This is a genomic window from Legionella sp. D16C41, from assembly GCF_048541585.1.
Classification (GTDB): domain Bacteria; phylum Pseudomonadota; class Gammaproteobacteria; order Legionellales; family Legionellaceae; genus Legionella_C.
Genome location: NZ_CP183303.1, coordinates 1,824,112 through 1,939,454, shown reverse-complemented (window position 1 = coordinate 1,939,454; position 115,343 = coordinate 1,824,112). Strand labels below are relative to the sequence as shown.

The window sequence follows — 115,343 nt, the reverse complement described above, 5'->3', positions numbered from 1 at the left end:
TTCATACCAGAACTCAGGGTTATACACGTGGTCATACTGGTGAAATTGTACTTCTACGCCCGGAATGGGTTATTCCGGAAGATGAGGCTTGGGGTCGTTATGAGGGGCGTCGTGAGCGATTTTATGTTGTTCGGTTTAAGTTAACTGAATTATGGGATGACTATGGCGGCAGCCCGATTGATACACTCGAGACTGAATTCTCAGAGCATTGGCTTGCACCTGCAGATGGACAACAAAATGAGGAGACGAAGTAATGGCACATGATCACCTTCATACACCTATAGAAGAGCATGATGAAGCAATAGAGTTTACAATCCTTGAAACGGCTATTCGTGAACTAGCAATCGAAAAAGGATTATTTTCTCGTGAAGACCATCGTCGTTTTACTGAATGGTATGACAAACTCGGTTATTCAGCTGGCTCTCGTGTGGTTGCGCGCGCTTGGGTAGATCCTGAGTTTAAGCAACGATTACTTACTGATGGAGTTGCTGCTTGTAAAGAGATGGGAATTGATTGGTTAAAGCCCACAGGGGAAGGTACGCCAAGTGATTATACACATTTAATCGTATGTGAAAATACGCCTAAATTACATAATACTATGGTATGTACTTTGTGCTCTTGCTATCCACGTCCATTATTAGGTATAGCGCCTGCTTGGTATGAAAGACCTAATTATAGACGTCGTATGGTGCGTTGGCCAAGGCAAGTACTTGCTGAATTTGGCACGATTATTCCACCAGATGTTGAAGTGCGTGTTCATGACTCTAATCAACGTACACGATTTATGATTCTACCTTTACGACCTGAAGGAACAGAGGACTGGAGTGAAGATAAGCTAGCATCTATTGTAACACGTGATACGATGATTGGTGTTTCTATTCCACGTATTGACTGGACAGTTGATTCAACGCCAGGGGCGTAAAGTTTAGCATATATCTGGAGGGAGAATATTATGCACAAAATTACTTCTGCTTCTTTACCTAAATTCGCTGTGGCATTGTTGGCTATTTTGCTGCCATCTTTGGTATTTGCCCATCATGCCGAGTTTATGCGAGGCCATCCGCTTTGGCAAGGTTTAAGTATGCCAATTCACGGTGTTGATCATATTTTGTTTACAATTGCTGTGGGGATGATTGCTGCTCAAATTGGGGGCCGTGCGTTATGGGGCATACCATTACTTTATACAGTAGCTTTAGTATGTGGCGGAATTTTAAATATCATGGGCATAGGGGTACCATTACTTGATTATGTTATTTTGGCATCACTGGTAGTTTGTGCAGCATTGCTTTCATGGCCTTTAAGTGCTTCTTTGTTATTAACTGTAGGTCTTGTCAGTCTCTTTACTATTTTCCAAGGTAATGACATGATTACTCCAGATAATATAGTGTCTAATATGCCACTCTTTATTGCTGGATGTTTAGTTTCTTCCTTAGTATTGTTAAGTATTGGCATTGGATTAGGCTTACTTATTTTACGCTTTAACACAGCCTTATTCCGCTATGCCAGTGTTTTTATGCTCGCTGCTGCTGTATTAATTGGCACTTTCCCGGCCTTAAATAATGTAGTTATCTCCTTATTAGAGGCTTAAGCTGTTATAAAACTACAAAACCAATTGCAATGAAAAGACTAAGTTTGTTGCAATTGGTTTATATTAGATTTGTATAATATTTAAAGGCTATCAAATATCGTATTCGGTTTATGAAGAGTGAACGCTTCCAATTTAATGATTATTTAATTAAAGGTTATACCAGCCATTGCAACCAAGTTATAATTAATTTTACTTTGATTTCCGTTTAATGTTTGCAAGCAAGGTAGGGCCACTCCTAATTGAAAAATTAATTTTTTAGTGGAAAACTATAAAGAAGGAATGATATAAATAAGATTGCCGCCTGAATCTGGATCAAATTCGCCAAAAATTTTATTCTTTCTGGCATAGATACCATTTAATTCAATCAAACTTGAAAAAATATATTTTCCTGGCTCACTTTTAATATTATGACCTAAACCTAATTGATATAAATATTGATTGCCTAATTTAATATCATCATGATTGGTAATCATCACCACCCCTGTTGAAGCAAAAGCTAGCCATTCCACTGACATACGATTATAGGTGGTACCTAGAAAAAAACTTGTTGTACCCAAGCCTGTGGGAGGGCTTTTATAGAAAGATCCCGTTGGCGCTGTTAATCCACCTACAATTGTCATTCCTTCGGTGTATTTTGAATTTGAGAAATCATAAATCCCATATTCTCCTTGCAAATAAATATCACCTAAGCCATGTGAATGAGCTTTAGAAACTTCATAATCTAAGGCAACCGGCACGGATAATAGTAAGGCTGCTTTATCAGATAAACCATAAACAGCCGAGGGAGTTAGGGTTAAAAAGTTATCTGATTGCACCTTTAGATAGCCTGCTCCAAGATACAGTTGTACTTGATTTTTCTCAATTAAAGTTTGCCCAAAGGATAAGAAAGGCCCTGGTTGTTGTGACGTAGAAAGCGAAAAATTCCCCACCTCAGGTGGCTCATTTTTGCTATCATTAGCGTTAGAATCAGTCCCGCCCCAGGTAACTATAGGCATGGAAATAATAATCAATGCTAGGTGTTTTTTTATTTTTGGTAAGAAACGTTTCACAATATCCTTTTATGAAGTTTTGAAATAAATGAAAATTTTAAGACGGGATTATTTTATCACTAGTTTTGCTTAAAAAAAGTAAAATAAATAAAAATTTAACTTGGGTGCGTATTAGAAGGGAAGCAGTAATAGCCTTTTGGAGTCATGTACTTTGCATCTATTAAATCCAATCTTTCCTTAATCAGCGATGAATTTAAATTTAATACTATATTGACTAAATTTTTAGTTGAGCTTTTTGCTAGACAATCTTTGTATTTAGGATGGCTGTCAATCACATTTTTAAGATCATCTAGCTCCATTCTTCTCGCTTTGTTAGTTATTCTGTCGGTTACTTTATGAGAATCTAAATAATTTAAGCATGCCTCTAATACTGCCACTTTTTGATGTTTAGCTTCAGTACGATACCATTCATAGGAAGATTCTATTGCCTGTATATGTAATACAATTTCTTGTCGTAACTCACATATATCTTCCTGATTTGTAATTTTAGTTAAACCCATAATTTTCTCTATCAATTATATTTTCAATAAATACAGCTAACTATAAAATAATAATAGATTATAAAAATAACTTTTTGTAATTTTTTAATTTTATTTGAATAACTATTTATCATAATTTTTCTCGTATAACCTTAAGTTCATAACCTGCTATCGGATGTTAATTTATTTTTTTAGCAGGCGTACTCTGTTGATTAGCATTATTTTTTAAGTGATGGTAAGCTTCCACTATTTCAGAAGGCGCATTATTAGCTAGCCTACCATCTTTTTTTAACCACTTTAATTTTACGCAGACAAGCCTAGTTCGATTATTTTTTTTAGTTGCATGATTTAATATTTCAGCTAACGTCTCATTACCTTTAATGGCTGTAGGCCGCCTAAAGAGCTTTAATTTTCCTTCTTTAGCAAATAATTTTTTATGAGCTGAATGAAATTGTTGAGCGTATATTTCTTTTAAACTAGTTTTAGTTAAATTATCACTGGGAATAATAAACAAATAATCATTATTGGTAATTTGAACTTCTTCTTTACTCTGGTTATCTTTTGTAGGAATTAATTGCTCTTCAATTAGTTTAAAATCGCTAATTGCTTTATTAATGTCTACACGCCTAGCAGCCACTAGTTGTACCATTGCTTCTAAAGCATCATAAATAGTGTTTTTATCGTTATTATTTAATCCTTCAATATTATTAAATAAATCTTTTAAAATCTCGCTTTCACCTTCATAGAAGTAAGTAAAATTATTATTAGCATTATAAGTTTCATTAGTACCTCCCCAAAGCCTTACTAATACTCTTCCTAGAGAATAAACATCACTTTTGGGGCTAATTTTGCCAAAATTGGTTGTTATCACTTCTGGGGCTGAGTATGCGGGTGTTCCTGCGCTACCATTATTTGACTGATTAGTATTAATACTAAGGCCATAATCAATAATATTAACTTTTATAGGGGGACCTAAATCCACAACAATATTTGCGGGTTTTATATCACAGTGTATGATGTCTTTATCGGTAACCTGTTCTTTTAGAGCTTTTAACAGGGCAATACTTAATTTAATCCGCTCATTAAGTGTGAGAGGACGAATACCTTTACTGTCTTCATTTAAAATAACTTGTAGTTCTTTTCCTTTTAAATACTTCATCCTAGTAAAACTATAATTTTTATCTTTTATTAACGTTGGTTTTTTAATTGCAAGATGAGCTGCTTTTTTTGTAAGTAAATATTCTTTTTCTACCCTGTAAATTTCATTCTTGTCATTATGAACCTGAAATTTAACAACTCTTCTACTACCATCTTTGTTGCTAGTTTTTTTAAAAACCACATTGTTTTGACTAAACTTTACAGTATTTTTAATTAACCTAACTGTACCAAAGGTGCCTTTGCCGACAGGAGCTTTATTGCTAATAACTTCATAGCTTAAAGCACCATTTTTTCCTTCGCGCTGAAAAATGTCATTTTTAAAACGATAAGTCATTCCATTAACAGTATAATCTGTATCTTTTGGCCAATATTTAATACCCAACTCAGTTTGTTCTTCAAAAAATTTATAAAGATCTTGAGTTTTCTCTGGAGTAAGTTGGCCATTTTTTAAATTGATGACTTTTGACATTTATTTAAACAAATAATGTATAAACTTATTACTAATTGTAAATTAAATACCTTAAGGTGATATTAACTTTTTAAATAAATTGTACTAAATTTGATCGATAAAAAGCGTAACTAATCTAAAAAATGGGGTAATAACGTTTAAAATTTTTATAATTACTAATTATTCTTTTAATGTAATTAAATTTATTATAGATTGAGCTGTTTTAAGCAAGTAAAGACTAATTATTTAAAATGCAGAATGAAAAAATAAGTAAGAAATGTAACTTAGTGTTTGATTTTGATGGTACTTTAGCTGATAGTTTTTCTTTAGCCTCGGAAAAGTGGTCTGCTTTAGCTGATAAATATAAATTTAGAAAATTAAATCCGCATGAAGTTGAGATTTTAAAGGATTTAAGTTCAAGAGAACTTATTCAATATTTAAAAATTCCATTTTATAAATTGCCTTTTATAGTACGGCATGCGCGCGAAATCATGCACAGTGAAATGAGTTTTTTACCAGCTTTTCCTCATTTAATTAACGTCTTAGAAGAATTAAATAATCAAAATTGCGTTATGGGTATTTTAACTTCAAACTCATTGGCGAATGTCAATGTATGGCTTAAGCAGCATAAGCTAAATCATTTGTTTAACTTTATTCATACTGATGCTAGTTTTTTTGGTAAAACAAGGTTATTAAAGAAGATTATAAAAGCTAATAATATGCAGACAGAGCAAACATTTTATATTGGAGATGAAACACGCGATATTGAAACAGCAAAACGGTGTAAAATCCATGCTATAGCAGTTTCGTGGGGATTTAATTCAGAAAAAATACTGCTTAACTATAAGCCAGATTATCTAGCTAGAAAACCGCAAGATTTATTAGACATAATAAAGGAAAATTACTTACTTAAGTATTAAAGTAATATTTTCACTGATTTACCCAAGTCACTAGTTTAAATTTATTAAATAATTAAACTATACAGACAAAAATATTTACCTTTATAATAAAGTGCGGTAGCCAATAAGACCTGCACAAAATAAAGGGGCTGCCTGATAATCGGAATAACCATCGGGTATTGGGAAACAAAAATGATGATTAGCACTACAGTACTCAGCAAATCCTCCATCTATTTGGTAGCCGGTAAAACGAGCGTGGTCACATAGATTTTCTCTTTCAGCTAAACAAAATTGGCAAAAACCACAGCTACTTCCTAACCAAGGAACACCAACTCGTTGTCCTAGTTTAAATGAAGTGACTGCTGCTCCTAATTGTTCAATTGTACCTACAATTTGATGGCCTGGTATAAGAGGAAGCTTAGGATACTTTAACTCACCATCAACTACATGCAAATCTGTCCTACATATACCGCAGGCGCTTACCTTAATGAGTATTTCATGAGGCTTAAGAATAGGTTGCTCAATTTCAGCATAAACTAATTTTTGGCCTACTCTTTTCAGTAACATAGCATGCATTTTGGCTCTCAAATCTTTCTCAATCTATTAAAGATAAATTAAGTACTTATTTTATTATAGATTCTGTTGTACTTGAGGTACTTAAGTGCTGATATTGGTAATAAATACAACATTTAATTAAATACTTGTTTTTTAAAGAGGAAACTTAAAGTTCTTATTACAAACTGTGCTCTATAATTTTTGATGATTTGGACAACTAGGTGTTTTTAAACACGCTAAAATGCAATAGATACTAAGTAATTGAAAAATTAAGTATTAATTCATATTAAATTATATCTTTTATTTAAACTACATAAAATAACTAATTAATTTATAAAATCTAAGGTTTTTTTATTAAAAAATAACTCAATTAATGGTATAATTGTTCATATTGATTCATTAGTGAGCAAAAAAAGTATGAGGCAAAATTTAAAAGAGGAAATGGAAGCAGATTTCCTAAATTTTTTAAAAGAAATATTAACTAATAAAGAGAAACTTGACATAGCTGTTCGTGACAGGAAATCTGTCGTTTTATTACATGATAAAGACAAAGTTGGCCTTGGAGCACGAAAAGATCCTCAATTTCCTACTAAATTGGAGCGGGAAATTGGGCTTTTGGCTTTAGATAGTGCAGGTATTTTTAATGATAAAGGTGAAATAAATTCTTCTCGTCTTAAAGAAGCAGGTATTGTTATAAATCAATCTCAAAATATAGAAACTTATAAAAAGAACATGTCTTTACGAGAAAGTCTAATTTTAGATGCAGCGATTTCTAGTGCTCATGAAAAATTAGTTAAAAAGTATAAACCTTATGTAGAGAATTTAAAGGATTTACAAGATGACAATCCACAAGATAATTGTGCCATATTAGTTGATTTTGACAATATTATTCAGAGCATTACTAAAGAAGTTACAAGAGAGTTACTAGCTAGTTCCCTTAAGGAAAATAAAAATCATATAATGACTAGCAAAACTGGTTATACTGTAAATCCCTATATACTTCAACGCTTAAATCGAGGTTTCTATAATTTTAAAAATACTAATATTATAATTTCTCCTGGCCCTGTAGTGACTACGGAGGAAGGAGAAGGTAATAGAAAGTTAAGTTTTTTTTACAATAATCTTACTAAAAATAAAGTAAAACATGTCTTTTCAATTGGTAGAGTATTTCCCTATTATCCTCGTGCTGGAGATAAGACAAGGGAGATTATAAGTGAAGTAGTAATGCCAGAAGATTTTAGTAATTATTTTATTCCAGATGTTAACGGTATAGTTAGGTTACCGTCACCAGCTTATGATGATTTTAAAGTTAACTCTAAAGTTATTGAAAAAGTGGGTCGGATCACGACTTATGAAATTTCTATTAATGGTGGTGCACCTATTCAAATTCATAATTTACCTTTACATGACAAACAACCTCTTGAGTTAACTGTTTCTGAGCTAGCATATGTGCGTCAAATTCAAAAAATTACACCTTCTGATCAAAAGATCTTAACTCATTGCCGTGGTGGCAAAGGTCGTAGTGCTCAAGTAGCTTATATCCTTAATAGTAACCCTGCCCAACCTGTAAGCGAAGAAGACAATAATCCTAAATTAAAGGCTATGCGTTTAGAGAAATGCGGTGATCAGGATTCACGTCATTTCGTTGAAACTCGTGTACAAGAAGAATATTTAGAAAATCTAGATGAAAAAACGTATGACTTAGAATTATTAAAAGCAACTCGCTTGTCATCTAACCCACGTGTTTTTGATATATACTTAACCCTCGATTTATTATTTCGAGAGGAAATAAAACGGGTAGAAGAACAAATAAATACATTACCTTATTTTAAAGGACTCGTTACAGTTGATAAGTTATCACCTTATCAGAAGGAATATATAAAGTTATTAGAGTTATATCATAAACTACAAGAAACGAGTGATTTAAAGGAGATGTTAAAACTCTTTAAGCGCGCTCAAAATTTATCTTATATTAGCTCAAAGTTTAAGAATATATTTTTAGATGGCTTAAGTTCAGATAGCTCAAGGCCTTTACTTAAACGGCAAGTAGTCGAGCTTCTACAAGAGAGTTTAAATTTAAATATTGCTCCAGTTAATAAGCGTACACTTTATGATATAGTGGCTAGAAATTTTGCCTATGAAGAGGTTAAGCATTTCTTTTCTCATACATATCAACATAATCCAGTTAAAAATCTTCAAAAAAATATAGATTTAAAAATTGCTACAGTACACTTGGCTCAAGGATATTTACGTCAATATAAGCAATATCAAACCAAGATGGCAATGGATCCTTTATTTATAGCTATTGATTTGCAAGCTGGTGTAGCAAGAGCTTATATTGAATTAGCAAAGATTAAAGCAGAATTTGATAATGTACCCAGTGGCTCAACATTAGTGAGTTGGAAGCGTTATCAAGATTATGTTAAAGCTTTAAAGGAGGCTGTGATACTTCATAATAATAATATTGGTGAGCTTTTAGCTAAAGATAACGAACCTTTGTTAAAAAAAATTAACCAACTGGAGCATATATTTGAAGTTGGTATTGATAAAGCTGTGATTAAAGATAAAAAAATTAGCCTAGCACTTGAGGACAGTTGGGCTTGGGCTAACGAACAAGTGTCTTCTAAATTTAATCATAAACAATTTTTTCAATACAGAAGCCAGGTACAGAAATGGAGGCAAGCGGTTAAAAGTAACAGTACCAATCTGATTGTAAGTGAATTTCGAAAAAAGATTATAGAAGATATAAAAAGAGCTAGCTCTGAAATTTCAAATCCAGCTGAATTAATTAAGGTGGCTCAGGAGGCCCTTTTAAATTCATTAGAATTGATTAAAGATCCGCATCCTGCTATCCAACCTTATATCAAGAAATTAAGAGAAGTAGCAAAGGAATTAGATAACGTTGAGGCTGATAATGTAAAAATTGCGCTCTCTCGTGTAGTGACTTTAGTTTCAAAGCCATTTTGGAATATTCAAACTCAAAATGAATTAAATTTAATTGAGGAGCAAAAAATTGAATTAAATGAGCTATTAAGGGAAATTATCACAGAAATAGATAAAGCTATTTCTAATAAGAAAGATTCAGCCACTTTAGCTCAAATTGCAAGAAATACTTTACTAAGAGAAATTAACGAAGTATATAACAATAATCCACTTATTCTAGCTAATGTTGATAATTTAGAGGCATTATCAGAAACATTAAAGAGCTTTAATGAAGATGATGATAAACAAACAGCCCGCTACCAAATATTAACTTTGATTTCAAGTACTTTTAATCCATTTATAACAAATATAACTAGCTATATCCAGATGCAAGACCAGCAAGAGGTTTTTGCAAAAGAAGCTTTAGAAGTTGCTAATAAGTCAGCATTAAAAAAAGACGAGCTTGCTGAGAAAACAGCTAAAGAGCAAGAGAACTTAGAAGATATTTCCACAGAAATGAAATATGTAAAAGCCAAAGTAGCCTCAGCTAAGCATAGCCGAATCGATCTTATTAATAACAGGTTATCATTAGTAGATAAAAAAGATGCCAAAGCTAATCTAAATAAAACACCAACTATACCTAAAATGGTAATTTTTGATGTTGATGATACTTTAGTTGACCTAGATAAAGGGAGTATCAAAAATAAAGAATTATTATTTAACTTATTACGTAAAATAAAACAATCAATGCCTAACACAATAGTTGCACTATGTACTAATAGAACTCTAACTATAGATGGGGACCCACTCTCAAACGGCGGTTACCCACTTAACCGACTAGTTGCCGAAATTCAAACTGAGACGGGGGTTGTTATAGAGCCAGAATTTCAGCACCTTTATACAACAGATTTACAAACATCAATACAAGATATCTATCAGGAAATTCAAGTGACTGATGAGAGTAAGAAAGAGCCAATTTATCGATTAATTCAAGGTAAGAATTTTCAGCTTGATGAACTTCGAGCACGTTATGCTGAAAGATCTCCTACTAAAAAGCTACCTTTAGAATCTGAATGTGTTTTTGTAGACGATAGTGAAGATATCCATAAAAATACAATAAAATCAACGAACTATTTAGCCGTAAAAGCTACCGATAATAAAGATAAAAGTGTTAAATATTTAGTTGAATTAGGTTATAGAATGGGTGTTTACTCTCCTTTAATTCACTTTTTACAAGATAAAACAAATTTTTTAAGGATAGATGCTATTCCCAACTTTGAAGAGTTAGGATTTAAACATAGCTTTATTGTAAAACATATTACCCTTAAGGATTTTTATAAAGCTGTTGAGAAGTTACCAGGCAATAAGGATGAAACTCTTAAAGAGAAACGAGAAAGACTAGAGGAATATAAATATGATTATACTATGGCCGCTTTTGAACACTTTGAAATTTTAGGAAAGGAATTGCAAGATAAAGTAGTTAAAGATGCATGGCACTATATTTTCAATGAAACAGAAAAAATTCAAACTACCCTCAGTCAAATGGTTAAAGAAAATGTAACAGATAAACAACAATGGGAAAAATTAACTAAACAAGTAAATGGATTAATTACACTGGAACAACAGTATGCTAAAAAGATTGGGTCTAGCTGTTTAGATATCGATTTATATTATTTGCAAGCTCTAATACGTACTGATATCCAATCGCTTGTCGTAATTGATAAAGACGGAGTCAACACCGTAACTTTAAAAGATTCCAAAACTAATGAGCAGCTTTTACAATCCTTAGTCTTAAATCGAGTTGAAAATAAAATTACGCATGCTCTACTAACAGACGATGAAAATTACCTTAATCAATATACGAAATATTTAGGTCAGTTAAATGAGTTACTTGGAAATAGGATGGTTCAAATAGCAAAAGAATATTCTACCATTGGACTTGTTTCAGATTGGTCAGAAATTAATAATAAAACGTATATTCAGTATAATGACTATTCTAAATTATTGAATGAAATTAAAGCTGATATTGATAATATAGATCCATGGCAATGGCAAACTAAAGTTTTAAATATTCGAGATCGAGTCAATGATCTAGTACGGCTTAAGCAAATATTGGTTGATTTAAAATCGCTATCCCAAACAGCCAAGTTATTAGATAGAGAAAATAAGGTAGAAGAACAGTCGTACGACGAGATATTAAATTTGTTAATAGAAAAGGTTGATCAGCATCAAGCAGAATTAAAAGAAAATAAACAATATAAGGCTATGATTTTTCTTGAGAATGCAGAAAAATATATTTATTCATCAGATAGAAATTGGAAAGTTGGTCGTCAATGGACAAAATATACACTAAAAGATACTGATATAGCGATTCCTAAGCATGTTGCAATGCAACTTGCTGAAATAGAGGCGGCTAAATTAGATGGTGATTATGTAAAACACATGCAAAAATTTGTAGAAATAGGGCAAAAGCAAGCAAAATCCTGTTTCTCTTTCTTATCATCAAATTCTTCTCTTAAGTATTCCAGTATCTTTTCAAAGAACACAAATAATCAAGCAGAAGTGATAGAAAATTTACAAGCACATTTTTCACCGCCGAATAAGGCTTAGTGAGCTCGCCTATATATACTCTTTATTTGAAATGCCCCTTTTTCATAGCTTAATTATTAAACAATTTAGTAGCAAGTTTTGATAAGGGGCTATCTTTATTGTCTTGATAAATCCTAAGTGATTAGCTAATAGAAATATATTGTGATTATTAGCTAAAATATTACTACTCATTATTTTAGATATATTAGTTCCACTTTAATCTGACAGATGATTTAAAAGAGAGAGTTTCAAGTTTTATAGAAGTGTGACCTTAAATCGAAATAAATGGAAAACTTTGTAATGATTGCTGATGCATACAATCATTACAAATCATAAGTCAAATGAAAACCTTGCATTATAAAAACATACACTCACATTGATTAAATAAAAATCAATATGTTTACTTAAAAATTATTAAGCGTATAATATGTACTTATAGGGTGTCATTTTTAATATGAGATGCTTATGCCAAAAGTTATTTTGCATGTAAAAAATCATCCACCAGATTTTGATTATGAAAATGCTAGCTACCAGCATGAAAATCAAGCATTCGGTTATTTTGAAACTCTAAATCAATGGCACCGTGATGCACAAGAAGACTCCCTGGCTTGGGAAACCTTAGAAGAAAATAGTTTAGATTCATTAAGTCCAGAAGAGATTGGTCGACGTCTATGGACAACTTATCGTGAATTAGATAAACAATGGCAGGACGAACACAATCGTAAAGGCACTATTTGTAATGCGGGTACTACAGCATCAACAACTATTTACGATGGAAAAGGTAATTTGATTACAGCAACTTTAGCAGATGCAGCCTCTTTTGCAGCAGTCTATAGTAGTGATAATCAACTTTTAGGTGTAGTTAGATTAAATTCAGTAACTCATAAGCCAACAGATAAGACTGAGGAATTACGCATTAATAGGGCAGGAGGCTATGTTTCCTTCGTTAATGGAGTGGGTAGAGTATGTAAACAACTTGCTGTTTCAAGGGCCATTGGTGATAACAATCTAAAAAATGTTGGTGTTTGCTCTGAGTCAACGATTGATATTACAGATATTAATGGACTTGCTCAAACAAAGTAAAACGTGAGGACATAGCAAAAGTACAAATTATTACTACTTGCGATGGTTTTACCGATGCTGCAGCTAATCAAACGAAGGTAGAACATGAAAAATTTCTTCATGATTCTTTAACAGAAATTTTTGTAACAAATAATAAACCAACTGAAAAAGAAATAGCTGAAGCTTTAGTTAAAAAAGCAAAATCAAACTCTTCTGATAATATCACTGTCGCTATACAAACTATCAACTGTGAAGCTAATACAAAGGATAAAACTCCGCCTTTTAAAATTGGTGTGTATGATGGTCATGGTGGCTCTAGCGCAGCGATTTATGTTGCAAATAATATAGGCACTGAATTCAAAAAACAATGCACCCTTAAGCAGGAAGAGTACGATAAGCAGCCACTTAGTGTATATAATAATCGCGCTAGTTATAATCGTGATAACTGGGTAGTAGACCGCAAAAAAGATTATGCGGTCCTACAAAATACTGCTACTAATGAACAGCAAATTACCAACATATATGCGGCTAATTTGAATATGATTTTAAATATGATTGAAAGTCATAATTATGATTTAGGTAGAGGCATTAGTGGTAAAGAAGGTTATTCGCATAGTGCTTTTAAAATAAAGAATATTATTGATAAAGCTCTAGATGACGTGAGTAAAGGAAAGCAAATTTCACATAATCAATATTCTCGAATAGTATTTGATATAGAAATGGAATTAAGTGGAAAATTAAAAGAAACCAAAGGAGTTACACTTTTTGGTTGGGGTAAGCGAACTGCTACAACAGTTGCCTTATATGAAAGCATACTAACTTCTGTTTATCCTATTATCAAGCAGCCTGTAAAAAATAAACCGCCTATGGAGAAAAGCTACAAAGATATAGAATACTATATTGGAAAAAGGAAATTTAATTAGGTCTTAATTTTATTTATATCTACAATCTATATAGCGAGGAGCTTATAGGGGATTATCATTAGCATCTCTAAAATTGCGCGTGACATTACAGAACTAATACATAATATGTATTAGTTCCGATGTAATCTGACACCTGACTTGAAAAAGAGAGAATTTCCAGTTTTGATAGAAGTGCGAACTTTAAATCAAAACAAAAGGAAATCTCTCATGATAAATAGTAACGTTAAAATCATAAAACATAAAGTTGGGCTGCTTGATTTGACTAAAGAATTAGGAAATGTATCTAAAGCATGTAAAGTAATGGGCTTATCCCGGGATACATTAATTATGCTCTTAATTCTTGCAGTGTAGCTTTAGTATTAATCGTAACAATTGACTTATGTTTTCGCTTAGCGTGCCATAGAGCCCAGTCTCGCTGTAAATTAAGCCAAAACTCAGGCTCTATACTTAGAGCATCAGCCAAATCCAGAGCAGTTTCTGGTGTAATCCCTCGCTTACCATGGATAATTTCATTGAGCTTAGCATAAGTCCATCCTAAATGAGCAGCAAACGCCTTTTGAGTTATATTCATTGGAATAAGAAATTCTTCTAAAAGAATTTCACCTGGTAGAGTAGGTGGTCTATGCGTCGGTAACATGGTTTTCTCCTCTAATCTAATGATAATCAGTAATACATACATCATAAGCATTGCCATTCTCCCAGCGGAAAATAACAGCCCATTGTTTATCAATCTTTATTCGCCAATATTCAGATAAATTTCCTGTTAACTTAGCTAACTTATTACTTGGTGGAACTTTTAACGTGTCAATAATGGTAGCAGCATGAATCATATCCAGCTTGCGCTGCGCTTTTTTATGCAGCTCAAGCGACAACTTACGAGAGAAGCGGCTGCTTACACCATTAAAAACATCTTCTGTTAATTTATCCTGAAAATTGATTATCATAATTTATTATATATCATATATCGATACATGATATATAATTTATATTAAAAATGCAAACGTTTTGAAAAAAGTCATTTGAAGAGTCGATTTATACTAATTCATTAAGTGGATTAATATTCATGTATTGTATGTGAGGTAATTCACAAATCATACGTAGGAATTTTAAAAGAGTTTTAATTAATACGCCTTGATTAGCTGCCATTTGTTACGGAAAGAAGCAAGCAACTTCCATAAATTTGCAAACATTATCCGTATGTATATGTAATACAGGCTCCAGAGTAACTCCTAAATAGTTGCGTGATTTTTGATAATATTTTACGGTAGCTACTAAAAATTATTTTATTGATTAAGGTTTAAATATTTCATCTATTCTATTTTTATTTTCTATTAAAGCTTTATTTAAACTAACAGTGGTATTCGGTGGAGGTTTAAAAAAATATAATATTTTCTTTCTAATAGAATTTAGCTTTAAATCTTCACAAAGAGTTTTTTTGTTTTTTTCACTCACTTGCAGAGATTTAGCGTATAATCGCAGTCCATTTTTTAAATTACTTTCTAATTTAGTACGAAACGTTAAGTAATCGCTTTCATACTCGCTTACTTTAAAAAGGTCTTTTATTTCTTTTTTAGCAGTTTGAATATTAACTATTAAATTAAGGATAACTCTTCTTTTTGCGCCGCATTCATTATATTTTTTTAATTCGTCAGCCAACTGTGTAAGCTCTCTTTGCAAGGTGCTAATAGCTTTAAGCATTAATTGAGCTTTAGTTTTAAAAAAATTGGTTATCTTTTGAACATGCTCATTTGACTGTGCAGTTCTAATGTAATGCGCATTGAAATATTTATAAGGTACTAGGGTATGAGTATGTGGATCAAAATCTTCAAGGAAATTTCTAAAAGTAACCGGATTTTTTCCTATTTCTATTAAAGAAAAAAAGCCTTTCAGTTTTGTTAAGTATTGCGATGCAGGGTAGACTTGATTTAACAAAGGATCGCAAATATATGCTTGCTCTCCCCAGGTTTGGGGTAGGTTTGGAGCACTGCCTTCTTGTCTGCCGATAACAAGAAAGGCATGATCGCCACCCTCTAATTTAAAGATCTCAGCACTTATATGGGCTGGTGTATACTTAATAACATAATCAAGCGCCATAAATGATAATTCGGTACAATTACCAAGTGAAAATTTTTTGCATACCTTAATCACATTATAAAATTTAGCGATTACATAATTTACTTCAATCGAGTATTTGGAATTTTCATTGAATAAGGCTCTAATTGCCCCTATGCCTTTCCCTATATGGTTTCTTCGTAAAGCATCATAGGTATTGTTAATGAGATGGGTATTACCTTTAATGATATATGTTCGAGCATAGTTACAAGCGTTTTTAGCGATGGCTTCATTCAGTGGTGAATTTATATCAGTCATGAAAAACTAGTGCACGCGTGATTGGTGCAATAATGATACCAATTTTAATTCAAAAAATTACTAAAATAATTAAAAAAAAATTGCATAATTTTAGAACAAGTTATTGGATTTATTTTATTAAAATCACTTAATATTTTTTTAATAATACTCAGTTATAATTTTAAGATACACGATAATAATGAGAGAAAATTATGCCTACTAAGGTAGTGGTTTATACTGATTTTGATGGCACTATTACCCGCCGACAAGGGTCTAAAACTGTTTTTAGCCCATTTTATCAATCTTTACTTAAATCTCCTACAAAGCAATATCACCTTCCAGGACTACTAAAAAGTACATCCGAAGTGCAAGAATTATTTATGCAAAAATTTGGTCCTGTAGAACAAGTTGACTTTAGCAAAAATACTAATGATGAAGATATATTAATGGACCCTGAGGCCGTCAACTTTTTGCATGAAATACTTAAAGAAAGTGATGTTGTCGTTAATATTATTACTAGAAACCGAGCTGATTACATTCAGGAACTATTAAAATATCAAGGTTTTAGCGCAGATGAAATTAGCAGAATAAACATTAAAGACTCAGGTCGGAAATATGATGAAGTTTATAACAATTTAAATAAATTAGATATGAGAGCAGAACAAATTTATATAATGGATGACGATGAGAAAGATTATACTAATATGCTTAATGCTACTAAAGATTTAGAGTATGAGGAGCAAGAAATTTTCGCTTATAAAGAGCCTGTTGGCCAATTTACATGGGCAAATTATCTTAAAGCTATTAAATCTTATCTTAATAGTACTAAATCTGTTGTTACCCGTGATTCTTTCTTTAATCCATCTCAAAAGGAAGATGTGACTAATGAACATAGTAAAGAAAATCCTTTAGGTCTAGGACGCTCTAATTAATTAATGATGGCCTATACCAAATATGTACTAGATTTATTGCTAAACCATTAGTAATGAAACACAGTCAAATGAAAAGGCGCTGAAAAAGCACCATGTGCATAAAGTACATGAGCATTTTGAAGTGCTTTTTTTATTTGAGCTTGGCCGGCAATCGCACTTTCGAAAGAAGTATACTATAAATTTTGTTATGAGCTTTTAGGAATATATTACTAGAAAATAATGTAGTTAGTTAAGAAATACCTAAAAATAAGAAAGTTTTAAAAAATTACAGCTGATTTATGCTTAAATCTTGAGTATGGTACTCGTCAAAAGCAATGTTTCGTAATTCTTTCTCCCATTTTGACGGCTTATCTTGAGGATAAATAGAAAAATCAAGTATTTCTCTAATAGTTTGTGTATAATCATCTTGATCAAAGAGATCAAAGATTTGTTCAATAAGTTTATTTTCTTTATTGTCCTCTTTTACTTTATCAAAAACATGTTGCTGCAAGGATTCAAGCAGTTTATCGTGACGGCCGCTCGAGGCCTTTAAGCTAAAAAATCCTAGTTCTTTATCATTTTTAAATAAGTTTAATTTCTTAGCTAAATTGTAGATATTAATTAAGTCATCAATCGTATTTGTGGGCTCTTGAAGTTTCAACAAAAGTTGTTTTGATAGTTTTTTTAATAATGTTTTACGATTAGCTGCAAATCGTGGTTCATTGATTAATTCACTAGCTTTTTCTCTTAACTCATGGTGAAGACAAAAATCGTTTTTAGTTAAGTCGTAATAGGAATCATCTCTTTTTAGTAAGAAATCAAGCAAATTTGCACCACATAGATTTATACATTCTGAGCATGATTTAGGGTTTAGCAGACTATAAAACAAAGCATTCATTAATCCCTGCAGCTTATAATATTTATTGCTCTCGGCTAATGTTTCATGCTCATTTAACCTACTTAAAAGGGTTATTATTTCTTTACCTTGGTTGGCTTTAGCAAACGATTTAATTTGCGTAGTTAAAGCTTCAGCTTTTACCTTCTCTAAATAATTTATTAAATAAGATTTTAAATAAACTTTAATATCTCGATCTTGCTCACTTTTGATGTCTAATTGATACTGTTTAGCTAATGCTAAAAGCTCTTTTGAGGTTAGATTGATAAAGACTTTGTCTTTATGAATAAATATCATTAATTTTTCAATGATATCTATAGTAAGATTGCCTCTAGCTGGTTTATCTAATATATGTTTGGGGCCTGCAGCGAGTAATAGATAATGTAGTGTAAATCTTGAATCAGCATAGGCTGCTAAATAATTACTATCGTCTGGCTCTAAGAAAGATAAATTAAATAAAGATTGCTCAACTAAATTACTTTTTTCAGCTACAAAGGGATTAACACCGCATAACACTAATGATTGCGCTACAGTTGGAACTTTTAAAGTAATAGCAGCATTTAAAACAGTTTGAGCATCACTCGCGGAGTAAGATGCTGTAGTTTCTGCTAGAGTCGAAATAAAAAATGTTTTAATTTTGTTTATTTCTGCAGCGATATCTACATCATATTGATTGCTATATTTTTCAATAACTTTTTTATTTTCATTTAACCATTTTTGAATGGCATACAGTTGACCAGTTATTTCCAGTTTAAACTGCCAAACAAGATTGGGGTAATTATCTAAGAATTCATATAAAGTAGTAACTTGTGAAAATAGTTGCTCAATTTCATTTTCTGATAAAAAAGTATAGTGTTCTCTAAGAGGATAATTATCTTTATCTAAGGTTATAAAATTTTGGCTAAATAATTCATCTATCGATTTTCCGTATAAATGTGTAATATGTGCATCATCTAATTCTTTCTCAATCAACTTCCCTTCGCCAGATGAATTTCTTACAAAGATATAATACTTTATTTGCTCATCTTCAACTTTTCTTATAGTAAATGGAACACCATCATTGTCTTTAAATAATTTATTTAATTCAGCAATATCTAAGGGATCTTTCAATGCTTTTGCAGAAATAAATCCAACTGTATAATTTGGTGAGCCTTTTTGAATTAAATTAAGTGGTGAAGCAATGATATTTAAGCATCTTTTACTAATGTAGGTGCTAGAAATTACGTCACCTTTAATAGGATTTACACTGAGTTTATTTTCTTTTTCCCGCGTTTCTACTACTTGCTCTATTTGGTGGGTTAGAATTTTTATACCTAAATGAGGCAGCATTCTTAGATAACGAATAGAAATCATTTGTTTACGCGCTTCTTTTGCATTTTTTATCAATAACTTTTCACATTTGAGCATATGCTCTTCTACATTATCAGAATCTTTAGGTAATTGTGCTAGTTCCTTTGCAGATTCTATCCCATCATTAAGTCCATGAGCAACATGATAGTTAGGTGTAAAATAAGCATCGCCTAATAAACAAAAATAATGCCCCATATGGCTTTCAAAAGCTCTTGTTGCTTGTAAGCTATCAATTTTAAAAAACAACATTTTGACTTTTTCTTTAGCTCCTTGTGTCTTTTCACTTTGAACAAGGTCTACTACAAAATCATCTTCAGAAATTTTCAAATATCGCGTCAGCGCGCGCTTTACATAAGCAAGCGCAGCTTCTTTGCGTGCTACTTCATCGGATATTTTATAAATAGATTTGGGAATTTCACCTACAAAACCTAGTTTGGCAGATTTTTTATCGCTTTTAGAATATGATTTATGCTCAAAGCGCGCAAAAAATAATTTGTCATTTAAATTTGAGGCGCCAAATTCGTTAGAAGGAGGCTCAAAAGGAACTTTGCTTTTTATAGAGACATAAGCACCGAAATGATAATCAGAAGCTAGATAACCCATATCTTTTGGCGTTTCCCGTTCTATTTTTACCTCAGAATTTTCGCGTAATAAACCTAGTGTAGGAGCTAAAGCACCATCAGCTTCTATAAGATGTTGAAAGTGTATGGTTTGAGTTGTTTGGTTAAGTGTTGGAGTTAAAGTACCACCTTTGCCTGCATCAGGTTGCTCATCTATAAGTTCGGATTGCTGCTTAGGTGCTTCAAAACTTGCTTCACCTACTTTTAATTTTACCTGGGTGAGGTTCGTATAAAAATTTAAAATAATAGCCGGAGGCTTTCCTTGCTTCTTCTGATGCTTATTAAGTGCTTCAATTCGACGTAAAATAAATTTTTGTATGCTAGAGACTTTAACCTCAGGAGAGACTAATAGATTATCAATAAATTTAAAGTCTTTTTCACTTAATTGGTCAAACTCAGTAATCATATCTAATAATTGTTTCTTTCTCATGGGTTCGAGAACCAGTGGCTGCGGTCGTAATGCAATCTCTGCTTCTTTACGTTTATCAATTATTCTGACTGTATGACCATTTCTTGCAGCTTCATAAGCTGCTGTTAAGCCAACTGGGCCCATGCCCACTATAAGTAGATCACAACTATCTTGGTTACTTTCAGGCATAAATTTAGGAATTATTAATACTTGGTTAACCTAATTATAGAAGATTAAACAAATTAATTAAAAAATATAAAAATTGTAAAAAATTTATTCTTTTTTATGGTGTGATTATTTATAACCTCTCCGTAAGCTAAAGCGTTGATTTAATTAAACTTAAAAAAAGTCCTATATCTTTGCTTTATCCCAGCTTAAAAAGGCTATCTCGCTGTAATACAGAAATTAATTAAGGCCAAAAATAAATAGGTACTAAACTCTAGGATATTTAAACCTTAAAAAAACAAATTCATATCCAATTATGGACGTGTCATGCTAGATATATGATGTAAAGAGTGAATATTTTCAGCCATTAAAAATGGCTCAGGAAGTAACTTACATTCTTCATATTTTTTAATAATTTTTCCTAATTCTCCCTTTCTTAATGTAATTAATATGTCATCTGTAAACGCATCAATATTATTTTTACCTTTTAAAGCGTCTAGTAATACTTCTACTGCTTGAATTTCAAGGCTTGTATCTACAACCCACAATCGTCCATAGTGACGCAAATTAGTTTCGGAGTTTCTACATTTGGCTAAGTATTGCACTAACTCGTCTATAAAATCAGCTTCTGTTAAGGCGCTTTCTTTAGGTTTTAATGTCTCTGCTTGCATCTTTAGTGACGTATTATCAACCTTAGAAGATAATTGCTCTTTATATTTATCAAAATTCAAATCAGCTTTTGGTGCTATAGTGGCTATCTTTAGAAGAGCTAACTTAAGAACTAGCGTTTCTTTTTGAGTGTTATCGCCGCTTGAAAATAAGTTAATTAATTCCTCTGGTGGTTTTAGCAAATCATCATTATTAAGCCACACTCTAAGTGTTTGCCTTATTAATTCTAAAGCGGTATTGAATTTTTCATGGTCTTCAATTGAATCAACATTTAAAAGCGAAAATAGCTGTGTAGCAGCTATCTTTATTATATGTTCTTCAAGGAATTTCTGATCAATAGTAGACGTTTCTAAATTGTTAATGATGTTAAGACAAAGCCCAGCGAAGGGGCTTTTATCCTGAGATGATGGCTGTAGTAAAACTATTTTATTAATTGTTTGGTAATATTTGCTTTTTAACTCAGAATAACTCATAAATCACAACATATTTTGTACAAATATCTCAAATTATAGACCTTAATTGATAAAATGATGGCAAAAAAGTTGGATAAATGTCCTTTTTTGGGAAAATTGCAAAAGATAATCTTAAATAAGCTGTTTAGGAAGAAGTTATTTTACAATGCTTTAGCTGGATTTATCACAATTTTTCTGGATGAATTTAAATTTGGGCTTTTTATAGTTTAAATAACTCTAAGTAGGGTAAAAAGAATTTCAAAATCACCATGATGGTCAGCTAAAATATTTCTACTGAGGAGAAATTAGTTATTTTTGCCGCATAAGTTTAATGAAACTAGCTTCAGTTATTATTATATCTCTCAATTGGTAGTAGATTTGCGATAATAAAACTATAAAAAATAGATTGGTCCGTTTGTTGTAATTGTGTTTCTAGGTGCCTATTGCGTTGCAGATATGGCGTTTCCATAATAGGTCTTTTCACTAAAAACTGCCGCTCACAAACGATAGCATTTGGCTTAGCAACCCGGGTAATAGCTTGCCAAGTTTGGTAATAATCAACCTCAGAAGTATAAGAACCAAAATCCGATAAACTAAATTTATCGATAGAATGTGGGGATAAATTATTAAGGGCTGCTAATAAATCAGTTGTAGTGTATTCAATAGCATCTATTTTACTTTTTAATCCTTCATAGTATTGTGGCTGTAAATGTAGAGGTAAATACTTATTATCCCAGGCACCATTAAATAAAAGTTGTGTAAAATGACTTTGATTAAACAAAAAAGCTGTACTTGCTTTATCTAAGCAGCTTTTAATATAGCGATAAATATTAAATTTAGCAGGAACAAACGCATAAAAGCCAGGATCGCGTAAGACAAAGCGCCAGATTAAACGATTAGCTGATAATTTAAGTAAACTACGCCAAAATAAAGAATCCCATTTTTGTTGCCAAAATTGCGCCTGTGCGCTTATTTCTTTAAAATTTAATAGCTTATGGTGTTTCCTATGTCTAATTAGCCAGCTAAGTTTGGCATTCCTTCTAAAGTATCGTTCCCAATTGCCTTGATAAAGAATACCTTTTTTAATTTTCTGCTTATTTTTATCCCAGAATAGTTGAGCATCTTGAGTTAGCCAAGGCCTTAATTGCTGATAGGTTTTTAATCGCTTTTGGCAAGGAAGTAATCCTAAAAAGTGAGCAAATTCAGAATAAGTAAGTAACTTAATCGCGGCTACTTTTAATTTTAACAAATATTGCTGAGCCTTGTTGTTATCAACAGCAATAATTTTATTAGGTGATTGCGTTAACAAGTCAAGGACTCGCGCTCCACTACCGGTAATGCAGAGAAGGGTATCTGTTGGCTGAATATTAAGAGCCACCACTTCAGAATTTGCATCTTCATTACAAGAAGAATAGCCTAATTTATTCATAGATTAATTGTCACTTTCTAATGCCCATATTTTTTCAATAATATTTACCAGCTGCTCAATATCTTTTTTAGTATGGATGGCTGAAAAACTGATGCGTACACATTCTTGTCCTTCTTCTACGGCGGGATACTTAATAGTATTCACAAATATATTATTGACATGAAAATCCAGCGCAACTTTCTCGATATTCATGGAGTGTTTTAAAGGTAAAACTAAAATAGCCGACTCAGTATAGACATCAATCCCTAACTGCTGAATCAATTCAGTTGCATATCGACTATTGGCTAATAATGTTTGTTGATAATGTGGCTCTTGTTCTAAAAGATCTAAACCTGCCAGAACAGCTGCACATTGCATTGGACTTAAGCTGCCAGAAAACATATAAGAGCGAGCAAAATAACGTAAATATTCTATAATCTCATGGTTGCCACATACAAAGCCACCTGTAACGGCAAAGGTTTTACTAAATGTTCCCATAGACAAGCAATGGTCATACGAAGTTTGAAAATAATTCATAGTACCTTTTCCTTTATCACCAAGTACCCCTGTCCCATGAGCATCATCGAGAATTAGAATGGCTTTGTGTTGTTGTGCTTTTATAACTAATTCAGGTAATTTTGCTAAATCACCTTGCATGGAATAAACGCCTTCTATAGCAATAAAGCAATCGCCAGCAAAATCAGCTTTGGCTAGTTTTATTTTATTATCTAAATCGGCTAGATTGTTATGGGCAAAAATAGTGAAAGGAATTTTTTTAAGTTTTAAGCCGTCAAAGCAAGAGGCGTGATGCTTTTCATCTACTATTACGATATCTTTTTTAAGCGGCAAGCTAGAAAATAGGCCTAAGTTGGTTGCATAACCACTAGGAAAAACTAAAGCATCTTCATAACCCTTAAAGTGTGCTAACCGGCGCTCCAATTCTGTTAATAGATAGTGATTGCCATTGAGTAAAGGCGGGCCACCTATACCGACTCCAAACTTATCAATAGCGTCGCTAACCTTACTCTTTATATAATTATGATTAGCAAATCCTAGATAGTTATTAGAGCCAAACATTAACATATCACGAACTTGTGATTCAAAATTGCAAGCGACTTTAACTATTCTATCAGCAGGAGAAAGGATTTTACGATGAAAGAGTGAGAGACCTGTTTGCTTAAGATTGTCACTATATACAGCAAAGTTTTTAACTCTTTGTTGATAGGTTTGTTTTTGTTGCTGGCGAAATAATTGTTTTAAGCTAATTCTTTCATCATTGATAATACTAGACATCCCATAACCTCATTTAAGAGCAACAACGTATCGCATTAGCTTTTATTGAAATTGTTACTGATTGGATTTTGATTAACTCACTATCTAATTCAATCAGAAAAGGCTCTATTCCATTAAGCTTTACTGCGCCATTTGTAAAATAGATACTCCGATGATGTTTATTTTTCTAAAATTCCCCTCCTATTAAATAAAGTAATGAGGCAATAAGTGGTAGTTTGTAAGTAGATGGTTGCTGAAACGCTGACATTTTAATGCCGCACAAAGCCCAGCTGCATTTTTATTCAAAAAAATAGTAATCATATTTGCGCTTTACAAGGCCTATATCGTAGAGAAAATATAAAAAATCCATAATAGATGAGCATAAAAAGTAACCAGTCTGGTCTTAATTGTAAAATCAGAGAAGATATTAACAGTAAGTAGGCGTGTACAGAAAATAGAATGGGTTTATAAGCTGTTTCGTCTGTTTTGTTCTGATAAAGCAAAATTTGTCCTATGCCATAAGTACTAAGAGATATAAGAAAGATTAATAATGATATGTAATTAATTGATTGTTCTAAATGAAGTAATAACCAAGAACAACTTAACGCTGCTGTTGTTAATAACGTACTAATATGACACGATACTTTTCGACCGTACACTACAGGTAAAGTGTAATAAGCAGTTTTTCTATCAGCTTCAATGTCTTTGAAGTAACCTACCAGTACAAAGTGAGCATAAGCAAATAATACTGTAAATAATGTAAGAATAACTTGTGTATCTTGCCAGTTTAGAGGTTTAAAAGATTGAAATGCGAGTACATAAAGCGCAGCTACTATCCAACCATTATAAAGTGGTCCGCCCCAAAAGCGACGTTTAAAAAAAGTATAAGTCATTAAGCCAACGGTTGCTAAGCTTGCTACAAATATATTGTAATAATTTTCAACTGCTAAAATAGCGCTAGCTAATGTTAAAAAGCTTAAGCTAATAAGGAATACTGATTCCTTATTTAATTGACCCGTCACTAAAGGTCGATAAGGTGAGGAGAGGCTATCGGTATCTATTTGATAGCAATCGGTAAGCGCTTGACCTACACCATAACTAAAAAAGAAAATAACAAATAAAACAATAAAGGTAGGAGAGAAAGGTGCTTGGGCTTGGGCCATCCCTAATAAGCCTGTAATACCTGATATAAACAATAGATAAGGACGCATTAAAATAAAATAGTTTTGCCAAAATGAAAAAGTTAAAACTGATATTATTTCTCGTCTAACTATCAATGCTAACCTCCTTTGTTATTTCTTACTTAGTACAGATTAAAAAACTGTTTTAAAGTTCTCGCTTCAACTTTAAGCTTACTTAGTAAGCAGATAAAATGCTGGTAATGAGAGCGCTCTGTCCTTTAAAAGATTCTATTGTTAAAACGTTGGAACTATAACAACTTAAAAATAGAAAGTCATCCTGTTAATTCATTTAAAGTTGATTAATAAGAGGCAGAGTTAACTTGAAAGTATCTGTGCTTTGTTGATAGCAATAGTATGTTCTGAAAAGCAAATTATTAAGATCATTACAATTGTAATGATCTTAATAATGAAAAAATAAATTATTGCCAGCTTTGCGCAAAGATTTCATAATCATAGCTGTCTGTGTATAGACAGGTTAATTTACCGCTTTCCATGGTCTCATTTGGCGTTTGAAGGGTATGACGTACAGAGAGGTAATTAACAATTCCTTGCTTTAAAGCATCGTTTTCATTATCAAAGTAGGCGGTAAATTTAAATTTTGTTTTCCATGCTCTATTTTGATAGTTATAAGTGTCTGAAGTTAAAACCCACCAATCATTAGTAAGACTGGCTGCCTTTATGAAGTTAGCATCTTTAATAAGATTTATAGGAGGGCAGTTGTTTGCTAAAACTGTATTACTCCATGCTAAGATTCCTACAATGCATACTATATTTCTTATTATTTTCATTTAATACTCCAATCAGCAAAAGTTATTATTAAGCAGTTTCGCATTGACTTAAATCTTTGTGAGTGATGTAACGATTAGGTAGAACATCATCTTGAATAGTGATGATGGCACGATCACAAAAATTATCTGAAATAAGTGTATAGGGACGTCTGTTACCATTTGCTGTTAGAATTTCAATATATAATACTTTATATTCATTTCTTTCTGTTTTAATTCTAAAATTAGAATGTTCGCCAATATCTTTAAATTCACCTTTTTTGCCCCAGTAAATAGTAAACTTACCATTACTTTCATTGTTAATTTGCAGATCAGTATCTAGAGCAAAACAAGGTATTGAATTTGCACTTGAAACTAGTGCTAGCAATAAACCGTAGGTTAATTTTTTCATATAGTATTTCCTTAATTTGTTAAAAAAATTTTACTGCTCAATCGTTATAGTGTAGGAATTAAAAGTAACTCGATAGCTAGGTTCGTAATTGCTTACGGCAAGTACCCCTTTTTTCATACTAATTTCTGCATTAGCTACCAATGTCCCTTGACATTTATTAGATAAATAGAAATCAGCACTACAGCCTAAGTTTTTACAAGCAGAACTTAAAAGTAAGTCGGGAATATTAAATTGACTGTAAGGTTTTATAATCCCATTTTTGCCATCTTGTGCTGAGCATATACTGTTTAGCATGATAGTCCATGTTTTTGCCGTATTATTAACAATAAAAAATGAGGATGCATTTACATAAGTAGTTAAAAAAAGACAGCTTAGCAGAGGTAAAATTTTTTTACACATTCTATACTTCTCCTTATTTTAAGATTACGTGTTAAACAAAAGAAAGTTAAAGCTAACATTTAAATAATGGAGCGTATCAAGCCGCCATCAATTCTAACTGCTGAACCATTGATAGCCGCTGCTAGTGGGCTACAAAGGTAAGTTACCAAAGAGCTAACTTCTTCAGGTTTAATAAAACGCTTAATAAGAGAAGTAGGGCGAACATCGGTAAAAAAATTTTTTTCAAGTTCCTCTAATGTTTGGTTATTTTGCTTGGCGGTTTGTTCTAGAAAATTTTCTACGCCTTCTGTTCGTGTAGGCCCAGGTAAAACGGAGTTAACGGTAATATCTGTGGCTGTAGTTAGTTCTGCAAGACCGCGTGCAAGAGAAACTTGCGCTGTTTTACTGACCCCATAATGAATCATATCGGTTGGGATTTGCAAAGCAGATTCGCTTGAAATAAAAATAATTCTGCCCCAATTTTGTTTTAACATACTTGGCAAGTAGTGTCTGCTTAAACGTACGCCGCTCATGACATTATGATTAAACGATTTTAACCAGTCTTCTTCAGAGAGTTCATAAAAAGATTGCACTTCATAAATGCCATAATTATTAATAAGGATATCGATGGCTGGGAGATTCTGTATTACTTTGGTGATTCCTTCGTTAGTACTTAAGTCGGCTACAATAGGTATTAATTCTGCTTGTTTATAGTTACAAGAAATTTTTTCTATAGCTTGTGTAACTCGCTCTTCAGACCTGCCATTAATGGCGACAGTGACCTCTTCCTTAGCTAAACTTTCTGCTATAGAAAAACCAATGCCTGTAGTAGAGCCCGTCACTAGCGCAATTTTTCCTTTTAAATGAAGATCCATGATAAATTTTATTCCTTCAAAATTTAATATACTTCCTGTCAAACCGCATTTTTTTGTAGGCCGTTTGAAAAAGTCTAATATTGTGGAAAAAGTATTATGTTAAATTTTTATTAATGAATAAATAGATTAAATTGAATAACACTTATGATGAGTAGGCATAAATGAAAAGGCAAGCTTATGATGTTTTGGGGTATATGGAGATTTTTGTAAAAGTAGCTGAAAGTAATAATTTCTCTCATGCTGCAGCACACTTAGGGATGTCACCTTCCTCAATAAGCAAAATGATAGCAAAAATGGAGGCTAGGTTAGGTGTACGTCTGATTAATAGAACTACACGTACGGTATCATTAACTGAAGATGGTGAAATTTATTATAATCGTGTGCTTCGTATTCTTTCTGATATTGAAGAAACAGAAAGATTAATTACTTTTAATCAAAATAAGCCTCATGGTAAAGTGCGCATAACTTGTTCTGCGCCTTTTGCAAACCATCAGTTAATTCCTTTAATGCCGGAATTAAACCAGATCAACCCCCATATTGAAATTATCCTTTTTAGTGACGATCGTATTGTTGATATTTTAGAAGAACGATTTGATATAGCAATTCGTATTGGCCATTTAAAAAATTCTTCTTTAAAAGTACGCAAACTAGCGGAGACAAAACGATTGCTGGTTGCTTCTCCTGCTTATTTAAAAAATTATGATATTCCAACACACCCTAACAAGCTATGTGAGCATATTTGTCTTAATTTTTATGCGCATTCTATATTAAATAATTGGTGCTTTAAAAAAGCAGATGAGCAAATCGATATTGAAGCTAAGGGATTTTTTAATACTAATAATGGTGAAAGCCTTCGCAGTATGGTTTTAGCTGGTGGCGGAATAGCACGCCTTTCAGCTTTTATGGTAAGCAAAGATATTAAAGAAGGGCGCTTAATATGCTTATTGCCTGATTGGCATCCGGGTGAGCTTCACCCCATTTATTTGCTACATTCAGGTAATATTTCAAGGCGAGTTAAGTTTGTGATTGACTATATTTTCAAAAAAATAGGTGATAAGCGGTTTGAATAATTTAACTTTATAAATTTAATTATTTAATACAATGTAGATTTGAATTTTGTCAGTATAGATAAACTAACTAGCATATTAGTTAAATTTATAAAATTAACTGTGAATATTACAAATTATTTCAATATAAATTATTTTTAATTATTTCCAATTTGGAAAGAATTTATTTTCGGATTAATATATTGTTAATTGAATTTATCCTGTTATATTAAATTGAAAATTTTTCTTCCTTAGAAATAAATAGATTATTTGAAATTAATATTAAATAAAATATGCCTATTAAAATCTAAAAAATTATCAAATTAATCTGAAATAAAAAATTTTTAAAGTAGAAAAAATATAGGCGTTAACCAATTTTTTATAGTTCATTTTGAATTTATTAATTGTCTTCATTCTGTTTTAAGCTCTTTTAAGGAGCAATGGCTTATCAGCGATTTTTTCACAATTTTGAAAAAATTAATAATAAAAATTCATTAAATGATGAAGAATTAAAAGAATTATTTGCACAATTTAAAAATAATAACCATCAAGATTTATTAAGTAAAGTAGAGGAATTTAAGAAAGAGGCTAATTTAAATCATAAACCTATAGGTTTTTTAGTCCTAAACAACTAGTGGTTTAAAGAGTTGAAGATAATGCTAAATTATCAGAAAATTCTATAGCTATGTGATCAATAAAATCGGCTGTTAATAATTAAATACCTTATTTACAGCTAATTATTTTCAGCCAAATTTCTTGCTTTCTTTAGACTAATAAAAAAAAGACTATTATTTCGGATTGTTTTCTGGTACCAATGTCCTTTCGTCATTTGATTTTTGTTATGGTACTAGGATGTAATTTTTTACTAAAAAATAAGTTTATAAGTTCTATGTCAAAGTTAACTCACAGTGATTTAATAAAGTTAGGCCAACTGCTTGGTTATAAAGAATTTAAAAATGGCCTTTGTCATGGTTTTTCTATGATGTTAGCCCAAGCTGTTTTGGCAAAGAGTGAAACCATTTTTTTTAAGCGTTTGAAATTTATTGCTACTTATAAAAATAATTTTAAGCAATTACAAAAGAAAATTGAGAAAGCTAAAAAGAAAGCTCATTTTGCAAATGCGAAATTAGATAGAAAAACTAAAGAGCTCCTGGAAATTGTTGCTTTTTTTGATGGAATTGCTTTGTATTTACGACCAGCTAATTATAAAGACTTATTTAAACAGTATATTAATCCCTATGAGTTGCTAACTGCATATCCATTGGTTAAATCCAAAAAGCTAGAAGGTAGTAGGCTTAAACTCGTAATGAATGAGCCTTATATCTTTGACAAAGATAGTTTAGAGGCTTATTTAAATGACTTAGTAGACCTTTATCAAAAAAATAAAGGTATCGTCTTGCCAATGCTGCTAACCTGCCATAACCATACAGTTTGCTTATATTATAATTCTTCTAATCGCAGATGGTACTATGTTGATACTAATGATTTTGAACGCTATAAAAAATTGCCAACGTATTTTCGGGCACTATCTAGTCAGAAATTAGCAACTAGTTTATTTGAATCGCTTAGTGAAAATTGTTCTTACAATATATTTAGTACAACTGTATTAACAACATCTAACCAAAACTTGCAAACAATTAATAATGCCTTTACCGCAATAAATAAAAAATATCCATTTAAACCTGAACATGTTACTTATTATAACAATGAGGGAGTAGGTTTATTTTCTTTTGCTTGTCAAATAGGCAATTTAACTGTAGTAGAAGATCTATTAAAAAAAGATAATCTTAATATTAATCAAACACGTAATGATGGTGTCACGCCGCTTTATATTGCCTGTTATCATGGTTATTTAAATATAGTCCAAGCTTTGTTAAGGCAAAACAAGCTCAATATTAATCAAGCACGTAATAATGGTACTACGCCACTTTATATTGCTTGCGAAAATGGACACCATTTGATTGTGCGGGAACTATTAAAACATGATGAGATCAATATTAATAAACCTAGTTTAGAAGGTATTAGCCCCCTATATATTGCTTGTTTTTATAATTATTTAGAAATAGTTAAAGACCTGTTAAAAAAGGCAAAACTTAATGTTAATCAAGCTGATCAATATGGAGTAACGCCACTTTATATTGCTTGTGAAAAAGGCTATAGGGAAATTGCTCAAGAACTATTAAAGCAAAGTAAGCTTGATATTAATAAGTCTAATTTAGAGGGAATTAGTCCACTTTATATTGCCTGTTATCACGGTCATATAGAGATAATTAAAGACTTATTAAAACATGATGAGCTTAATATTAATCAAGCTGATCAATATGGGGTAACTCCACTATATATTGCCTGCCAAAATAATAAAACTGAGGTTGTTGATTTATTACTAAATTTATCAACAATAAACGTTGATTCAATAGGACTAGATAATTTTACGCCATTGCAAGTCGCTTGCTCGTCATTAGATACTAAGGATAATGAAAGATTATTTGAATTATTGGTAGCAAATCATGCCAGCCTAATTCATCGTAACTTAAAAGGCCAAACAGCTTTAGATATTGCTTTTGAAAAAAATAATACAGCCGCGATAACTGTTTTACTTAACTTTGCTCAAAGTCATAATTTAGTTATTGAGCAGGTTATGTCTCCTTCCACACAAAAACAAGCACTTTTATGGTCAAAAACTCATTGTCCTCCTTTAATGACGTATTTAAAAAATAAGCAATATGGCATGCCTATAACTAGTAAGTTGACAAATTTTTTTAGCCGAAGTTTACCTTCTAATGAGAGTAAAGAAACAACATTTCTGCCTGAACTTAATACGTAAGACGTTAAAATTATTTTCATGAAATTCTATTACAAGGCTTGCTAGCATTTAACCTTATTGCCACAATAATGAAATTGTTTTTTGTAAAATAAGATGTAGAGACAAGTAGTATGCCTCGTGAAAGAATTCAGTCACTAGATGTTATAAGAGGGTTTGCGTTAGCAGGGATTTATTTAACCAATATTTTATATTTTAGCGGTGCCCATTTCGCACCTACCAAATTGCATGAGGCGGGACTATTATCTCAATTTGACTCTATCATATACTTTTTTGTAGTCACTTTTATTGATAATATTTGCTATACAATATTTTGTTTTTTATTTGGGATAGGATTTTATCTTTTTTATAATAAAGCAAATAATTTTAAAGTCAGAGAGCAGCTCTTTTTAAGACGTCTAGGTGGATTATTTTTGATAGGAATAAGCCATGCTCTTATCTGGTATGGTGATATACTTTTTACTTATGCTTTAATTGGACTAAGCTTTTTTTGGTTTAATAAGCTATCAATGCGAAGGCTTAAGCAAATTATATGGCTTTTACTTTTTATTTCTGCTGTTATTATTCCTCTTTTCTTTTGCTTGTTAGATTACTTTTCATTACTTCCCGTTGTAACTGCGCACCCAGAAGCTCATGAGTCGATGCCGGGTATTACGCCAGAAAATTTTTTTACCACCTTAAGCCAGGGAAATTATAGAAGCATTTTCAATTTAAATTTACATATGCTCTACTGGAAAATTATATTTCACTTTTATTCCGGTAAATTAGTAAATATTATGGCTTTTTTTGCGCTAGGTTTATATATTGCAAAAACCAGGTTAAGCCAGCAATCAAAAAATTCATTTCTATTTAACAGTAAACGGCAACTTATCTTAGCCGCACTACTGGGCTTATTTTTAAGCTTCACGCATGCCTGGTTAAAACTTTTTATATTAAAGCAGATTAATTTAAATGGGTTAGCTATTTTAAATAATTTATTATCGCTAAGCGGTAGTATATTAATGGCCCTAGTATACATAGAATTCATAGCTAAGATTACTCATTATTATCCAGCCTTTAGTCGTTTTATTGCTGCATATGGGCGATTAGCTTTGACTAATTATTTACTACAAACTGTATTTTCCCTCGTTATTTTCTATAGTTTTGGCTTAGCTTTATATGGGGTAATGAGTATGACTGCCTGTATTTTATTAAGTATAATTTTCGTATTATTCCAAATATTTCTATCTAACCTTTGGCTAAAATACTATGAGTACGGCCCAGTTGAATGGTTATGGCGAATGTTTACTTACAAAAGTTCTATACGCATTATACGTATATAAACACTAAGCCCAGCTACATCACTTATTGCTGCGTTTAGTGAATTTAAAGCTATAGGTATAATTTTTTTAGAGGGCTAAGAAGGTATTAAATCTAACATTATAAGATTTTATCTGATTTTTAATTTGCTCGTAGTGTAGCAGAAAAGATGGCAGATTTTAGCTATTATAGGCTTTAAATATGCAGAGCTATTTAAATTTCATTTATTTTATCAATTTCGCAAAATCTCCTGCTAAGCTTATTCTATTTTATGGCGATAAATAGTAAAAATTTTCAGTATTAAAGAAAATTATCCTCTAGAGTTAAGATTGTAAATAGCCTATTTATTTAAGGATAATTAATTAGCATATTTAAAAAACAAAGAGGAATATAATGTTTTCTAAAATGTTTCCATTTGTAAAAAAGCAGGGAAATTATTTAAAATTAATAAAAGTTGAGAATTATAATGGCGTTATGACGCTCACTTTTAAAAAACCTGATTTCCTTCAAGTTAATCCCGGTCAATATTTTGCTATCTATCCTAGTAGGCATTTACCTAAAAAGATAATAAAGCCTTTAGTTTTAGCTATTTTTTCTGGCAGCGATGATGACTATATTAAATTTACATTCTCCAAAGCTGCTCATACATTGAGTGTAAAAAAAGCTTTAGAGATTTTTAAATTTCATGAAGGAAAGTCAATATTGTTAGATGGCCCCTTTGGTAAGGGATTTACTATAGACAATAGCCAAGAACCTATTCTTGTCATTGGTGCTGGTAGTGGTATTTCATTAATACATAGCATCAAACATAGTGCAGACAAAGACAAGCCTATCAATATCATTTACAGTGCAAAAGATATAGAAAATATACCTAATTTTGATGAAATAAATCTTTGGGTAGAGAACAAAAAAAATTATCTGACTTTAACGCAAGCAGAGAGTGTGCCTACAGGATGGCATCACGGTAGAATTAACGATTACTTACTAGAAAGCGAAATTGATCAAAATACTAAAATTCTTATTTGTGGCCCAGATATGTTTATTAAAGCTATTGTAGATATATTACAGGAGAAATCTTATCCGCAAGAAAAGATATTTATTAGTTCTAATCAGATTAAAGCAGGTGATAATGAAAACATTTATTCTATAGAAACGCCTTGTGCTAAGAATTTCTTGGCAAAAGGCTCAGGTCAATTTAGAGAAACGATAAGACTGTAAAATAGTTAGCTGAAAAGTTATGAAAAATATTATTGCTAATGTGAGGCCTGTGGTTGACAAGCGTCTGATTCCAGAAAATAAATTACTCAGTGTAATAGATATAGATGAAGTCAAATTCGCACTTAGAGAGCAAATTTTTGATCTAATAATTAATGAAGTTAAAAAAGCAAAAAAACAAATATTAATACAAACATTTGCTTGGGATAAACGTATTAGATTTGTGCAAGATTTGCGAGATACTTTAAAGTATATTGGCCAAGAGAAATTAAACCGAGGTGACAGGGATCTCTTTCACGTATTTATTTTACTAGATGAGCTTGGTTCTTTTGCTCAACTATTATTTCGTCGCAAAAAGCCCGTAAATTGGCCACATGGACCAAAAGATCTTGGCTTAGATGGTTTACCAGACAATATACGTATTCATGTTGGGGTGCATCATCATAATGGATTAAATTCCCTTCACTCTAAAACAGTTTTAATAGATGGCCACGCTGTAATTATTACTGGTGCTAATTTTCAGCTTGCCAATTATGGTCCTAAAGGTAATTATGACGCAGCAATATTATTAAAAGGAAATGTAACGCAATCTGCTTATTTGGATTTTAGTAATAATTGGCGATTAAGAAGTAATGCTAGCGAAGAAAATATATTGCCCATTAATTTGGCAGAAAATAATGAAACAAACGATATAACTATTGAAGAAAAAAATAAAGCAATGGTGCTTTATTTAACAAGCCAACCTAGAAAGAATTACGTATCTAGATTATTTCATACCAAGACTTCCGAACCTATTAATGATGCTTTTATTACAGCATTAGAAAATGCCAAAAATATTGTTCATATTGCTACACCAAACTTAAACGAGCCACGTATTATGGTTATGTTGCTTGATTTTATTAATAAACGAAATGGTGTACTTCAATTAATTTTAGGTAGAGGATTTAATGATAAAAGAGAAAAGTGGTATGGTGGTACCAATGAAGATATAGTTGCTAAGCTTATAGCAGGTGTGGCACCAGATAAGCGTAATCTACTTCAGATTAAATGGTATTCGCAAGATACAATAAATACGGACATTATCCATATGAAGTTTATGTCTATAGACCACCGAGTATTTATTTTTGGTTCAGCTAATCTTGATAAGCTTAGTTTACGTCGTTGCTATGAAACAAATATTGTCATAGATCATGAAGGCTTAACAATAAAAGCAATTGATGTTTTATTTAAACCAGCCTGGAAGACAAGTTTACCAATAGATACTAATTTAATAAATAATTCCATTAATTGCTGCAGTACATAAGATTTAATTTAATTATAAAATTTTTATAAATTAAGAAAAATATTGATATTGAATAGAGATTAATTATCAGGAAAATATATTAAAATTTACCTTGCACTATGCAAAAATATTCTCTTCGCCTCCTCCTATTTCCCGCGACTTGTTCGCAGGGTCCAGCGTGTCGGTTAAATCATTGAGTTCTCTTTCAGGGTTATGAATTCGTCGGCCAAACATAGTTATACCAAGCTTATCAAGTTCTCTACATATATTGGCTTCTGCTGATTTCGTAATTTTCAGGATTTGGATAAGAAGTTGTCATTATCGCAAAAAAATGGATGATTTCAATAACATACTAGTACTTTTAAAGAGTATAGGCAGTTAATGCGAGTACAATTTAAAAACCACTGTCAGGTATAGGTAATAGGTTGGGTGCATCGCTATTAGTGATGTCTTTTTGGTGAAATATACTATGGTTTGATATTGAATTAGTATTTTTAATTTCTTTAGAACCCTTAACATTTGCTCTATGAGGTATAATATCTTCTTCTTTATTAGATTTTCGCTTTTTAAAATGGCTCTTATCGGTAGTTTTGAAATCTTCGTTTCCATCTTCATAAGAGTTTGTGCTGGATTCAGAATGTAGCTCTAATTCAGAGCCATTTTCTAGCGAATGTTTAGTAGAAACTACTCTATTAGATGGGATAGCTTGTGAGTAAAGAGCTACAAAATTTTCATCCCCACTTTCATTTGCAGAGTTTGTTGTAAAGTTAGAAGATACATTCTCCAAGCTATTTCCTATAAATGTATAATTAGCAGCTGGTGGTTTAAGAGTTTCTACATCACTATCTCCACCTTCATCTACAGAAGAGAAATTTACTAAGTTGTTTTCTATAGATTCCTCAGTAGAAGTGCCTTTGTTAGACGTAATAGATTGGAAATCTGAATAGCTTAATAAAGAGTTATCAAGATCATCGGCTTGTAATTGTTGCCCAGTATTATTTGTTGACTCTGCAGAAGCTATTGTTTTTCTTCTTTCTGGAGTGCTTATATTGACTTTTATAATATCATCATGTCCCTCATGAAAATCCATGCAAGATTCAGGAATAAAGGAAACTAATTCTGGAACCATTCCATTTACATCTTGCTTTCTAAATTTATCACAGGCGGTACCACGAGTATCAAACTTCACCCCTTCTAGCTGTTTACCTTCTAAGACAGATACGCAACCGTTAACAATATTTATATCGAAAAAACCTTCACCACTAAAATAATAAATAGAATTATTTTCGTCCAAAGTAATGTTATAGCATTCATGAAGTATTGATTCGATATCATACATTTCAATAGCAGCTTTACGTATGTAGCTATGTTCACTTCCTACACTCATTTTAAACATCCTACGCATAATTATAATTTGCATGGGTTCAGTGGGGCCGCTATCAGTGTCACCCTGCGATCCCTTAAAAACTAAATAGGCAAATCTTTTTTTTGTATCAGTTGCGTTAGGTAGAAAAGGAATAGAAATATTAGGATTTTCTAAATTATTAGCTGCAAATACTCTGCCATCACTCTTTAAAATGATGTATGCAAAAGGATCAAGTTTTGAGAATAAAACAGATGCATTAAAATTAGCGTTTTTACTACGTGTGGGACTTGTATCGCTAACATTAGATTGCGATTCTGTATGAGAATACATAATAAATAACTCAAACACTGCATTTACTTTATTTTATCAAGGAAATGTTAACATAATATTAACAATTTGATCTTAATTAAATCAATAATTAATTAGCATTGAATCTTAATTTATTTAAAAATTTAATAGTTAGCTTTTAGTTTTATAAATAGCTAACTTTTTAACTATTAATTTAGCTAAGTGTCTAATTACTAAGTACTTCTATCAATCAACGCCTATAATTATTATTTGAGTGAACAAAGCAATATCGATACATTAGATGACTTTCTGTTTATGCCAAGACTGTTAAGTTATCTACTACAATAGAAAATATGAATCTTACCATTTATGGAAAATTTAATGACTAATCCAACTTACCAAAGTTCAAGCCGCGGGGACTTTCATACTATTTACCAGGGTAAAACGGTTGATCAATTAATAATCGATTACATGGCACAAAATAATATTCCTGGATTATCTCTTGCAATTGTGCAAGCACCTTATATTACGAGAGTGGTTGGTTATGGCCAAGCTGATCTTGATAGTGGCCGTTTAGTAGCTACCAATACGGTATTTAATATAGGTCAAATTACCAATGCCTATACTGCTGTTGCCATTATGCAATTAAAAGAACAGGATAAACTTAAACTTGACGATACAATTACTAATTATCTAGCAGATATTCCAAAAAAGTGGCGTGATATTACCGTTCGCCAACTTATAACTCATAGTTCTGGTTTACCAGATTATACAACTACAGCTAATTTTGATTTTACAAAAGACTATCAATCACAAGATATCTTTGTGCTTATTAAAGATAGAAATCTAGATTTTAAATCGGGTACCCAAACGCGCCTTAGTTCTACTAATTTTTATCTATTAGGCTTAATTATTGAAAAAGCGAGCGGCACAACATTTGAGGATTTTATTACTAAAAATCAGATTGAACGTTTAGGCCTAAAACATACCTATTTTATTAAAAATTTAAATAACATTACCAATGAAATAACTAATAAAACGATTCCCTTTAAACATAGTATGTTTCTAAAAAAAATCGCTTTTATAAATCCTACTGAACCTGCAACTGGTTATATCGAAAAGGATAATCAATTAAATGCAGTTACTCCTGCCTCATGGTCTGCGGTAACTGCTAATGCAGGTATTTATGCTTCTGCAGAGGATGTTAGTCTCTGGGATATTGGCCTGGCAGGGGACATTCTAGTTAATAAAGAAAATCGTGACTTTTTATATCAATCTGTCATTTTAACAAAAAAAATATCAAGTCCATCAAATGCAGGGTGGCTTTTTCCTGGACATCAAGGTTTAATGGAAATTAAGGGGAATATAGCGGGATATTCCGCATTCTTAAGTCGTTTTACAGCAGCAGATGAGTTAGTTTGTGTAACCTTATTAGCTAATAAGGGTAATCTAGTTGATTTAGATATCCTAGCTCGTAAGATTGCAGGTGCCTTTGATGCAAAACTTGCCGCTCCTAGTGGCGGACCGTGGGCTGAAACAATTCAAAGCCCTTATTCGGTGAATGAAACAATAAAACGGGTAGAAAATTTGATTAAAAAGCAGGGAGGTAAAGTTTTTGCTCATATTGATCATAGTTATGAAGCAAAACAGGTCAATGAAACCCTGCTTCCTATAGAAGTTTTGCTTATCGGTAATCCAGCTAAGGGTACTTCGCTAATGCAAGAAAATGCCGCTTTAGCACTTGATTTGCCATTACGTATTATGGCAAATCAAGATAAAATGGGGCAAGTATGGCTAAGTTTTACCGATCCGGTTAAGCTTGCAGCTGAGTATAAATTAGATAGTAAGCTAAATGCTCTTTTACAGCAAATGTCTATCAACTTACGAAATACTTGTGCAAAAGCTGTTTCCGCTCAATCTGAATTTTAGCTAATCTAGCTGAAATTCATAGAGCTAATCAATGTTGAAATAGTTCTAGCCTGGATAGCTTTATAAGATTGCGACTAGTTTGACTTTGTTATATCCAGGCTAATATTACTTAACTATGTTATAAATGCCGCTATAATATTTTTACTTTCCTATACCATATAAAATGACATCCATTATCCCATGTTGACATATTTCACAGAATGTAGGGCTTGCCTCCATAGTGCATTGTAGCCCAGGTTTGTGATTAGCACCTTTCGTGCTAATAGAGTCACCATAGCCTCCTTGATAAGCGCCATAGATAGGTGGATTAGATTGCCACTCACTTTCTGGTGTAGGTATAGGCGTTTGGGGAGAGACTAAAGTATGCCATTTTAAACCTTCATAAGAGGGATTAGGTAGAAATGTCATGTTTTGTGACCAAGGTTCGTCGATATCTGGAGCAAACTCCAATTCTGTTCGGCCGCCACCTTCATATTCTTCATTTAATCCAAAGAAATGACCAAACTCATGAAGCAATAAATAAGTAAAATAGTTTTTATTGCTAGCGGGTATGGCTGTATGCGACATGTAATTTCCAACACCCCAATAGCCGTCTTGTTTGATTAAAATTAAGGCATAATCATAGGGTGCGGAGGCTAATGCTTTACGAAATTTATTCTCTCCTGTTGGGTATACCGCATGATACCAACGCTCAAAACCATCCCAATAAGGATAATACAAGCCTAGAAATGAATCGAACTCAGGAATAGGGTGGCCTAAATCTATGGGTTTACCTAAGGTTTTATTGGAAGGGTGAAAGACCGCATAAAAACTAAAATACTCAACCCCTGGAAAATGATTACTATGTAAATCGTTAACTGTTTTAATAGCGTCTTGCCAGAAACGATTTTTGTCTTGTAGCTGATAGCCTTCAGCATAAATATTAACTCTAAGAGAATGAGGTTTTTTTGACAGTAATAATTGCTTTACTTCAAGTTCAGGATATTGTGTATTATCAGTTGGTAATTCATTAACAATAATTTCCTTTTCTAACACAGTTTCCATAATGCCAGTTTGAGGATTTTCTGCAATCAATTCAAACGTTACATTATCTTTAGGAACAGGAAATCGTAAGTTAATAGCTCGCACGAGTTTACGATATTCTTTGCCTGTACCAATGGAGTCAAAGTATAAATGCTTGCCATTTTTATCTTTTAATATTCCTAAATAGCTTCCCCATTTAGGTCTATGTTTACTTTTAGCTAATAGGGATAGGGTACCGGATTTTTCTATGATTGCATGGCTTAAGTGATAAGATTCATTATTTGCATTCCAATCGATTTGCACGCGTAATACTGAAATTTTAGCTTCTTGCTTAACAGTTTTAATGGCATCTTGCGATAGATAATTTTCATGTGAAAATGCTGATTGTTTAGGAATTAATTGCTGATTCCAATGCGGTTTGGCTGCAAGTGGTAAGTAAAAAAATGATACAGCTAAGAAAATAAGTATGCGCATGAATATCATCCTGAAAATTAAAACCGCTTAATCATAACTTCTTGTTTACTCAAAATAAATAACAAGTGGTTTAATTACTAAGATAAAATAATGCCAATAGACATATCGCAGGTAATTCCAATACAGTACAACATAGCAAGAATTTAATTTTTAATTATTTTGCAGCTGAAAGTTTCGTTGAAACTTAGCTAGGTAAGATGGATTTATCAAAGTATTTATTAATTTGCGTAGAGCGATGATGATTAGTCATGTTATACTTTTTTTATGTTGTTCTTTTTGTATCCACCTAATTTTGAAATCGATTAAAGAGTTTTTATATTCAGCAACGCAAGGCTTATTTAATGTTCCAGCTAGAGCTTTTAATGTAGGTTTGATGCTCTTTGCCGGCATGTCAACAAATACGCAGGCGCAAAATTTATCTGAGCAAGAGCATTTTCTGCTAAATAACATCCAGAATAGGCAGGCAGAGCAAGTAGAATTACTTGAAAAATTAGTGAATATAAATAGTGGAACTGAAAATAAAAAAGGGGTTGAAGAAGTAGGTCAAATTCTAGCGAAAGCTTTTACCGAAATTAATTTTAAAGCACATTGGGTCCATTTACCTGACTCGATGAAGCATGCAGGGACTTTGATCCTTGAGCATCATCCGACCAATTACCACGGGAAAAAAATACTTTTAATTGGGCATCTAGATACCGTTTTTCCCCCCAATCATGCTTTCCAAAAATTCAAACGTGAAAATGATACAGCTTATGGCCCAGGCGTGGCAGATATCAAGGGCGGTGATTTGGTAATTCTTTATGCGCTTAAGTCTCTTTATGATAAAAAATTGCTAGAGCATGCTTATATTACTGTTGTTTTAACCGGCGATGAAGAAAATTCAGCTCTTCCACATAGTATTTCAAGAAAAGCCTTGATAGATGCTGCTGAAGATATTGATGTAGCGTTAGAATTTGAAATGGCCTCGCCTGATAATAAAGTAATTATCGGACGTCGCGGCATGATTAAATGGGCTTTAGAAACCGTAGGCGTTGAAAAACATTCTTCATTAATTTTTGATAAAAATACTGGCGATGGTGCAGTTTTTGAATTAACGCGCAACTTAAGTAAACTATTAGAGTTTTGTAAAAAACATAAGGGTTTGACTGCTAATACTGCTCTAATTGCGTCTGGAACTAAGCTTGAAAATAACTTTGCAAATCATTCCGCGCAAGTTTTATCAACTTTAAATATCATTCCTAAGCGCGCAGTTGCTGAAGGGGAAATTCGTTTTATAAGCGAAGCTCAATGTTTACAAGCCAAGGCTTTTATGCAAAAGACTGCCCAAGAAACTTTACCACCTACCAAAGCGCATGTAACGTTTAAAGAGCCAACTCCTGCGATGCCAGCTACTCAAAATAATCAGTCATTATTAAGGCAATATAGTTTCTTAAGTCAAAAAATAGGCAAGGGAGAAGTCAGTGCCTATGACCCAATCAAGCGGGGTGCCTCAGATATCTCGTATGTGGCAAATAAAGTTCCTTATAATTTAGCAGGTTTAGGGGCAATTGGCTCAGGTGCACATACCGAAGAAGAACAGATTTCAATTTCTGGTTTAACTACCAATACGCAACGCGCAGCATTATTAATTCATCAATTAACACGTTAGCTGATGTAGCTGAAAGTAGGGACGCATAATTAACGTTATGTTACTAGTAATTTAGAATAGGTGGTTTTTAGTAGCTAATATACATAAAGCAATGCTTAAATATAGAATTTCTTTTAAGATACTGATCCCAGCCTAATTATAAAGATAAGTTTAGATTCTTCGCGCTCAAAAAAGATTTAGCACAATTAAGTGAAATTGATTCAGATATAAAAGTAATGCAAGAAAAAGATTCTTCAACTGATATTAATAAACCAACGTTTTAATATTTTAATAACATTAAGTGTTACTTACTTTTTGTAGTTAAAATTTAAATTAAATTTAGGTTAATTTATCTATGAGCTTCTTGTCAAAAGAAGCTCATAGACAGTAATGAATTGTTGATAGCAATCCTTTATCTGTTATTAATAGCTAAATTTTTAACATCTTGTTGCTCAATTTTGGGTTGAGATTGAGAAAACAATAGCATCCCTCTATCGCTAGCGTATAAATTTTTAGCCGTGATAGGCAAACTCACAATTTTTTCTAAGGTATTTTGTTGAGTAGGCTTTTTACTTAATTTACTGGCAAATTCTTCAGCTAATGAATGAACGGTTACTCTCTCTGCTAGCTGATTAAATATTGATTTAAATCGAGTAAATTCTTGATTGAAGTAATCGGGTGTTTGGTTAGAAAAATCTTTACTAATATTTTCCTTAAACCAACTACAAACTTGTTTTTCAACCGCTGATGAGGATAGCGAGCTTTTTTGTGCATAAGTTTGAATTAAATCATTGTAGTCTTTCGCTAAATTACCCATTTCTTGTGTATCACTGAAATGTAGATCGTTTACTCCTAAGTACAAAAACCTGGCTAAGCAAAGTTGCCTTAACAACCAGTCTAAGGGCATATTATTATGCACAACAATCACTGAAATATTCTTAGCACCATTTTCTGTAAGATTTGTAATAGCTTGGCAAAGGGTACTTCCAGTTGCTGTTTCATCATCGGTAATTAAATATTTATCGTAAGCGTTAATGCCAACATCACCTGAATTTAGATTATTAATGAGAGCACTATCATCTTGATGTGAATCGCGTTGTTTTTCTCCTAAAATACGTGATTCAGAAAACTTTTTACCTAAAATAGTTTGTAAATGTAGCACAAGCTCTTTTGTTCGTTTAGTAGCACCAGCATCAGGTGTTACTAAACGCAACTGCTCTTGTGTGGCATGCTTAGACTCGTTGAGCCAATCGGTTGCTAATTTAGTTGATATTGTAATAAGGGCTGGCACCGCGGAACCTTTTATTTTTTTCCCTGTATAAGTTCCTGACATAGTATGATTATCATGACATTCTGCTGTAATAACTTGATTTATACCAGCTGCTTCTAATAATAAGCCATTCTGTTGTACATAGGCTCCTGTTTTTCCTTTGGGATTATTTTCGGCTTTATCAGAACGTGCATTAAATTGATAAGGATTAATTAAATTAATCTTTGCCGCTCCACGCAGATGAGCTTGCCTTGCAATCATCGTAGTTTCAAAAAAGTAAGATGAAGCACCATTTTTTTGATATTCTGCCGTTTCGGTAAGATTTTCAGGATTAGGACGGGTTGATTGCACAATAGTGACTTCAGCACCAGCAATCTTAGCGTCGCTAGGAATCGTCGCTTTATCACCTTTTCCTTCAGTGTAATAGAGTTTAACTTTTTCTCCCTTTAAACGAAGTTCAGCTGCTATTTTTTCTGCTAGTGGCCTATTGGCTAAACAGCATAATAGTATATGAGTTTGTTCTTGTTCAGGAAGGTTAATAGAAGAAGCGGTATTATTATAGAGATCGTCAAGAAAATTACTATGGTCTAAATTAAGTTTAGTCCAAATCTGATTTAAATCACTTCTGCGCATAAAGTGCATAACTTGAGAATCGATATTGGCTTTATTGGTTTCCTTGAGTGGTAGTTGTAAATAATCTAACAAGTCATTTTTATCAAGTTGATAACATTGAGAATTGGATACAGGCTCATCAGATACGGTAAGCGGTATAGTAGTATTTATATTTGTCTCATCTAAAATCCCTTGATAGTTTTTATCATAAAAATAAATTTTATTAGCACCACTTGCCTTGAATAACTTCATAAGCAAAATATTAAAATCATTAGGGTATAAGAGTGGGTGAAATTGTTCTGGTAACGCAATAGTAATTCTTTCTGCCCCCTGTTCATACGCACAACGGCAAAGTTGCAATGCTTCATAAAGTAGCGTCAGGGGTGAATAAATGGCATGTTCAACACCAACATGAATATTAATATTTTCGCCAGTAATTTCAACATCAGGTGATATAATTGCAAATGGGTCACCTGTTGAAAAAATCTTAAAACTATTACGCGCTATTTTTTTAGGGTCAATTTGCCAAGCTTGTACGGGGCAGCCCTGATTATAAAAGTTAGTGAATTTGCTAGAAATTAATTCTTCATTTGTTTTAAAAAAAATTCCTTTTTTAGCAAATTTATTTTTCGCTTTATTATGATTAAGAGTTAAAAGTCGGCTTATAGCAAATGGTTGTGTCTCGTTCTTATCAAGCAAGCTTTCTTCCTTATTGACGGACTGATTATCAATGTTAATAACAGGATGCATATTTACCTCTTAATTATTTTAAAAGAAGTTCATGGTAATTAAATTTAACATAGTAAACACTCCGTCTTAAATACGGGGTCAGTTAGCTTATCTCTAAAACTTTCTGAATCATTTCTCGTTTAGAGCAAGTATTTAATTTTAATTTAACTTGATTGATGTAGTCTTCAATAGTTCTCGGCGAAATAGAAAGTTTCTTAGCTATTTGTTTAGCTGTAAAACCTTTTACTGTATATTCAAGGCATTCTTGTTCTCTTGGTGTTAATAATACATTGCCTAAATTTAATTTTAGGTTTTGCGTGTCTTCAGAATTATTTTTAGGCAACAAGCCAATAGCTGTTAATTGCGTTATAGCGTTGGCAAGTGAGTGTTCGCCTAAAACTATCGATATTCCTAAAGTGCCATGTAACTGGTAAGTAGAGTTGTAACAAGGAAATTTAAAAGATAAGAATTGTAAGAATTTACCGTCTAAGCGTGTATTAAATTCATCAAAAATTTTAATAGATTCTTGTTTTAAAGTTGACTCACAATTATCTAATAGCTGCTTTGCACTTCCCATCGAGACATCAAAAATAGTTTTTCCTATGGCATGCTCAGAAGAATTAAAGCCGCAAATCGCTGCTCCTATTTCGTTAATTTTTATTGTAGCGCCATATATATCCAGTAAATACACACTGAAGGGAAGCGCAAAAAGCTCAGCAAAGTTAATTAATAAATCGGTATTTTTATTATTTTTTACATCATAAAGTAATAACCCATTTTGATATTTTGTAACACCAATATTAATTGGCTCAATTGATTCTGCAAAATAAGGATTCACCTTTCTCTCTCATAATAAAAGCACTAAAATAAACGCAAGTAAAGACTATACAACAAGTATTAGTCGAGGTCATTTATTATCAACATTTAAAATAGTGAAGCTGTTCTTTTTAAAAGATAAAATCCAAATATTTAAATAATTGCACTGCATAAATAGGTGCTAAGAAGGTAAAATTTTTTGAAGGTAAAATCGAAATATAACCAAGTAGAAATAACATAAAACTTATAGCTTTTATTCTAAAAGGTTTGTTTAGTAAAAGAAAATTTCATAAAATATATTTGTTATAGCAGTCGCACTTACTATTTTAACAATAATTAATCAAATTAAGTGCTTATAAAAAATTAAATGCAAAATTATTAAGTATAGGCAAAGTAAAAAGCCTAACAATATCAGTTACTTAAAAAAATAGCTTAACTACAGTAATTGCATTTAGCTTGAAATTTAATTATTGATTTCAATGAGTCGTTTTAAAACGTTAACTGGGGATAAAATTAATATGAGATCCATAGAGCAAATTGAAGAAGAATTATCTGAAGCAAAAAAGAAACTTGACTACTATCAAAATCAAAGACAGGATTATGATAATAATGATGGGGCTGAGCGCCATCTTTTTTTTAACTCATTACAGCAACTAATTGATGGAAAAAATGATTTAATAAATAAGCTTGAAAATGAGCTAGAAGAATACTCTAAAAGAGATTCTAATCATACAATGTAATTTTTCTACTAAAAGAATATGAAATATTAATCTAATCGATTGAAGGCCTTGATAAAGCACAATGTTTTATCAAGGCCTTATTGAATATGAAATTCAAAAGGATTGGCGCTCTTATTGCTACTCTTTTTTTTCCAACTTATGGCTATCTAGATGTCGTTCATTACGGTCATTATCTCGTTTCTCGGCCTTTTTTTCGTTTTTTGTCCTACCAAATTTGATACGATTTTCAACAGCCTTCTTTTCTTTTTCTAAACGAACTTTAACCTTTCTTTTTTTATTAAGATTAATAATATCTACCATAAGTGCTCTCAATTCTATGTATTATTTATATATTGTACTTAAAGAATTTTAAAAACCCTAGGTTAGTCCATTTTTTAGCCTAACCTTATAAGATGCAATGCAACTTATTGTGAATATTAATATTATGAGTTTCCTGGTGCATGTCTAGATTGTTGGTCTAGGTTTTCTAATTTATTAAATGTTTCTCTAACGGCATCGGGTGGATTAATACCTAACTGACCATTTTCGGTCAACCATCCTAACTTAACGCAAAGCTTGCTAGTCCTATTACTATTATCTGCTAGAGCATGTTTTAAAATTTCTTCTAAATTTGCATTATTCGGAAGTCTGTAACTGTGTAAAAATTCAAAAATATCATCTTTTTTCATCTTATTATAAATATCATTCAAATATTTTGCACACTGTTCTGAAGTCCTGAGCTCTGGTTCTTTCATGTCCTGTACTTTTTGTTTATAACTTTGTGTAGCATGTACGGCCCCGTGTACTGGGAATTGGGATATCATGACCGGTAGTGGCTCATGTATATTAGGTTGTGTTACCGATTGAGAATTAGTTGAGTTAAGCCTTCTTAGTATACCTTTATCTTCATCAGGGCAAGGCCTAACCCACATGCCATGATGAGTATTTTTAGCATTTTGCTCATTAGCTTTTGCCTTTTGAATAGCCCAGCTCATTTCTGGATAAACCATGTTTTCTCGTTTGTATTTAGGGTCGTTTTTAAAAATCTCTTCTAATTCACTAAGACGGATAGCGTTAATATTACGTTGATTTATTTCAAGTAAGTCAGCTCCCTTATAAGATGGATCATAAGTCTGCCAGCCCTTTTTGGTTAACTGCAAAGAACGAACAGCGGTGGGGCCTGTAAAATCTCGCTGATTCCAATCATACTGCATGTATTCAATAGTTAAAACGCCTGTGTCCCTACTTTTGCGTAATAACCATATAGGCTCACCTAGAGATATTATTTTATTCTTTTCAGGTTGTTCTAGTTTATTAAAATTATCGGAAAGCGCCTTGCGAACTTCCTGAGCAGTCATTACATCATAGATGTCAAAAATAATTTCTCGCCTTGTTGGCTCTGTTTTATAGTACATCTTTCTATTTTATACCAATACTATTTAATTAATCTTATAACAATTATATATCAATTTGTATATTTTTTTAGTCAAATTAGATTAAAACGTCCAGCGGTGAGGCTGTATGGTATTTTTAATTCAAAGTAATAGCTATATTTAAGATTTTATACAATCTGTTGTACTTGGCTTTTCAACTACTTGCTCCCTATATATACCCTGTTAAAAAGATGCGTGTAGTTCCTCTAAAGAAATTTTATTAATAAATCATTAGTTGTAAATCAATAAATTATAATTCTTAGCCTACCGGAGCCAGAAAAAATAATTTACTTGGATTTTATTGAAATACCTATTAGGAAGCCTATTTATCTGTCATCTGCGTAATACAGTAAAATTATTACTCTTAAAAATAAATTTAATTTCCACTTTATTCTTTACATTTTTTACTTATAATATTAAAATTATAACTAGTCAGACTAGTCTTATCAAGGTTATTAACATGCAATCATGGCAATTACAACATGCTAAAGCTCACTTAAGTGATTTAGTCAAAGAAGCATCGGCAGGTAAACCTCAAGAAATTACCTTAAGAGGCAAACGAGCAGTAGTTGTTTTATCAACTGAACAATATGATAAATTAATTAAACCTAAACCTAATCTGGTTGATTTTTTACGTTGTTCTCCATTAAAAGATGTTATTTTAGAAATTACTAGAGATCAAAGTGAAATGAGAGATATTGATCTATGAAGTATTTATTAGATACCAATGTTATCTCGGAGCTAGTAAAACTTAGGCCAAATGAAAAAGTACTTAGTTGGGTAAGTGAAAAAGATAGCTCAATACTTTTTATTAGTGTTATAACTTTAGGGGAAATAAGAAAGGGAGTAACAGGGATTACAGATCCTAAAAAATATGAAAAAATTTCTCATTACTTAGAAACTGAATTACCAGATTATTTTGAAGAAAGAATTCTACCTATTAATCGAGAAGTGGCTGATGAATGGGGAAAACTACAAGGTAAGCTTAAGTCTAATCCTTTACCCGCAATTGACGCTTTACTTGCTGTAACAGCAAAAGTATATAATCTTAAGCTTGTAACAAGAAACACAAAAGATTTTGTAAATGCTTTTGTAGATTTAGTTAATCCTTGGGAATAATTTAAAATCTTAGCCTCGAGTTTTGGTTTTCAGCAAGTAGCCTGGGAAGAGGGCGTAGCTCGTATCCCAGGTTTTCAATGGTTTTTCAAAGTCAAGAATTGCTATAAAACCTTATCAGGAAACACTAACCTCATAACTGATAAGGGTTCATTATCGTCGAGACATTACCTCTGGTGAGACTTATTTTTTTACACTTGTTTCATCATTATATACAGTTTAGATTATAAGAATTGGAGAGGTGCTTCCATGAGAAGAGAGTTTGATGAGTAATTAAAAAGGTAAACCTAGGATACCGACTGCGCCCTTCTCCAAGGCTCGCTGGCTAGAAGATGATCTTAATAATTCTAAGGTGTAAATTCACTGGCAAATTGAGACTCATACTCATTTCTTACTTCAGAGGCTTGGTTGTTAACAAAGAAATTAAGCCTTGCAAATCGATGCCCTCTTGTATTAGGTTGAGAAGAGAGGTGGTTAAGAGTACCTTTTTGCATATAAATTAACTTACATAGCGTTTTGTAAGCTGGTGAACAAATTATCTCTAACCTATCTATTGCGAATCGTTTATTATTAAATAAATGTTGATGTAATTCTTCTAAAAGTTCTAATGGAACTATTTCTAAATTAGAAGAATGCTGCAAGAAATTGTCTGCAATAAATTCAAGGCACAACTGTCGTAATAAAGGAGGTGATTTTTTATTTTTTTCTAATAATTCTAGTCTTAGTTGTTTTAATGTCTCTAGGAAATTTTGCGTAACTTCAAATCGCATTTTATTTACTCTTAAGTTATTAATTTAAGTTAATTATCTTAAAATAAGATACTTTCAATGGTTTCTACGCTGACATTGCTAATTTGATTACCCCAAAGGTCAAGTGTTAATCCTTGCGGACCTTAACTGATTGGATTTTCAGAACCTCATGCAAATTCGTATTGGCCTGATTGTTTTACATATAACGCGATTTTAAGGCAATACGTGTTTCAGAGGAATCTAGTAATTTGGAAACCTTTTATTTCCAAATTGGAAACGCATGATTTCCAAATTGCTAGATTATCAGTACATATTATTTGTATTAATATAATTCATTATGTTTAATTATTATTTTTTAGTGTATGACATTACATGCTGCTTTATTAGCGTTACGCGTTGGATTAGGTTATCAAGAAATTGAAGGTTTATGCCACGGGTTTGCGCTACGCTGGTTAGAGGCAACGCTGTTAGGCGATAGCGAAAGAGCGCGATTTGAACGGCGTATGGAACTTATTAAAAGGACTCCCCGAGATAGGTTGTTAGCTGAGATTAAGCAGGCACAAGCTAAAAAAGGTCAAGGTCTTACTGAGAAAGATTACGAATTACTGGATATTATGGCTTTTTTTGATAGCTTAGAATTATTCCATCTTCCCTAGAGACATCCAGACTTATTTAATTATGAATCTTCTTATTTAAGTCAGCAGGCTCTAGAACTTATTTCACCTTTCTCATCGTCTGTTTTGATGGAAGCGCAAGGTAATTTAAAAGAGATTTATTCAGAGCCTAAGATGTTAACTAGAGCGGAACTTTATGACTATCTCAACTCCTTAAGCCGAGTGCTCAATGAAACATTAAACGATCCTAATAGCCCAGTTGGTGTTTTATTAACAAGTCATAAACATGCGCTTGCGTTAAGTTATACCCCTAATAAAGGGTGGTTGTTTCGCGATAGTAATCAACCATTAGATATAGATAGCAAGCCAAAAACAACTTGGGAACTAGTGGATGCTATTTTAGGTGGTTTTAAAATTTTCTTGCCTTATGTGGAATTTACACCTTTTGTGGCATTTAATACGCGTCTTATTTTAACAGAGCATCATAAGACTCAGGCTCATTTAGAAAAATTAAAGTTGGTATGGTCTAGCAATGCTTCTATCAAAGCGCTTGCCAAGCGGCAGTCAAGAGATAACGTAACGTTAGCTTTTATCGCTGCGCAAAATGGTCGTGTTGACGTTATTAAGGCCTTAGCGAAAGAGGGTGCTGATTTAAATCAAGCAGTTGTAGATGGCGTAAATGTGATAACACTCGTTTTTATCGCGGCGCAAAATGGTCATGTTGACGTTATTAAGGCCTTAGTAGACGCAGGTGCTGATTTAAATCGAGCGGCGGTAAAGGGGGCTACACCCGCTTTTATGGCGGCGCAAGAAGGTTATGCTAACGTTATTGAGGTTTTAGCAGACGCAGGTGCTGATTTAAATCAAGCAATGGTCGATGGGGCAACGCCCGCTTTTGTTGCGGCGCAACAGGGTCATGCTAAAGTTATTGATGTCTTAGCAAACAAAGGTGCTGATTTAGATAAAGCAACGGTAAAGGGGGGAACACCCACTTTTATCGCGGCGCAACAGGGTCATCTAGATGTAATTAAATTACTGTTAAAAAATAACGCTCGTGTTGACATTCCTTTTGAATCGACTGTAGAGCAATTGATAATATTTGCAGACAATGCAGCGCAAAGATTACAAAGACCACAGATTAGTCAACGAATGAAAACATTTTTAGAAACACAGCAAGCAACACTGGTTAAAGTATTACCTTACGATATTGCCATTATCATGGGACATGACGACATAGCGCAAGTGATTAAAGAGCATTGTCAGCAGGCTCAATTAGTGCATATAAATAACAAAAGTTCTTTGTTCTCCACAGCAAAAAATTTGGTGCAATCACTGAAAACAGGCAATATAAAGGAAGAAGCATTATATTTAACTATTTAGCTACCTATTAAATTCAGCAAGTAGCCTGGGAGGAGGGCATAGCCCGTATCCCAGGTTTTCAATGGTTTTTCAAAGTCAAGAATTATATTTTATCTGATGATCAAAATTGCAGAAGTTAGAGAGTTTCAGTTTTAATAACTTCTATCTCTTAGGCGCAGTAAATGTTCCTAAGAATTTTATTGTCCTAAATATAGTAGAAAAATCTTTATGAAGAGGGTTTATAACTAAGTTGTATTCCTCAGGAACAACTACAGAAGGGAGAGCAATGGCAAGGTAATTAGGTTGATTAAATAATTTTTCCTCGGAAAAATCCCGAGTTATGTCCATTGTGGGCGATGCATTCCACTTAGCAGGTAAATTCTTAACTTCATACTTCTTAGTTAATTCGTCAGGGATATTAATTGAATACTTACAGTATGAGAAACCAGAAACAGACAACCCATTATGAGATAACCATTCTAAAGTACATAATGAAATAGATTGAGAACAATAGATTACTTTTCTTCCTTTGTAATTCCATCTGCCTTGCACATAAAGTCCACCTTCGCCAGAAAAAACAACCTCAGCTTTTGTAGATTGACTCGCCCTATACCATATTGTCATTAGCTATAGATACCATGCTTTATCTGTTGAAGAGTTTGTTCAACTAATTTATGTCCTGCTTCTGTATCCAAAAGATCTATTGGTGCTCTACCTCCCAAGGAATCAATTTCTCTATAAAGCCAATTCTTAGCTTCAGGGTCACCTATAATTTTACTTGCCAATTGGATTGTTGAAATTAAGCGTAATAACTTTTCAGTAGCTGAAGAATCAAGAAGCTTTTTTTCTCTTTTTTTCGTTTTATATGTTGGTGCTGATATATTCAATCTATTTAATACATCCTTCATCACAAAGCTTTTTGGTTTTAAGATGTCCTCAAAAGCGTCAGGAAGGGCACCATTTCTGATAAGCGCGATTTCTTTTAAGGGATCTTTTAGCGCTTGAATTAAACTATTCGATGCTAGCATAATCTATCTCCAATTATATGATTATTATAAATTATAAAATATACTTTTTAAAGTATATTTATATTCTTTTAGAAAGAGAGATTAAAGTAAGAAAGCAAGTAGCCTGGGAGGAGGGCGTAGTCCGTATCCCAGGTTTTCAATGGTTTTTTAAAGTCAAGAATTGCTATAAAATCCTATTAGGAAACACCAATCTCATACCTGATAAGGTTCATTACCGTCGAGACATTACCTCTGGTGAGACTTATTTTTTTACATTTGTTTCATCATTATGTTCAGTTTAGATTATAAGCATTGGAGAGGTGCTTCCATGAGAAGAGAGTTTGATGGGTAATTGAAAAGGTAACCCTGGGATACGGGCTGCGCCCTTCTCCCAGGCTACGCCGGCTGTATCTCATTGTTGGTTATTTTATATCCCGTTGGATTTTTAAGTTATAGAGCTTGGCTAAATTAAAAAGGGCTGTTATCGGGTGGGTTATTAAAATAAAGCTTGTAGGGATTGGCCTATCAACAGTATATATTTTAACCTTACCGCCTAGGAGCTAATTTGTTCTCATTTTCTGAGTCTAAAAAATCTTCCAGTTCCTCTTCCGTAGTGCTGCAATCAATAAAAACATCTTCCAAATGTTGTGTTGGATTTGACTCTTTTTTAATACGTTCTATTTCGGCGCTATAATCCTTATCTGCTGTGAAATGTGTAAAGAAACGATTATTATTAAGCCCTAATCTAGAATTATGAGAGGCATCGCAATCTTGTGCTATTTCTGCCTCTGGTTTGTCAAAATAATTATCATTATCATTAGTTCCTTGTAAAGATTTCTCATCTTGTTGATAGTTATAAGTCACTATTTTACGCCGAGAAACATTTTCTGTTATTGTGCTTAAAAAATCTGCGTAGTATGCAAAATCTTCTTTATCCATATATTGCTTTGCTATTGCAATTACATTCTCAACTTGTTCTTGTACTAAATTTTTAATTTCATCATTTGTTAATTCTTCATTTAGATTAATATATTTAATGTTCCCAAGGTCTGTAACGAAAGCATGTAGCAATTCGTTAGCTATATCAGGTGCTTCTTTTTGGGTATAAGGCGCTGCTTCTGAAAGAAAAAAAGGTGAGATAAAGCTTTGATATTTTTCTTGGATATGGATAGGAGCGCTAAATAATACGCCTCTTACAATCATTCGGGCTGCTTCATTTGGCCCAATTTCATTAGATTTAGGCATATTAATTACCTCATAACAACCCAAATAATGTTAATTATAGCAAATGAAATTTAAAAACTTGTCTAAGGTTAGCAAAAGCGTACATTGATGTTGCAAGAAATCGGGACCAACACCTAGCAAGTAGATACTGAAGTTTACCCTTAGGTTCGTAACGCTACTTTTTTTATCTATTCTTTGTTTTAACTAAACCTCATAATATATGCAACAATGCCGGGTAGACTTAAACTATCGACCTCAGTATTATGAGAGCGATTTACATTCTTTTATAGTACATTTCCATGTACATCGACGAATAAAATAGTTATTTATTTGAGTAACTTAACTTAAAAATTAGTACATGGCTTTATATCTTTATACATTCGTTTATAATGAATTTGCACTCTAGTATTTTAGATAATCTTTCAAGCTCATATTGTTTCTTTTGGAGATAAAGAAATAAAGTAAATAAGATTTATTCTGTAAAAAAGTAACAGGTTAATTTAAAGGGGTATTAGCAATGGTTTTAAACCAATAAATGCAATCTACCCCTAGTAGTTAAATAAAATTGAATGATTTAAACTTATATTTTGCAAGATGCGGAATGTTCTACACGTAGTTCAGAAATTACATCCCCAGCAAGCTTTGCTCCACCATTTCCATGATGATCTCTATCATAAGATGAAGTATCAATTGTATCGCCAGAAAATGAAGTCTTAATCAATACTGGACCAACATAATCTATATATGAATTATTGCTCAATAGCTGACGAGCCTTTTCTTCACTAAGCTCAAGTTTTTGCCCACTAAGAAATGGCATATTACGTAAAGTTCCTTTTGTCCATGCGCTATTTTTAGCATTATCGTATAAAGCTATCAGTAATTTTGCTTTATCTAACCCACTAATATCATGTGTCATGTTTATCCTCTAAAGTTATTAAATCGGTGGATTGTATCATAACCGATTATTAATTGTACATGATGTATTTTTTATTGCTGTATTACCATAATGAGACAAATAATTTAGGCTCACTTTCTTAAACTAATACTTGGATAAATGTTTGTTAGGCATTAAGGGTCTAAATAGATGAGCAAGTAGCCTGGGAGGAGGGCGTAGCCCGTATCCCAGGTTTTCAATAGTTTTTCAAAGTCAAGAATTGCTATAAAATCCTATTAGGCACCAACCTCATAACTGATAAGGTTCATTACCGTCGAGACATTACCTCTGGTGAGACTTATTTTTTTACATTTGTTTCATTGTTATGTTCAGTTTAGATTATAAGCATTGGAGAGGTGCTTCCATGAGAAGAGAGTTTGATGAGTAATTAAAAAGCTAAACCTGGGATACGGGCTGCGCCATTCTCCCAGGCTACGCCGGCTAAAGATGCTATAAAAGAAACCTTAGTTTTAGAATTTTTAGGCTTACTTAAGTCTCATAAACTTGTTGAATTAAAGCTTGAAGAAGCATTACTTAACATGAATTCGACATAAAATAGCCTTCGTCTCTTTTATGTCGAGCTCACGTTAAATTAAGGTAACTTTCTACTTAGGAGAAGCGGTATGCAGATTTCGTTCCGTTTTTTCCCTAATTATTTGCAATTAAGGGAAAAACGGAACATAATCTAATTATGAATACACGAATAAATTACAAGCAAAAAGCGCTTGCCTTGGTAAAAGATAAAGTTATTGCCCGCTCTTCTGAGCTAGTTAAGGAGGGCATTCCTAGAATAGTCATATCTCGACTACTAGCTGAAGGAGAACTTAAGCAAGCAGGACGAGGTATATATTATATTCCTCACCTCAGTTTTTCTGAAAAAGAAAGCCTAATTATAGTAGCAAAGCGGGTACCACAAGCTATTTTTTGTCTCTTTACCGCACTTCAACTACATGAGCTTACTACACAACTACCGAGAAAGCTTTGGGTAGCAATGCCTGTTGATAGTCATCTGCCAAGAATAGGTTATCCACCCATAAAAATGGTGAAGTATTCAGGAGAAGCTTATTCTGCTGGCGTTGAAATTCAAGAGGCCGATGGTGTTCAATATCGTGTTTATAATATTGCTAAAACAATTGCTGATTGTTTTAAACATCGGAACAAAATTGGAATGGATGTAGCGATTGAAGCGTTGAAAGATGCGTATGCTCAAAATAAAGTAATTACCGATGAGCTCTGGCATTATGCAAAGATTTGTCGTGTTGCAAATGTAATGCGTCCCTATATTGAGGCAATTCAATGACAAAGAATATTGGTGAGTCTGTACGTTCACAATTGAAAAACATAGCAATTAAAGAAGGTTCGGATTTTAATGCTGTTTTAACTCGCTATAGCCTTGAGCGTTTGTTATATCGCATTGGCGTGTCTTCATATTCTAATCAGTTTTTGTTGAAAGGCGCTTTGTTATTTAACCTATGGTATGACATGCCACATCGACCAACTAAGGACATTGATTTATTAGGGTTCGGCGTCAATGATCTGGCATATATAAAACGAACCTTCAGTGAAATTTGTAATATTTCAGCAAATGATGGTATGCGATTTTTTTCCGAATCCGTGACTATAAATACTATTAAAAAAGATGAAGCTTATACTGGAGCAAGGGTTGATCTATTTGGTGAATTAGCAAAAGCACGAATTAAAATACAAATTGATATTGGTTATGGTGATGTAGTAACACCCGGGCCTATTGATGCTAAGTATCCGGTACTTATTAGTGATTTGCCTGCCCCTAAAATTCGTACTTATCCGGTTTATACTGTCATCGCAGAAAAATTACATACGATAGTCCTCTTAGGAATGGTTAACAGCCGCTTAAAGGATTATCTAGATCTTTATGTACTATTAACCAATGAACAATTAGATAATCAGGTATTGGCTCAAGCCATTCATGCCACCTTTACACGCCGAAAATTAGCTGTTCCTGAATCAATACCTATTGGACTAACAGATGAATTTGCAAATGACCCATCCAGAGAATCTATGTGGAAAGCTTTTCTAAGAAAGAATGAGCTGGAGCAGAAACCATTACAAGAGGTGATTTCTGTAATTAGGAATTTAGTTCAGGAACCAATTTCTTTAGCAAGTAGCCTGGGAGGAGGGCGTAGCCCGTATCCCAGGTTTTCAATGGTTTTTCAAAGTCAAGAATTGCTATAAAACCCTATCAGGAAACACTAACCTCATAACTGATAAAGGTTCATTACCATCGAGACATTACCTTTGGTGAGATTTATTTTTTTATATTTGTTTCATTGTTATATTTAGTTTAGGTTATAAGAATTGGAGAGGTGCTTCCATGAGAAGAGATTTTGATGAGTAATTGAAAAGGTAAACCTGGGATACGGGCTGCGCCCTTCTCCCAGGCTACGCCGGCTGATTATTATCGATGTCCCGTATTATGCTGCGCTAATACGGGCAATTTTGCTCATGCCGGGGTGAATATGTGGCGGCTTACTTACGTCGCCGAGCTTCTTCATTGACATGATTTCAAATTGGTTGAATCTGAGCCACTTGGTGCTGATTATCTAGCGTCATCTGGTTTTCAAGGTACGATTTGAGCTCAACAAAATCGTTTGTTCTTACTTTAGCTAATGCCTTCATGGCAGCCAAATCGTTCACGGCTGTTAGCGCCACGAACCCTATCTTCATCACGTACCCACACGCTCCCGAAGCCTCTGGGCGCCAGCCTTTATATATTGCAAAATCAACCGACAACTCAGAGTCAGTTCTAAACAAAAATTCATTCTTTTTAGTAATCCAATTATAAAATTGTCTTGATGATTTTGGGGGTGAAGTAAAAGTAGGCACAGGATAAAATGGCTCATTAGAGCAGTACTCATCAACAACATGCATAGGCAGCAATTTTTGTGCACCACCAACCCCTTCTCGCCACTGCTTATCAATGGCATCCCAATTTTTAGCTCCTAACGCGTTTATTGAGTCCACTTGCGTTTGCAGCGCTTTGATAAGGGTCTTTTCAAAATCAAAATGCTGTTCAGTGATTTTGTTTTCCTTAAGCCTATACGTTACACCGTCAGAATCTACTTTGTTGTATTGAGCAAGCAGTTGCACTAATACTTGTTGACCTTTCTCATTTTTAGGTAGACAATCGAGCATCATCGTCCACATATGTTTGTCAAGTGCCCACAGTGCGTATTCAAAACCACTAATAGACTCAAACGTACGACCGGAGTAATCTGTAACAATATCTCTCTTAACAAGTAAATGAATGTCTTTTTCTAACATGGCTTTAACCGCCTCATGCTCGCCACGCGCGACATGATGGATGAATTTTTGTAAAAGTTGACGTTGTTCCAACAAGAGTCTAAAAAAAGTCCTATGTCCCTTTGATATCATAGACAGTCTTATTAAGTCAGGGGTAGGTAAATCGGGTACCGTTTCAATCCCCATTTCTTTTGGTAATTGACCAAGGAATTTAAATTTTTCCTCCATTATTATGACCTTATTTGTTACGCATTTATTTATAACAAGCAATTATACTTGGGTTAATTGAAAGCATAAAGATCTATATGATTTAAAACTGATCATTAAGGGAAGGTGCTTAGATATATTTTTACATTATTGCAAATACATCGCTGTACTAGCTTTTCCAACTAAATTGCACCCTATATGCACCCTGTGGAAATAAATGGTTAATTTTATTTTTTCTTTATAGATTAAAGTTGTGTTTCATCTAATTTTGCTCCAGAAACATGAGAAGCGAAGAAAGAATAAATAATTACTCATAAATCTATTGATTCTCGTTGCGCAACACACTACAATTAATCATGATTAAATCGTTTAAACATAAAGGCCTTAAAAAATTCTTTGAAAAAGGAGATTGCTCTGGAATTCGATCAAAGCATGAAAAAAAGTTAAGGCTCCAATTAGCAGCGCTGGATACTGCAACTGTTATTGATGATATGGATTTACCTGGTTATAACCTCCATAAATTAAAGGGACAAAGAAAAGATTGTTGGTCAATAGAGGTAAACGGTAATTGGCGCATAACGTTTGAATTTGAAAATGGCGATGCTTACATCGTTAATTATGAGGATTATCACTAATGACTATTATGTATAACCCGCCACATCCTGGCGAATTTATTAGAGAAACTTATATTGAACCACTTAACATAAGTTTAAGAGCAGCAGCATTTAAGTTAAATGTCAGTCCATCGACCTTTTCTAGACTAATTAAAGGAGAGGCCGATATATCACCTGAAATGGCTTTAAGACTAAGTAAAGCTTTTGGAAGAACGCCTGAGAGCTGGATGCAAATGCAAGCAAACTATGAATTACATAAAGCTAGGCAGCACGTTAATTTAGAGCTTGTCTCAGTTATCTATAAACATCAAAGAGTTTAAACGTTCCTGCTTATAATTATTTGCAAAACAGCTGGCGTAGCCTGGGAGTAGGCCCAAAGGGGCCGCATCCCAGGTTTACATTCTTGTTAATTATATTCACTATAATTCCTGAGTTTGAACAAAACTATTTTATTTTTTTAAATTACAGGGTGGTTGGATTTCTTATGAATGGAAATTTATAGGGGTTTGTTGAGCTAGGGAAGTTAAATGAAAACCTGGGATACGGCCCCTTTGGGCCTACTCCCAGGCTACGCCAGCTTGATTAATTTCATAGAGCTTAGTTAGATGATTACGTAAAACATAAGTAGTTCTATATGGTGTTTTCAAATCGTTCAATTTATCACAACAAGTTAATCAATCTAGTTAAATGAGGCTACATGTTTTTTCCAAATTGGAAATAAAAAGGTTTCCAAAATCGATACATTCTCACCATGTCCTATTTCTACTAGTATTTGCTAATTTAGCAAACAACATAACTTTATTTTGGAATCTTTAATGAGAAAATTTACAGAAGATGCGTTATTATCTTTATTGTCTAATTCTGAAGGACTTAATTTAAGTAATAAAGGGGTTGAAGATAAAGATATTATAGACATTGTTAATTTTCTTAATAAGCATCCTGCAGTAAAGTGCGTTAATCTAAGTAATAATCAAATTAGTGCTATTGGCGCTAGAAACTTTGCTTTGCATAATACAACGGTAACAACAGTTAATTTAAGCTGGAATAAGTTTGGCGCTATGGGGGCTAAAGAATTTGCCGTGCATAATAAAACTGCAACGACAGTTGATTTAAGCTTGAATCAGCTTGGCGCTATTGGGGCTAAAGACTTTGCGCTGCATAATAAAACTGCAACGACAGTTAATTTAAGCTCGAATAGGATTGGCGATATTGGCGCTAAAGACTTTGCGCTGCATAATACAACCGCAATGACAGTTGATTTAAGCTCGAATAGGATTGGCGATATTGGCGCTAAAGACTTTGCGCTGCATAATACAACCGCAATGACAGTTGATTTAAGCTGGAATAGGATTGGCGATATTGGCGCTAAAGGCTTTGCGCTGCATAATACAACCGCAACGACAGTTGATTTAAGCTGGAATAGTATTGGTACTATTGGTGCTAAAGATTTTGCCCTACATAATAAAACTGCAACGTCGGTTGACTTAAGCTTAAATGAGATTGATGATGTGAGCGCCAAAGCGCTTGCGAGTAATCTCGCCTTGCAAAGAATTAAAGCGACTGGGTTAACTGCCCAAGGATATTTAATTTTAGATGAAACAAATCCACGTAAGCGAGCCTGTTATGGCAGAAAGGTTGGTCTACTAAGTGAGGTGCCCTCATTGCTACGGTTAAGCTTATTTAGTTTTAAAGATAAACTTACTTGTGATAGGAATAAATTGCGTGTTTTTAATAAAGACGATTTGAATGGCCTTGAAGACTTAGTCCCTCTACTTAATCAAAATAAAATATAATATTAGCTGTAGGTATTAATGATTTTACAAAGTCGTGAGTTAGAGCAGTTTCAAAAAACGTTCTTTTTAAAGCAGGTTTAAATAGCAAGCGTAGGTTAGGCCACTCGGCACAACAATTTTCTTTAACATAAAACAATGCTGCCTATATCATCAAGGTATTCCTGAATTTGGGAAGCCATTCATTTTAAATAATAAAATATTAATTAGCACTCTGTGTGCACTTTATAATAAAAGAATAAGGAGAGAAAAGGTATAAGTTCTTGATTTAATGGTGGCTATGGGTAGACTCGAACTACCGACCTCAGCATTATGAGGGCTGTGACACTTATATATGTAATGTATTGCCATGTACAGTAAGGAACAAAAATAAATTAAAATCAAAAATTTAATGTAATTTTATTTTGCATCATTATACATCGCTGTACTAGCTTTTCTAACAAAATTGCACCCTATATGCACCCTGGAAATAGATAGCTAATTTATTTTAATAAAAAATTTCTTTAGAGTTTAAAATTGTATTTCATCTAACTTAAATTCGCTTAACTATTAAGCTAGTCATTTATGAAGTTTGAAAAAACAATTCATTCAATAGTCCTTAACGATAAAAAATAGCTGCTTCTAATACGTTGGGATCATCAAGTCGTGATTTTACAATAGCGCTTGTAAAAAGCCCAAAGGCACTATGGGCACTTTGCTGCGCTTTGCAAGCCCAGTTTACTAAGGTTAAAGAGTTTTTTAACTCGTCTCTTAAAGTAGGGTGAATTTTTTCCTGATGATTTTGAGTAATATTGCTTAGAATAGCTTGCAAATCTTGAGTACTTAAATATTTTTGAAAATCTTGTAAGGCTAACAATCCTTTTTTAATGTGCATGAGGTAGGTAGTAGGTTTGCGTTGCTTGATATTTTCCGTAATCGTTTGTGACAGTAAACCATCGATTTGTGTCGCCAAGGTTTGTGGGTTTGACCAATTTTTTGGACTTAACAATTGTCGAAGTAGGGTGGCTAGTTGTTGTAGTTCCTCTGTTTTAGGTTCTTCTAGAGAGAGTTCACCAAAATCATATAAGCCTAAATAAATGGTGTGCGAGTCCTCATCAATGAGTGCTCGGAGTTGATTGCCATGGCGGTCGCTATCAAACTGCTTGCCTTGCAAGATATGGATTAATTCCAAAGTCACAATAGCGGTAGCAATGACTTTTTTGGCGGTGCATTGTTCTTGCGTATTGTCAGGTAAGTCATTAAATTCAGTCCCATACATGCGTTCAATTACCCGATAACCATCGCCACTACAAAGGTTGGTGGCGGAAGTTAACAACACATTGTATGGTTGGCCTTTTAAAGTTACCGATAAGGGGAGCTGATACATAGTCTGAGCAAGGGCGTTTTGCTTATCAGAAATATGGTAATCTAATTCGGCTTGTGATAAACGCTTGGCTTCGTCAAGCATGGTGCTTAAGGTATCACACATCGCTTGTGCTCGGGGGTGCGGGCATTGCTCAATGGTTTTCATCAGCTGGTCAAAGCCTTTTTCAGCATCTGATTTGGCATGCTCTCGCAATAATATGAGTACCTTTTGATTACCAGGCTCTTGATAATCAATATCTAGTGCTAAATTGTAAGAGGCTGAACCTAATAAGGCACCCACGTGGTTGATATTTGCGATTTCAGCATCGGGCAAGACATCCGTTAAAAGACGCCATAAATCCCAGCGGGCAGGGGGATTAGCATGCCCTTTAATATGTTGTAAATCTCGTTTAATGTACTCAGGCGTTTGTGGGTGACTATGAATGGCTTGCGCCAGCTTAATATAAGCTGGTCCCATATGCTCACAAAGTAGGGCTATTTTTTTACCAATGCCAATGTCGTTGCCCGCAGTAGAGGTCTCATTGGTTACCACAATTAAACCGGCTAAAAGAATACTTCGTTCATATTTATTAGCAACCGTAAGATAGGTTTTTAAAAACTCTAAGGCTAATTCATCATCTGAATTTTTGATATGGGCCTTAGGAAATAGTTTCTGTGCTGCATAAGCAAAGGTATCTTGATAGGCTGCAGCCATTTGCGCATCGGTCACGACTTCACTAGCCGGTAGCGCTAATTGATCAAGTAAAACTGCACGCTGAGCTAGATTGCAATCCCAAAATTGATAATAAAATTGACTAAGCGCTATTTTAGTTTGAGTAAGTTGCTCTTCTTTATCTATGAAGGATCTATAATGATCTAAACCACTTTGTAATTTACATAATACATCAGCTTTGTTTTGCTTGACTAAATCGTCTGGTTTACCAGGTTTTTTTTGTTCGACTAAGTAGTTAGCAAAGGCATCTAAAGACTCGAGAGTAAGCGGACTTGAAATAAAATCAAGTGCCTGTTCTTTGTCACTTTTATTTTCACCTAAAAAGGCAGTAGTCGTGGCTAAATTAGTGAGAATCTGTTCACTGTTTTTAATATGGAGTTGATTAAAGTCTGTTGAATAACGCTCGGGATAAAGCCTCATTCCCATTAGTTCACTTACTTTTTGTTGGGATTGAATGGCAGTTGCTAGCTTGGCGAGTAGACGTTCTAGCTCTACATTAGTCATTTTTTCTGAAAGGTTTTCAATGATGTTTTTTATTTTATTGAGATAAATTGCTGTGTTGTCATCAGGGCCTAATAACTCGCTTTGGATATTGACCCACAGTTCAATAAGGCTATTGCGTAATTGTGCGTCACTTAAGGGCCGCTTGTATTGTTGGCGGTTTAAGAGGCTTTCCATCACTTCAGGTAGTTCCGCTTTAGGTACTCCTTTTAGTCGGCTAAGAAGTAATCGTCCCCACTGTTGTTGCTCTTCAAAGGAAGTAAATAAAAAACTCGCTTCATAGGCTTTATAAATCGTGACTAAATCCTTTATCTCTAACTGAGAAAAAAGTAAGTCAGAAGGTGCTTGCGAAATACTTGATTTTAAAATTTCTTTTTGAGCTATACGGGAATTTATCCTAGTAAGTGCTAATAATTGTGCAGTTTCATGACTGAATAAAGGATAAGGGCCATAAGTATGAATATGTTGCATTACCAATTTATCAGCATTAGAGGCTACGCTATATAGTTGTCTACTGTTTAATTCTTTTAAAAAAGGAGCTAAACACTCCAATGTTAAGTCTTCATAAGGTAGCCCTAAATGGCCTAATAATAAATTCGTCGGGAAAGCAGAAATATGCTTATCTTTAATTAAGGTAATTAATTCATTTGACCTAAATAAAGAGAAGTTTTGGCCGGCGTAGCGTTGGTAAAAACAAAATTGATAATAAAGCGAGTCTAACGTTAAACCACTCCAAGTCGCCTTCGCCATACTAAGTGATTCTAAATCACGTTTATCTTTACGGCCTAAAAAAAAGCTTTTAACAATAGCTTTCTCTTTTGGCGTTCCTGTTAAAGCAATTTCTGTAAATTTAGCTAATAAACAGCGCACGGTAGAATTATCATTATTTAAATTAATTTTTCCCCCACCGCTATAGTAATCGGCCGCACCGCGCAGCGCCTTAAAATTGTTATCATAAAATTGAATAAACTGTTGCTCAAAAGACTCGTCACTCTGAAAGGTGTCCACCAGCTGATGATGTCTTGCACCATCTTGAATAACCGCCATTGCTAACCAACCGGGATGAGAAGGATATTCCTCTTTTAGATGCTTAGGTGCAGAAAATTCAATAGTTCTTATGCCATCGCTTTCTAGTATCGCTTCTTTAAAATTATCAGGAAGAGTGGATAAAACAATTGGATGTGTAATCCCTAAATGCCATAATAGCTCGGCAATATCGCCTTCTTTATCAGCTTTGGCCCACGCTAGAAAATTATCTAATTGTAGAGCTTGCTCTTCATCAAATCCTTGCCAATTAATATGGAGTCCAATATGGGACGCAAAAAAACGTTCATTCCCAGTTGGTACCATTCCTTGATGATTTTGTTGGTAGGTTGCTAAATGAACTCGCCCACCTCCTGTTGGAACCATATGAAGGGATAATTTTTTATAAAGACTTTGAAAGATTTTTGCTTGTTCTTTGGCCGTGGATTCATTCATAGCGGTAGCAAAATTCATAATACTGTCTTGCAGGGCTTTGAAGGGCCCTAGGGCTTTTAAGTTTTTTTCATGAGAATAATAAGAGTCTGAAAAGGGCAGTTGATGAATAGCTACATAAATGCGATCAAAGCCCGGGACTCTTAATTCAAAAGCTTCATTAATAAGTTTATCAACGGCTTTAATTTGTGCTTCATTAGACCAATCAATCGTTAAACTATAAAGCAGTTGGCAAAACTCGCTTACTCGAATACCGGGTATTTCTGTTAACTCATAAGGTAGTAACTCATGCTCTTTAAGTGAAGGAAGCTGCTCAGTTAAATAATTAAGTTTTTCCTCAACAGAATTTTGCTGATCAAATCCTTCTTGGTAAAAAAAGGTAGGTTTAATAGTTGCTACTTCTGTACGTACTGCGGCCAGCGAACCGGAAAAGCTAGTCTCTTTTAGGCTAGCTGTATCAGAAGCAAAATAGGTCATGAGGTTTTTAATACGCTGTTCAAAGGTTGCAGGTAGGGCTTCTTCTTGCAGTATATTTCTCATTATATCGGGTAAAGCTTGCGAGGGCTCTTCTTCTTTATGAGCCTCATAAAATTGTTGAGCACGTCGTAGATAATTTATGACAGCATCGCCATTATTCGACACATTTAAGGCTTCACGGTCTAGTTCATATAGTGAGGATGCACTTAGATTGTTATTGATACCCATGCCATATTTTTTTATCGTTAATAACTGCTGAGCTAAAGCAAATTGTAATTCCGCCCTTAACGCTTGATCATCGGTATGGTTAAAAAGCTCGCGATGAAGAATGATAGTTGGTTCCTGAAAGCCTGTTATCGTTTGAATTAATTGATTACCGGCGGTGGTTAAATAAAATTTAATATTTAGATTAAAGTTAGCAGGTTGTACTTCTTTAAGTAAATCATTGAGCAGTTGATTGGTTTGTTCAAATTGCTCTCTATCAATTGCAGTTAATTGATTTTCTTCGATTAGCAAGGGGCTAAGCTTATCAAATTGCGTGTTACCAGTTATTTGTAAATAAACGTCATTTTTATTTAGATTGTGTAGTAAATTAGCGTCTTGGTTATCAAAACTTACAGCCGAATAATTTTTTTGTTCACTGCCTGTCATATAGCGATGAGATAAATAGTCGGTTGCTTTATAGACTTCTTTTTTCCACGAGTCAAAAATAATAGCGTCTTTGCCCCAGGTTGAGATATCAGCCAAGTCACTATTCGGGTCACGATTAATTACTAAGAAAACATGATTATCATCAATAAGATCCCGGTCATAGTAATCACAATGAATCGCTTCAATCTTGGTATCCCAATCTAAACGATCTTCTTTTAATAACTTCACTAGTGCAAGAGCGGTATGTTCACCACATTGACCCACCCGAACCTGCATTCGCTCTAAATACAAGCCTGTGCAAAAATAATTAAGCTTCTCATTAAGGTTTGCAATTTTTGATTCATCTGCACTACCTACTAGATTACGTTGCGAAAGAAGATCTTTACCATATTGTTCGCGATAATCAGCTAAAGCGTCTTTTTGTTTAAAGCGTTCTTTTAAATCTTTGTCTTCAAGTTCAAGCTCTTGACCAGAATAAAGGCTCTCTAATAAAGTAGATAAATTTAGCTTAAAATATTGTTCTATCTTTTTTTCTAAAAGGACTTGACTCCTCTTTAAATAAGCTTTGTCCGTCCCTTCTTCCATCTTTTGTACTTCATCGGCTGAAAGAATATATTTTTTTTGGATGATAATGTCATCGCGTAATTTTTTGACACTGCGTTGTAGTTGATTTTGAAAGGCCTCTTTAAGCTCAGGCGTTAACATTGTGCTTGTGCAATGATTGTCGAGTAAAAATTGCTTAAACAATGGATTAATATGCTTATAGACATCGTATAAGAAACGCTGCTCTTCACCATTCTCGGCATAATTGAAAGCATCTTCTAAATTGTCAAAGTAATTAGGTGTTGAAATGAGCTGTTGATTAACCTCTTCATTAAGTTGTTTAAGAATAGCTAGATTTCTATCGACTTTAGATTGCATTGTAATTCAACAAAAAGTAAAAGTTTTGATATTATATTAATTAAAATAAAATTATCGTATAAGGGGAACGTCTTATGCGATTGATTATTGTGTCACCTAATTTGGAGAAGACCCGACCCTTTTTGTATGGTTATTCATTCAGTTTGCACCCTGACGTAGGAATTTTTTTGAGGTCGTAAAGGGTAAGTGCTTGATTTATGGTGGCTATGGGTAGACTCGAACTACCGACCTCAGCATTATGAGTGCCGCGCTCTAACCGGCTGAGCTACATAGCCACAAGAGGCGTGATTGTGGCTTTTTATGGTGTATATGTCAATAGTGAGTAAGCAATTTTTGTAATAAAAATTAATAATCTGTGGGTTATAGCCTTAAAATAAAAAACCTCCATTACGGAGGTTTTTTGTATAAAGATTAAATTTAAATAATTAGTAAAAAGAGCGCACCAGGGCCGCGTAGTACTTGCACTAGAAGACGCTGTTTTTGTTGTTGAGCAATAGTTTGTAAGGTTTTAACATCCGGTGTAGCTTGTTTATTAGCAGAAACTATAACATCACCAGGTCGCAAACCTGCACGCCAGCCTGCACTGCTTTCAGAAGCACCAACGACTTGAACCCCTATAATATTGCCATGTGTAGGAGAGTCTTGCTCAAAGTTTTTCAATGCAAGTCCATAGAGAAATGGATTATTAGCCTGTAAAAGTTGTTCATGCTTTTTAAGGTCAGTTACCACTGCATTTAGTGTCATTTCTTTACCATCGCGCTGAATGGTAATTTTTGCATCACTACCAACTCGCAAAAGACTAATGGTAGTTTTTACCTGGGTTGCTTGCATAATTTTAGTATTATTAATTTGGGTAATAATATCACCTGGTTTCAAGCCTGCTTTTTCTGCAGGTGAGCCTTCGTTAACTTGTGATACTAAAGCACCTTGGAAGTCTTCATTGTAGCCCATCGCTTGAGCTAACTCAGGAGTAAGATGTTGTACAAAAATTCCCATAAGGCCACGATGGATAGAGCCATATTTAATTAATTGCATTACAACATCTTTAGCCATATTAATAGGTATGGCAAAGCCAATACCAACGTTTCCACCATATGGTGATATAATAGCGGTATTAATCCCTATTAACTCACCTTTAGCATTAACAAGTGCACCACCAGAATTACCTGGATTAATAGCAGCATCAGTTTGAATAAAATTTTCTATCCCTTCAATATTTAAATCACTGCGCTTCATTGCACTGATAATACCAAAAGTGGCTGATTGACTATTACCAAAGCTATTTAAACCAAATGGATTACCAATAGCAACAACGAAATCACCAACTTCAGCTTTATCAGAATCACCAATAGGTAAACTTTTAAGGTTTTTAGCATCAATTTTTAAAACAGCTAAATCAGTCTCACTATCTGCACCAATTAATCTTGCTTTTAAACGACGTCCATCATTTAAAGTTACAGTAATTAGGTTTGCGTTACGAATAACATGATCATTGGTAATAATAACGCCATTATTAGGATCTATAATTACGCCTGAGCCTATGCTTTGGAATTTTCTAGCTTTCTCTGGCATTAACTGCTGATTTTCAGGAGGGCTATTCTTGTTATTATTGTTTTCATCTTCTTCTGGATTAGGTAGCGGTGTTTGAATAATCCCTTGAACGGCAATATTAACAATAGCTGGCATAGCATTTTTTAACACAGGTGCTAAGGATGGCATGCCTTGCGGTGGAGCCTCTTCGGCAAATAAACATAAAGGTAATAAACTTAATATTAAAAGACTGCTTAAAAAGCGAAGATAACGGTGCATAAATTTAATCCTAATTACTTTGTGAACCAAATTAGAGTAGCTATTCTACCTGTTTGTCCTTCTCGACGATAGGAATATAAGTGATTTTTATGCTCATAAGTGCATAAATTCGACTGATATACTTCAGAAACGCCTATTTCTCTAAGAATTTGTTCCGCAAGTTCAGGCATATTAGCTAGCCATTTTTGTTGATGGGATTTAAAAAAATTTGTAGAAAAAGGATAATTATTTTTATATTGTTCATAAACATCATCACCTACCTCATAGCAGCTACCGCAAATTGAAGGTCCTATCCAAGCTAATAAATCAGCTTTATTGCTTTTTATTTGTAAAGAGGTTTTCTCTATAATGCCATTGACTAATCCTCGCCAGCCAGCGTGGATAGCAGCAACTTCTGTTCCTTGACGGTTACACAGCAAAATTGGCAAACAATCAGCTGTTAAAATAGCTAAGACTCGGTCAGGAGAGCGAGTTATAGCGGCATCTGCATTGCGCTCAGCGGTATCTTCAATGACTATGCAGTTTGTACTATGTGTTTGTTCTATCCATTCAGGTTCAGCAGGTAAGTTAGCACTTAGCATTTCACGATTTTGCGCAACATGCTTAGGATTATCGCCAACATGAAAGCCTAAATTATTGCTATTATAAGGACCTTCGCTAAAACCATCTACGCGCGTGGTTGTAAAAGCAAAAATATTTAAAGGCGCTGTCCAATTTGGTTGAATGTTATTCAATGTAATTATCCAATAAAGTTAAAAGATGATTGAAATCATCGGGTAAAGCCGCTTCAAATGTCAATAATTGTTGATTGGTTGGATGTACTAAACTTAAAGTTTTTGCGTGCAGAGCTTGACGCTTGAATTGTTGGAGAGCTGAAATAAGCTCACTACTGGCCTCAGGAGGAAGTCGCATACGGGTACCATAGAGAGGATCGCCAACAATAGGGTGTTTTATATAGGCCATATGTACGCGAATCTGATGCGTTCTACCGGTAAGAAGCTCAACATCTAGTAGAGTATAATATGTATATTGTTTATGAATACTAAAGTGGGTAATAGCTTCTTTCCCTTGTGCACAAACTGCCATTTTTAAACGATTATGCGGATGTCGACCATAAAGGGTACTGATTTCTCCGCGAGCAATGACATGACCTTGTACTAAGGCAAGATAACGACGTTTAATTTGGCGAGCTTGCATTAGCCTGGTCAGATAAGTATGCGCGGTAAGGGTTTTCGCAATGATGAGTAATCCAGTTGTATCTTTGTCTAGCCGATGAATAATACCTGCTCGCGGCAAGGCTGCTAAAGCAGGATTATAATGTAGTAATGCATTCACTAAGGTATGGGTCCAATTACCAGCGCCTGGGTGTACAACAAAGTCTGCAGGTTTATTAATAACCATAAACTCATTATCTTCAAAAACAATATCAAGAGGAATGGCTTCAGGTTCTATAGTAGTGTGGATATCTTCGTCTAAATTAATAGTAAAATTAATTAGTTCACCACCTAAGACTTTATCTTTTGGCTTTAACTGCTGCTCATTTACTGTAATTTTTCCATCCTTTAACCATTGACTTAGCTGTGATCGAGAATAATCAGGAAACAGCTGCGCTAGGACAACGTCAATTCGTTGTCCATACATATCTTTTGGAATAATGATCATATCAAGCCGTAGCAGGTATCTCGTAACGGGCGCGTAGTGAATTTGGCAGAGCTTCAGTAATGGTTACCGAAATAAAATGGCCAATAAGTTCAGCAGGTCCATCAAAGTTTACAACCCGATTGCACTCTGTTCTACCTGCTAATTGAGTTTCGTCTTTCTTTGATTTCCCAGTAACTAATATTTTTTGAGTACTGCCTACCATCGATTGACTATAATGAACTGCATTTAAGGTTAATCGGTTTTGCAAAATTTGTAAGCGCTGCTTTTTAGTTTCCATAGGAATTTCGTCTACAAGGTTAGCAGCTGGTGTACCAGGACGAGGACTATAAATAAAGCTAAACGAAGTATCAAAACCTATCTCATGAACTAAGTCCATAGTATCTTGAAAGTCTTTGTCAGTTTCGCCAGGAAAACCGACAATAATGTCAGTTGATAAGCGTATGTCAGGCCTTACTTTCCGTAACTTACGAATTTTAGATTTGTATTCAAGCGCAGTATAACCACGTTTCATAAGCGCAAGTATTCTATCTGAGCCACTTTGTACCGGTAAATGCAAATGATTTGCGAGCTCGGGAACTTCAGCAAATGCGTTGATTAAATTATCAGAAAAAGCTAATGGATGAGAAGTTGTAAAACGTATTCTTCCTATGCCATCAATAGCTGCGATGTAATGAATCAATAAGGCCAAATCGGCAATATCACCACTTTCCATGGGACCGCGATAATCGTTAACATTTTGACCTAATAAATTAATCTCACGTACTCCCTGTAGAGCTAATTGATAACACTCAGCAAGTACATCATCAAAAGGGCGACTAATTTCTTCACCACGTGTATAGGGAACCACACAATAACTGCAATACTTACTACATCCTTCCATAATGGATACGAAAGCCATAGGACCTTCGGCACGCGGCGCGGGTAAATGATCAAATTTTTCAATTTCTGGGAAGCTAATATCAATAACAGGCTTTTTGGTCTTTAAACGTTGCTCTAATAAAGCCGGTAGACGATGGAGAGTTTGTGGGCCAAATACTAAATCTACAAATGGAGCGCGTTTTATAATATCACCACCTTCCTGACTGGCTACACATCCTCCAACTCCAATAATAACCTCTGGATTAGCTTTTTTAAATTCACGCCATTGTCCAAGTTGAGAGAAGACTTTTTCCTGTGCTTTTTCACGAATAGAACAAGTGTTTAAGAGTATAACATCTGCCTCTTCTACATTATTTGTTTTTTCTAGTTTATGTGAATGCAATAAAACTTCTGCCATTTTTGCAGAGTCGTAGTCATTCATCTGACAACCGTTGGTTTTAATATAAAGTTTTTTAGACATGATTTCTCTATTAATAATTTGCTTCTTAAAGGTGATGAAATTATACGCTAATTCTTAATTATTTCGATTGATCTTCATTATGTATATTATGACAATAAGTTTCATTGATACGTGGTAAGATAATTAAAGATATTAAAATACAAAGTGGTAATATTCCTAAGGCTAAATAATAGGCTTCAATTGGATAAACTCTAACCTGATCAATTAACTGACCTTGCCACATCTTATCTAAAATTAAACCAATTAAGGGCTGGCCAAGGGCAATACCAATCATATTCATCATATTCATAAAACTTAAACCTGTTGCGACGTATTGCTTATCACATAATTCTTTGGCTATTGCAAATGCGGGTAAAAATCCTGCTGAGAAAACACCAAATGAAAGCAATAATAAATGCATTAAAATATCAGAGCTAATAGGTGCGTAAATAAATAATAAGCTTGTAATTAAGGCACCAATGCTACCAATATATAAAGGTGGCTTACGTCTACCAAGTCGGTTTGAAATAATTCCCCATATAGGACTTGCAATAGCCCAACCCACAAAAACTGAAGAAATATAATTGGCAGCTACGGCTTTTACAAGGTTTAATTTCAACATTAGAAAGGGAACGCCCCATAAGCCGCAAAAAACTGGTGTTGCCATGTACATCAAACCACCATAAATAGCAACTAACCAAAGCTGTTTATTTTTTATTAGTTTAAATAAACTAGCCCACACATGTTCTTTGTCGCTAGGTTTATCTGTAGTATTTGCTGCTAAGGTTTGGTTAGGTGAATCTTTAGCAATGAGAAGGATGAGGATAGCTAAAAAAATGCCCAGCGTTCCCATAATAAACATACTTTCACGCCAACCATAATTATCTATAAGAAGCGCTAAGGGCGCCTCACCACCAATAGCCCCAAGCATACCAACAGTGACCATAATTCCTGTTAATAGAGCAAAACGATTAGCTGCAAACCAATTAGCAGCTAATTTCATTGCACCTACTGCGGCAAAAGAAGATCCAAAACCAATCATCAAACGAGCAAAGCAAGCTGTATAGAAATTATTAGTGTAACCAAATGCTATCGTACTCAAAGAACAAATTAAAGTCGCAATAGTTAATAAACGTTGTGGGCCAAAATAATCCATTAAAACGCCACCGGGAAGTTGCATTACAGCATAAGAGTAAAAATAAATTCCAGATAAAATACCTAAGGTTTGGCTTGTTACAGAAAAATCGCGCATAAGCTCATTGCTCATTACACCAGGCGATACTTGTAATAAACATTCATAAAAGTAAAAGAGGCAACCTAATCCCCATACAATCCATGGGATGAAAACAAATTTTTTCTTAGTATTCAGTAGGGTATTGGGATAGGCCATGCTTAACTGAACTCCCTAGTTTAATTAATACATACATTATAGATACAATTTTATGTTTAGCTTTAAAGCTTAATGATTATTATCATATCAAACTGTAATCTATATTTTAAAATAAATTCATTGTATCATTCATATTACTATTTGTCTATTAAATGTACAGCATAAGATGTAAGTAGCCATAATAACGTTGTAGGCAAAAAAAGGCCATTAAATATTGACTAACAATGTATTTTTCTCTAAAAGGGGTATAAAATATATATATACAAATTGAGAATTCGCTCTATTTAAAACTCAAGTTCTAGATAAGGTTTTAAGTAATTCTTATCTAGAGTTAGGTTTACAACACCTAAACGATTTAAACGCCCGCAATAATTACTATCATTTAGGTGTCATAAGCTTAGTTTTAGCTCGCTAATATACATCTAATAAGGTGGAATATGATTGTAGAAATCTTATCAAGAGCACAGTTTGGATTTAGTATGGCCTTCCATATTCTATTTCCTACTTTAAATCTAGGGCTTGCTGTTTTCTTAATTATTATGGAAGCAACATGGTTAAGAACCAAAAATCCTCTTTATTTAATAATTTGTAAATTCTGGACTAAAATATTTGCCCTAACATTTGGTATGGGTGTTGTCTCTGGAATAGTGTTAGCTTATCAAATTGGTACCAATTTTGGGCCTTTTATAGCTCAGTTTGGCAATGTACTTGGTGCTTTATTTGCCTATGAAACATTGACAGCTTTCTTTTTAGAGGCTGGTTTTTTAGGAGTAATGTTATTCGGCTGGGAACGTGTCCCGCCCAAACTTCATTTTTTTGCTACTACCTTTGTTGGCGTAGGCACCACAATTTCTGCCTTTTGGATTTTGTCAGCAAATTCTTGGATGCAAGTTCCAGCGGGCTATGAAATCGTTAATGGAAAATATATTGTCAGTAATTGGTGGGATGTAGTTTTTAATCCACTTTTTATTCCTCGTGTTCTACACATGATTTTTGCTTCTTATACTACAACTTGTTTTGTTATCGCAGGAATTGCTGCTTATTTTTTAGTTAAAAACAAGCATTTAGAAGTTGCTAAGAAGTGTTTGTCTTTTACCATGTGGTCTGCATTAATTGTCGTACCTATCCAGATTGCTATCGGCGATAGTGTTGGCTTAGCAATTCATCATTATCAACCTTTAAAGACTGCAGCCATGGAGGGAGTATGGAATACCCAAAAAGGAGCGCCGCTGGTTTTATTTGCTATTCCTTCTCAAAGTGAGCAAAGAAATAATTATGCAATTGAAATTCCAAAACTAGCTAGTTTAATTAATACTCATGACTTAAACGGCGAATTAATTGGGTTAAAATCTGTTAGTGTAGCTGATCAACCTAAGGTTGCAGCAGTATTCTTCTCCTTTAGAATTATGGTTGGTATTGGCCTTATTATGTTAGCAACAGCGATTTTTGCGCTGTTTTTGCGATTCAGGAAAACTTTATTTCAAGCAAAACTTTTTCATAAATGGTGTATTCTCATCGCTCCACTTGGTTTTGTAGCTACAATTTGCGGTTGGTTTACCGCAGAATTTGGTCGCCAGCCCTGGGTTGTTTATAACTTACAGCGAACAGTAGATGCTGTTTCACGGGTTGGTTGGCAGGAAGTGGCTATCTCATTTTTATTACTTATTTTAGTTTATGGCATTATTTTTAGCTTCTATCTATATTATTTGTTTAAAACAGTTCGCCATGGGTTGGTTATGCTTGATGATAAAGCCGTTGATCATATGCCATTTCAGTATATGTCTGAAAATGATCCTACAGGAGAATCTAAATAATGTTACCAATTCTGTTTGCAGGCCTGCTTGCTTTCATCATTATAATGTATGTTATTTTAGATGGCTTTGATTTAGGCATTGGTATTTTGTTTCCTTTCACTGAAAGTGAATTAGAAAGGGATCAAATGATGAGCTCAGTGGCGCCTGTATGGGATGGCAATGAAACATGGCTGGTTTTTGGTGGCGCTATGCTTTATGGCGCATTCCCTATGGCTTATGGCTTATTGTTACCTATTTTATATATGCCTCTGATGCTGATGTTAATTGGTTTGATTTTTAGAGGCGTAAGTTTTGAATTTCGTTTTAAAGCAACAGCTAGCAAGCCATTGTGGAACTGGATATTTGCGATAAGCTCAGTTGCAGCGGCTTTTTTTCAAGGCGTTGTCTTAGGTTGTGTTGTTCATGGCTTTCCTGTTGACCCAGCTAGACATACAATAAATGATGTAGATTGGTTAACACCCTTTACTTTGTTAACTGGAATTGCTTTAGTTTGTGGATATGGGTTATTGGGTGCAACCTGGATGGTTATTAAAAGCCAAGGCAGGCTACAACGTAAAATGGTACATTTTGCAAAGGGAATGTTGATTTTAGTAAGTTTATTTTTAATCATTGTCAGTATCTGGACACCATTACATAGTGAACTAATTTTTAATCGATGGTATAGCTTTCCAGATATCTTTTTATTAGCGCCACTTCCTATTTTAACAGGCATCACCATTTTAATTACTTGGTATAATTTAGCAACGTTATCGCCAGGAAACGAGGTAAAGCCTTTCATTGGAAGTATTGTCATTTTTCTTTGTTCTTATTTAGGAATTGCTATTAGTATTTATCCTTTTTTAATTCCGCATCAAGTTACCTTTTGGGAGGCTGCAGCTCCCGACTCAACTTTAATATTTATTCTAATTGGGGTAGCAATTATGTTACCAGTACTGCTCATTTATACGTTGTATTCATATCGAGTTTTTCGTGGTAAAACTTCGGGCAAATTTTATTAAAATTAGTCTTCTTTTGTTTAATAATTTAACAAAATTAAGGGTTACTTGATTTTGTATTCTATCTGTTGTAAAAGCATGGTTCGATAAACTTTCTATTAAAGGCTTATTCTACTAAGTAGGTAAGACATTAGTGAGAGAATATGATCCTTATAAACTATTGAAAGCAAATAATGTAGCTCAAAAGCTACTGCTTTTTGCTTATAATTATAAGTCGCACTTTACTCCTTAAACCTGGTGTATTATGTATACTGACTCAGTTTTTTATACAATCTTTCTAATTTTTGCTGGGGCAGCAGTATTTTCAACACTTGTTTTGTTTACAAAACAATCTTTATTAGTTGCTTATATTTTATTAGGCGCAGCGCTAGGCCCTTGGGGTCTTAAATTAGTTAACAACGTTACTACGGTACAACAAGTAGGTGATATAGGTATCGTTTTTCTCTTATTTTTATTAGGCTTACACTTACAGCCGCAAAATCTGGTCCATATGCTTAAAAAGATTACTTGGATTGCTATTTTAAGCTCAGTTTTCTTTGCATTAATCGCATTTGGAATTGGAAGATGGTTTGGGCTTAGCGTCGGAGAAGCATGGGTTTTAGGCGCTACAATGATGTTTTCTAGTACGATTATTGGCTTAAAATTATTACCAACCACCATATTACATCATCAGCACACTGGTGAAGTAATGATTAGCGTATTATTAATGCAGGATGTTATTGCTATTATTGTATTAATTCTAATAAATGGTGCTCAAGGCGATGGCCTATCATTAAATGATTTTGCCTTAGTTGGTTTTGCTTTGCCAGCGTTAACTCTATTAGCTTTTGCGGTTGAGCGCTATGTACTTGTAAAGCTTCTCGCGCGGTTTGATAGAACACAAGAATATGTTTTTTTATTATCAATTGGTTGGTGCCTTGGGCTTTCATTTCTAGCAGAGCAAATAGGCTTATCGCAAGATATTGGTGCTTTTGTTGCAGGAGTTGCCATTGCATCTAGTCCTATCTCTCTTTATATTGCAGAAAGCCTTAAGCCGCTAAGAGATTTTTTTCTGGTTATGTTCTTTTTTTCGATTGGCGCTACATTTAATTTTAGTTTCGTTGCACAAGTCATTATCCCAGCTTGCCTACTTGCTATTTTGATGCTAGTTCTTAAGCCAATAGTATTCCAATATCTTCTTATTAAGTCAGGAGAGAAAAAGACAGTAGCTAAAGAGGTAGGTTTACGATTAGGACAGACTAGTGAGTTTTCTTTACTGGTTGCCAGTATTGCTTTAAATACGCATTTAATTTCGGAAGTTGCGTCAAATTTAATACAGGCTACAACTATTTTAACATTTATTGTTTCTTCTTATTTGGTCGTTTTAAAGTATCCAACCCCAATTGCATTATCCGAGAAAATGCGTAAGGATTAGTCATGAAATTGTTAATTATAATATTAACCTTGTTGAGTGAACGTTATTTAATTCATGCTTTTTCTGCGACTCGCTTTAATTGGTTTTCAGACTATGTAGAAAATTTAACTAGTAAATTTCAGCAAGTAAGATTTATTCAAAACTCATATATTGCTTTAATTTTAATTATATTGCCCTTAATGCTGATTGTTTGGGTTTTATTGCTCCTTTTAGGTCAGTTATTTTTTGGTATTTTTGGTTTTATAATTAATTTTATTGTATTTTATCATTGTGTTGGCCCAGAAAATCCATTTTATCCAACCAAAACACCGAAGGATGAATTGGAAAATGAACTAGTAGCCGGAAATTATTTTGCTAAGGCTAATAACCAGCTTTTTGCTGTAATTTTTTGGTTTATACTAACTGGCCCTCTTGGGGTGCTTTTTTATCGACTAGTGTCTTTATGTATGCACTATGAAATTACGAAAGTAGCTGCAACAAATATAATTAATATTTTAGATTGGCCTACTACAAGGATAACGTTGCTCTTTTACCTATTAGTAGGAAATTTTCAGAAGGGATTTAACTATTATCAGCAAGTTTTTTTGTCTTCTCCAAAAAACAATGATGCAATATTAAGTACAGGTGGTTTACTTGCTGCGCGTAGTCAAGAGCTGGAAATAGTTACCTTGCCTTATGCGCAAAGCTTAGTGGAATATGCACTAGTTATATATTTAGTGTTAATTGCCTTACTTACTTTGTCGACTTGGTTATAATAGGAAAAAATTTCAATATTGTGAGTATACTTAAATGACTATTTTCATGCGTGGTGTACTAGCTTTTTTATTCATTTTCATGAATTCTTGTGCGCATTATCCTTTGGGGCAAACTAAAGCTTCCTGTAACTTATGTACAGTAGTTTGTGAACAGCGCGCTCAAGCTTGTAATAAAACTTGCCGTAATAGCTGTCCACAATGTGTGGCATTTTCCAAGCAGTCAACATCTGAATCCTACTTATACTACCAACATGAACAGTATGTAAAAGGTGGAGAGATTATTCGTGAGTTGAATTCTTATCGTGATCCACTACAATGCAGCAAACCAACTTGTAACTGTCGACAAGACTATCGAGTTTGCGTACAAGCATGTATTGGAGCAATTTCAAAGCAGCTACGATCAGTGCATGTTTGCCATTAAGACTTAAGATGAGGAACACATTCATGGCCAGTGATACATTTAATGATATTGATCCAATTGAAACGCGTGAATGGCTGGATGCCTTACAATCTGTGTTAAGAAATGACGGTAGCGAACGAGCAGCGTTTCTTTTAACCCAGCTGCAAAATATGGCTAGTGCAAAGGGTATAAGCACCGCTAATACTATTTATACGCCTTATCGCAACACTATCAAGCCTCATGAAGAAAAGCTTATACCACCTGATGAAGGGGTCGGAAAACGAATTGGCGCCCTTATCCGTTGGAATGCTGTAGCAATGGTTTTGCGGGCGGGTAAATATGCTCCAGAGCTTGGCGGTCATATTGCTTCCTATGCTTCTGCCGCTACGTTATATGAAGTAGGATTTGACTATTTTTTTAAAGGGCCTAATGGTAAACATGGTGGCGATTTAGTTTATATCCAAGGTCATTCATCACCAGGTATTTATGCGCGTGCTTTCCTTGAAGGTAGGTTATCAGAGCAGCAGCTGGCTAATTTTCGTCAAGAGGTAGGAGGGAAAGGAATATCTTCTTATCCACATCCATGGCTTATGCCTGATTTTTGGCAATTTCCAACTGTATCAATGGGACTTGGGCCACTACAGGCTATCTATCAAGCAAGGTTTCTGAAGTATTTAGAAAACCGTGGCTTAATAGAGTTAGAAGGTCGAAAAGTTTGGGCATTTTTAGGCGATGGTGAAATGGATGAGCCTGAATCGGTTGGTGCCTTAACCATTGCAGCTCGTGAAAAATTAGATAATTTAATTTTTGTTGTTAACTGTAATTTGCAACGACTTGACGGCCCTGTACGTGGTAATGGCAAAATCATTCAAGAATTAGAAGGATTATTTCGTGGTGCTGGTTGGAATGTTATAAAAGTTATTTGGGGGGGGCGTTGGGATAATCTATTTGCCCGCGATAAAAACGGTATTATGCAAAAACGTATGGAAGAGTGCGTAGATGGTGATTACCAAGCTTATAAAGCACATGATGGCGCCTACGTACGTGAACATTTTTTTGGCCAATATCCTGAGCTTAAAAAAATGGTCGAGCATATGTCTGATGATGATATTTGGCGACTTAATCGCGGTGGGCATGATGCACAAAAAGTATATGCTGCTTATGCACAGGCTGTCGAAAGCCAAGGTGTACCAACTGTTATTTTAGCAAAAACCATCAAAGGATATGGCATGGGTGCTGCTGGTGAGGGCCAAAATATCACTCATCAGCAAAAGAAAATGTCAATTGAGCAGTTACGTGCTTTTAGAGATCGATTTAGCATTCCAATTAGTGATGATAAGATTACTGAAATTCCTTTTTATCGTCCTGCTGACGATAGTCCGGAAATACAATTTTTGCGTAAACAGCGGGAAGCTTTAGGCGGTTATTTACCTGCTAGAACGACTGATTTTGAATCATTAAAAATTCCTGATTTATCTCTTTTTGAACCTGTATTAAAAAGCAGTGGTGATAGAGAGATCTCTACTACTATGGCCTTTGTTCGTATTTTAACTTTGTTATTAAAAGATAAAGAAATAGGGCAAAGAATCGTACCTATTGTACCTGATGAGTGTCGTACATTTGGCATGGAAGGTTTATTCCGGCAGGTAGGAATTTACTCACCTGTAGGGCAATTATATACGCCTGTCGATCATGAACAGGTTATGTATTATCGTGAAGCAAAAGATGGACAAATCCTCGAAGAAGGAATTAATGAGGCAGGCGCTTTTTGCTCATGGATTGCAGCAGGAACGTCTTATAGCTCTAATAAATTAGCAATGATTCCGTTTTATATTTATTACTCTATGTTTGGTTTTCAACGCGTTGGCGATCTAGCTTGGGCTGCTGGCGATATTCAGGCGCGAGGATTTTTATTAGGGGGTACTGCAGGCCGTACTACTTTAGCTGGCGAAGGATTACAGCATCAGGATGGACATAGCCATATATTAGCTTCAACTATTCCTAATTGTGTAACTTATGACCCAACCTACGCCTATGAATTAGCTGTTATTATTCAAGATGGCTTACGACGTATGTATGTTAATCAAGAAAATATTTTTTACTACATTACAGTTATGAATGAAAATTACAGTCATCCAGAAATGCCTAAGGGTGTTGAAGAAGGTATTCTTAAAGGCATGTATCGATTAAAAAATAATACCAATAAAGGTAAGGCGCATCTACAACTATTAGGCAGTGGCACTATTTTACGGGAAGTAATTGCAGCGGCTGAATTATTAGAAAAAGATTATAAAGTAACCGCTGATATTTGGAGCGTAACAAGCTTTAATGAGCTGCGTCGCGATGGTTTAGCTGTTGAGCGTTATAATAGACTTCATCCTAAGGAAAAACCACGTCAAAGTTATGTAACTGAGCAACTTAAGGATAGTCGAGGTCCTGTTGTAGCAGCAACTGACTATATGCGCTTATATGCAGATCAAATTCGGTCTTTTGTACCTTCTGCATATAAAGTATTAGGTACTGACGGGTATGGTCGTAGTGACACGCGAGAGCGCCTAAGATATTTTTTTGAAGTCGATGCAAAATCTATAGTTCTGACGGCATTAGAAGCATTAGTTGAAGAAGGTGATTTACCAAAGAGTGTCGTTAGTGATGCAATAAAACGTTACGATATTAACGTTGATAAGCTAAATCCGGCGAACCATTAACGGACTTATACCATTACATAATGGATATGTAGGTTGGGCTAAGGCCCAACCTACGTCAGGTTTTAATAAATGCTTATACCTGTAATCGTACGAAATAAATGACATGAGACTTAAGCGTCTATGGCAGAGGATAAACATGACAGATGAAATTGAAATAAAAGTTCCCGATATTGGTGGAGCTACAAATGTAGATGTTATTGAAATCTTAGTGCATCCTGGTGATGAAATTGATGTTAACACTTCTTTAGTTACTTTAGAGTCAGATAAAGCAAGCATGGAGATTCCCTCAGCACAAGCAGGAAAAGTAAATAAAGTATTAGTAAAAGTAGGTGACAAGGTTAGTGAAGGCGATATTATTTTAACGTTGGCGGCTGAAGGACAATTAAGTCATAGCGAGAAAGCAGCGCCTGAAACAGCGACTAAAGATGAATCTGCTAAACAAACTTCGGAAAAATTAGCTCCTGGTGAGGAGCAGGCTAATAAAGAAAATAGCAATACTCCCTCAGCTGCAGAAGTAAAGACCATAGAGGTTGTGATCCCTGATATTGGTGGAGCAACTGATGTTGACGTTATTGAGGTCATGGTTAAGGCTGGTGATAATATTCAAAAAGAACAAGCTTTAATTACCTTAGAAGGTGATAAAGCAACTATGGATATTCCGGCACCTGCTGCAGGTATAGTAGAGAGAATGGCCATCAAGGTTGGCGATAAAGTGTCTCAAGGTACTTTGATTTTAACTTTGCAGACAAGGGAAGAAGTAAAGCAAGAGCAAAGAGCTTCAGAACTACAGTCATCTAAAAATAATGCTGTAAAAAACGAAGAATCAGAAGCACAACAACCAGTATCAGTAGAAACTTCATCCTCAACTGCTAAATTAGTTAAGGAAGAGGAGGAAAATTTCAACGATTCAGCTGCAGAGGTATTTGCAGGTCCTTCTGTTAGAAGAATGGCTAGAGAATTAGGCGTAAATTTATTTAAAGTAAAAGGAACAGGTCGTAAAGGAAGAATAACTAAAGAAGATGTACAATCTTACATAAAAGCTAAGTTAGCAGAGACGCAAAACAATACTGGCCAATTTTCTCTACCACAAGCACCTATAATTGATTTTAGTAAGTTTGGTGATATTGAAACAAAACCACTCAATAAAATAAAGCGCTTAACTGGTCAAAATGTTCATCGTTCTTGGTTAACTATTCCGCATGTGACTCAATTTGATGAGGCAGATATTACTGAATTAGAAAGCTTTAGAAAAGCTGAGTCAGATACCGCAAAACAGGCAGGTTTTAAGTTAACAATCTTGGCATTTGTAACTAAAGTAGTTAGTAAAGCATTGCTTGCCTTCCCTCAATTTAATGCCTCCCTTGATAATACTGGGGAGAATTTAATTTATAAAAAATATTTTAATATAGGTATTGCAGTTGAGACTCCAAATGGGCTTGTAGTCCCAGTCCTTAAAGGTATTGACAAGCTAACAGTCAGTGAAATCGCTCGACAAATGGCCGAAGTCAGCCAACGTGCGCGGGAAAAAGGAATTACGCCTATGGATATGAGCGGGGGCTGTTTTACTATTTCAAGTTTAGGTGGGATTGGTGGTACGGCTTTTACCCCTATTGTAAATAGTCCTGAAGTTGCCATTCTAGGCTTATCACGCTCTGTTATAAAGCCGGTTTATATTAATAATGAGTTTAAACCAAGATTGATGCTGCCTTTATCCCTTTCTTATGATCATCGCGTTATAGATGGAGCTGAAGCGGCTCGATTTACGCGCTATATTGCTGAGCTACTTAGCGATATTCGTCGCATAGTTTTATAGCGTATAGACTTTAAGCAAAGTGAGAAAGATAAATTTAGATTATTTGAATTAACTTAATAATGAGGCCGTAATGAGTGAGAGTATTAAAGCAGATGTAGTCGTTATTGGTAGTGGTCCTGGTGGCTATACTGCGGCTTTTCGTGCTGCTGATTTAGGAAAAAAAGTAGTTTTAGTAGAACGATATGATTCTTTAGGTGGTGTATGTCTTAATGTAGGGTGTATTCCATCTAAAGCGCTTCTGCACATTGCTAAAGTTGTTGAGGAAGCTCATGAAATGGCAGCGCAGGGTGTAACATTTGGTGAACCGAGCTTTGATAATCAAAAACTCGTTGCTTGGAAAAATTCCGTGGTAGGTAAACTAACCGGAGGCTTAAAAGCACTTGCTAAGCAACGTAAAGTTCAAGTAGTTAAAGGAACTGCACAATTTACAAGCCCCAATCAACTTACCATTAATGATAATGAGCAAACGATTGATTTTACTAATGCCATTATTGCGGTAGGTAGTGAGTCAATTAATTTACCTTTTATTCCTGAAGATCCACGTATTTTTAGCTCAACTGGCGCTCTAGAATTGGCCAATATTAAAGGTGATTTGCTAGTTTTAGGTGGAGGTATTATTGGGCTTGAAATGGCTACTGTTTATTCAGCGCTAGGTGTAAAAGTCACAGTAGTTGAATTTATGGATCAGCTTATCCCAGGTGCTGACACCGATTTAGTTACAGTATTGCAAAAGCGAATGAGTAAAAAAGGTGTTAACTTTTTGTTAAAAACTAAAGTCACAGGCATGGAAGCTAAAAAAGATGGTATTTATGTTAGCATGGAAGGAGAGCATAAAACAGATCAGCCTTTATGTTTCCAACAAGTTCTGGTATCTGTAGGTAGAAGGCCAAATGGTAAGTCTATTGGCGCTGAAAAAGCAGGTGTTCATGTTGATGAACGTGGCTTTATTCCTGTTGATAAGCAAATGCGGACTAATGTTGCTCATATTTTTGCAATTGGGGATGTGGTTGGTCAGCCTATGTTAGCCCATAAAGCAATACCTGAAGGTAAAGTTGCAGCAGAAGTTATTGCTGGTATGAAACATGAGTTTGCTCCTAAATGTATTGCAAACGTTGCCTATACTGATCCTGAAGTAGCCTGGGCTGGATTAACAGAAAAAGAAGCAAAAGAAAAAGGAATTGCTTATGAAAAAGGCGTATTCCCTTGGGCTGCAAGTGGCAGGGCTTTAAGTATGGGTCGAGAAGAAGGCATGACTAAACTATTGTTCTGTCCAACCACTAATCGTATTTTAGGCGCTGGTATTGTTGGAATAAACGCAGGTGATTTAATTGCTGAGACTGCTTTAGCTATTGAAATGGGCTGTGATGTAGAAGATATTGCTTTAACAATTCACCCTCATCCTACTTTATCTGAATCAGTAGGACAAGCTGCTGAGGCTTTCGAAGGTACTATTACAGATTTATATTTACCAAAAAAGAAGAAAAAATAATCTATAATAGAACATTAGGCTGTATCAATTACAGCCTAATCTAACTTATGAGTATAATTATCTCATATGAAATTCCTTTAGAATTTTAGTTAAATACGTAGCTTTCTAAGCAGTTTATATGAAGTTTTTTACTTGCTGCTAAATTAAAATACAATAATTTTAAGCAGGCATTTCAATACGTAAAATAATTAGCTACATTTTTATTATCTGTCATTAACTATTTATGCTAAGAGAGCTCTCTATGCTTACGGTTCGTCCAATGCAATTTGCAGATATAGATGAAGTATATAGCATTGAATTGAAAGGGCATCAAGCGCCTTGGAGTCGAGATATAATCAGTGATTGCGTACTAGTTGGCTATGATTGCCAAGTGCTAGAAGAAGAGCTTGAGAATAAAAAGTGTGTTCTAGGCTATATTATTTCGCGCCAAACATTAACCGTTTACCATATCTTAAATTTATGTATTGCACCAACCAGACAGGGAGAAGGTTTAGGCAAATATTTGCTACAAGCAAGTATTGATAAGTTAAACGATAGCGCGATAGATAGTATTATTTTAGAAGTTCGGCCTAGTAATCAACGAGCAATTAACTTATATCAGCAATTTGGTTTTCAAAAAGATTCTATTAAAAAAAGTTATTATCAAGATGCAAATGGTCAAGAAGATGCTTGGCTATTAAGAAAAATATTACGTTAATTGTTGCTTATTAGCTTTATTAGTAAAAAATGCTGCTTAGCTTAACTCTACCAATATGTTTACCTAGCTAGTTCTGTTTTACTTTCACTAGTTTTTAATTTTATTTTTATAAATAAATATGAATCTTATAAGCTCTAAATTTCTTTATTAATGCCTGAATTCTGCTCCATTTTAAATAAAAATTCTTGAAAATGTGGCTTGTGCGAGTTACTTGCTAAATAATTTTTTAAATGATTAATAGTTGTATCATAGGTCTCTTTGTTAAAGACCCCGCGCATTAATTCAAAACGAAGGTAAACACAGTAGGTATTTAGCACATCGGTTTCACAATAATTACGAATACCTGATAAGTCTCCAGCTAAATAACTATCAAAAACTTTTGCACCGCTCATTCCCATTTTTCCGGGAAAACCTAGCATAGCAGCAATCTCATCTAGAGGTGCAAATGCTTTATTTTGGTAAGCTGCTAAAACATCCATTAAATCAAGATGGCGATAGTGGAAGCGGTTTAAGTAATTATTAAAGCGAAATGTTTGTTGGTTTTCACCATATTCCCAATAAGTTGGGGCACTAATGCCATGTAGTAGAGCTCTATAATGTAAAACTGGCAAATCAAAACCACTGCCATTCCAAGTAATTAAGGTTGGTGTAAATTTATCTAGACCTGTAAAAAAGCGAGTAATTAATTCTTTTTCATCTGCTTGTTCACTGCCCAAAGACCACACTTTAAACTGCTGCCCCTGATGAATAACTAATGAAATCGCAACTACCTTTTGCAAATAATGTGGCAAGAAATCATTACCCGTTTTATTTTTTCTTAAAGCAATCATCGCTGCTGCTGTATCTTGGTCAGATAAATCATGTAAGTTATATAATCTTCTGCCAGTTTCAATATCAGGAATAGTTTCAATGTCGAAAACTAAAATATTCAAGTAAGTTCTCAATAAATATAATACGGTTTGTTAAGATCATATTGTACGCGCAGTTTATAGAATTCTACGTTAGAGTCATTTATTTACTACTTATCACTATAGAGCTTAATAAACGGTATTATACTGTAAGTTATTAATAAATTAAGATTTTAACATGGTATTTTTTAGATACAATAGACCTCTTGCATAACCTGTTTATTTTACGCGATTGCTGCGTTGCAAGGGTTTCTCTGGTGCTCATTTACACCATGTAAACTCCGCTCCTCAAAATCCTGGTACCTTGCACTCACGCAAAATAAACAGGTTATGCAAGAGGTCTAATAAAATTAAATTATGAATTTTTTATCAAGAGAGTTTTATTTCAAGGACTTTTTTGCTACTAATACACTTATTCTCAAATTAATTTGTTTCCTTAATGAATCTTTTCTTGCGCCTTGTGGTGGTAAGCTCTCTATGTTTGCTAGCCGCCTGTGTTAAACATCCACCGCGTAATGTTGATAATCTTTGTTATATTTTTAAGCAATACCCTGGCTGGTATAGGGATGCAAGAGAGGTTATGCACCGTTGGAAAGTACCTGTTTCTGTACAAATGGCGATTATTCATCAAGAGTCAAAATTTGATGGCCGTGCTCGTCCAAAACGCACAAAAATATTATGGGTAATTCCCTGGAAGCGGCCCTCTAGCGCTTATGGTTATACCCAAGCATTACGAACAACTTGGTCACTTTATAGAAAAAATAATGGCCGATTTTGGTCATCTCGTAGTGATTTTACGGACGCTGTAGATTTTATTGGCTGGTATATTAATCAAATCCACTTGCGTACAGGAATTCCACGTAATGATGCCTATAATCTATATTTAGCTTATCATGAAGGAATTGGCGGTTACCAACGTAGTACTTACTTGAAAAAACCTTGGCTAATGCAGGTAGCCCAAAAGGTAAGTGGGCGTGCAGAAATATATCATGCGCAATTAAGTCGTTGTCATTAATTAAAGTTTGCTTTACAGTTACCGCCTAAATTATTAGCTATGGCGAAACTGGATCCCGCGAACGAGTCGCGGGACGTAGGAAAATGTTGAACGGGACGTAGGAAACTATTGAAGCGGGACGTAGGAAACTATTGGAGCAAGATATAAGAAACTGTTAAAGCAGTACATAGGAAACTGTTGGGTTGAAGTGTAGGAAGCTATTGGAGCGAAACGCAGGACATTTTAAAACCATAGGATGTAGAGGATTATAGAAAAACATAGTTGGACACTTAATTCGTTGAGCTTTATATATCAACAAGGTTCAGATATGAAAATCTGAACATCCTCTACCGCCTACGTTCCGTGGTTTCGCCGCGGAATCTAGTAGAGCATGCAGGGGCTAGATTTTTCTAGCGAGTCGTGTAGGAAAATCTGAACATCCTTTGCCGCCTACGTTCCGCGGTTTAGCCGCGGAATCTAGTAGAGCATGCAGGGGCTAGATTTTTCTAGCGAGTCGTGTAGGAAAATCTGAACATCCTTTGCCGCCTACGTTCCGCGGTTTAGCCGCGGAATCTAGTAGAGCATGCAGGGGCTAGATTTTTCAAGCGAGTCGTGTAGGAAAATCTGAACATCCTCTGCCGCCTACGTTCCGCGGTTTAGCCGCGGAATCTAGTAGATCATGCAGAGGGCTACATTTTTCAAGCGAGTCGTAGTAGATGATAAACAAGGAGTAAGATATTTAAATTTTAAAGAAATTATGGTTATAAATGATAGTTTCAAGTGTAAGCCTAGGCTGTTTGATTCAATATAAGTTGTTAAGGTAGATTTAAGTCATAATTAGGAGCTAATTAATGCGTTTAATGTTATTAGGTAGCCCCGGTGCTGGAAAAGGTACTCAGGCCCTGAAGTTGATTAAATATTTTAAAATACCACAGATCTCTACTGGTGATATGTTGCGCTCAGCTATTGCTGCCGGGACTGAACTGGGTAAAAATGCTAAAGCAGTGATGGATGCTGGCAAATTAGTTTCTGATGATATTATTATAGGCTTGGTTAAAGAACGTTTAAAACAGCCTGACTGTCAAAATGGTTTTCTCTTTGATGGGTTTCCAAGAACGCTACCTCAAGCTGAAGCATTAAAGAAGGCCAATATAAATCTAGATCATGTTATTGAAATTGTAGTTCCAGATAACGAAATTATGGATAGATTATGTGGCAGACGCGTTCATGTTGCTTCAGGACGAGTTTATCATATTAAATTTAATCCGCCAAAAGTAGACGAAGTTGATGATATAACTGGCGAACCATTAATTCAACGTGATGATGATAAAGAAGAAACTATTGCTAAACGCTTAGATGTCTATCATCAACAAACAGAGCCGTTGGTTAAATATTATGAAGAGTGGGCTAAAACTACAAATATAGATGCTCCTAGTTTTCATCGTGTAAGCGGCTTAGGCAATACAGATACAATTTTTAATAATATTCTTGCTATACTTGACAAAGATAAAAATGCCGAGAGAAATACAGCATGTTAATAAACACTAATTCTTCCGAGTTAGAGCAAGTAATTGATCAAAATGAAATTGTTTTTGTAGATTTCTGGGCTGATTGGTGCGCACCTTGTAAGCAATTTGCTACGGTATATGAGCAAATAGCTAAAAAAAATCCTACAGTTATGTTTACTAAGGTAGATGTAGCCAAAGAGCCAGAGTTAGCAGAGGCTTTTCAAATTCGCTCAATACCCCATCTTATGATCTTTAAACAAGGCATAATTATTTATTCAGATTCAGGTAGTTTGCCTGAATCTGCGTTAAATGAACTGCTTAGCCAAGCTATTGCCGCAGATATAACTGCTATTCGTGAAGCTATTGATAAAGGTGAGAACTAACTTATCCGTATATCTTTCAATGGATGAGAAAAGGCCTAACTGATAGTGATATTTAGTTTGAAATCGCTGTTTGATATAAAAATAGATAGGTTACTTACTTATTAATTTTTTATTGCTAAATAGTTAGCAAGTCTCTCTTTAAATGATTCAGTAAAAACAAACCCCAATTTAGTGCGTCGCCATAGAATATCCTCTACCTGTTTTGCCCATTCATGAGTATACAAATAATCTACTTCACGTTGAAATAAACCAAAACCAAAGTCTTGACCAAGATCATTTAAATATTGACAATCACCTAGGAAATTTTCTATGTTAGTACCATACGTATTTAGTAGGCGAGTTAGCATGCCATCTGGAAGCCATTGGTACTTTTGATGCGCATATTTAATGTAATCACTAAAGGACAACTCTTTAAAAGTAGCGCCTGGAAGTGGTATTTTATGCGTTATAGACGGTTTTAAATGCGGAAAAATAGGTTTAAGTTGATTAACTGCTTCTCTAGACAACTGTCTATAAGTAGTAATTTTACCACCATAAATGGTCACAGCAGGCGCTGGTAGCGCTGTATAATGGTAGGAATAATCTCTGCTTAAAGCTTGTGGAGAATGATCTTGATTAGCAAGAAGAGGACGCACACCACTCCAGCTATGCACAATATCTTTAGGGGTTAAAATTGGTTTAAAATAGTTGTTAACTAAGTTAAGCAAATAATCTCTTTCTTCACCGCTAATCTTAACTACGTCTAAATCACCAGTGAAAGGTACATCTGTTGTACCAATTAATGAGTATTGATAGTAAGGAATTATAAATACAATTCGCTTATCGATATTTTGTAATAAGTAAGCATAGTTACCTTCATAGAGTTTAGGAACAACAAGATGGCTACCTTTAATTAAAGATAATGGATAATGGTCATCTATATTTAATAGCTTATTTAATGAAGGAACCCAAGGCCCAGTAGCATTTACAAGGGTTTTAGCTTGGCATAATTTAGATTCACCTTGTGCATTTTGTAAAGTTAAGTGCCAAAAACCATCTTTAGATGTTGCCTGTGTTAGTTCGGTATAAGGGCAAATTAAAGCACCATGTTGTTTAGCTTGTAGGGCATTAGCTAAAGTAAGACGCGCATCATCTGTATGGCAATCATAAAATAAAAATCCTTTATTTAAATGATCTTGCAAAGGTAAAAAATAGGGTAATGATGTTTGACGTTTAATTAGTTTACTTTTAGGTAATTTATTTCTACGACTTAAATTATCATATATGAATAAACCTGAACGTAGTAACCACATAGGACGCATAGAAGATAAATAAGGTAGAACAAATGGTAATGGCTTAATAAGATGAGGCGCTAAAGAGAGTAATGTTTGTCGCTCGTCAAGTGCTTTTTTTACTAGCGAGAAATCATAATATTCAAGGTATCTTAAACCACCGTGAATTAACTTACTACTGCTAGAAGAAGTTTTAGAAGCAATATCATCTTTTTCTATTAAGACTACAGATAGGCCACGTAAGGCTGCATCAGCAGCAATACCGCAACCATTAATTCCACCACCTATAACAGCGAGATCAAAAAACTTCGTCATGTTTTTGCCTTGCTAAAAAAGTATGTAAAATCAATTAATACTACCTTTATATTTAGGAAATAGAAAGCAATGCAGAAATATCTTTTGGCTATTGACCAGGGAACAAGTAGTACACGGGCGATGATTTATACTTTGTCGGGGCAATTAATCGCTGTTAGTCAATATGATATTTTACAATTTTATCCAAAGATTGGTTGGGTAGAACATTGTCCAGAAGAAATATGGACAAAAACTTTACAGGCCATTAAAGATGTTACTGAGCAAATTGATAAAAATAAATTAATAGCTTGTGGCATTACAAATCAGCGTGAAACAACATTAATTTGGGATAAGCAAACAGGTCAATGCTTATATCCAGCCATTGTTTGGCAAGATAGGCGTACAGAGGATTTTTGTAACTCTTTAGATAAAGTTCTAATTAAGAAAAAAACCGGTTTATTTCCCGACCCTTATTTTTCGGCAAGTAAATTGTGGTGGCTGTTAAAAAACTGTCCGCAAGCTCAAAAGCTTGCTTCTTGCTATAATCTTGCTTTTGGGACTATTGATAGTTTTTTAATTTGGCGTCTTACTAAGGGAGCTGTACATGCCACTGATATAACCAATGCCTCTCGAACATTAATGTTCAATATTTTTAAACAAACTTGGGATCATGAGTTGCTTGATCTTTTTGAAGTTAACCCAACTATACTGCCTGCAGTTAAAGCTTGTGATGATCATTTTGGTACTACTGATAAAGCCTTATTAGGTTTTTCGATACCTATTACCGGCGTTGCAGGTGATCAGCAAGCAGCGTTAGTCGGGCAACGCTGCATTGATGATGGCATGATAAAGGCAACTTACGGTACAGGTGCTTTTTTATTAATGAATACAGGCAATAGGCCAATCAATTCGGCCAATTTAATTACTACAATTGCTTATAAAATTAAAGGACAATTAACTTATGGGTTAGAAGGAAGTATTTATGATGCTGGTACAACCATCAAGTGGTTACGTGATGAACTAAAGTTATTAACTTGCGCTGCTGAGTCAGAAGAGTTAGCTAAGAGTATAAAGAGTAATGAAGGAGTCTATTTAATTCCATCTTTTAATGGCCTAGGCGCACCTTATTGGCTTACTACCAGTGGCGCTATAATTTTGGGACTAACTCGAACAAGTAACCGTGCTCACCTTGCGCGAGCAGCATTAGAAAGCATCTGTTATCAAACAAGACAAGTTTTAGAATGTATGCAAAGCGATAGCAACCTTGAGATGAAAATTTTGCGTGTTGATGGTGGGATGACAGTAAATCGCTGGTTATTACAGTTTTTAGCTTCTCAGTGCCAATTAAGCGTGCAACGCCCTAAAGATATTGAAACAACAGCACAAGGTGCCGCCTTATTAGCAGCAATAGGTTGTGGTGAATTAACATCAATTAAGGCACTTAAGCAAAGTTGGCAGGTTGAGCATGAATGCTTACCAGAAACTAATTATGAACAAATTGAACTTAATTTTAAAGGTTGGTTAAAAGCAATTAGTAGTTTGATTGCGCAGTAGCAATTAATGAGCTTCAATAATCAAGCAGTCTATTATAGGCTAAACTTATCATTAATTAATTTAGGATTTATTGTCGATAATCAAATAATCTAGATTATTTGATATTTGTAGCAATAAAATCTCAATAGGAAAATAATTATAACCGTTCACAGCTTAAGCTTAAAATGTAGCGCTTTTAGATGCAGTTGTGAACTTTTAAAACTAATTTGTTAAGGAAAACAAAGCATGTCATTGCTGCGTAACAAATTACTAGGTTTTTTACTTTTCTGCTTAATAGCACCGAGTTTTGCTGGAATTAAAGTAGGAACACTGTTTTTTTATCCACCTTTTGTTTTATCAAGTGATAGTGGTTTTGATATTCAACTTATTAAAACTATCTGTAAAAATCTAAATCAAGAATGTTCGATTATACCTATGGATTATTACCGCCTATTTTCATCATTGAATTCGGGTAGTATTGATATAGCAGTCGGCGGTATTACTGCCTCAGCAAAACTTAAACAAAATTATCTTTTTAGCTTGCCATATTTACTTAGTAAAGGTCAATTTATAATCAAGAAAGGAGCCACGTATCAATCAATAAATGATTTAAAAGGTACAGCGGTTGGCATTCTTATGACTGAGGAAAAGCAAGGGCCATATTATGATTACATGTTACAAAATTTCCCGGGCTTATTTGTAATTCAACAATATAACGACATTGAAGATGTCATTACGGCTTTAAATAATAATGAAATTGCTGCGGCTTTTTTAAATTATATTAGTGCAAGATATTGGGTTATGACTTCTGGTGATCAATTACAAAACTTAGACACAGAGACACCGCTAGGAGAAGGTATTTGTGTTATGTCTCTTCCCAAGAATACAGGTTTAGTTAATCAAATTAATCAGCAACTCTTACAAATGGAAAAAGATGGAAGCTATCTTAAAATTTATAATACTTATTTTCCATCGTTACCACAATAAATTCTGATTACTTATATCTTATCTAGATGCGAAAAATCTAACTTATATAAATAAACTGTTTCGCAGAGACTGCAAAATTTTTCAGTTAAATTGATCTATATTTTGACTATTTAATGACAATTATGTATCATATTTGGCACTTTTGTAACTTGGTTTTAAGCTAATGAAGTGTCGTCTTTTATTTATCTTATTCTTCTCATTATTTTTAAATGAATTTTCTTATGCAGAATCGCCGAATTTACCTTTAAGTTTACGCGAAGAAATTGGCCAGATGTTAGTGATTGGATTTAATGGTAAAACTATTACAAAAGATTCATTAATTACAAAAATAATTGATAAAAGTAATATCGGCGGAGTTATTTTATTTGATTATAATGTTGCCACAAAAACCTATGATAAAAACATAGAAAGTCCCGAGCAAGTTAAAAAGCTAACTACTGACTTAGAACATTTAAACTACCTAGCCAATTTAAAACATCATCGTCCTCAACTTCCTTTGCTCATTTCAGTTGATTATGAAGGTGGAAAAGTAAACCGCTTAAAGGAAAGATACGGCTTTCCTGTGACAAAAACGGCAGCTGAAGTTGCTAAGCTACCATTAGATGAGGCTGATAGAGAGGCAGAAACTATGGCTGAAACGCTACAAAACTCAGGCCTAAATCTAGATTTTGCACCAGTAGTTGATGTTAATGTTAACCCCGATAATCCAGTTATTGGTAAATTTGAGCGTAGTTTTTCTGCTGAACCGCAACAAGTAGCTAATTATGCGCATCTTTTTTCAAAGCAATTTTTAAATCATAATGTGCAATGTGCTTATAAACATTTCCCAGGTCATGGTAGTTCAACAGCAGATTCGCATTTAGGTTTTGTCGATGTTACCGATACTTGGCAAAATTATGAATTATTACCTTATGAAATGCTTTTAAACGGAAATCAAGCCTGTGGTATGATAATGACAGCGCATGTTGTTAACCGCCAACTCGATAAAACAGGTCTGCCAGCTACACTATCTTATGACATTTTAACTAATCTTTTGCGCAAGCAGCTTAAATTTAATGGTGTCATCATTACTGATGATATGCAAATGAAAGCTATTAGTGATCACTATGGACTTGAACAAGCATTAACCTTAGCTATCAATGCTGGTGCTGACATGTTTATATTTGGTAATCAATTAGTAGATAACCTTCAAGATCCCGAAGAGATAATTAATATTATTGAAGCTAAAGTAAAGTCAGGGGAGATTAGCCGAGCTAGAATTGATGAAGCTTATCAACATATATTGGCTTTCAAGAAAACTTTACAAACTAATTATGCTTAAATCGAAAATCTATTAATCACTGTAAGTCCGGCCTTGGCCTGACAAAAGATCTATTTATTGGGCTAAGGTCGATAGCACTAATTTAAAAATTGCTTTGCATTCTGATGTGGGCGGGGATGTACTTTTATATAAGCATGGTGCGTATATTAAGATAGATTTCCGCCTGCGCGGAAATGACAGTGTTTTAAGTTAGTATTATTGGGAAGAATGACCCTGTTATTCTCACGTAGGTAAGAATTTATTATTCTCCAGGCACAGTGCCAATATGGGGATAGATTTCCGCCTGCGCGGAAATGACAGTGTTTTAAGTTAGTATTATTGGGAAGAATGACCCTGTTATTCCCACGTAGGTAAGAATTTATTATTCTCCAGGCACAGTGCCAATATGGGGATAGATTTCCGCCTGCGCGGAAATGACAGTGTTTTAAGTTAGTATTATTGGGAAGAATAACCCTGTTATTCTCACGTAGGTAAGAATTTATTATTATCCAGGCACAGTGCCAGTATGGGGATAGATTTCCGCCTGCGCGGAAATGACAGTGTTTTAAGTTAGTATTATTGGGAAGAATGACCCTGTTATTCCCACGTAGGTAAGAATTTATTATTCTCCAGGCACAGTGCCAATATGGGGATAGATTTCCGCCTGCGCGGAAATGACAGTGTTTTAAGTTAGCACTATTTTGAAAAATAACTTGTCATTCCCGCGTAGGCGGGAATCCATTTCTATTTAACTACAGTGCCTGTAAGATAAATTTTAACCTGTGCGGATATGACCGTTTTTTTAAGCTAGTGCTATTAGGCTAAGGCCGAGACTAGGTTCTTTAATTTTTTAAGTATCTCTGACTTTTTAATTTAAAAAAACTAAGTTTTTGCGTAATAATAGTTAGTATTAAACAAACTATCGTATAAATTATGGCATAACTTAATGAGGCATTCTCTGCTGAAGAGTAACTAAACAAATTTTCTGTTAAAAATGTTTTTAAATTACTTGTTTTGCCGTTATGAGGAATAGAAATAACAATTTGAATCTTTAACAGAAAAATATGCAAAGTATAGGCAAATAAAGCATTTAAGCCAAAAACCTTGAAAGGATAAATCCATTTTTGCCACTGTTTTATTTCAAGGAACCAATAACAAATTGCGAAAGCAAATAGCCCCAAGCCTCCGGTCCACAATACATAAGAACTCGTCCATAACGATTTATTAATGGGAAACCAGAAACTCCATAGCCAACCTAAAAGTATTCCAAGAAACCCCGCTGTTATTAGACCTAAAAGCTTTAAATTTTTCTGATACGCTCCTACTAGCCAATAACCAGCAAGATTACCGAGTAAGACCGTAGCCAATGAAGATATAGTGCTTAATAAACCCTCAGGATCATAGTATTTTCCATATAAATGAGCTTCCGAGAATAAAGCTCTATCTATTAAAGCTGGAATATTAAACTCAGGTGTTAAGCTATCGCCTGTGTAACCCGGTAAAACAAGGTTAATAAGCCAATAACTGACTAGTAATAAAATAAAAATAAAAAATTGCGTATATACTTTTGTTGTTAAAAATAATATAGCAGCAAAAAAATAACAAATAGCTATCCGTTGTAGCACCCCGTAAAAGCGCAACGAGTTTAAATCAAAATGATAGGGGAAAGCATTTAATAGCAAACCAATTGCAAAAATTATAATACTGCGTTTAATAATTTTGATGACTAAAACATTAAAGGGTAATTGTTCTTTTAATGAAGAAAGTTGAAATACACAAGATACGCCTGCAATAAAAATAAACCATGGAAAAATTAAGTCTGCAAGCGTACAACCATTCCAAGAAGAATGGGCAAGCCAAGAGTAGGTGGGATATTTGCCGGGACTATTAACTATAATCATCATGGCAACAATAATCCCGCGAAACACATCTAAAGATAATAATCGAGGAGGGTTATTAGGCATGTTATTTATTAAATATTAAAGAGAAATCATTAATTTGCACATCATCTATTTTTGTGCCAAGTTTATAATAGTTAGGTAAAGTCTTCAAATAATGCAACTTAAATTAGTTTTCATTGAGGAAAGGACTTCAAGATGAAAAAAGGTTATTTGTTGTGGCTTATTATACTTTGTTCTTTTTTAATCTCCTTATTTGTACGTGCTGAGGATAGAAAAGAGCAAGATGTTGCAAGTTGGACGCAGCAGGTATTACTAACTACTTTATCGGCAAGTTATGATGATAGTACTGCTGATGTTAACGAAGTTAGTAAAAATTATTATCCAGCTGCCTGGTTTATGATGCGTAGTTTTTTTCAAGACAAAATTAACGAAATTAAAGAAAAAAAGATTACCTTACATCCTAAGCCATTAACAGCTCCTAAAATAGTTTATACCGGTTACTGTGGAAACAATTTTTGCTGGCGTATTAACCAACAAATTTATGTTCCTGAATTAGGTTTGAATATAGATTTTTCTGTTCTACTTATTAAACTGACTGCTGATGATAATCATGCACCTTATCGTATTCAAAGTTTAAATATTAAACTTAGCTCTTATAAAAATAACCAAATTTTTGTCACTTGGTTACTGAAGGCTAAGCAGCTAGTATTGAGCTATAGAGCTTAGTAGATACTGCTATTTTATTTTATCTTGGTAAGAGGGGCTGTTTTTATCCAAGCCCTTAAGACTTCTGCCACGCTCCAAGCCTGTGCTACACAGCCTCGTGGCGTATAGGGCTCTAGCGCATCAAACACTTCACTAATCGAGCCTACGCCAGAGTCTTCTAAATGATGTTCAAAGCCTGCTAAAAATTGGCGCGCTTTCGTTTTTTGATTGGGATAGGCTTTAAGCCAAGCATCAATAAAGGGTCCGATTAGCCATGCCCAAACGGTTCCCTGGTGATAAGCAGCATCACGTGCTCTTAAATCACCATCATAACGAGGTTTATAATCCGGATGGTTAGGTGCTAGTGAGCGTAATCCAAAAGGTGTTAATAATTCTCTTTCACAAATATCGATTACTTCATTCCAGCGTTTTTTTTCTAAAACAGGATATTTTAAAGATATTGCAAAAAGTTGATTAGGTCTTAATGCTGCATCGTTACCTTTTTCACCTTCTATAACATCGTAAAGATAATGTTGGTCAGCAAGCCAGAACTTTTCATTAAAAGAATGATAAACTTTTAACGCCAATCTATTGTAATACTCCTTGACTTCTTTATCGTCTGCTTTAGTCCATTCTGCCATTAACTTTAAAGCATTAAACCATAAGGCATTAATTTCAACTGTTTTTCCTCGCCTGGGGGTTACTACCCAATCTCCAACTTTAGCATCCATCCAGGTTAATTGAAAACCTTCTTGACCTTGCTTAATGAGCCCATCATTAGGATCCATACCAATATTAAAACGTGTTCCTTGCTCATAAAATTGAACAATACACTTTAAAGTAGGTAAAAAATAAGGTAACTCCGAATAATTATTAGTAATAGCTAAGTATCGATCAAGGGCATGGAAAAACCATAATGTTGCATCAGCAGTATGATACAACCCTTCATGCTCTCTCTCGGGGAACATATTAGGTATGAGGCCATCTTTTACATAATGAGTAAACGTTTTTAAAATCCATAATGCTTCTTTATAGCGACCAGTGCAAAGTGTTAACCCCTCTAGGGAAATCATGGTATCGCGCCCCCAGTCGGTAAACCAATGATATCCCGCAATAATAGTATATACCTCATTACCTTCTGCTTGGGCTAAAATAGCATCTTCTATACGGCTTTGTGGTGTAATAATAAATTTATCAGCGGCAAGTACAAGTTCTGCTCCCATACCTTTTTTTGCCGCAGGAGACGCTATAGAAAGGAGATATTGGCGACGTTGGTATTCAGCATTTTGAGCAGCTTCAGGTTTAAGTGCAGAAATGATTTCCCAATTTTCTGTTGAAGCAACAAAGGTAGCACAGCTACTTTGCGATAAATCTAAATGAAAATAGCCAGGTGTCCAAAGTTTTCCTAAAGCTTCATATCCACGATTTTTCTCCATCCTATAATAGGTATCCGGGATAGTATTTCCTTGTAGAATAAATTTAATATTTTGACCATGTAAAAAAAGCCTTATAGGTGGGTAATTATCAAGCGTAACTTCGTAACGATTTTCAGTAGCTAAAATCTGATAGGGGTTTTGATTATGTTGGCTTAGAGGCGCATCATGTGATCGAAAATTAAAAGAAGGCTGAATGTTTAAAAAAACTTTATCGGCACCTTTAATAAGCTTATAGGTAATTTGCACTGTATTTTGTCGATGAATAAGAATAATTCTTTTTTCAATAATAAGGCCATCAATATTGTAGCGCCAAACAGGTAAACCATAATCTAAATAAAATTCTTGTAAGTATTTCATGCCAGCTAAAGAAATATTACCGTCACTTTGCTCATGACAACTAATTAAAAATGTTTCTTGTTGGTCTGTAATAACTTCTTCATGAAGATGATTAAGCATGATTGTACGGCCATAGGGGGGTGGTAGAGCTGCTACTAAATAGCCATGGTATTTACGCGTAGTTATGCCAGCTACCGAGTTAGAAGCGTATCCACCTAAGCCATTGGTGATTAACCATTCACCACGTAATAAATTGGCGGCAGCATTACCTATGGTGCTATCTTTTTCTTTGTACTTAGCAATATGATGATGTCTAATAATTCGCTTCATGTTAACTCTTTGAGATGTAAAACGAGGGCGCAATAACTAGGTATATACCAATTACCTTTATTAGTCGGTGGAATAGTTCCTCGCCCACCGTATTTAGGATCTTCACTCGACCAATATAGCTCCCAAACCTGATTAGGGTAAGGCGCTAATAAAGGTTCTGGTGCGGGATCTAGATCTAAATCCGAGCCTAAATTTATTAGCATTAATCGTTCACCATATTCACTAAAAAAGCGAATAAGAAAAGCTTGATGTGATAAAACTGCCCCCTCTATAAGTTTAGGTGTACGGCCCTTAAAGACTAAATCTTTTTTTCTTAAAGCAATTAAATCTTTATGTAACAGGTACCATGTATGATTTATTTCCTGGTTTCTCTCTGCTAAATTTAGTTTACTTTTAATAAAGGTTTCTTTCTCAATTGGATTAGGTAGGGCTGCTCGTACTTTAGGAGTACGTACACTAGGAAATTGCTTAAAAAATTCAAGGCGTCCTAAATAAACTTGTTTTGCTATTTCAGGCTTATGATCAGCAAAATAATTAAAAGGACTTGAAGTTGCAAATTCTTGCCCTTGAAATAGTAAAGGAGTTTGGGGAGCTAGAAATAAGAAAGCAGTCATGGCACGTAACATACCTGGGTTGGCTCTCGTGTGGATTCGCTCGCCGTAAACAGAATTTGCAATTTGATCATGATTTTCTAGAAAATTAATAAAACACGTTGGCGCTAAACCGAATGTATTTTTTCCACGCGGTTTTTTCTGCCATTTATACCATTGTCCCTGATATAAAAAGCCATATTTGCTGACAGAAACAAATTCCTGAGGGCAGCCCTTATAGTCAGTGTAATAAGCTTCGCGTTTACCAGTCATCAGTACTTGCGCGGAGTGATGAAAGTCATCATTCCAAAGTGCGTCAAATCCAAACCCATCTTCATTAATAGGTTTTAAATAGTTAGTATCTTGTGGTTCATTTTCAGCAATAAGATAAATAATGCGGTGTGGCGCTTGACGGCGAATAGTTTCACTTATTTCTTGCAAGATATGTGGTTTAGAATCATCATAAATATTTTGTGAAGCATCTATTCTTAAACCATCAAAATGATATTCATCTATCCAGTATTTTGCATTGGCTAAAAAATATTCTCTCACTTCAGCCGCATTATCGTCAAAATTAATAGCATCTCCCCAATCGGTAGTATGCTTTTTAGAAAAGTAATTATCTGAAAATAACTTTAAGTAGTTACCATCTGGTCCTAAGTGGTTGTAAACAACATCTAAAATAACAGCAATATTTAATTCATGTGCACGATTGATAAAATGACATAAGTCTTCTGGTCTACCATAAACATGCATAGGGGCAAATAAATCTACGCCATCATAGCCCCAACCAAACTCGCCAGCAAATTCGGCAAGGGGCATCATCTCAATAACTGTAATGCCTAATTCAGCTAAATAATCTAACTGCTTAGCAGCACTTCGCCAATTTCCTTCCTGCGTAAATGTGCCTATATGCATTTCATAAATAATAGCTTCTTCTTTCTGGATGCCTTTCCAGTTATGATCGCTCCACTGGAAGGATTTATTATCAATGACCTCAGAAGATTGATGAGGTCCTTGCGGTTGATAACGGGAGGCAGGATCGGGGTAGAGTATTTTGTTATTATCTAATTGAAAGCTATACTGATCACCAGCTTTAGCATTAGGAACAAAAGTAGAAAAATAGCCATTGCCTTCTGCTTGTAAAACTAGCGAAGCGCTTTGGTCATGGTTTAAAATGAGTTTTATTTTTTTCCTTTTAGGGGCCCACACGCGGAAATGTACCCCATTATTAACAACTTCAGCGCCAATGGGTAGGCGTCGCTGGCTTAAAAACGCCTCTAACTTCATTTAGCTATCCTTCTCTAATAAAATCAAAAAGTTATTAAAAATTTAATTATTATTACGCCGTAAAATTTTTATAGTGATTTACAGCGCCTGTACTAAAAAAAATTAGCATTATTTAACTAAAAATTAGTAGCCGACATACTTTTCACATGTGTAATAAGAGCCATTATTTAATTTCATAAGATATAAATTGTTAATTATAGAACAGTGAAGGGGTGTATGGACTTTTGTCAAAGATACAAGCATTAAATTAATAATTAATTAATGCTATCTGCAATAATGACTATTTACTCACAATTTCTGTGGATAACTCTGTGTAGTATTTAGGGAAAAGGGCTAATTGCTTCTGTAATTCAGGCCTAAATAGATTAAAACTTACTTTGTATAAAGTGCCTAGGAAGTCAACATTAATTTTAGCACATTACCAATATAAGCAAGTAAATTACTATACAAATATCAACTCAAAATAGGTATTTCCAACTTAGAGTTTTTGTATCGAGCAAAGAAATATTTTTTTACCTTCACAATTACAGTGACTTATTCCCGCAAGATTAAGCGCGTTCGTTAAATCATTAGAAAATGTGAATAAGCTATGACAATTTGGCTTAGGGAAAGATAGTTTTCAACAATTTGCAATTTTTTGCTAAGTACAAAGCATAATTTTATTAGTAACATCCTATTTAATAGAACCTTAATTTTTATATTCTAAAATAAGAACAATATAACCTGATGAAATGGCAAAATAATGGAAAGTAAAATTCAGCTTCCTTTTAGCCCAAGGCTGCAAATGAAGAAGTTAAAGGCGCAAGCGTCTGAGAAGCATCAACTAATGCTAGAAAATTTTAAAGAGATACAAACAGTTGGTTACCCAGAATACAAGATTTTAAAAGGTATTAGTGCAGAAACTACAGAGATATGTACTTGTTGTGTTTTTATTCTCTATTCAAAATCTAATCCAAATTATTTTTTTGGACATTTTAATAGTGTGAATTATTCAATAAATTCGATAGAAAGAAATTTATTTAAAGATGATTTTAAAGAAATATTGGAGTTTTTAGCGAGCAAGGGGCTATCAATAACATGTTATGAAGCAATTATAGTTGGTGGTGATAAAAGTTTTTTCAATGAAATAAAAAAATATTTATTATCTCTAGAAGTAAAAATTGTTGCTAGCTATTGCGATAATTATCAAGAGCTTGAGTTAGATGATAGTTTGAAATCTAAAGACATTATCTTTGATCATACAACTCACAAAGTCACTATTTTTTCTGCAGGATTTCCTCGTCAAGTTCTGACTTTAAGTAATTTACATCAAACTTTTGAAGGTGATTTTTTTAAAAAGAAACGGAGACTAGAAGAATTATCACAAAAATTAATAACTTATGATAGTGATGATCCTATCCAAGAGGAAGCATTAACAGGACAAACTATGCCTGACGATACTGATATTTCTTCTGACGAAGAACATTTAATAAAAAGCATTAAGACTAGTACTGATGACGTAGCTGATGATGCAGATAATTCTACTGAAGAGGAAGAAGACTTAGCGCCGAAAAGTGTGCCTGATAGATAATTGTTCTTTACGGAAAATAAATTTTAATTATTCTTAAATCTAGGTAATTATAGACTTTTTCAGCATTACCTAATGTTATTTATATTCTATTTATAATAATTCAATTGGATAGGTACGAATAATCAACTTTTCCTGCTGAAATCGTTTTTCTAAACAAGCACGATAATTACGCCACCAATTAGAAGAAAAATGCTTATCCATAATTTCATAAATAATTAATTCATCCTGTACAATTTGGTCATTTTCTTTTTGCCAAAATCCTTGCATAGGGGCCCTCGTATAAGCAGTTAAGCCACCAAACTTATCAATTAATTCGTCATAGGTTTGCTTAAATAGTTCATTAGGAAATTTTTTATTTTTATTATCATAAATTGGTAAGAATAATTCTATAAGCTGCATAAGCGCCCTTAACTGACTTAAAGTATGTAAAGTACTTAACTATATAATGGAATTACATACCTATTAATCACTTAAAGCAAGTTTTGAAATTCTAGGGTGTTTTATATTTTTGAAATATTTATTTATAGCTTAGAATTCTATCCAAACTATTTTTTAATCTGTTTATATAATAAACTAGGTAATTACCTCTTATGAGAAATAGACTCCTAAAGACTTACTTTAATTATTTTTAGTTACGATACATGTTTATATGAGATTTATATGAAGAAGTTTGGTTTATTTTTATTGTGTTATAGCAGTTCATTATTAGCAAACTCTAATTCTGTAGTATGGAAAGGAGCCTATTATGCTCCAGTACCGATTAAAAAGGGAGTAAGTCAACAATATTGTAATAACCATAATCCAGGTACATTCATTCATGTAGTTAAAGAGGCACTCACACATCCTATTTATACTGATAAAAAAATAAAATTATCGCAAGCGCGGTTTATCGTTGATAAAGTGAAGGATATTTATCTTATTCATGGCAGCTTTTTAGCTAGCGGCAAACAAAACAATAAAACTTGGCAAGAAACTATTTATTATTTTCTTTTCAAAAAAAGTGAATATGGCATAACGCAAGGTGTTTGGTATACCAAATACTGTAAGGGATTATATCGTGGTGTACAGATTAATAATTGATATTAAGCGCTAAGCGGTAACTTCATTTAATTTAAATTGCTTATACGTATTGCTAAAGAGCTCTACTAAGGATATATAAATAGTAAAAGTAAAACTAGATACACCTTTTATGGATAAAATTTATGACATTAAAATTTATTATTCGCAATATAACTGATTTAGAAATTGAGTTTTTAGGTGATACTGATAAGTTAGAGCAAGTCAGAGGTGTTTTATCAAGCAGTTGTAAAATACAAGATGGTAAATCAATTGACAGGGATAATAAAGATAATCCAATAGTATATCCGGCTTTTAAAATGAGTCTTTATAATTTATATCATCAAAGTAATGAGCAAAGTATTGCGCAAATGATTTTAAAAGTTATAGATGAAAAAAAAATCAATATTTCTTTTCGCAATCGATATCTACTGCAATATTGGGATTTTGAGGTAAAAATGATTGTCAATGGTCAAAGTATTCATAAGTCATTTAACTCTGAGAAGCCGCCACACCTTTCTTCACCCATTTTGTTAAATGCAATATTAGATGAATGCGATAAGAAAAAATATTTACCGGGATTTGAGCAATTATTTCAATTATTTGAGCAATCCAAGAAAATGGAAAATAATTATCTTAATCCTTATTTATATTCTTCTAATTCGTTTAAGCTTAATAAAAAAGAAGTACAAAAATTTATTAAACAAAATGAAAATAATTTATTTATTAATAATGAGACTAAGTCACAGAAAAAATATCAGCTATTATTATTTGATAGAAAGCTGGTCAAAATAGATACAGATTACTTACCTAAAGAGGAAAAAATTTTTTCAATGTAAAAATAGATTTTTGAAGTCTAATAAAAATTTAACCTTCTAATTTTTTTGGAGGTTACATTGATTTGCTTTGGCTATCTTACGCGTACAACAAAATATTGTTTTTTAGTTATAATTCTTGGTACTTGCCTGATTGTTACGCGATGATTTATCTGGATTGAATCTCTAGCATGAAGCAAAAGTAACAAAATTTTTATGATACTTTTAGTCAAAAAATTCTTATTTCATTAAATCTTCAATTCGCTTGTCAGGAATAAACCACATTATTGCGACGATGACATAAATTAATTGAGCAATCTCTGTAAAAACATAGGCAATAAGAATGGCAAGAGCATATAAAATAATTGAAATTTTGCCTTTAAAATCCTTGCCAATCGCTTTTCCTACCAAAGATTTTTCGCCTTCATGCTTAATGAGTGCATGTACAAGAATAAAATAAGCAATAGCTGCAAGCAAAAGTACTAGGCCATACAGAGCAGTTGGTGTAGCCGTAAAATGGTTTTCTCCCATCCATCCGGTAGCAAAGGGTAATAATGAAATCCAAAATAATAAATTTAAATTAGCCCAAAGTACGTTACCTGAAACACTTTGAGCCGCACTAAATAAATGATGATGATTATTCCAATAAATACCAATGTAAATAAAGCTTAAAAGATAACTTAGAAAAATTGGTACTAAAGGTATAAGATCTAAAAAACGATCGCCATGTGGAATTTTAATTTCCAACACCATAATGGTAATGATAATCGCTAACACGCCATCACTAAACGCTTCCAGTCGAGTTGTTTTCACCCTAATATCCTTTTAGGTGCCAGTTACTTTTTAATATATTTTAGTATGAAAATCATGGAGTGAAACTAATTTAAGCTAGTTTTCGACTAAAATATATCTTTGACGCTTGATTGATTTTAACTGGCAAAGATCAAGATTTTCTGATTTAATAGCTAGATAATTTTTGTTCTTTATTTCCAAAATTTGTTATAAAAGAAGTAAGCAAGTTTGTAAATGCAGCCATCCCCTTTATTTATTCCTAATACAATTCATGCAGTATGGTTGGGTAAGTTACCCCCAGTTAGTGTTTTAGATAATGTTAACTGTTGGAAGTTAACAAATCCGAATTTTGCTGTAAAACTTTGGATTGATTCAAGTACTTATACAGAACAAGAAAAGGTAGGTGGGCTTCCTGATCTTTTAAAGTGGGCAAAAGAAAATAAAATTACCATTTGTGATATTTCCTTACCAGCAAAAGCCAGTAAAGATAATTTAATAGGAGAACAAGCGCTTTATTTAGACATGCCTGCCAGGCGATTTTATGATGATGAAACAATGGGTGAATTTCGCAATTTAGCTGCTGCTTCTGATATCTTAAGAACAGAGATTTTATATAAGCAAGGTGGAATCTATATTGATGCCAATGACCTGTTTTCTAATGCACCTATTCCTGTAGATTTTAATCTAAAATTTGGTTTTGCCTTTCATGATTGCGGGCATAGTGGAGTAAATAATGATTTGATGGCAAGTGTTTCTAAAGGTACTATTGTTTCCGAATATCGTCAGCAAATAATCAATAACTATCAATTTTTATATCAGAATAAGCGTTTGTTAGATGCCCATAGAAATAAAAATCTAAGAAGCCCCTCTCTATTAGCAGGCGGAGATACGAGGCACCTTACTACTTTAAAGACATCTGGACCTGCAGCATTAGGCAACTTGATAGAGCGGTTAATGCGGTTACTTGAATTCATTCCTGAAGCCAATAGCCCTATTTATGATTTTGATGAGTCATCATTATTTATGCCAACTGAAATATTTAATATTCCTAAGCATGGTAGTGATGTCAGCTGGAATGATTTAAACATGACTTATAAAGCAATTAAACCTTATTTATTTAATTATTTTTGTGAGTATTGGTCTTCTAAGATTGATGAAGAAATGGAGTCTCTAGAGAAAAAATTATCTCATTTCAACAGTGGCATGAGTTTTTTAACTAATTATTTCACAAAGAATAATTCAGAGTTATATGATACAAAAAAGATGTTGGTTAAGCTAAAAAATAGTTTGGAAAATTTACCTCGTTCTTTACCTCCTAATGATTTTTTTCAAGCATGTATCAATAACTTTGACAAGAAAATAATGGAAAAACTTGAAGATATTCATCCAGATTTTTGGGTTAAGCTCCAGTATGCCTTTGCAAACTTTGATTCAAGATTTTCTCTTTGTGAAAAAGAAATTACGGATAAAAATTTTCATCAAGCTCTTTTCCAGATTAGTACCAAGGGAGCTAAGCCAAATTGGAAGGATTTTATTGCTTTATTTATAGGATTGCATGAAGCTCCTAAAGACATTAGCTACCTTAGTGAACTAGTGCAGGAAATAAATAGTAAAAACCTTTCCGCATTTCGAATAACATAATTAAACTCATCGTTATTACAATTACAAGGAGAAAGCGCAGATTTTTTAATGATATGGCTTTTTGCAATCAAGGGCGAAGATGAGCTTTTATCCTGAAAAGCTCATTGTCTTCATTAACTTCCAGATGCCACACTTAAGGTTTAAAAAAATTTTGCGTTTTCTTATTATTTTCTATTTCCTGTAGTTTACATAGATTGTCAATTAACTTTTTCATTTCTAGAATTTGTTTTGATTGCTCATCTATTTTATTGTTCATTTCTTTTACCGTTTGTTCTAAGCGTATTATCTTAGAATCCGTTTGCTCAGGAGCGGTCTCTAGATTGGAAGTTATATCTTGATTAAATAAGCTTTTGAACTCATTTCTTACATTTGGCAAGAGATGGTTTATAGAAATTAGAAACTCAACACTTTTCATTACTGAAAAAACTTGCTTTTCCGTAAGCTTACGATTCTCTAAGTATTTTTGCAACGAGGATACGGTGACATCAATACTACTTTGAAGTTCTATAATCCCCTTAAGCATTGCTTGATCATTACGGATTATTGCTTCATGGAATAGAAGCTCTAGGCACGCTTTTGCATCAGTTCCCAGGCATTTTTGCTCATAATAATTACGATTTGGAATATTAAAAAGCTGTTCAAAAGAAATTATATACTTAGCGGGAAATTTAGGATTAATATTTATGGCATATGTCAGAAGTAGTTTAAAAATAGCTAGGTTTCTATTTTTTATATTTTGATTAAAGCAATAAGCAAAAATAGCATTAGTTAGGTAATCGTCATATGAGTAACTTTCGGTATCATGCCCCTCAACTTTAGCCCCCTTTTTTAATAAAAAATCCACCACCTGTACATGATTCGTAGCCACAGCTGCTGAAAGAGCAGTAACTTGACGAGAATAATCGAATGCAGAATCAATTTTAAATGCTTCAGTAAAATTTATATCTACATTAGAAATAAGTTGCTTTATTTTTTCTAAATCACCTTCTAGAGCAGCTTGAATAAATTCTTTAGACATAATTTTTTGCTTATTTAATAATAATAGGGAGTGTATTTTATGCTGTTTGTTATTATTCTGAGAACCTATTAATATGGAAAAATAAAAATTTCCAAATAGGAAAAAATGCGGCCGCGATGCAAAGCTTATAGTATTACCCTGGCATCTAAAAGTTGATTATTAGAAGTACTATTCTAGGCGATTTTTATTATTGAGTTTTCTTAATCGGTTCTAAAGGCGTAATTGTTGAAATAGCTACTGCTATTTCAAATGTAAATCTTTAAGTAAAATATAATTTAAGGTTAATAAAAAACCTTCTCCCAGTGGGAGAAGGTGTAGTTATTATCAGGTAAATTTTTATAGCCCAAATGAGGCTCCTAAAGTATTTAACGCTTTTTGAACTAATGCCTGCGCATTGCCATTTAGCGAGCCAGTTGATGAACCTACGGGTCCTGTTCCCTTATTAGTGCCTTGTACGACCCATTCCGGACCTGAGAAAATAACGACAGTAACACCGTTGTCTACACCGCCAGTAGTTCCACTGCTGGGAATGCCAAGTAGGCTGGCTGCTTCAACCGATGCCTCACCAAGTTCGCGTGAATCATTATCTGAGGTGGGTGTCGTATCTGTCCCTTGAGTATCGCCGAATACCGCGCCAATGACATTACCTTGATAAAAGATCAGGGCAAACTGAAGTCCGGTAATATTATGCTCAGCATAAAAGAAATGCGGGCATTGGGCAATAGAGCTTCCTCTTGTTCGATCCCAGCAATCATCACCTAACACATAAAAGGGAACATGATGCGCGCCTAACTGAGCGCCATTACTGTCCTGCCAAGTGGTTGAACCTTGATGGTCAGGATCTGGATCAGGATCACTACCGTCTGTATCAATAGCCATGCCTGACGTATAAGCATAGACACCAGGGCTTACTTGATAAACGTTTACATTCATGGCTCGTGTCATGGTGTTAATGTGAGGCAAGGTATTTACCTGAACAGACGAGGTCATGTGCGATAGGACGGCTGACAATATCTGTTGAGGAGTATAATTTCCAGAAGGTAATGTCTTGACTGAAAGTGCAGGACTTTGAGCCGACGTACCTACACTGTTCGTGGCGGCCACGGTAAAACTATACAAGGTATTGGCAGAGAGATTATGTATCACTGCGTTATTAGAAGAAACTGTTGCGACAAGCGAGCCACCATTGTAAACGTTATAGGTAACTGTACAACCACTAGGCGTGCTCACTGCATTCCAGGATAGATTGACACTTGAACTTGTCTGACTTGGCGACGATAAGCCAGTTGGGGTAGCAGGTTTAGACGTACAAGCTGTTCCAACTTTAAAGGTAGCACTTATCGAATGATTAGCTTGAACATTGGAGAAAGTGTAACTGCTAACTGCTCCCACACTCACACCATCTACTTTTACATCTGCTACAGTGTATCCTGAAGAAGGTACAATGCTAAAAGATTGATTAGCTCCTTGAGTAACGACCGCGCTTGGTGGGTTAATGGAACCATTAGGTCCAGCGCTTGCAGTAATTGTATAGGAAGGAAGTGTTCCAGTATTTCCTGTCACCCGAACCTCTTTCACAATCCAATGATAAGAGGTGTCCTTTGTGCGAACTTGTCCAACCACACGAGCTCCGCGAATTCCATTAACAGTGGGGCCTGAAAATTTGTAAGTTTTGCCACTGGCTGAAGCTGAATTTGGATAAGCTGGTTTGATGGTCCAACCTGAGTTAGTCCAGGTAGTGCCATTAGTTGAAAATTGCAAAGTACAATTGGCAGTCAAAAATCCATCCCCATCCCTAGTGACCGTACCATTGATGAAATCCACGGCATTGATACTTACAGCGTTGGGCCAGATAACACCTGCTGCTTCCCAAGCGCCAATTTTGTCACCATTAGGTTGTATGTCAATGTCAGTTGTCAAATCATTGTCATTGAGCCCGGGTAGAGCAACTCGTCCTGTATTTGCGACTGACGACGTCATCTTAGACCAACCATAAGCCGTGCCAAGCGGAGCAATGTTGTCGGCATTTTCGACACTCATTGAGTCGTTAGGCGCAGAACTGTCATTTTTAAATTTCTCTGCTTCAGATACTGCCGAAAGCAAGAGAGGTGGGCTTGACGCACACCATACAGCACAAAATGACAACATAAAAAAGTAATAAATGTAAATAATCTTACATTAAACTTAATACTCATAAAAAAATTCCTTATTTTTATTTTTCCTTGTTTTCGCGATGAAGTATCTATAGGAATGCATCGCGAAACTATGATTTAGTAACGAAGGTTTCTAAATCGCGCTCTATCCTAACATTTTTCTTAGGCATTTTTACAGAGTATTATTTATTGATGCGAGTGCAGAATAGACTGTTGAAAAAAGATATTTATAACTAACTAAAAATAGGTAGATTTCTAAGATTGGTAAATGTCACTATGTTATAAATGCGATCTTTAGAAGCTTAATCTGAATTAAAAGATAAAGATGTTATTAGGCAGCATCTAATCTAAATTGCCATATTAGAGTTAAATTTTATCAAGTTAAGAGTTTGGACACTAAAATTTAAATATAAAATAAATGGAAAATTTCTATTTAAAAAAGTAGTAATGTTTGGTGGGTATTAGTTAGGCCGCCTGTATAAACAATTTCGGTACAGGCGGGTCATTATGATTATGTCTGAACTGTAAATTTTATTTTTACAATAATAACAGCAATCTCATATTAATGAATATCATTGTCCATTCGTTTTTTACTATAAGATTTTTGTTTTACCATTTTCCATAAAAAAGCTATTAATGCTAAACGCATTGAGTTTCTTGCCCATCGCATCATAATAACCTCCAATGTTAATATTATATCAATTGAAGCCTAGTTATAGCTTCGTAACTGTTCATAAATTATGCTTAAATCCTGGTGATATGAACAATTACATAATTTCTTACCCTTTTAAACAATAGGTTAGGATTAGTGAAATTGCAAACTAGCCTAGCTTTCTTTTATAAAGAACAAGTCGTTGAATTTTCAATATTAACATCAACTTCATTTGCTGAAATAGGCGATAAATTATTATAATTCACTTTAGTAAATAGGGGTTTAGTAGTTAACTCTTCATTGTTTATCTTTTCATAATTAGCGCTAGGTAAGTTTTCAGGTTTGATATTAGATAAATTTTTAAACATTTGCAGATAGCTCTCTGCTAAAACATAGTCTGGTTTGTCATTAGCAAGATTGACGCTAGCCCAGGCATTTAAGGTTTGAATGCTAATAATTAGACTGATGATGCTAGCACCAGTTAAAATAGCAAACCCAGATAAGGGAAAAATCATACTAAAAGTAACTGCTAGGGCTGTTACAAGGCTAGTTGCCGTTGAAAGTAGAGAATATTGCAAATAATTAGTTTGTCGATTAGAAGAATACTCTTTATCTTCTGGAGGATGTTTCCATTTATTAAACTCTGCTATACACCAAAATATATTGCTTGCAGCAAACAGCCAAACTGCTGGTATAGCTACAAATGGGGTATTAATTGCAATAAAAAAACAAACTGTAGCAGCTATTCCTAAAGCCGCAGCATATTTATGTTGAGTGGTAAAAGAGGTCAAACCATACCAAGAATTATCATGTTCAACCGTATTTTGATTAAGAAAACTTGCAACCAACCAAAATAAATAGCCAATTAAATAACACGTTAATGAGAAAATGTTGGCAGCAACTGAAAAAAGGTAAAAAGAAAAAAATTGCATTTTAGCCGCTACAAATCCCATAAAGAAAAAAAGGCTACTAAATTTATTTAAATGTTTTCCATAACTCACTTAAAACTGCCTTGTAATGAAGAGTTTATAATAGCTTTAGCATAGAAATCATCCAAAAGAAAGTAGAATTAAGCTTACTATTTAAGGCGTGAAAAACTTAATTTTTTATTGTGCAATTCATTTACGATTAGAAACTTAAAGAGAGCTTTGCAATAGCAATAAGTAATAATATTTTTTATTCTAAAGGCACCTAATTTCATTGTATGACCTTTAAAGATAATAAAAAGAGCTATGTAAATAAATCTTGATTGCGCTGTCTAGCTAACTGCTTACGTTACTTAGGGCTGAACGGTTAGCAGTTAGCTATTTCCAAAATAGACATTAACCTAGAGATTAAATGATTTGATATCAGTGCCTAGATGGCGGGTGTGACCTCGCATTAATTTGAGAGTGTATTAGAAACAGGGGGTTATCTGTATTTTTTAAAATCAAAACGCTCCTTTATCTTCCAGCTCATTCAGGTATAATATTTTCCTAAATTAATCTGAATGAATAGAAATAAGGCGAAAATATGGAGTCCAAATTCGAGAAGTTTAATGACTTACCAGAAGAGCTTAAAATTGAAACCGCTCAAAATTTATCAAATCGGGAGTTAGTAAATTTTTCGATGACATCAAAATATCATTTGAATTTGTTTCAACCTCTGATTGATGTTCGTAAATTATTGCATCATGTGACACGCGGGGAACATGATGCGGTTAAAGCGATGTTAAAGAAGGACATGAGTTTAATTTTTAAAAGGGGTGTTGTTACGGATTGTTCTGGGCGAGAATTTGAGAACGTAAGTAGTTTTGAATATGTGCTGTGGGCCCTTGATAAACATATGTGGGCAGTAATGATTGCGTGCATTCCTCAGAATGAAGAAGGCAGAGAGGTATTCGCAAGATTGATGGCTCTTTACAACAAAGTGAACACCATTGGTGTCACTTATACACTTCATGGAAAAACAATCACTGAACAGCATTTTGATTTCAATAATACCATCATCAAAGAGCTGCAAACACAACTGGACTCAATAAACGCGCGAGGGCGTAAAAATTGGGATGCCATTGATAAGCAATGGAGAGAAGGTGTAGGTAGTGCCGAAAATCTTTTTCCTATGCATGTTGTTTATGAGTACTGCTCTGATGAACCTTTTTATCCTGTGCCGAAATTTACCTCGCAGCCTAAATCATCAAAGCAGTTTCATAATTGGATAACTGAAAAGATTGAAAATTGGTTTAGTGTTGATTCTAAGTTGTCGGTTGATTTTGCAATATTTAAAGGCGAGCGGCGCGATGCGTGTGGGTCTGGCGGTGGCTGGGGAGTACGTGGGGGCGGCCCAGTGCAAGATTTGCTTGCCTTGACGGCATTATGTAAAGTAAGAACAAAGGATTTTCTCGATCTCAAATCGCAGCTTGAAGACCAGATAACGCTAGATAATCATCATCAGCTGTCTCAGATTTGACCGAATTGACATCATGTCGATGGAGAAGCTCGTCGGCGTAAGCCGCCACATGTTCATTCCAGCATGAGTCCAAAAACCATAAAAGCAAGTCCTGGTATAAGCAGCGTGCTGCTGTTCTCACCCACCACAGACACCATCGATGCAAGTAACTGATGATGCGCCGGGGAGAAACCCCATCTTTGACCATCCATTTAACTTGCTCGCGCGCTCGGCGCTTTGTTCTTGCATAAGGAACAATGTGTGTTTGCAAAAGAGTTTCAAAATACACAAGTTATTATGATTTAGCAGATTATTTTTGTTAATATTTTAAGGGCTAAGTTTCCAAATAACCTAACTAGAGTGTTAATTGGAAACTATAACTGGTATTCTCTTATATAAATCCAAGGTGATTTCCATTTAGAAATACCTTTTTAAATTTAAACTTAAAAATTTATAGATTATTGAGTATGAAGCCACTAGCACGTGGATATCTACACCAAGCAACATTTTTTATCGCTCTTTTTGCATGTACTATACTCATTCTTGATAGTAATGGGACTCGTGCGATTGTTGCCAATATAATATATAGTATAAGTCTTATAGGGCTATATGGTATCAGTGCACTTTACCATACTCGCTTGTGGAGCCGACAAAAGTATTTACTACTAAGGCGTCTTGATCATGCTGCTATTTTTTTTCTAATAGCAGGAACAGCAACTCCTATTTGTTTGCTTAAGTTAACGACCACTTCTGGCTTGCAACTTTTATCTATCTTTTGGTTCGTTGCAATAACTGGTATGTTTATAACGACTCGATGGTCTCATGTGCCTAAATGGACGAGAGCACTTCTTTATATTGGTATGGGTTGGATTGGAATTTTCTATTATCCCGAAATTAAATTGTCGCTTGACGCAACAAATATTCAGTTATTAGTCATAGGCGGTGTGACTTATACTCTAGGCGCTATGATTTATGCTTTTAAGTGGCCTGATCCTTTTCCTAGTATCTTTGGATATCATGAAGTTTTTCATGTTTTAGTTGTCTTAGGAAGTGGGTTTCATTTTTTTCTTAACTATAATTTAGCCACTTAATTCTGTAGAGTTTTATAATCGATTTTAAAGAAGCTTTTCCAAAATAAATGACCTTGAACTCTATAAAATAGAACTAAAATATTATAATTATGATAATTTTTTATTTATAAAAGATAGTTAATATTTATTATAAATAGTTCAATATTAATATTCTATCGTTATTTAGTCTCTAATAGGCGTCAAAGTAATCAGCTTTATAATTTAAAAAAGCTATTATGCTAATTTTCTAATGCAAACTATGGTGCTTTCTCTTATCTACCTATAAGCCTAGTTAAAATTTCTTGAGAGTTAGCTAAGTCTTCTGGAAGCTCATATTGTACAGGTTCTTTTTTTATAAATTTATTATAAAAAAAACTTACATTAGTTTTTGCAAACTCATAAGCATTAGCAGTTGCACTTTTTGCACTTTCATAAATTTTAGAGGGATTAGTTAATTGTTTAGGACCATCAATAAATATAGAATTAAATATAACTTCAGGTCTAATTCGGCTATTTTCTCTAAATAACAAATCAAAGCTATTTTGAGCGCGATCGATAAGCAAAATTTTTAAAAGTCCAAAGCATGTAGATGATGAAAACCCATTATTAAATAAATCAATAGCAATTGAAATGGTATTGGTTAGTACCATAAGACCCGCTAAATATTTCACTAATTGATTATAAATAGCATGTTGAAGTGCAGTTTTAATACGACTATCATCAAGTTTAGAGATGAGTAAATAAGCATGAAATAAAAATAATAAATCATGCTCTTTTTTTGCATTGTTTAATAATTTAATCATTACTCTACCATATCTTCCTTGATTCCTATCGATAAAAGTCTCTAGAATTCCTATTGGCGGTATAGGATGCCTTAGAAAATCGATTTTATAACTACTCATTAGCTGACGATTTCTTGACAGCGATGTTCTATCTAATAGTCTCGGTAGAGAAATCGGATTTTCATTAATTTGATTAGGGATAAGATGTAATTGACCCTGAATGTTTGTTTGATATTGATTATTAATTACTTTATTTTTAAATTTTCTTAATTGCCAGGGAAATTTATTTTCTTTATCAATTTTAGTAAGAACCTCATTATCTTCTATAAGTGTAGAGCTATTATCACTTTCTAATAACTTACTAGCGACATCTTTAAAGGTCCTATTGCTTTCGTCTAAAATTTTTACTGATAATCTAAGTGCATAATAATTGCCTTTTCGCCTTGAAAATGGACAGTCTGAGAGTTTTTGTAAGGTTTCCTCATCACCAATATAATAGTAAATATCTCTAGTTCTATTGTCAGATTTAGGAACTTTAACTAAAAAAGCTTTTTCCTTAACAAGGGGGTCAAGTGATATAGGGCACTTATTGATATAGGGCATGACT

92 protein-coding genes, 1 tRNA gene and 2 pseudogenes (1 of these 95 running past the window's edge) are annotated in these 115,343 nt (G+C 34.0%); 49 read left to right on the top strand and 46 right to left on the bottom strand.

Annotated features, from left to right (window positions below; all coding sequences use genetic code 11):
- The 3 genes in view from ACNVED_RS08450 to ACNVED_RS08440 are tightly spaced (at most 30 nt apart) and all read left to right on the top strand, a layout consistent with a single transcriptional unit that may run on beyond the window.
- A protein-coding gene (locus tag ACNVED_RS08450; RefSeq protein WP_419418585.1) for an SH3-like domain-containing protein crosses the window boundary here: on the top strand, window positions 1–254 show its 3' portion. 55 nt of this gene lie to the left of the window's left edge; only the last 254 of its 309 coding nucleotides appear in the window; its start codon lies off the left edge, out of view; it ends in the stop codon at window positions 252–254.
- The gene (gene scnC, locus ACNVED_RS08445) at window positions 254–922 is read left to right on the top strand and encodes a thiocyanate hydrolase subunit gamma (protein WP_419418584.1); all 669 of its coding nucleotides are present in this window, start codon (window positions 254–256) and stop codon (window positions 920–922) included. The genes ACNVED_RS08450 and scnC overlap by 1 nt, the downstream gene beginning before the upstream one ends.
- Before the next feature lie 30 nt (window positions 923–952).
- A complete protein-coding gene (locus ACNVED_RS08440; RefSeq protein WP_419418583.1) occupies window positions 953–1,588 on the top strand; it encodes a HupE/UreJ family protein in 636 nt (211 codons plus the stop codon).
- 266 nt (window positions 1,589–1,854) lie between these two features.
- Here the strand turns inward: ACNVED_RS08440 and ACNVED_RS08435 are convergent, their stop codons facing one another.
- From ACNVED_RS08435 to ACNVED_RS08425, 3 genes are all read right to left on the bottom strand, one after another.
- On the bottom strand, window positions 1,855–2,637 hold the full coding sequence (locus ACNVED_RS08435; protein ID WP_419418582.1) for a hypothetical protein: 783 nt from the start codon (window positions 2,635–2,637) through the stop codon (window positions 1,855–1,857).
- A 95-nt stretch (window positions 2,638–2,732) separates the two neighbouring features.
- Window positions 2,733–3,137 carry a hypothetical protein gene (locus ACNVED_RS08430; RefSeq protein ID WP_419418581.1) on the bottom strand — a complete coding sequence of 135 codons (405 nt, stop codon included), beginning with the start codon at window positions 3,135–3,137 and terminating at the stop codon, window positions 2,733–2,735.
- Between the two features lie 157 nt (window positions 3,138–3,294).
- Window positions 3,295–4,743, bottom strand: coding sequence for a protein kinase domain-containing protein (locus tag ACNVED_RS08425; protein ID WP_419418580.1), 1,449 nt, complete (start codon window positions 4,741–4,743; stop codon window positions 3,295–3,297).
- Between the two features lie 230 nt (window positions 4,744–4,973).
- Here ACNVED_RS08425 and ACNVED_RS08420 point away from each other — a divergent pair, with 230 nt between their 5' ends.
- Window positions 4,974–5,642 (top strand): HAD-IA family hydrolase, encoded by a 669-nt coding sequence (locus ACNVED_RS08420; protein ID WP_419418579.1) that lies wholly within the window; start codon window positions 4,974–4,976, stop codon window positions 5,640–5,642.
- A gap of 84 nt (window positions 5,643–5,726) precedes the next feature.
- Here the strand turns inward: ACNVED_RS08420 and ACNVED_RS08415 are convergent.
- Window positions 5,727–6,197 (bottom strand): annotated as a pseudogene (locus ACNVED_RS08415) (alcohol dehydrogenase catalytic domain-containing protein); the annotation flags it as partial.
- Window positions 6,198–6,593: 396 nt separating this feature from the next.
- On the opposite strand from ACNVED_RS08415, the gene ACNVED_RS08410 reads away from it, so the two are divergent.
- The 4 genes and pseudogenes from ACNVED_RS08410 to ACNVED_RS08395 form a co-directional block, all read left to right on the top strand.
- Complete coding sequence (locus tag ACNVED_RS08410; RefSeq protein ID WP_419418578.1) at window positions 6,594–11,708, top strand: hypothetical protein; 5,115 nt, start codon at window positions 6,594–6,596, stop codon at window positions 11,706–11,708.
- A gap of 444 nt (window positions 11,709–12,152) precedes the next feature.
- On the top strand, window positions 12,153–12,770 hold the full coding sequence (locus ACNVED_RS08405; RefSeq protein WP_419418577.1) for a hypothetical protein: 618 nt from the start codon (window positions 12,153–12,155) through the stop codon (window positions 12,768–12,770).
- Window positions 12,771–13,042: 272 nt separating this feature from the next.
- Complete coding sequence (locus ACNVED_RS08400) at window positions 13,043–13,672, top strand: hypothetical protein (RefSeq protein ID WP_419418576.1); 630 nt, start codon at window positions 13,043–13,045, stop codon at window positions 13,670–13,672.
- Window positions 13,673–13,879: 207 nt separating this feature from the next.
- Window positions 13,880–13,993, top strand: a pseudogene (locus tag ACNVED_RS08395) (helix-turn-helix domain-containing protein); the annotation flags it as partial.
- Between the two features lie 4 nt (window positions 13,994–13,997).
- Here the strand turns inward: ACNVED_RS08395 and ACNVED_RS08390 are convergent.
- From ACNVED_RS08390 to ACNVED_RS08380, 3 genes are all read right to left on the bottom strand, one after another.
- A complete protein-coding gene (locus ACNVED_RS08390) occupies window positions 13,998–14,309 on the bottom strand; it encodes a HigA family addiction module antitoxin (protein ID WP_419418575.1) in 312 nt (103 codons plus the stop codon).
- 16 nt (window positions 14,310–14,325) lie between these two features.
- The gene (locus ACNVED_RS08385; RefSeq protein ID WP_419418574.1) at window positions 14,326–14,616 is read right to left on the bottom strand and encodes a type II toxin-antitoxin system RelE/ParE family toxin; all 291 of its coding nucleotides are present in this window, start codon (window positions 14,614–14,616) and stop codon (window positions 14,326–14,328) included.
- A 346-nt stretch (window positions 14,617–14,962) separates the two neighbouring features.
- On the bottom strand, window positions 14,963–16,042 hold the full coding sequence (locus ACNVED_RS08380; RefSeq protein ID WP_419418573.1) for a hypothetical protein: 1,080 nt from the start codon (window positions 16,040–16,042) through the stop codon (window positions 14,963–14,965).
- A 191-nt stretch (window positions 16,043–16,233) separates the two neighbouring features.
- Between ACNVED_RS08380 and ACNVED_RS08375 the strand changes: the two genes are divergently transcribed.
- Window positions 16,234–16,953, top strand: coding sequence for a hypothetical protein (locus ACNVED_RS08375; protein WP_419418572.1), 720 nt, complete (start codon window positions 16,234–16,236; stop codon window positions 16,951–16,953).
- Between the two features lie 265 nt (window positions 16,954–17,218).
- On the opposite strand, the gene ACNVED_RS08370 is transcribed toward ACNVED_RS08375, so the two are convergent.
- The 9 genes from ACNVED_RS08370 to ACNVED_RS08330 all read right to left on the bottom strand — a co-directional run bounded on the left by ACNVED_RS08370 (window position 17,219) and on the right by ACNVED_RS08330 (window position 27,782).
- Window positions 17,219–20,395 (bottom strand): DUF2624 family protein, encoded by a 3,177-nt coding sequence (locus ACNVED_RS08370; protein ID WP_419418571.1) that lies wholly within the window; start codon window positions 20,393–20,395, stop codon window positions 17,219–17,221.
- Between the two features lie 290 nt (window positions 20,396–20,685).
- Entirely contained in the window at window positions 20,686–21,513 is an 828-nt protein-coding gene (locus ACNVED_RS08365) for a hypothetical protein (protein WP_419418570.1), read from the bottom strand.
- 322 nt (window positions 21,514–21,835) lie between these two features.
- A complete protein-coding gene (locus ACNVED_RS08360; RefSeq protein WP_419418569.1) occupies window positions 21,836–22,921 on the bottom strand; it encodes a DUF3419 family protein in 1,086 nt (361 codons plus the stop codon).
- A 3-nt stretch (window positions 22,922–22,924) separates the two neighbouring features.
- On the bottom strand, window positions 22,925–24,193 hold the full coding sequence (locus ACNVED_RS08355; RefSeq protein WP_419418568.1) for an aminotransferase class I/II-fold pyridoxal phosphate-dependent enzyme: 1,269 nt from the start codon (window positions 24,191–24,193) through the stop codon (window positions 22,925–22,927).
- 296 nt (window positions 24,194–24,489) lie between these two features.
- The gene (locus ACNVED_RS08350; protein WP_419418567.1) at window positions 24,490–25,449 is read right to left on the bottom strand and encodes a UbiA family prenyltransferase; all 960 of its coding nucleotides are present in this window, start codon (window positions 25,447–25,449) and stop codon (window positions 24,490–24,492) included.
- A 323-nt stretch (window positions 25,450–25,772) separates the two neighbouring features.
- On the bottom strand, window positions 25,773–26,141 hold the full coding sequence (locus ACNVED_RS08345) for a hypothetical protein (RefSeq protein WP_419418566.1): 369 nt from the start codon (window positions 26,139–26,141) through the stop codon (window positions 25,773–25,775).
- Window positions 26,142–26,169: 28 nt separating this feature from the next.
- Window positions 26,170–26,529, bottom strand: coding sequence for a hypothetical protein (locus tag ACNVED_RS08340; protein WP_419418565.1), 360 nt, complete (start codon window positions 26,527–26,529; stop codon window positions 26,170–26,172).
- A 30-nt stretch (window positions 26,530–26,559) separates the two neighbouring features.
- Complete coding sequence (locus ACNVED_RS08335) at window positions 26,560–26,928, bottom strand: hypothetical protein (RefSeq protein WP_419418564.1); 369 nt, start codon at window positions 26,926–26,928, stop codon at window positions 26,560–26,562.
- Between the two features lie 59 nt (window positions 26,929–26,987).
- The gene (locus ACNVED_RS08330; RefSeq protein WP_419418563.1) at window positions 26,988–27,782 is read right to left on the bottom strand and encodes an SDR family NAD(P)-dependent oxidoreductase; all 795 of its coding nucleotides are present in this window, start codon (window positions 27,780–27,782) and stop codon (window positions 26,988–26,990) included.
- A 161-nt stretch (window positions 27,783–27,943) separates the two neighbouring features.
- On the opposite strand from ACNVED_RS08330, the gene ACNVED_RS08325 reads away from it, so the two are divergent.
- From ACNVED_RS08325 to ACNVED_RS08300, 6 genes are all read left to right on the top strand, one after another.
- Complete coding sequence (locus ACNVED_RS08325) at window positions 27,944–28,852, top strand: LysR family transcriptional regulator (protein ID WP_419418562.1); 909 nt, start codon at window positions 27,944–27,946, stop codon at window positions 28,850–28,852.
- Window positions 28,853–29,268: 416 nt separating this feature from the next.
- Window positions 29,269–29,463 carry a hypothetical protein gene (locus tag ACNVED_RS08320; RefSeq protein ID WP_419418561.1) on the top strand — a complete coding sequence of 65 codons (195 nt, stop codon included), beginning with the start codon at window positions 29,269–29,271 and terminating at the stop codon, window positions 29,461–29,463.
- A 254-nt stretch (window positions 29,464–29,717) separates the two neighbouring features.
- Complete coding sequence (locus ACNVED_RS08315; protein WP_419418560.1) at window positions 29,718–31,652, top strand: ankyrin repeat domain-containing protein; 1,935 nt, start codon at window positions 29,718–29,720, stop codon at window positions 31,650–31,652.
- Window positions 31,653–31,762: 110 nt separating this feature from the next.
- Entirely contained in the window at window positions 31,763–32,971 is a 1,209-nt protein-coding gene (locus ACNVED_RS08310) for a DUF418 domain-containing protein (protein WP_419418559.1), read from the top strand.
- Between the two features lie 370 nt (window positions 32,972–33,341).
- Window positions 33,342–34,166, top strand: a complete 825-nt coding sequence (locus ACNVED_RS08305) for a hypothetical protein (RefSeq protein ID WP_419418558.1) — start codon at window positions 33,342–33,344, stop codon at window positions 34,164–34,166.
- Between the two features lie 19 nt (window positions 34,167–34,185).
- Entirely contained in the window at window positions 34,186–35,466 is a 1,281-nt protein-coding gene (locus ACNVED_RS08300; RefSeq protein ID WP_419418557.1) for a phospholipase D-like domain-containing protein, read from the top strand.
- A 373-nt stretch (window positions 35,467–35,839) separates the two neighbouring features.
- Here ACNVED_RS08300 and ACNVED_RS08295 read toward each other — a convergent pair whose 3' ends face one another.
- On the bottom strand, window positions 35,840–37,159 hold the full coding sequence (locus tag ACNVED_RS08295) for a hypothetical protein (protein ID WP_419418556.1): 1,320 nt from the start codon (window positions 37,157–37,159) through the stop codon (window positions 35,840–35,842).
- 321 nt (window positions 37,160–37,480) lie between these two features.
- Between ACNVED_RS08295 and ACNVED_RS08290 the strand changes: the two genes are divergently transcribed.
- Window positions 37,481–39,028, top strand: a complete 1,548-nt coding sequence (locus ACNVED_RS08290; protein WP_419418555.1) for a serine hydrolase — start codon at window positions 37,481–37,483, stop codon at window positions 39,026–39,028.
- A 141-nt stretch (window positions 39,029–39,169) separates the two neighbouring features.
- Here ACNVED_RS08290 and ACNVED_RS08285 read toward each other — a convergent pair whose 3' ends face one another.
- Complete coding sequence (locus ACNVED_RS08285) at window positions 39,170–40,525, bottom strand: M64 family metallopeptidase (protein WP_419418554.1); 1,356 nt, start codon at window positions 40,523–40,525, stop codon at window positions 39,170–39,172.
- Window positions 40,526–40,817: 292 nt separating this feature from the next.
- Here ACNVED_RS08285 and ACNVED_RS08280 point away from each other — a divergent pair, with 292 nt between their 5' ends.
- Complete coding sequence (locus tag ACNVED_RS08280; RefSeq protein WP_419418553.1) at window positions 40,818–42,173, top strand: M20/M25/M40 family metallo-hydrolase; 1,356 nt, start codon at window positions 40,818–40,820, stop codon at window positions 42,171–42,173.
- A gap of 391 nt (window positions 42,174–42,564) precedes the next feature.
- On the opposite strand, the gene ACNVED_RS08275 is transcribed toward ACNVED_RS08280, so the two are convergent.
- Both ACNVED_RS08275 and ACNVED_RS08270 read right to left on the bottom strand, forming a co-directional pair.
- The gene (locus tag ACNVED_RS08275) at window positions 42,565–44,784 is read right to left on the bottom strand and encodes a ribose-phosphate pyrophosphokinase-like domain-containing protein (RefSeq protein ID WP_419418552.1); all 2,220 of its coding nucleotides are present in this window, start codon (window positions 44,782–44,784) and stop codon (window positions 42,565–42,567) included.
- An 82-nt stretch (window positions 44,785–44,866) separates the two neighbouring features.
- Window positions 44,867–45,601 (bottom strand): helix-turn-helix transcriptional regulator, encoded by a 735-nt coding sequence (locus tag ACNVED_RS08270; protein WP_419418551.1) that lies wholly within the window; start codon window positions 45,599–45,601, stop codon window positions 44,867–44,869.
- 496 nt (window positions 45,602–46,097) lie between these two features.
- Here ACNVED_RS08270 and ACNVED_RS08265 point away from each other — a divergent pair, with 496 nt between their 5' ends.
- A complete protein-coding gene (locus ACNVED_RS08265) occupies window positions 46,098–46,319 on the top strand; it encodes a hypothetical protein (RefSeq protein WP_419418550.1) in 222 nt (73 codons plus the stop codon).
- A 117-nt stretch (window positions 46,320–46,436) separates the two neighbouring features.
- Here ACNVED_RS08265 and ACNVED_RS08260 read toward each other — a convergent pair whose 3' ends face one another.
- Window positions 46,437–46,619 carry a DUF4169 family protein gene (locus tag ACNVED_RS08260; protein WP_419418549.1) on the bottom strand — a complete coding sequence of 61 codons (183 nt, stop codon included), beginning with the start codon at window positions 46,617–46,619 and terminating at the stop codon, window positions 46,437–46,439.
- Between the two features lie 122 nt (window positions 46,620–46,741).
- The gene (locus tag ACNVED_RS08255; RefSeq protein ID WP_419418548.1) at window positions 46,742–47,713 is read right to left on the bottom strand and encodes a hypothetical protein; all 972 of its coding nucleotides are present in this window, start codon (window positions 47,711–47,713) and stop codon (window positions 46,742–46,744) included.
- 478 nt (window positions 47,714–48,191) lie between these two features.
- On the opposite strand from ACNVED_RS08255, the gene ACNVED_RS08250 reads away from it, so the two are divergent.
- Window positions 48,192–48,440, top strand: a complete 249-nt coding sequence (locus ACNVED_RS08250; protein ID WP_419418547.1) for a type II toxin-antitoxin system Phd/YefM family antitoxin — start codon at window positions 48,192–48,194, stop codon at window positions 48,438–48,440.
- Window positions 48,437–48,850: a type II toxin-antitoxin system VapC family toxin gene (locus tag ACNVED_RS08245; protein WP_419418546.1), complete on the top strand. Its 414-nt coding sequence runs from the start codon at window positions 48,437–48,439 to the stop codon at window positions 48,848–48,850. Before ACNVED_RS08250 ends, ACNVED_RS08245 begins: the two co-directional genes overlap by 4 nt.
- 344 nt (window positions 48,851–49,194) lie before the next feature.
- Here ACNVED_RS08245 and ACNVED_RS08240 read toward each other — a convergent pair whose 3' ends face one another.
- Window positions 49,195–49,617 carry a hypothetical protein gene (locus tag ACNVED_RS08240; RefSeq protein WP_419418545.1) on the bottom strand — a complete coding sequence of 141 codons (423 nt, stop codon included), beginning with the start codon at window positions 49,615–49,617 and terminating at the stop codon, window positions 49,195–49,197.
- Window positions 49,618–49,958: 341 nt separating this feature from the next.
- Here ACNVED_RS08240 and ACNVED_RS08235 point away from each other — a divergent pair, with 341 nt between their 5' ends.
- Complete coding sequence (locus ACNVED_RS08235) at window positions 49,959–50,252, top strand: hypothetical protein (protein ID WP_419418544.1); 294 nt, start codon at window positions 49,959–49,961, stop codon at window positions 50,250–50,252.
- Between the two features lie 132 nt (window positions 50,253–50,384).
- The gene (locus tag ACNVED_RS08230) at window positions 50,385–51,590 is read left to right on the top strand and encodes an ankyrin repeat domain-containing protein (protein ID WP_419418543.1); all 1,206 of its coding nucleotides are present in this window, start codon (window positions 50,385–50,387) and stop codon (window positions 51,588–51,590) included.
- Window positions 51,591–51,731: 141 nt separating this feature from the next.
- Here ACNVED_RS08230 and ACNVED_RS08225 read toward each other — a convergent pair whose 3' ends face one another.
- The 4 genes from ACNVED_RS08225 to ACNVED_RS08210 all read right to left on the bottom strand — a co-directional run bounded on the left by ACNVED_RS08225 (window position 51,732) and on the right by ACNVED_RS08210 (window position 54,716).
- Window positions 51,732–52,193 carry an RES family NAD+ phosphorylase gene (locus ACNVED_RS08225; protein ID WP_419418542.1) on the bottom strand — a complete coding sequence of 154 codons (462 nt, stop codon included), beginning with the start codon at window positions 52,191–52,193 and terminating at the stop codon, window positions 51,732–51,734.
- On the bottom strand, window positions 52,193–52,597 hold the full coding sequence (locus tag ACNVED_RS08220; RefSeq protein ID WP_419418541.1) for an antitoxin Xre/MbcA/ParS toxin-binding domain-containing protein: 405 nt from the start codon (window positions 52,595–52,597) through the stop codon (window positions 52,193–52,195). The genes ACNVED_RS08225 and ACNVED_RS08220 overlap by 1 nt, the downstream gene beginning before the upstream one ends.
- 525 nt (window positions 52,598–53,122) lie before the next feature.
- Entirely contained in the window at window positions 53,123–53,821 is a 699-nt protein-coding gene (locus ACNVED_RS08215) for a hypothetical protein (protein ID WP_419418540.1), read from the bottom strand.
- Window positions 53,822–54,380: 559 nt separating this feature from the next.
- A complete protein-coding gene (locus ACNVED_RS08210; protein WP_419418539.1) occupies window positions 54,381–54,716 on the bottom strand; it encodes a hypothetical protein in 336 nt (111 codons plus the stop codon).
- Window positions 54,717–55,425: 709 nt separating this feature from the next.
- Between ACNVED_RS08210 and ACNVED_RS08205 the strand changes: the two genes are divergently transcribed.
- Window positions 55,426–56,034, top strand: a complete 609-nt coding sequence (locus ACNVED_RS08205; protein WP_419418538.1) for a type IV toxin-antitoxin system AbiEi family antitoxin domain-containing protein — start codon at window positions 55,426–55,428, stop codon at window positions 56,032–56,034.
- Window positions 56,031–56,948, top strand: coding sequence for a nucleotidyl transferase AbiEii/AbiGii toxin family protein (locus tag ACNVED_RS08200; protein WP_419418537.1), 918 nt, complete (start codon window positions 56,031–56,033; stop codon window positions 56,946–56,948). Before ACNVED_RS08205 ends, ACNVED_RS08200 begins: the two co-directional genes overlap by 4 nt.
- A gap of 330 nt (window positions 56,949–57,278) precedes the next feature.
- Here ACNVED_RS08200 and ACNVED_RS08195 read toward each other — a convergent pair whose 3' ends face one another.
- Window positions 57,279–58,244 carry an F-box protein gene (locus tag ACNVED_RS08195; protein WP_419418536.1) on the bottom strand — a complete coding sequence of 322 codons (966 nt, stop codon included), beginning with the start codon at window positions 58,242–58,244 and terminating at the stop codon, window positions 57,279–57,281.
- 335 nt (window positions 58,245–58,579) lie between these two features.
- Between ACNVED_RS08195 and ACNVED_RS08190 the strand changes: the two genes are divergently transcribed.
- The 3 genes from ACNVED_RS08190 (at window position 58,580) to ACNVED_RS08180 (ending at window position 60,630) form a co-directional block, all read left to right on the top strand.
- Window positions 58,580–58,858 (top strand): type II toxin-antitoxin system RelE/ParE family toxin, encoded by a 279-nt coding sequence (locus ACNVED_RS08190; protein ID WP_419418535.1) that lies wholly within the window; start codon window positions 58,580–58,582, stop codon window positions 58,856–58,858.
- Window positions 58,858–59,157, top strand: coding sequence for a HigA family addiction module antitoxin (locus ACNVED_RS08185; RefSeq protein ID WP_419418534.1), 300 nt, complete (start codon window positions 58,858–58,860; stop codon window positions 59,155–59,157). The genes ACNVED_RS08190 and ACNVED_RS08185 overlap by 1 nt, the downstream gene beginning before the upstream one ends.
- A 495-nt stretch (window positions 59,158–59,652) precedes the next feature.
- Complete coding sequence (locus ACNVED_RS08180; RefSeq protein WP_419418533.1) at window positions 59,653–60,630, top strand: hypothetical protein; 978 nt, start codon at window positions 59,653–59,655, stop codon at window positions 60,628–60,630.
- Window positions 60,631–61,225: 595 nt separating this feature from the next.
- Here ACNVED_RS08180 and ACNVED_RS08175 read toward each other — a convergent pair.
- The 7 genes from ACNVED_RS08175 to ACNVED_RS08145 form a co-directional block, all read right to left on the bottom strand.
- Window positions 61,226–66,730 carry a hypothetical protein gene (locus tag ACNVED_RS08175; RefSeq protein WP_419418532.1) on the bottom strand — a complete coding sequence of 1,835 codons (5,505 nt, stop codon included), beginning with the start codon at window positions 66,728–66,730 and terminating at the stop codon, window positions 61,226–61,228.
- Window positions 66,731–66,928: 198 nt separating this feature from the next.
- Window positions 66,929–67,005 (bottom strand) — tRNA-Met (locus ACNVED_RS08170).
- Between the two features lie 142 nt (window positions 67,006–67,147).
- Complete coding sequence (locus ACNVED_RS08165) at window positions 67,148–68,449, bottom strand: Do family serine endopeptidase (RefSeq protein WP_419421161.1); 1,302 nt, start codon at window positions 68,447–68,449, stop codon at window positions 67,148–67,150.
- A 104-nt stretch (window positions 68,450–68,553) separates the two neighbouring features.
- Window positions 68,554–69,273 (bottom strand): peptidoglycan editing factor PgeF, encoded by a 720-nt coding sequence (gene pgeF / locus ACNVED_RS08160; RefSeq protein WP_419418531.1) that lies wholly within the window; start codon window positions 69,271–69,273, stop codon window positions 68,554–68,556.
- On the bottom strand, window positions 69,266–70,201 hold the full coding sequence (rluD, locus tag ACNVED_RS08155) for a 23S rRNA pseudouridine(1911/1915/1917) synthase RluD (protein WP_419418530.1): 936 nt from the start codon (window positions 70,199–70,201) through the stop codon (window positions 69,266–69,268). The genes pgeF and rluD overlap by 8 nt, the downstream gene beginning before the upstream one ends.
- Window position 70,202: 1 nt before the next feature.
- Window positions 70,203–71,540 (bottom strand): tRNA (N6-isopentenyl adenosine(37)-C2)-methylthiotransferase MiaB, encoded by a 1,338-nt coding sequence (miaB, locus tag ACNVED_RS08150; RefSeq protein WP_419418529.1) that lies wholly within the window; start codon window positions 71,538–71,540, stop codon window positions 70,203–70,205.
- A 58-nt stretch (window positions 71,541–71,598) separates the two neighbouring features.
- On the bottom strand, window positions 71,599–72,909 hold the full coding sequence (locus ACNVED_RS08145; RefSeq protein WP_419418528.1) for an MFS transporter: 1,311 nt from the start codon (window positions 72,907–72,909) through the stop codon (window positions 71,599–71,601).
- 437 nt (window positions 72,910–73,346) lie between these two features.
- Here ACNVED_RS08145 and ACNVED_RS08140 point away from each other — a divergent pair, with 437 nt between their 5' ends.
- The 9 genes from ACNVED_RS08140 to rimI all read left to right on the top strand — a co-directional run bounded on the left by ACNVED_RS08140 (window position 73,347) and on the right by rimI (window position 84,994).
- Window positions 73,347–74,723 (top strand): cytochrome ubiquinol oxidase subunit I, encoded by a 1,377-nt coding sequence (locus ACNVED_RS08140; protein WP_419418527.1) that lies wholly within the window; start codon window positions 73,347–73,349, stop codon window positions 74,721–74,723.
- Window positions 74,723–75,721 (top strand): cytochrome d ubiquinol oxidase subunit II, encoded by a 999-nt coding sequence (gene cydB / locus ACNVED_RS08135; RefSeq protein WP_419418526.1) that lies wholly within the window; start codon window positions 74,723–74,725, stop codon window positions 75,719–75,721. Before ACNVED_RS08140 ends, cydB begins: the two co-directional genes overlap by 1 nt.
- Before the next feature lie 241 nt (window positions 75,722–75,962).
- Window positions 75,963–77,132 carry a cation:proton antiporter gene (locus ACNVED_RS08130; protein WP_419418525.1) on the top strand — a complete coding sequence of 390 codons (1,170 nt, stop codon included), beginning with the start codon at window positions 75,963–75,965 and terminating at the stop codon, window positions 77,130–77,132.
- Between the two features lie 2 nt (window positions 77,133–77,134).
- Window positions 77,135–77,887 (top strand): hypothetical protein, encoded by a 753-nt coding sequence (locus ACNVED_RS08125; RefSeq protein ID WP_419418524.1) that lies wholly within the window; start codon window positions 77,135–77,137, stop codon window positions 77,885–77,887.
- 34 nt (window positions 77,888–77,921) lie between these two features.
- Window positions 77,922–78,308: an acyltransferase gene (locus ACNVED_RS08120; RefSeq protein WP_419418523.1), complete on the top strand. Its 387-nt coding sequence runs from the start codon at window positions 77,922–77,924 to the stop codon at window positions 78,306–78,308.
- 23 nt (window positions 78,309–78,331) lie between these two features.
- Window positions 78,332–80,995 (top strand): pyruvate dehydrogenase (acetyl-transferring), homodimeric type, encoded by a 2,664-nt coding sequence (gene aceE, locus ACNVED_RS08115; protein ID WP_419418522.1) that lies wholly within the window; start codon window positions 78,332–78,334, stop codon window positions 80,993–80,995.
- A 136-nt stretch (window positions 80,996–81,131) separates the two neighbouring features.
- A complete protein-coding gene (gene aceF / locus ACNVED_RS08110) occupies window positions 81,132–82,808 on the top strand; it encodes a dihydrolipoyllysine-residue acetyltransferase (RefSeq protein ID WP_419418521.1) in 1,677 nt (558 codons plus the stop codon).
- A 70-nt stretch (window positions 82,809–82,878) separates the two neighbouring features.
- The gene (lpdA, locus tag ACNVED_RS08105) at window positions 82,879–84,297 is read left to right on the top strand and encodes a dihydrolipoyl dehydrogenase (protein WP_419418520.1); all 1,419 of its coding nucleotides are present in this window, start codon (window positions 82,879–82,881) and stop codon (window positions 84,295–84,297) included.
- Between the two features lie 241 nt (window positions 84,298–84,538).
- Window positions 84,539–84,994 carry a ribosomal protein S18-alanine N-acetyltransferase gene (gene rimI / locus ACNVED_RS08100; RefSeq protein WP_419418519.1) on the top strand — a complete coding sequence of 152 codons (456 nt, stop codon included), beginning with the start codon at window positions 84,539–84,541 and terminating at the stop codon, window positions 84,992–84,994.
- Between the two features lie 134 nt (window positions 84,995–85,128).
- Here rimI and ACNVED_RS08095 read toward each other — a convergent pair whose 3' ends face one another.
- The gene (locus ACNVED_RS08095; protein WP_419418518.1) at window positions 85,129–85,926 is read right to left on the bottom strand and encodes a 3'-5' exonuclease; all 798 of its coding nucleotides are present in this window, start codon (window positions 85,924–85,926) and stop codon (window positions 85,129–85,131) included.
- Between the two features lie 415 nt (window positions 85,927–86,341).
- Here ACNVED_RS08095 and ACNVED_RS08090 point away from each other — a divergent pair, with 415 nt between their 5' ends.
- The 3 genes from ACNVED_RS08090 (at window position 86,342) to ACNVED_RS08080 (ending at window position 88,787) form a co-directional block, all read left to right on the top strand.
- Window positions 86,342–86,917, top strand: coding sequence for a transglycosylase SLT domain-containing protein (locus ACNVED_RS08090; RefSeq protein WP_419418517.1), 576 nt, complete (start codon window positions 86,342–86,344; stop codon window positions 86,915–86,917).
- Window positions 86,918–87,747: 830 nt separating this feature from the next.
- Window positions 87,748–88,434: an adenylate kinase gene (gene adk, locus ACNVED_RS08085; RefSeq protein ID WP_419418516.1), complete on the top strand. Its 687-nt coding sequence runs from the start codon at window positions 87,748–87,750 to the stop codon at window positions 88,432–88,434.
- Window positions 88,428–88,787: a thioredoxin family protein gene (locus ACNVED_RS08080; RefSeq protein WP_419418515.1), complete on the top strand. Its 360-nt coding sequence runs from the start codon at window positions 88,428–88,430 to the stop codon at window positions 88,785–88,787. The genes adk and ACNVED_RS08080 overlap by 7 nt, the downstream gene beginning before the upstream one ends.
- Before the next feature lie 101 nt (window positions 88,788–88,888).
- On the opposite strand, the gene glpD is transcribed toward ACNVED_RS08080, so the two are convergent.
- Window positions 88,889–90,373 (bottom strand): glycerol-3-phosphate dehydrogenase, encoded by a 1,485-nt coding sequence (gene glpD, locus ACNVED_RS08075; RefSeq protein WP_419418514.1) that lies wholly within the window; start codon window positions 90,371–90,373, stop codon window positions 88,889–88,891.
- Window positions 90,374–90,442: 69 nt separating this feature from the next.
- Here glpD and glpK point away from each other — a divergent pair, with 69 nt between their 5' ends.
- From glpK to ACNVED_RS08060, 3 genes are all read left to right on the top strand, one after another.
- On the top strand, window positions 90,443–91,906 hold the full coding sequence (glpK, locus tag ACNVED_RS08070) for a glycerol kinase GlpK (RefSeq protein WP_419418513.1): 1,464 nt from the start codon (window positions 90,443–90,445) through the stop codon (window positions 91,904–91,906).
- A 225-nt stretch (window positions 91,907–92,131) separates the two neighbouring features.
- Complete coding sequence (locus ACNVED_RS08065; RefSeq protein ID WP_419418512.1) at window positions 92,132–92,872, top strand: transporter substrate-binding domain-containing protein; 741 nt, start codon at window positions 92,132–92,134, stop codon at window positions 92,870–92,872.
- 163 nt (window positions 92,873–93,035) lie between these two features.
- Entirely contained in the window at window positions 93,036–94,193 is a 1,158-nt protein-coding gene (locus ACNVED_RS08060; RefSeq protein WP_419418511.1) for a glycoside hydrolase family 3 protein, read from the top strand.
- Between the two features lie 821 nt (window positions 94,194–95,014).
- On the opposite strand, the gene ACNVED_RS08055 is transcribed toward ACNVED_RS08060, so the two are convergent.
- A complete protein-coding gene (locus tag ACNVED_RS08055) occupies window positions 95,015–96,136 on the bottom strand; it encodes an acyltransferase family protein (RefSeq protein WP_419418510.1) in 1,122 nt (373 codons plus the stop codon).
- Window positions 96,137–96,268: 132 nt separating this feature from the next.
- Between ACNVED_RS08055 and ACNVED_RS08050 the strand changes: the two genes are divergently transcribed.
- Window positions 96,269–96,799 carry a hypothetical protein gene (locus ACNVED_RS08050; RefSeq protein WP_419418509.1) on the top strand — a complete coding sequence of 177 codons (531 nt, stop codon included), beginning with the start codon at window positions 96,269–96,271 and terminating at the stop codon, window positions 96,797–96,799.
- Between the two features lie 14 nt (window positions 96,800–96,813).
- Here ACNVED_RS08050 and ACNVED_RS08045 read toward each other — a convergent pair whose 3' ends face one another.
- Both ACNVED_RS08045 and treZ read right to left on the bottom strand, forming a co-directional pair.
- A complete protein-coding gene (locus tag ACNVED_RS08045) occupies window positions 96,814–98,880 on the bottom strand; it encodes an amylo-alpha-1,6-glucosidase (protein ID WP_419418508.1) in 2,067 nt (688 codons plus the stop codon).
- Window positions 98,877–100,760, bottom strand: coding sequence for a malto-oligosyltrehalose trehalohydrolase (treZ, locus tag ACNVED_RS08040; protein ID WP_419418507.1), 1,884 nt, complete (start codon window positions 100,758–100,760; stop codon window positions 98,877–98,879). Before treZ ends, ACNVED_RS08045 begins: the two co-directional genes overlap by 4 nt.
- Window positions 100,761–101,502: 742 nt before the next feature.
- On the opposite strand from treZ, the gene ACNVED_RS08035 reads away from it, so the two are divergent.
- Window positions 101,503–102,330 carry a hypothetical protein gene (locus ACNVED_RS08035; protein WP_419418506.1) on the top strand — a complete coding sequence of 276 codons (828 nt, stop codon included), beginning with the start codon at window positions 101,503–101,505 and terminating at the stop codon, window positions 102,328–102,330.
- A 90-nt stretch (window positions 102,331–102,420) separates the two neighbouring features.
- Here ACNVED_RS08035 and ACNVED_RS08030 read toward each other — a convergent pair whose 3' ends face one another.
- Window positions 102,421–102,729 carry a hypothetical protein gene (locus ACNVED_RS08030; RefSeq protein WP_419418505.1) on the bottom strand — a complete coding sequence of 103 codons (309 nt, stop codon included), beginning with the start codon at window positions 102,727–102,729 and terminating at the stop codon, window positions 102,421–102,423.
- 261 nt (window positions 102,730–102,990) lie between these two features.
- On the opposite strand from ACNVED_RS08030, the gene ACNVED_RS08025 reads away from it, so the two are divergent.
- Together ACNVED_RS08025 and ACNVED_RS08020 are read left to right on the top strand one after the other, a co-directional pair.
- Complete coding sequence (locus tag ACNVED_RS08025) at window positions 102,991–103,410, top strand: hypothetical protein (protein ID WP_419418504.1); 420 nt, start codon at window positions 102,991–102,993, stop codon at window positions 103,408–103,410.
- Between the two features lie 122 nt (window positions 103,411–103,532).
- Window positions 103,533–104,225 carry a hypothetical protein gene (locus ACNVED_RS08020; RefSeq protein WP_419418503.1) on the top strand — a complete coding sequence of 231 codons (693 nt, stop codon included), beginning with the start codon at window positions 103,533–103,535 and terminating at the stop codon, window positions 104,223–104,225.
- A 216-nt stretch (window positions 104,226–104,441) separates the two neighbouring features.
- On the opposite strand, the gene ACNVED_RS08015 is transcribed toward ACNVED_RS08020, so the two are convergent.
- The gene (locus ACNVED_RS08015) at window positions 104,442–105,014 is read right to left on the bottom strand and encodes a TMEM175 family protein (protein ID WP_419418502.1); all 573 of its coding nucleotides are present in this window, start codon (window positions 105,012–105,014) and stop codon (window positions 104,442–104,444) included.
- 213 nt (window positions 105,015–105,227) lie between these two features.
- On the opposite strand from ACNVED_RS08015, the gene ACNVED_RS08010 reads away from it, so the two are divergent.
- Window positions 105,228–106,634, top strand: a complete 1,407-nt coding sequence (locus ACNVED_RS08010) for a TcdA/TcdB catalytic glycosyltransferase domain-containing protein (RefSeq protein ID WP_419418501.1) — start codon at window positions 105,228–105,230, stop codon at window positions 106,632–106,634.
- A gap of 133 nt (window positions 106,635–106,767) precedes the next feature.
- Here the strand turns inward: ACNVED_RS08010 and ACNVED_RS08005 are convergent, their stop codons facing one another.
- From ACNVED_RS08005 to ACNVED_RS07995, 3 genes are all read right to left on the bottom strand, one after another.
- Window positions 106,768–107,652, bottom strand: a complete 885-nt coding sequence (locus ACNVED_RS08005) for an ankyrin repeat domain-containing protein (RefSeq protein WP_419418500.1) — start codon at window positions 107,650–107,652, stop codon at window positions 106,768–106,770.
- Window positions 107,653–107,988: 336 nt separating this feature from the next.
- The gene (locus ACNVED_RS08000) at window positions 107,989–109,800 is read right to left on the bottom strand and encodes a glycoside hydrolase family 75 protein (protein ID WP_419418499.1); all 1,812 of its coding nucleotides are present in this window, start codon (window positions 109,798–109,800) and stop codon (window positions 107,989–107,991) included.
- Window positions 109,801–110,642: 842 nt separating this feature from the next.
- Window positions 110,643–111,458, bottom strand: a complete 816-nt coding sequence (locus ACNVED_RS07995; RefSeq protein WP_419418498.1) for a hypothetical protein — start codon at window positions 111,456–111,458, stop codon at window positions 110,643–110,645.
- Between the two features lie 511 nt (window positions 111,459–111,969).
- On the opposite strand from ACNVED_RS07995, the gene ACNVED_RS07990 reads away from it, so the two are divergent.
- Together ACNVED_RS07990 and trhA are read left to right on the top strand one after the other, a co-directional pair.
- A complete protein-coding gene (locus ACNVED_RS07990) occupies window positions 111,970–112,905 on the top strand; it encodes an F-box protein (protein WP_419418497.1) in 936 nt (311 codons plus the stop codon).
- Between the two features lie 446 nt (window positions 112,906–113,351).
- A complete protein-coding gene (trhA, locus tag ACNVED_RS07985; protein ID WP_419418496.1) occupies window positions 113,352–113,975 on the top strand; it encodes a PAQR family membrane homeostasis protein TrhA in 624 nt (207 codons plus the stop codon).
- A 251-nt stretch (window positions 113,976–114,226) separates the two neighbouring features.
- On the opposite strand, the gene ACNVED_RS07980 is transcribed toward trhA, so the two are convergent.
- Complete coding sequence (locus tag ACNVED_RS07980) at window positions 114,227–115,339, bottom strand: hypothetical protein (RefSeq protein WP_419418495.1); 1,113 nt, start codon at window positions 115,337–115,339, stop codon at window positions 114,227–114,229.
- Window positions 115,340–115,343 lie beyond the last annotated feature (4 nt).

Coding starts and splice junctions, on each gene's coding strand:
- ACNVED_RS08285 (WP_419418554.1), bottom strand. CDS start 40,525: ATGCGCATACTTATTTTCTTAGCTGTATCATTTTTTTACTTACCACTT.
- treZ (WP_419418507.1), bottom strand. CDS start 100,760: ATGAAGTTAGAGGCGTTTTTAAGCCAGCGACGCCTACCCATTGGCGCT.
- ACNVED_RS08385 (WP_419418574.1), bottom strand. CDS start 14,616: ATGATAATCAATTTTCAGGATAAATTAACAGAAGATGTTTTTAATGGT.
- ACNVED_RS08210 (WP_419418539.1), bottom strand. CDS start 54,716: ATGACACATGATATTAGTGGGTTAGATAAAGCAAAATTACTGATAGCT.
- ACNVED_RS08290 (WP_419418555.1), top strand. CDS start 37,481: ATGACTAATCCAACTTACCAAAGTTCAAGCCGCGGGGACTTTCATACT.
- ACNVED_RS08265 (WP_419418550.1), top strand. CDS start 46,098: ATGAGATCCATAGAGCAAATTGAAGAAGAATTATCTGAAGCAAAAAAG.
- lpdA (WP_419418520.1), top strand. CDS start 82,879: ATGAGTGAGAGTATTAAAGCAGATGTAGTCGTTATTGGTAGTGGTCCT.
- ACNVED_RS08030 (WP_419418505.1), bottom strand. CDS start 102,729: ATGCAGCTTATAGAATTATTCTTACCAATTTATGATAATAAAAATAAA.
- ACNVED_RS08080 (WP_419418515.1), top strand. CDS start 88,428: ATGTTAATAAACACTAATTCTTCCGAGTTAGAGCAAGTAATTGATCAA.
- ACNVED_RS08230 (WP_419418543.1), top strand. CDS start 50,385: ATGTTAACTAGAGCGGAACTTTATGACTATCTCAACTCCTTAAGCCGA.
- ACNVED_RS08200 (WP_419418537.1), top strand. CDS start 56,031: ATGACAAAGAATATTGGTGAGTCTGTACGTTCACAATTGAAAAACATA.
- ACNVED_RS08390 (WP_419418575.1), bottom strand. CDS start 14,309: ATGTTACCGACGCATAGACCACCTACTCTACCAGGTGAAATTCTTTTA.
- ACNVED_RS08140 (WP_419418527.1), top strand. CDS start 73,347: ATGATTGTAGAAATCTTATCAAGAGCACAGTTTGGATTTAGTATGGCC.
- ACNVED_RS08420 (WP_419418579.1), top strand. CDS start 4,974: ATGCAGAATGAAAAAATAAGTAAGAAATGTAACTTAGTGTTTGATTTT.
- ACNVED_RS08325 (WP_419418562.1), top strand. CDS start 27,944: ATGAAAAGGCAAGCTTATGATGTTTTGGGGTATATGGAGATTTTTGTA.
- ACNVED_RS08025 (WP_419418504.1), top strand. CDS start 102,991: ATGAAGAAGTTTGGTTTATTTTTATTGTGTTATAGCAGTTCATTATTA.
- trhA (WP_419418496.1), top strand. CDS start 113,352: ATGAAGCCACTAGCACGTGGATATCTACACCAAGCAACATTTTTTATC.
- ACNVED_RS08410 (WP_419418578.1), top strand. CDS start 6,594: ATGAGGCAAAATTTAAAAGAGGAAATGGAAGCAGATTTCCTAAATTTT.
- ACNVED_RS08035 (WP_419418506.1), top strand. CDS start 101,503: ATGGAAAGTAAAATTCAGCTTCCTTTTAGCCCAAGGCTGCAAATGAAG.
- ACNVED_RS08220 (WP_419418541.1), bottom strand. CDS start 52,597: ATGCTAGCATCGAATAGTTTAATTCAAGCGCTAAAAGATCCCTTAAAA.
- ACNVED_RS08360 (WP_419418569.1), bottom strand. CDS start 22,921: ATGAATAAATTAGGCTATTCTTCTTGTAATGAAGATGCAAATTCTGAA.
- aceE (WP_419418522.1), top strand. CDS start 78,332: ATGGCCAGTGATACATTTAATGATATTGATCCAATTGAAACGCGTGAA.
- glpK (WP_419418513.1), top strand. CDS start 90,443: ATGCAGAAATATCTTTTGGCTATTGACCAGGGAACAAGTAGTACACGG.
- ACNVED_RS08125 (WP_419418524.1), top strand. CDS start 77,135: ATGAAATTGTTAATTATAATATTAACCTTGTTGAGTGAACGTTATTTA.
- ACNVED_RS08235 (WP_419418544.1), top strand. CDS start 49,959: ATGACATTACATGCTGCTTTATTAGCGTTACGCGTTGGATTAGGTTAT.
- ACNVED_RS08195 (WP_419418536.1), bottom strand. CDS start 58,244: ATGGAGGAAAAATTTAAATTCCTTGGTCAATTACCAAAAGAAATGGGG.
- ACNVED_RS08090 (WP_419418517.1), top strand. CDS start 86,342: ATGAATCTTTTCTTGCGCCTTGTGGTGGTAAGCTCTCTATGTTTGCTA.
- ACNVED_RS08260 (WP_419418549.1), bottom strand. CDS start 46,619: ATGGTAGATATTATTAATCTTAATAAAAAAAGAAAGGTTAAAGTTCGT.
- ACNVED_RS08365 (WP_419418570.1), bottom strand. CDS start 21,513: ATGAGTTATTCTGAGTTAAAAAGCAAATATTACCAAACAATTAATAAA.
- glpD (WP_419418514.1), bottom strand. CDS start 90,373: ATGACGAAGTTTTTTGATCTCGCTGTTATAGGTGGTGGAATTAATGGT.
- ACNVED_RS08355 (WP_419418568.1), bottom strand. CDS start 24,193: ATGTCTAGTATTATCAATGATGAAAGAATTAGCTTAAAACAATTATTT.
- ACNVED_RS08300 (WP_419418557.1), top strand. CDS start 34,186: ATGAAAAATATTATTGCTAATGTGAGGCCTGTGGTTGACAAGCGTCTG.
- ACNVED_RS08000 (WP_419418499.1), bottom strand. CDS start 109,800: ATGTTGTCATTTTGTGCTGTATGGTGTGCGTCAAGCCCACCTCTCTTG.
- ACNVED_RS08255 (WP_419418548.1), bottom strand. CDS start 47,713: ATGTACTATAAAACAGAGCCAACAAGGCGAGAAATTATTTTTGACATC.
- ACNVED_RS08320 (WP_419418561.1), top strand. CDS start 29,269: ATGGCTTATCAGCGATTTTTTCACAATTTTGAAAAAATTAATAATAAA.
- ACNVED_RS08275 (WP_419418552.1), bottom strand. CDS start 44,784: ATGCATCCTGTTATTAACATTGATAATCAGTCCGTCAATAAGGAAGAA.
- ACNVED_RS08315 (WP_419418560.1), top strand. CDS start 29,718: ATGTCAAAGTTAACTCACAGTGATTTAATAAAGTTAGGCCAACTGCTT.
- ACNVED_RS08120 (WP_419418523.1), top strand. CDS start 77,922: ATGACTATTTTCATGCGTGGTGTACTAGCTTTTTTATTCATTTTCATG.
- ACNVED_RS08425 (WP_419418580.1), bottom strand. CDS start 4,743: ATGTCAAAAGTCATCAATTTAAAAAATGGCCAACTTACTCCAGAGAAA.
- ACNVED_RS08050 (WP_419418509.1), top strand. CDS start 96,269: ATGAAAAAAGGTTATTTGTTGTGGCTTATTATACTTTGTTCTTTTTTA.
- ACNVED_RS07980 (WP_419418495.1), bottom strand. CDS start 115,339: ATGCCCTATATCAATAAGTGCCCTATATCACTTGACCCCCTTGTTAAG.
- scnC (WP_419418584.1), top strand. CDS start 254: ATGGCACATGATCACCTTCATACACCTATAGAAGAGCATGATGAAGCA.
- ACNVED_RS08335 (WP_419418564.1), bottom strand. CDS start 26,928: ATGTGTAAAAAAATTTTACCTCTGCTAAGCTGTCTTTTTTTAACTACT.
- ACNVED_RS08205 (WP_419418538.1), top strand. CDS start 55,426: ATGAATACACGAATAAATTACAAGCAAAAAGCGCTTGCCTTGGTAAAA.
- aceF (WP_419418521.1), top strand. CDS start 81,132: ATGACAGATGAAATTGAAATAAAAGTTCCCGATATTGGTGGAGCTACA.
- rluD (WP_419418530.1), bottom strand. CDS start 70,201: ATGATCATTATTCCAAAAGATATGTATGGACAACGAATTGACGTTGTC.
- ACNVED_RS08185 (WP_419418534.1), top strand. CDS start 58,858: ATGACTATTATGTATAACCCGCCACATCCTGGCGAATTTATTAGAGAA.
- ACNVED_RS08430 (WP_419418581.1), bottom strand. CDS start 3,137: ATGGGTTTAACTAAAATTACAAATCAGGAAGATATATGTGAGTTACGA.
- ACNVED_RS08440 (WP_419418583.1), top strand. CDS start 953: ATGCACAAAATTACTTCTGCTTCTTTACCTAAATTCGCTGTGGCATTG.
- ACNVED_RS08060 (WP_419418511.1), top strand. CDS start 93,036: ATGAAGTGTCGTCTTTTATTTATCTTATTCTTCTCATTATTTTTAAAT.
- ACNVED_RS08005 (WP_419418500.1), bottom strand. CDS start 107,652: ATGTCTAAAGAATTTATTCAAGCTGCTCTAGAAGGTGATTTAGAAAAA.
- ACNVED_RS08180 (WP_419418533.1), top strand. CDS start 59,653: ATGAGAAAATTTACAGAAGATGCGTTATTATCTTTATTGTCTAATTCT.
- ACNVED_RS08020 (WP_419418503.1), top strand. CDS start 103,533: ATGACATTAAAATTTATTATTCGCAATATAACTGATTTAGAAATTGAG.
- rimI (WP_419418519.1), top strand. CDS start 84,539: ATGCTTACGGTTCGTCCAATGCAATTTGCAGATATAGATGAAGTATAT.
- miaB (WP_419418529.1), bottom strand. CDS start 71,540: ATGTCTAAAAAACTTTATATTAAAACCAACGGTTGTCAGATGAATGAC.
- ACNVED_RS08340 (WP_419418565.1), bottom strand. CDS start 26,529: ATGAAAAAATTAACCTACGGTTTATTGCTAGCACTAGTTTCAAGTGCA.
- ACNVED_RS08225 (WP_419418542.1), bottom strand. CDS start 52,193: ATGACAATATGGTATAGGGCGAGTCAATCTACAAAAGCTGAGGTTGTT.
- adk (WP_419418516.1), top strand. CDS start 87,748: ATGCGTTTAATGTTATTAGGTAGCCCCGGTGCTGGAAAAGGTACTCAG.
- ACNVED_RS08010 (WP_419418501.1), top strand. CDS start 105,228: ATGCAGCCATCCCCTTTATTTATTCCTAATACAATTCATGCAGTATGG.
- ACNVED_RS08145 (WP_419418528.1), bottom strand. CDS start 72,909: ATGGCCTATCCCAATACCCTACTGAATACTAAGAAAAAATTTGTTTTC.
- ACNVED_RS08380 (WP_419418573.1), bottom strand. CDS start 16,042: ATGACTGATATAAATTCACCACTGAATGAAGCCATCGCTAAAAACGCT.
- ACNVED_RS08045 (WP_419418508.1), bottom strand. CDS start 98,880: ATGAAGCGAATTATTAGACATCATCATATTGCTAAGTACAAAGAAAAA.
- ACNVED_RS08405 (WP_419418577.1), top strand. CDS start 12,153: ATGCCAAAAGTTATTTTGCATGTAAAAAATCATCCACCAGATTTTGAT.
- ACNVED_RS08130 (WP_419418525.1), top strand. CDS start 75,963: ATGTATACTGACTCAGTTTTTTATACAATCTTTCTAATTTTTGCTGGG.
- ACNVED_RS08055 (WP_419418510.1), bottom strand. CDS start 96,136: ATGCCTAATAACCCTCCTCGATTATTATCTTTAGATGTGTTTCGCGGG.
- ACNVED_RS08345 (WP_419418566.1), bottom strand. CDS start 26,141: ATGAAAATAATAAGAAATATAGTATGCATTGTAGGAATCTTAGCATGG.
- ACNVED_RS08330 (WP_419418563.1), bottom strand. CDS start 27,782: ATGGATCTTCATTTAAAAGGAAAAATTGCGCTAGTGACGGGCTCTACT.
- ACNVED_RS07990 (WP_419418497.1), top strand. CDS start 111,970: ATGGAGTCCAAATTCGAGAAGTTTAATGACTTACCAGAAGAGCTTAAA.
- ACNVED_RS08250 (WP_419418547.1), top strand. CDS start 48,192: ATGCAATCATGGCAATTACAACATGCTAAAGCTCACTTAAGTGATTTA.
- ACNVED_RS08245 (WP_419418546.1), top strand. CDS start 48,437: ATGAAGTATTTATTAGATACCAATGTTATCTCGGAGCTAGTAAAACTT.
- ACNVED_RS08065 (WP_419418512.1), top strand. CDS start 92,132: ATGTCATTGCTGCGTAACAAATTACTAGGTTTTTTACTTTTCTGCTTA.
- ACNVED_RS08175 (WP_419418532.1), bottom strand. CDS start 66,730: ATGCAATCTAAAGTCGATAGAAATCTAGCTATTCTTAAACAACTTAAT.
- ACNVED_RS08375 (WP_419418572.1), top strand. CDS start 16,234: ATGCCTACTAAGGTAGTGGTTTATACTGATTTTGATGGCACTATTACC.
- ACNVED_RS08240 (WP_419418545.1), bottom strand. CDS start 49,617: ATGCGATTTGAAGTTACGCAAAATTTCCTAGAGACATTAAAACAACTA.
- ACNVED_RS08165 (WP_419421161.1), bottom strand. CDS start 68,449: ATGCCATCCTTAGCACCTGTGTTAAAAAATGCTATGCCAGCTATTGTT.
- cydB (WP_419418526.1), top strand. CDS start 74,723: ATGTTACCAATTCTGTTTGCAGGCCTGCTTGCTTTCATCATTATAATG.
- ACNVED_RS08305 (WP_419418558.1), top strand. CDS start 33,342: ATGTTTTCTAAAATGTTTCCATTTGTAAAAAAGCAGGGAAATTATTTA.
- ACNVED_RS08310 (WP_419418559.1), top strand. CDS start 31,763: ATGCCTCGTGAAAGAATTCAGTCACTAGATGTTATAAGAGGGTTTGCG.
- ACNVED_RS08190 (WP_419418535.1), top strand. CDS start 58,580: ATGATTAAATCGTTTAAACATAAAGGCCTTAAAAAATTCTTTGAAAAA.
- ACNVED_RS08215 (WP_419418540.1), bottom strand. CDS start 53,821: ATGCCTAAATCTAATGAAATTGGGCCAAATGAAGCAGCCCGAATGATT.
- ACNVED_RS08370 (WP_419418571.1), bottom strand. CDS start 20,395: ATGCCTGAAAGTAACCAAGATAGTTGTGATCTACTTATAGTGGGCATG.